Origin of the sequence: Actinomyces massiliensis 4401292 (genome assembly GCF_000269805.1) — a bacterium.
In the GTDB taxonomy this organism is placed as follows: domain Bacteria; phylum Actinomycetota; class Actinomycetes; order Actinomycetales; family Actinomycetaceae; genus Actinomyces; species Actinomyces massiliensis.
Genome location: NZ_JH711483.1, coordinates 165,261 through 280,603 on the forward strand (window position 1 = coordinate 165,261; position 115,343 = coordinate 280,603).

General features: G+C 68.5%; 99 protein-coding genes, 3 tRNA genes and 1 pseudogene (1 of these 103 only partly in view). 71 read left to right on the forward strand and 32 right to left on the reverse strand.

What is annotated here, in order from left to right:
* Positions 1 to 90 precede the first annotated feature (90 nt).
* The 6 genes from W5W_RS0112460 (at position 91) to W5W_RS15320 (ending at position 12,376) form a co-directional block, all read left to right on the forward strand.
* Positions 91 to 1,731 carry an ABC transporter substrate-binding protein gene (locus W5W_RS0112460; RefSeq protein WP_017195630.1) on the forward strand — a complete coding sequence of 547 codons (1,641 nt, stop codon included), beginning with the start codon at positions 91 to 93 and terminating at the stop codon, positions 1,729 to 1,731.
* A gap of 214 nt (positions 1,732 to 1,945) precedes the next feature.
* Positions 1,946 to 2,875 (forward strand): ABC transporter permease, encoded by a 930-nt coding sequence (locus W5W_RS0112465; RefSeq protein WP_008730878.1) that lies wholly within the window; start codon positions 1,946 to 1,948, stop codon positions 2,873 to 2,875.
* On the forward strand, positions 2,868 to 4,022 hold the full coding sequence (locus W5W_RS15025; protein ID WP_017195631.1) for an ABC transporter permease: 1,155 nt from the start codon (positions 2,868 to 2,870) through the stop codon (positions 4,020 to 4,022). Before W5W_RS0112465 ends, W5W_RS15025 begins: the two co-directional genes overlap by 8 nt.
* Positions 4,019 to 5,884, forward strand: a complete 1,866-nt coding sequence (locus W5W_RS0112475) for a dipeptide ABC transporter ATP-binding protein (RefSeq protein WP_017195632.1) — start codon at positions 4,019 to 4,021, stop codon at positions 5,882 to 5,884. The genes W5W_RS15025 and W5W_RS0112475 overlap by 4 nt, the downstream gene beginning before the upstream one ends.
* Before the next feature lie 592 nt (positions 5,885 to 6,476).
* Positions 6,477 to 8,399, forward strand: coding sequence for a translational GTPase TypA (gene typA, locus W5W_RS0112480; protein WP_008730870.1), 1,923 nt, complete (start codon positions 6,477 to 6,479; stop codon positions 8,397 to 8,399).
* Positions 8,400 to 8,413: 14 nt separating this feature from the next.
* Positions 8,414 to 12,376 carry a VanW family protein gene (locus W5W_RS15320; RefSeq protein WP_017195633.1) on the forward strand — a complete coding sequence of 1,321 codons (3,963 nt, stop codon included), beginning with the start codon at positions 8,414 to 8,416 and terminating at the stop codon, positions 12,374 to 12,376.
* 997 nt (positions 12,377 to 13,373) lie between these two features.
* Here W5W_RS15320 and W5W_RS0112490 read toward each other — a convergent pair.
* Entirely contained in the window at positions 13,374 to 13,709 is a 336-nt protein-coding gene (locus W5W_RS0112490; protein ID WP_154650352.1) for a hypothetical protein, read from the reverse strand.
* A gap of 87 nt (positions 13,710 to 13,796) precedes the next feature.
* On the reverse strand, positions 13,797 to 14,123 hold the full coding sequence (locus W5W_RS0112495; protein ID WP_154650353.1) for a hypothetical protein: 327 nt from the start codon (positions 14,121 to 14,123) through the stop codon (positions 13,797 to 13,799).
* Positions 14,124 to 14,238: 115 nt separating this feature from the next.
* Between W5W_RS0112495 and W5W_RS16235 the strand changes: the two genes are divergently transcribed.
* The 5 genes from W5W_RS16235 to W5W_RS0112525 all read left to right on the forward strand — a co-directional run bounded on the left by W5W_RS16235 (position 14,239) and on the right by W5W_RS0112525 (position 19,036).
* Positions 14,239 to 14,397, forward strand: a complete 159-nt coding sequence (locus W5W_RS16235) for a hypothetical protein (RefSeq protein ID WP_017195636.1) — start codon at positions 14,239 to 14,241, stop codon at positions 14,395 to 14,397.
* 229 nt (positions 14,398 to 14,626) lie between these two features.
* Complete coding sequence (fdxA, locus tag W5W_RS0112510) at positions 14,627 to 14,980, forward strand: ferredoxin (protein ID WP_008731774.1); 354 nt, start codon at positions 14,627 to 14,629, stop codon at positions 14,978 to 14,980.
* Between the two features lie 196 nt (positions 14,981 to 15,176).
* On the forward strand, positions 15,177 to 16,418 hold the full coding sequence (dapC, locus tag W5W_RS0112515; protein ID WP_050980403.1) for a succinyldiaminopimelate transaminase: 1,242 nt from the start codon (positions 15,177 to 15,179) through the stop codon (positions 16,416 to 16,418).
* A 349-nt stretch (positions 16,419 to 16,767) separates the two neighbouring features.
* On the forward strand, positions 16,768 to 18,156 hold the full coding sequence (locus W5W_RS15035) for a citrate synthase (protein WP_008731737.1): 1,389 nt from the start codon (positions 16,768 to 16,770) through the stop codon (positions 18,154 to 18,156).
* Between the two features lie 73 nt (positions 18,157 to 18,229).
* Entirely contained in the window at positions 18,230 to 19,036 is an 807-nt protein-coding gene (locus tag W5W_RS0112525; protein WP_017195638.1) for a class I SAM-dependent methyltransferase, read from the forward strand.
* A 110-nt stretch (positions 19,037 to 19,146) separates the two neighbouring features.
* On the opposite strand, the gene dapD is transcribed toward W5W_RS0112525, so the two are convergent.
* Together dapD and W5W_RS0112535 are read right to left on the reverse strand one after the other, a co-directional pair.
* Positions 19,147 to 20,130: a 2,3,4,5-tetrahydropyridine-2,6-dicarboxylate N-succinyltransferase gene (gene dapD, locus W5W_RS0112530; protein WP_017195639.1), complete on the reverse strand. Its 984-nt coding sequence runs from the start codon at positions 20,128 to 20,130 to the stop codon at positions 19,147 to 19,149.
* Between the two features lie 185 nt (positions 20,131 to 20,315).
* Positions 20,316 to 21,677 carry an MFS transporter gene (locus W5W_RS0112535; RefSeq protein WP_008731746.1) on the reverse strand — a complete coding sequence of 454 codons (1,362 nt, stop codon included), beginning with the start codon at positions 21,675 to 21,677 and terminating at the stop codon, positions 20,316 to 20,318.
* 443 nt (positions 21,678 to 22,120) lie between these two features.
* On the opposite strand from W5W_RS0112535, the gene W5W_RS0112540 reads away from it, so the two are divergent.
* The 3 genes from W5W_RS0112540 (at position 22,121) to W5W_RS0112550 (ending at position 24,502) form a co-directional block, all read left to right on the forward strand.
* A complete protein-coding gene (locus W5W_RS0112540; protein WP_008731744.1) occupies positions 22,121 to 22,834 on the forward strand; it encodes an ArsR/SmtB family transcription factor in 714 nt (237 codons plus the stop codon).
* Between the two features lie 127 nt (positions 22,835 to 22,961).
* Positions 22,962 to 23,684, forward strand: a complete 723-nt coding sequence (locus W5W_RS0112545) for a histidine phosphatase family protein (protein ID WP_008731749.1) — start codon at positions 22,962 to 22,964, stop codon at positions 23,682 to 23,684.
* Entirely contained in the window at positions 23,681 to 24,502 is an 822-nt protein-coding gene (locus tag W5W_RS0112550) for a hypothetical protein (protein WP_008731768.1), read from the forward strand. Before W5W_RS0112545 ends, W5W_RS0112550 begins: the two co-directional genes overlap by 4 nt.
* A 138-nt stretch (positions 24,503 to 24,640) precedes the next feature.
* Here W5W_RS0112550 and W5W_RS0112555 read toward each other — a convergent pair whose 3' ends face one another.
* A complete protein-coding gene (locus tag W5W_RS0112555; RefSeq protein ID WP_008731770.1) occupies positions 24,641 to 25,033 on the reverse strand; it encodes a PLD nuclease N-terminal domain-containing protein in 393 nt (130 codons plus the stop codon).
* A gap of 70 nt (positions 25,034 to 25,103) precedes the next feature.
* Here W5W_RS0112555 and W5W_RS0112560 point away from each other — a divergent pair, with 70 nt between their 5' ends.
* From W5W_RS0112560 to W5W_RS0112570, 3 genes are all read left to right on the forward strand, one after another.
* Positions 25,104 to 26,552, forward strand: a complete 1,449-nt coding sequence (locus W5W_RS0112560; protein ID WP_017195642.1) for an AMP-binding protein — start codon at positions 25,104 to 25,106, stop codon at positions 26,550 to 26,552.
* 386 nt (positions 26,553 to 26,938) lie between these two features.
* Positions 26,939 to 27,850 (forward strand): hypothetical protein, encoded by a 912-nt coding sequence (locus W5W_RS16750; RefSeq protein WP_238533348.1) that lies wholly within the window; start codon positions 26,939 to 26,941, stop codon positions 27,848 to 27,850.
* A 171-nt stretch (positions 27,851 to 28,021) separates the two neighbouring features.
* A complete protein-coding gene (locus W5W_RS0112570; RefSeq protein ID WP_017195644.1) occupies positions 28,022 to 29,059 on the forward strand; it encodes a 1,4-dihydroxy-2-naphthoate polyprenyltransferase in 1,038 nt (345 codons plus the stop codon).
* Here the strand turns inward: W5W_RS0112570 and W5W_RS0112575 are convergent.
* A complete protein-coding gene (locus tag W5W_RS0112575; protein WP_161603446.1) occupies positions 29,049 to 30,284 on the reverse strand; it encodes an MFS transporter in 1,236 nt (411 codons plus the stop codon). The two genes, W5W_RS0112570 and W5W_RS0112575, sit on opposite strands and share 11 nt — an antisense overlap.
* Positions 30,285 to 30,945: 661 nt before the next feature.
* Between W5W_RS0112575 and W5W_RS16755 the strand changes: the two genes are divergently transcribed.
* Positions 30,946 to 31,269 carry a hypothetical protein gene (locus W5W_RS16755; RefSeq protein WP_238533349.1) on the forward strand — a complete coding sequence of 108 codons (324 nt, stop codon included), beginning with the start codon at positions 30,946 to 30,948 and terminating at the stop codon, positions 31,267 to 31,269.
* A 25-nt stretch (positions 31,270 to 31,294) separates the two neighbouring features.
* Here the strand turns inward: W5W_RS16755 and W5W_RS0112585 are convergent, their stop codons facing one another.
* Positions 31,295 to 31,882, reverse strand: coding sequence for a YagU family protein (locus W5W_RS0112585; protein ID WP_008731747.1), 588 nt, complete (start codon positions 31,880 to 31,882; stop codon positions 31,295 to 31,297).
* A gap of 589 nt (positions 31,883 to 32,471) precedes the next feature.
* Positions 32,472 to 32,786, reverse strand: coding sequence for a hypothetical protein (locus W5W_RS0112590; protein WP_008731756.1), 315 nt, complete (start codon positions 32,784 to 32,786; stop codon positions 32,472 to 32,474).
* Between the two features lie 190 nt (positions 32,787 to 32,976).
* On the opposite strand from W5W_RS0112590, the gene W5W_RS0112595 reads away from it, so the two are divergent.
* The 3 genes from W5W_RS0112595 to W5W_RS0112605 all read left to right on the forward strand — a co-directional run bounded on the left by W5W_RS0112595 (position 32,977) and on the right by W5W_RS0112605 (position 36,360).
* Positions 32,977 to 34,665 (forward strand): cytochrome c biogenesis protein CcdA, encoded by a 1,689-nt coding sequence (locus W5W_RS0112595; protein WP_008731758.1) that lies wholly within the window; start codon positions 32,977 to 32,979, stop codon positions 34,663 to 34,665.
* Between the two features lie 88 nt (positions 34,666 to 34,753).
* Positions 34,754 to 35,308, forward strand: a complete 555-nt coding sequence (locus W5W_RS0112600) for a sigma-70 family RNA polymerase sigma factor (RefSeq protein WP_008731753.1) — start codon at positions 34,754 to 34,756, stop codon at positions 35,306 to 35,308.
* 56 nt (positions 35,309 to 35,364) lie between these two features.
* Positions 35,365 to 36,360 carry an anti-sigma factor gene (locus W5W_RS0112605; RefSeq protein ID WP_238533350.1) on the forward strand — a complete coding sequence of 332 codons (996 nt, stop codon included), beginning with the start codon at positions 35,365 to 35,367 and terminating at the stop codon, positions 36,358 to 36,360.
* Between the two features lie 772 nt (positions 36,361 to 37,132).
* On the opposite strand, the gene W5W_RS0112610 is transcribed toward W5W_RS0112605, so the two are convergent.
* Complete coding sequence (locus W5W_RS0112610) at positions 37,133 to 38,341, reverse strand: 1,4-dihydroxy-2-naphthoyl-CoA synthase (RefSeq protein WP_017195648.1); 1,209 nt, start codon at positions 38,339 to 38,341, stop codon at positions 37,133 to 37,135.
* A gap of 1,009 nt (positions 38,342 to 39,350) precedes the next feature.
* Between W5W_RS0112610 and W5W_RS0112615 the strand changes: the two genes are divergently transcribed.
* On the forward strand, positions 39,351 to 39,731 hold the full coding sequence (locus W5W_RS0112615) for a hypothetical protein (protein ID WP_050980399.1): 381 nt from the start codon (positions 39,351 to 39,353) through the stop codon (positions 39,729 to 39,731).
* Between the two features lie 101 nt (positions 39,732 to 39,832).
* Here W5W_RS0112615 and W5W_RS15860 read toward each other — a convergent pair whose 3' ends face one another.
* Positions 39,833 to 40,615, reverse strand: a complete 783-nt coding sequence (locus tag W5W_RS15860; protein WP_081486252.1) for a response regulator transcription factor — start codon at positions 40,613 to 40,615, stop codon at positions 39,833 to 39,835.
* Positions 40,616 to 41,592: 977 nt separating this feature from the next.
* Between W5W_RS15860 and W5W_RS0112620 the strand changes: the two genes are divergently transcribed.
* The 7 genes and pseudogenes from W5W_RS0112620 (at position 41,593) to W5W_RS0112650 (ending at position 50,245) form a co-directional block, all read left to right on the forward strand.
* Positions 41,593 to 42,891 (forward strand): quaternary amine ABC transporter ATP-binding protein, encoded by a 1,299-nt coding sequence (locus tag W5W_RS0112620; protein WP_029574319.1) that lies wholly within the window; start codon positions 41,593 to 41,595, stop codon positions 42,889 to 42,891.
* Complete coding sequence (locus W5W_RS0112625) at positions 42,891 to 43,781, forward strand: ABC transporter permease (RefSeq protein WP_017195651.1); 891 nt, start codon at positions 42,891 to 42,893, stop codon at positions 43,779 to 43,781. Before W5W_RS0112620 ends, W5W_RS0112625 begins: the two co-directional genes overlap by 1 nt.
* An 87-nt stretch (positions 43,782 to 43,868) precedes the next feature.
* Positions 43,869 to 44,747 (forward strand): glycine betaine ABC transporter substrate-binding protein, encoded by an 879-nt coding sequence (locus W5W_RS0112630; RefSeq protein ID WP_008731741.1) that lies wholly within the window; start codon positions 43,869 to 43,871, stop codon positions 44,745 to 44,747.
* A gap of 139 nt (positions 44,748 to 44,886) precedes the next feature.
* Positions 44,887 to 45,102 (forward strand): annotated as a pseudogene (locus W5W_RS0112635) (hypothetical protein); the annotation flags it as partial.
* Positions 45,103 to 45,181: 79 nt separating this feature from the next.
* Positions 45,182 to 46,300: an o-succinylbenzoate synthase gene (locus tag W5W_RS0112640; RefSeq protein WP_017195652.1), complete on the forward strand. Its 1,119-nt coding sequence runs from the start codon at positions 45,182 to 45,184 to the stop codon at positions 46,298 to 46,300.
* Positions 46,297 to 48,285: a 2-succinyl-5-enolpyruvyl-6-hydroxy-3-cyclohexene-1-carboxylic-acid synthase gene (menD, locus tag W5W_RS0112645; protein WP_029574320.1), complete on the forward strand. Its 1,989-nt coding sequence runs from the start codon at positions 46,297 to 46,299 to the stop codon at positions 48,283 to 48,285. The genes W5W_RS0112640 and menD overlap by 4 nt, the downstream gene beginning before the upstream one ends.
* A gap of 238 nt (positions 48,286 to 48,523) precedes the next feature.
* The gene (locus W5W_RS0112650) at positions 48,524 to 50,245 is read left to right on the forward strand and encodes a S1C family serine protease (RefSeq protein ID WP_017195654.1); all 1,722 of its coding nucleotides are present in this window, start codon (positions 48,524 to 48,526) and stop codon (positions 50,243 to 50,245) included.
* A gap of 51 nt (positions 50,246 to 50,296) precedes the next feature.
* On the opposite strand, the gene W5W_RS0112655 is transcribed toward W5W_RS0112650, so the two are convergent.
* From W5W_RS0112655 to W5W_RS0112665, 3 genes are all read right to left on the reverse strand, one after another.
* Positions 50,297 to 51,118 carry a demethylmenaquinone methyltransferase gene (locus tag W5W_RS0112655; RefSeq protein ID WP_017195655.1) on the reverse strand — a complete coding sequence of 274 codons (822 nt, stop codon included), beginning with the start codon at positions 51,116 to 51,118 and terminating at the stop codon, positions 50,297 to 50,299.
* Positions 51,119 to 51,623: 505 nt separating this feature from the next.
* On the reverse strand, positions 51,624 to 52,133 hold the full coding sequence (locus W5W_RS0112660) for a DUF6301 family protein (RefSeq protein WP_008731386.1): 510 nt from the start codon (positions 52,131 to 52,133) through the stop codon (positions 51,624 to 51,626).
* Positions 52,134 to 52,176: 43 nt separating this feature from the next.
* Positions 52,177 to 54,666, reverse strand: a complete 2,490-nt coding sequence (locus tag W5W_RS0112665) for a protease PrsW (protein ID WP_238533351.1) — start codon at positions 54,664 to 54,666, stop codon at positions 52,177 to 52,179.
* A 495-nt stretch (positions 54,667 to 55,161) separates the two neighbouring features.
* Here W5W_RS0112665 and W5W_RS0112670 point away from each other — a divergent pair, with 495 nt between their 5' ends.
* The 16 genes from W5W_RS0112670 to W5W_RS0112745 all read left to right on the forward strand — a co-directional run bounded on the left by W5W_RS0112670 (position 55,162) and on the right by W5W_RS0112745 (position 74,507).
* Positions 55,162 to 56,493, forward strand: coding sequence for a geranylgeranyl reductase family protein (locus W5W_RS0112670; RefSeq protein WP_017195657.1), 1,332 nt, complete (start codon positions 55,162 to 55,164; stop codon positions 56,491 to 56,493).
* Positions 56,490 to 56,849: an NADH-quinone oxidoreductase subunit A gene (gene ndhC / locus W5W_RS0112675; protein WP_008731388.1), complete on the forward strand. Its 360-nt coding sequence runs from the start codon at positions 56,490 to 56,492 to the stop codon at positions 56,847 to 56,849. Before W5W_RS0112670 ends, ndhC begins: the two co-directional genes overlap by 4 nt.
* Before the next feature lie 71 nt (positions 56,850 to 56,920).
* Positions 56,921 to 57,541, forward strand: a complete 621-nt coding sequence (locus tag W5W_RS0112680) for an NADH-quinone oxidoreductase subunit B (protein ID WP_008731391.1) — start codon at positions 56,921 to 56,923, stop codon at positions 57,539 to 57,541.
* Entirely contained in the window at positions 57,538 to 58,308 is a 771-nt protein-coding gene (locus W5W_RS0112685; RefSeq protein ID WP_017195658.1) for an NADH-quinone oxidoreductase subunit C, read from the forward strand. The genes W5W_RS0112680 and W5W_RS0112685 overlap by 4 nt, the downstream gene beginning before the upstream one ends.
* Entirely contained in the window at positions 58,308 to 59,744 is a 1,437-nt protein-coding gene (locus W5W_RS0112690) for an NADH-quinone oxidoreductase subunit D (RefSeq protein ID WP_017195659.1), read from the forward strand. Before W5W_RS0112685 ends, W5W_RS0112690 begins: the two co-directional genes overlap by 1 nt.
* Positions 59,744 to 60,454, forward strand: coding sequence for an NADH-quinone oxidoreductase subunit NuoE (gene nuoE, locus W5W_RS0112695; protein ID WP_008731390.1), 711 nt, complete (start codon positions 59,744 to 59,746; stop codon positions 60,452 to 60,454). The genes W5W_RS0112690 and nuoE overlap by 1 nt, the downstream gene beginning before the upstream one ends.
* A gap of 92 nt (positions 60,455 to 60,546) precedes the next feature.
* Positions 60,547 to 61,821: an NADH-quinone oxidoreductase subunit NuoF gene (gene nuoF / locus W5W_RS0112700; RefSeq protein ID WP_238533372.1), complete on the forward strand. Its 1,275-nt coding sequence runs from the start codon at positions 60,547 to 60,549 to the stop codon at positions 61,819 to 61,821.
* Positions 61,822 to 61,824: 3 nt separating this feature from the next.
* Positions 61,825 to 64,641, forward strand: a complete 2,817-nt coding sequence (locus W5W_RS0112705) for an NADH-quinone oxidoreductase subunit G (RefSeq protein WP_017195661.1) — start codon at positions 61,825 to 61,827, stop codon at positions 64,639 to 64,641.
* Positions 64,638 to 66,062 (forward strand): NADH-quinone oxidoreductase subunit NuoH, encoded by a 1,425-nt coding sequence (gene nuoH / locus W5W_RS0112710; protein WP_017195662.1) that lies wholly within the window; start codon positions 64,638 to 64,640, stop codon positions 66,060 to 66,062. The genes W5W_RS0112705 and nuoH overlap by 4 nt, the downstream gene beginning before the upstream one ends.
* Positions 66,055 to 66,759 (forward strand): NADH-quinone oxidoreductase subunit NuoI, encoded by a 705-nt coding sequence (gene nuoI / locus W5W_RS0112715; protein ID WP_017195663.1) that lies wholly within the window; start codon positions 66,055 to 66,057, stop codon positions 66,757 to 66,759. The genes nuoH and nuoI overlap by 8 nt, the downstream gene beginning before the upstream one ends.
* Positions 66,759 to 67,838, forward strand: coding sequence for an NADH-quinone oxidoreductase subunit J (locus tag W5W_RS0112720; protein WP_017195664.1), 1,080 nt, complete (start codon positions 66,759 to 66,761; stop codon positions 67,836 to 67,838). Before nuoI ends, W5W_RS0112720 begins: the two co-directional genes overlap by 1 nt.
* Positions 67,835 to 68,140, forward strand: coding sequence for an NADH-quinone oxidoreductase subunit NuoK (nuoK, locus tag W5W_RS0112725; protein ID WP_008734076.1), 306 nt, complete (start codon positions 67,835 to 67,837; stop codon positions 68,138 to 68,140). Before W5W_RS0112720 ends, nuoK begins: the two co-directional genes overlap by 4 nt.
* Before the next feature lie 13 nt (positions 68,141 to 68,153).
* Complete coding sequence (gene nuoL, locus W5W_RS0112730) at positions 68,154 to 70,178, forward strand: NADH-quinone oxidoreductase subunit L (RefSeq protein ID WP_008734080.1); 2,025 nt, start codon at positions 68,154 to 68,156, stop codon at positions 70,176 to 70,178.
* Between the two features lie 14 nt (positions 70,179 to 70,192).
* Positions 70,193 to 71,809, forward strand: coding sequence for an NADH-quinone oxidoreductase subunit M (locus tag W5W_RS0112735; protein ID WP_017195665.1), 1,617 nt, complete (start codon positions 70,193 to 70,195; stop codon positions 71,807 to 71,809).
* Complete coding sequence (gene nuoN, locus W5W_RS0112740) at positions 71,806 to 73,404, forward strand: NADH-quinone oxidoreductase subunit NuoN (protein ID WP_017195666.1); 1,599 nt, start codon at positions 71,806 to 71,808, stop codon at positions 73,402 to 73,404. The genes W5W_RS0112735 and nuoN overlap by 4 nt, the downstream gene beginning before the upstream one ends.
* Positions 73,401 to 74,507, forward strand: coding sequence for a polyprenyl synthetase family protein (locus W5W_RS0112745; RefSeq protein ID WP_008732044.1), 1,107 nt, complete (start codon positions 73,401 to 73,403; stop codon positions 74,505 to 74,507). Before nuoN ends, W5W_RS0112745 begins: the two co-directional genes overlap by 4 nt.
* A gap of 126 nt (positions 74,508 to 74,633) precedes the next feature.
* Here W5W_RS0112745 and W5W_RS0112750 read toward each other — a convergent pair whose 3' ends face one another.
* The 7 genes from W5W_RS0112750 to W5W_RS0112775 form a co-directional block, all read right to left on the reverse strand.
* Positions 74,634 to 76,289, reverse strand: a complete 1,656-nt coding sequence (locus W5W_RS0112750; RefSeq protein WP_017195667.1) for a hypothetical protein — start codon at positions 76,287 to 76,289, stop codon at positions 74,634 to 74,636.
* Between the two features lie 250 nt (positions 76,290 to 76,539).
* A complete protein-coding gene (locus W5W_RS15040) occupies positions 76,540 to 77,061 on the reverse strand; it encodes a hypothetical protein (RefSeq protein ID WP_017195668.1) in 522 nt (173 codons plus the stop codon).
* Positions 77,058 to 77,954, reverse strand: a complete 897-nt coding sequence (locus W5W_RS15045) for a hypothetical protein (RefSeq protein ID WP_017195669.1) — start codon at positions 77,952 to 77,954, stop codon at positions 77,058 to 77,060. Before W5W_RS15045 ends, W5W_RS15040 begins: the two co-directional genes overlap by 4 nt.
* 70 nt (positions 77,955 to 78,024) lie before the next feature.
* Positions 78,025 to 78,393 (reverse strand): antitoxin HicB, encoded by a 369-nt coding sequence (locus W5W_RS0112760; protein WP_008732041.1) that lies wholly within the window; start codon positions 78,391 to 78,393, stop codon positions 78,025 to 78,027.
* Positions 78,394 to 78,463: 70 nt separating this feature from the next.
* Positions 78,464 to 78,580, reverse strand: coding sequence for a type II toxin-antitoxin system HicA family toxin (locus W5W_RS16760; RefSeq protein WP_238533352.1), 117 nt, complete (start codon positions 78,578 to 78,580; stop codon positions 78,464 to 78,466).
* Positions 78,581 to 78,891: 311 nt separating this feature from the next.
* On the reverse strand, positions 78,892 to 80,262 hold the full coding sequence (locus W5W_RS0112770; protein ID WP_154650354.1) for a hypothetical protein: 1,371 nt from the start codon (positions 80,260 to 80,262) through the stop codon (positions 78,892 to 78,894).
* Positions 80,263 to 80,418: 156 nt separating this feature from the next.
* Entirely contained in the window at positions 80,419 to 81,648 is a 1,230-nt protein-coding gene (locus tag W5W_RS0112775; protein WP_238533353.1) for a hypothetical protein, read from the reverse strand.
* Here W5W_RS0112775 and W5W_RS16765 point away from each other — a divergent pair.
* Positions 81,647 to 81,943 (forward strand): hypothetical protein, encoded by a 297-nt coding sequence (locus W5W_RS16765; RefSeq protein ID WP_238533354.1) that lies wholly within the window; start codon positions 81,647 to 81,649, stop codon positions 81,941 to 81,943. The genes W5W_RS0112775 and W5W_RS16765 overlap by 2 nt on opposite strands.
* Before the next feature lie 94 nt (positions 81,944 to 82,037).
* Here W5W_RS16765 and W5W_RS0112780 read toward each other — a convergent pair whose 3' ends face one another.
* Positions 82,038 to 83,432: a hypothetical protein gene (locus W5W_RS0112780; RefSeq protein WP_017195673.1), complete on the reverse strand. Its 1,395-nt coding sequence runs from the start codon at positions 83,430 to 83,432 to the stop codon at positions 82,038 to 82,040.
* A 269-nt stretch (positions 83,433 to 83,701) separates the two neighbouring features.
* Here W5W_RS0112780 and W5W_RS0112785 point away from each other — a divergent pair, with 269 nt between their 5' ends.
* From W5W_RS0112785 to W5W_RS0112800, 5 genes are all read left to right on the forward strand, one after another.
* Positions 83,702 to 85,189 carry an FAD-dependent oxidoreductase gene (locus tag W5W_RS0112785; protein ID WP_017195674.1) on the forward strand — a complete coding sequence of 496 codons (1,488 nt, stop codon included), beginning with the start codon at positions 83,702 to 83,704 and terminating at the stop codon, positions 85,187 to 85,189.
* Between the two features lie 210 nt (positions 85,190 to 85,399).
* Entirely contained in the window at positions 85,400 to 86,515 is a 1,116-nt protein-coding gene (gene ald, locus W5W_RS0112790; RefSeq protein WP_017195675.1) for an alanine dehydrogenase, read from the forward strand.
* Positions 86,516 to 86,563: 48 nt separating this feature from the next.
* Positions 86,564 to 86,797: a hypothetical protein gene (locus W5W_RS16405; RefSeq protein ID WP_008732470.1), complete on the forward strand. Its 234-nt coding sequence runs from the start codon at positions 86,564 to 86,566 to the stop codon at positions 86,795 to 86,797.
* A 160-nt stretch (positions 86,798 to 86,957) separates the two neighbouring features.
* The gene (htpX, locus tag W5W_RS0112795; protein WP_008732460.1) at positions 86,958 to 87,821 is read left to right on the forward strand and encodes a zinc metalloprotease HtpX; all 864 of its coding nucleotides are present in this window, start codon (positions 86,958 to 86,960) and stop codon (positions 87,819 to 87,821) included.
* Positions 87,822 to 87,840: 19 nt separating this feature from the next.
* On the forward strand, positions 87,841 to 89,829 hold the full coding sequence (locus W5W_RS0112800) for a phosphotransferase (RefSeq protein WP_029574322.1): 1,989 nt from the start codon (positions 87,841 to 87,843) through the stop codon (positions 89,827 to 89,829).
* On the opposite strand, the gene W5W_RS16245 is transcribed toward W5W_RS0112800, so the two are convergent.
* Entirely contained in the window at positions 89,813 to 90,067 is a 255-nt protein-coding gene (locus W5W_RS16245) for a hypothetical protein (protein WP_154650355.1), read from the reverse strand. The two genes, W5W_RS0112800 and W5W_RS16245, sit on opposite strands and share 17 nt — an antisense overlap.
* A 144-nt stretch (positions 90,068 to 90,211) precedes the next feature.
* Between W5W_RS16245 and W5W_RS0112805 the strand changes: the two genes are divergently transcribed.
* Complete coding sequence (locus W5W_RS0112805; RefSeq protein ID WP_008732484.1) at positions 90,212 to 91,477, forward strand: sensor histidine kinase; 1,266 nt, start codon at positions 90,212 to 90,214, stop codon at positions 91,475 to 91,477.
* Positions 91,465 to 92,109, forward strand: a complete 645-nt coding sequence (locus W5W_RS0112810; protein ID WP_008732410.1) for a response regulator transcription factor — start codon at positions 91,465 to 91,467, stop codon at positions 92,107 to 92,109. Before W5W_RS0112805 ends, W5W_RS0112810 begins: the two co-directional genes overlap by 13 nt.
* An 88-nt stretch (positions 92,110 to 92,197) precedes the next feature.
* Here W5W_RS0112810 and W5W_RS0112815 read toward each other — a convergent pair whose 3' ends face one another.
* Positions 92,198 to 92,992, reverse strand: coding sequence for an LppU/SCO3897 family protein (locus W5W_RS0112815; protein ID WP_008732462.1), 795 nt, complete (start codon positions 92,990 to 92,992; stop codon positions 92,198 to 92,200).
* Positions 92,993 to 93,496: 504 nt separating this feature from the next.
* Here W5W_RS0112815 and W5W_RS0112820 point away from each other — a divergent pair.
* The 6 genes from W5W_RS0112820 to W5W_RS0112845 all read left to right on the forward strand — a co-directional run bounded on the left by W5W_RS0112820 (position 93,497) and on the right by W5W_RS0112845 (position 96,110).
* Positions 93,497 to 93,581 (forward strand) — tRNA-Tyr (locus W5W_RS0112820).
* A 129-nt stretch (positions 93,582 to 93,710) separates the two neighbouring features.
* Positions 93,711 to 93,783: transfer RNA gene (locus tag W5W_RS0112825), tRNA-Thr, on the forward strand.
* 42 nt (positions 93,784 to 93,825) lie between these two features.
* Positions 93,826 to 93,899 (forward strand) — tRNA-Met (locus tag W5W_RS0112830).
* A gap of 56 nt (positions 93,900 to 93,955) precedes the next feature.
* Positions 93,956 to 94,126, forward strand: coding sequence for a 50S ribosomal protein L33 (gene rpmG / locus W5W_RS0112835; protein WP_008732398.1), 171 nt, complete (start codon positions 93,956 to 93,958; stop codon positions 94,124 to 94,126).
* A 40-nt stretch (positions 94,127 to 94,166) separates the two neighbouring features.
* A complete protein-coding gene (locus tag W5W_RS0112840; RefSeq protein ID WP_017195678.1) occupies positions 94,167 to 95,126 on the forward strand; it encodes a hypothetical protein in 960 nt (319 codons plus the stop codon).
* Positions 95,127 to 95,348: 222 nt separating this feature from the next.
* A complete protein-coding gene (locus W5W_RS0112845; protein ID WP_017195679.1) occupies positions 95,349 to 96,110 on the forward strand; it encodes a MarR family winged helix-turn-helix transcriptional regulator in 762 nt (253 codons plus the stop codon).
* A gap of 33 nt (positions 96,111 to 96,143) precedes the next feature.
* Here W5W_RS0112845 and W5W_RS15055 read toward each other — a convergent pair whose 3' ends face one another.
* A complete protein-coding gene (locus tag W5W_RS15055) occupies positions 96,144 to 96,665 on the reverse strand; it encodes an NUDIX domain-containing protein (RefSeq protein ID WP_017195680.1) in 522 nt (173 codons plus the stop codon).
* Positions 96,666 to 96,788: 123 nt separating this feature from the next.
* The gene (locus W5W_RS0112855) at positions 96,789 to 97,427 is read right to left on the reverse strand and encodes a Maf family protein (protein ID WP_017195681.1); all 639 of its coding nucleotides are present in this window, start codon (positions 97,425 to 97,427) and stop codon (positions 96,789 to 96,791) included.
* A 68-nt stretch (positions 97,428 to 97,495) separates the two neighbouring features.
* Between W5W_RS0112855 and W5W_RS0112860 the strand changes: the two genes are divergently transcribed.
* The 4 genes from W5W_RS0112860 to W5W_RS0112875 all read left to right on the forward strand — a co-directional run bounded on the left by W5W_RS0112860 (position 97,496) and on the right by W5W_RS0112875 (position 101,757).
* On the forward strand, positions 97,496 to 98,464 hold the full coding sequence (locus tag W5W_RS0112860; RefSeq protein WP_017195682.1) for a biotin--[acetyl-CoA-carboxylase] ligase: 969 nt from the start codon (positions 97,496 to 97,498) through the stop codon (positions 98,462 to 98,464).
* A 72-nt stretch (positions 98,465 to 98,536) separates the two neighbouring features.
* Complete coding sequence (locus tag W5W_RS0112865; RefSeq protein WP_017195683.1) at positions 98,537 to 99,694, forward strand: adenylate/guanylate cyclase domain-containing protein; 1,158 nt, start codon at positions 98,537 to 98,539, stop codon at positions 99,692 to 99,694.
* 72 nt (positions 99,695 to 99,766) lie between these two features.
* The gene (locus W5W_RS0112870; RefSeq protein WP_017195684.1) at positions 99,767 to 100,435 is read left to right on the forward strand and encodes a response regulator transcription factor; all 669 of its coding nucleotides are present in this window, start codon (positions 99,767 to 99,769) and stop codon (positions 100,433 to 100,435) included.
* A 242-nt stretch (positions 100,436 to 100,677) separates the two neighbouring features.
* The gene (locus tag W5W_RS0112875) at positions 100,678 to 101,757 is read left to right on the forward strand and encodes a sensor histidine kinase (protein ID WP_008732431.1); all 1,080 of its coding nucleotides are present in this window, start codon (positions 100,678 to 100,680) and stop codon (positions 101,755 to 101,757) included.
* 15 nt (positions 101,758 to 101,772) lie between these two features.
* Here W5W_RS0112875 and W5W_RS0112880 read toward each other — a convergent pair whose 3' ends face one another.
* From W5W_RS0112880 to W5W_RS0112890, 3 genes are all read right to left on the reverse strand, one after another.
* Entirely contained in the window at positions 101,773 to 102,507 is a 735-nt protein-coding gene (locus W5W_RS0112880; RefSeq protein WP_008732435.1) for a VTT domain-containing protein, read from the reverse strand.
* 75 nt (positions 102,508 to 102,582) lie between these two features.
* Positions 102,583 to 103,224: a GtrA family protein gene (locus tag W5W_RS0112885; RefSeq protein ID WP_008732457.1), complete on the reverse strand. Its 642-nt coding sequence runs from the start codon at positions 103,222 to 103,224 to the stop codon at positions 102,583 to 102,585.
* 58 nt (positions 103,225 to 103,282) lie between these two features.
* The gene (locus tag W5W_RS0112890; RefSeq protein WP_017195686.1) at positions 103,283 to 104,533 is read right to left on the reverse strand and encodes a hypothetical protein; all 1,251 of its coding nucleotides are present in this window, start codon (positions 104,531 to 104,533) and stop codon (positions 103,283 to 103,285) included.
* Between the two features lie 114 nt (positions 104,534 to 104,647).
* Between W5W_RS0112890 and W5W_RS0112895 the strand changes: the two genes are divergently transcribed.
* From W5W_RS0112895 to galE, 3 genes are all read left to right on the forward strand, one after another.
* A complete protein-coding gene (locus W5W_RS0112895) occupies positions 104,648 to 106,021 on the forward strand; it encodes a 5-(carboxyamino)imidazole ribonucleotide synthase (protein WP_017195687.1) in 1,374 nt (457 codons plus the stop codon).
* A 168-nt stretch (positions 106,022 to 106,189) separates the two neighbouring features.
* Positions 106,190 to 106,714: a 5-(carboxyamino)imidazole ribonucleotide mutase gene (gene purE / locus W5W_RS0112900; protein WP_008732405.1), complete on the forward strand. Its 525-nt coding sequence runs from the start codon at positions 106,190 to 106,192 to the stop codon at positions 106,712 to 106,714.
* Positions 106,715 to 106,825: 111 nt separating this feature from the next.
* A complete protein-coding gene (gene galE / locus W5W_RS0112905) occupies positions 106,826 to 107,815 on the forward strand; it encodes a UDP-glucose 4-epimerase GalE (protein ID WP_017195688.1) in 990 nt (329 codons plus the stop codon).
* A 220-nt stretch (positions 107,816 to 108,035) separates the two neighbouring features.
* On the opposite strand, the gene W5W_RS0112910 is transcribed toward galE, so the two are convergent.
* Complete coding sequence (locus W5W_RS0112910; protein ID WP_008732428.1) at positions 108,036 to 108,959, reverse strand: LCP family protein; 924 nt, start codon at positions 108,957 to 108,959, stop codon at positions 108,036 to 108,038.
* A 213-nt stretch (positions 108,960 to 109,172) separates the two neighbouring features.
* Between W5W_RS0112910 and W5W_RS0112915 the strand changes: the two genes are divergently transcribed.
* On the forward strand, positions 109,173 to 109,481 hold the full coding sequence (locus W5W_RS0112915; protein WP_017195689.1) for a hypothetical protein: 309 nt from the start codon (positions 109,173 to 109,175) through the stop codon (positions 109,479 to 109,481).
* Between the two features lie 62 nt (positions 109,482 to 109,543).
* Here the strand turns inward: W5W_RS0112915 and W5W_RS0112920 are convergent, their stop codons facing one another.
* From W5W_RS0112920 to W5W_RS0112930, 3 genes are read right to left on the reverse strand one after another with little or no spacing between them, the layout of a single operon-like run.
* Positions 109,544 to 110,779 carry an LCP family protein gene (locus W5W_RS0112920; RefSeq protein ID WP_017195690.1) on the reverse strand — a complete coding sequence of 412 codons (1,236 nt, stop codon included), beginning with the start codon at positions 110,777 to 110,779 and terminating at the stop codon, positions 109,544 to 109,546.
* Positions 110,780 to 110,801: 22 nt separating this feature from the next.
* Positions 110,802 to 111,209, reverse strand: a complete 408-nt coding sequence (locus W5W_RS0112925; protein WP_008732455.1) for a DUF2304 domain-containing protein — start codon at positions 111,207 to 111,209, stop codon at positions 110,802 to 110,804.
* Positions 111,210 to 111,234: 25 nt separating this feature from the next.
* Positions 111,235 to 111,900 (reverse strand): glycosyltransferase family 2 protein, encoded by a 666-nt coding sequence (locus W5W_RS0112930; RefSeq protein ID WP_193760096.1) that lies wholly within the window; start codon positions 111,898 to 111,900, stop codon positions 111,235 to 111,237.
* Positions 111,901 to 112,075: 175 nt separating this feature from the next.
* Here W5W_RS0112930 and W5W_RS0112935 point away from each other — a divergent pair, with 175 nt between their 5' ends.
* The 4 genes in view from W5W_RS0112935 to W5W_RS0112950 are tightly spaced (at most 5 nt apart) and all read left to right on the forward strand, a layout consistent with a single transcriptional unit that may run on beyond the window.
* On the forward strand, positions 112,076 to 112,744 hold the full coding sequence (locus W5W_RS0112935) for an acyltransferase (protein ID WP_017195692.1): 669 nt from the start codon (positions 112,076 to 112,078) through the stop codon (positions 112,742 to 112,744).
* Complete coding sequence (locus tag W5W_RS0112940) at positions 112,744 to 113,865, forward strand: DegT/DnrJ/EryC1/StrS family aminotransferase (protein WP_017195693.1); 1,122 nt, start codon at positions 112,744 to 112,746, stop codon at positions 113,863 to 113,865. Before W5W_RS0112935 ends, W5W_RS0112940 begins: the two co-directional genes overlap by 1 nt.
* Positions 113,866 to 113,868: 3 nt before the next feature.
* On the forward strand, positions 113,869 to 114,981 hold the full coding sequence (locus W5W_RS0112945; protein WP_017195694.1) for a Gfo/Idh/MocA family protein: 1,113 nt from the start codon (positions 113,869 to 113,871) through the stop codon (positions 114,979 to 114,981).
* A gap of 5 nt (positions 114,982 to 114,986) precedes the next feature.
* Positions 114,987 to 115,343, forward strand: partial view of a glycosyltransferase family 4 protein gene (locus W5W_RS0112950; RefSeq protein ID WP_017195695.1) — the start only. 1,008 nt of this gene lie beyond the right edge of the window; 357 of the gene's 1,365 nt are visible here — the first part of the coding sequence; the start codon lies at positions 114,987 to 114,989; the stop codon falls past the right edge of the window.

A 115,343-nucleotide genomic window follows, 5' to 3' on the forward strand; every position in this document is an offset into this window, starting at 1 on the left:
CGCCACGGTGTCGACATTCTCCATGTCGGGATGAGTGCATAGTTGCTAATCGATTGTCGATGCCGACGATGTCCAACGGAGGTAATTCCGTTGAGCAATCCCACGATCTCTCGCCGTCACTTCGGCCTGGGAGCCGCAACATTCGCGGTGCTGCTGGCCGGTGCCTGCGGCTCCGACAGCCCCGATGGCGGCCCCAGCGCCGCCTCGGACGGCCAGGGCGCCGAGAGCGGCGGCAGGCTGACGTTCGCCTACAACTCCGATGGGCCCCACAAGGACTGGGTCGAGGCCGTGTGCAACTCCGTCAGCAACACGCTGGGCATCTCCATGGAGCCGCTGCCCTATGCCCAGTTCTCCGAGCTGCGCCAGCAGATCACCGACCACACGATCGTCGGGGCCTTCCGCGCCGGGTGGCAGGCGGGCTACCCCTCCATGGAGGACTTCCTCGACGGCCCCTTCCAGACGAACGGGGGCGCGAACGACGCCCAGTACTCCAGCACCGCGTTCGACGACCTGATGGCTCAGGCCGCCGCGGCCAAGGACGATGCGGAGTCGAACGCTCTCTACGTGAAGGCTCAGGAGCAGCTCTTCGCGGACCTGCCGGCCATCCCCCTGTGGTACCAGAACGGCTTTGGGGGTTACTCCAAGAACGTCAGTGACGTGACCTTCAACTGGCAGGCCATGCCCAGCTACGAGTTCATCACCACCACGAACTCCGACGGCTTCGTGCGCGCCAACAACTCCGAGCCCCAGAACCCTCTGCTGCCCGCCAACACGAATGAGACCGGCGGCGGCCGCATCGTCGATCTGATCTTCGCGGGCCTGGTCGCCTACGAGAAGGACGGCACCGTGACGAACGAGGTCGCCGAATCCATCGAGACCTCCGATAATCAGACCTTCACGGTCAAGCTCAAGGACGGCTGGACCTTCTCGGACGGCACCCCGGTCACCGCCGACTCCTTCATCAAGGCCTGGAACTACGGCGCGCTGATGTCCAACGCTCAGCTGTCCAGCTACGCCTACGAGCTCATCGAGGGCTACTCCGCGGAGAAGGACTCCGAGCTGACCGGACTGGCGAAGGTCGATGATCTGACGTTCACGATCAAGCTCACCGCCCCGGCCCACGACTTCGTCAAGCGTCTGGGGACCTCCGCCTTCTACCCACTGCCCGAATCCGCCTACGCCGACATGGCCGCCTTCGGCGAGAAGCCCATCGGCAACGGCCCCTACACCCTGACCGAGTGGGTGCACGACTCCCAGGCCGTGCTGGCCAAGAACCCCTCTTACCAGGGCGTCCGCCTGCCCAAGAACGAGGGCATCACCTTCATCTTCTACACCAGCTACGACGCGGCCTACAATGATCTGCTCTCCGACGCCGTTGACGTGATCGATGCCATTCCTGATTCGGCCCTGGCCTCCTTCCAGGACGAGCTCGGCGAGCGGGCCGTCAATGAGCCCGGCGCCCTCATCCAGAACTTCATCATCAATGTCAATGCCGAGCACTGGAAGATGGACGACGAGGGCCGTGCCCGGCGGGCGGCGCTGTCCCGCGCCATCAACCGCAAGCAGATCTGCGACACCCTGTTCTACGACACCCGCACACCCGCATCGGACTTCACCAGTCCCACCATCCCCGGGTGGAAGGACTCCGTGGCGGGCAACGAGGTCCTCCAGTTCGATGAGGCCGAGGCCAAGCGCCTGTGGGACCAGGCGGAGGCCATCTCCTCGTACTGACCTCGGTCCGGTTGCCCGCCCGGCCGCCCGCCGGCCGGTCATCCGGCGGGGCGGCTCGGCCCAGTCGTCCTCTCGGCCGGCCTCAGGCCGGCTCCGGCGCGACGGTGCTCCAGCTAACCCGGGAAACCGCCGCCGCACCGGGCGCCGTGCCTGAACGAGAGCCCCCGGAACCCTCTACGTTCGTCCGTTCCCATCCTGCTCTAAGGAGATGCCGATGCTCCGCTACGCCGGACGCAGGCTTCTGCAGATGATCCCCGTGTTCTTCGGGGCCACGCTGCTCATCTACGCCATGGTCTTCGCCCTGCCGGGCGATCCTGTCGCCGCCATGGGCGGTGAGCGCGCCCTGAACCCCGATCTTCAGGCTCAGATACGCGCCCAGTACAACCTGGATCAGCCCTTCCTCGTCCAGTACTTCCTGTTCCTCAAGGGGCTGGTGACCTTCGACCTGGGCACCACCATTCGCGGGTCCAGGCCGATCGTCGATGTGCTCGCCGGCGCCTATCCGGTCACGATCAAGCTCGCCCTCATGGCGCTCGTCTTCGAAGCGGTGGCGGGCGTCGGCATCGGGCTCTTCGCCGGCATGCGCAAGGGCGGGATCTTCGACGCCACGGTGCTGATCCTGTCCCTCGTGGTCATCGCCGTCCCGACCTTCGTCATCGGCTTCCTCCTGCAGTTCTTCATCGGCGTCAAGCTCGGATGGCTGCCGACGACGGCCGGAGGCTCTCCGGGGTTCAAGGAACTGCTCATGCCCGCGATCGTGCTCGGGGCGGTCTCCCTGGCCTACGTCCTGCGCCTGACGCGCACGGAGGTGGGGGAGAATCTGTCGGCCGACCATGTCCGCATGGCGCGCGCCAAGGGCCTATCGAGCCGTCGGGTCATGGTCGTCCACGTCCTGCGCAACTCGCTGGTGCCGGTCGTCACCTTCCTCGGCGCGGATCTGGGCGCGCTCATGGGCGGAGCCATCGTGACCGAGGGGATCTTCAATATCGACGGCGTGGGCGGCACCCTCTACAAGGCCATCATCAATGGGGAGGGTCCCACGGTCGTCGCCTTCACGACGGTGCTCATCCTGGTGTTCATCATCTCCAATCTGATCGTTGACCTTCTGTACGCAGCCCTGGACCCGAGGATCCGCTATGCCTGACAACCTCGACATTCCCGACAGCACTGAGAGCGCTGACAACACCGACAGCGCCGACAGCTCCGAGAGCACTGACAACGCCGACAGCACTGAGAGCACTGAGGGACAGGACCAGAAGCCGCTCGAGGCTCAGACCCACGAGCAGCCCGAGCCTGAGGCTCGGTGGCCTCGGCCGTCCGACGGCCCCCGCGCCACCGGTGCCACCGGTGCAACCGCTGTCCGTATCGGGCAGGAGCACTTCGTCGCCGATACCGATGAGCAGGGGCTGGGCGCGGTCGATGCCGTCGCCGACGACTCCGCCCCCTCCTCGATGTGGGGGGAGGCGTGGAAGCAGCTGCGCCGTCGCCCCATCTTCTGGGTCTCCGCCCTGCTCATCGCCGTCGCCGTCCTGCTCGCCGTGGCCCCCGGACTGATCGCCCGCGCCACGCCCACCTACTGCCAGCTCAACAACTCCTACGGACCTCCGACCGTCCAGCACCCCTTCGGCTTCGACCGGCAGGGCTGCGACATCTTCGCCCGGACCATCTACGGCGCCCGCGCGTCGGTGACCGTGGGCGTGCTCACGACGCTCCTGGTCACGCTGCTGGGCGGACTCATCGGCGCTCTCGCCGGGTTCTTCGGGGGCTTCTTCGACGCGCTGCTCTCGCGCATCACCGACGTGTTCTTCGCCGTGCCCTTCGTGCTGGCCGCGATCGTCGTCATGCAGATGTTCAAGGGCAGGTCCTCCATCCTGACCGTCGTCGCCGTCCTGGCGCTGTTCGGATGGCCGCAGATCGCCCGCATCACCCGGGGCGCGGTCATGAGTGTCAAGAACGAGGACTTCGTGACCGCCTCGGTCTCGCTCGGCAGCGGACGGCTCGCCATCCTGCTGCGCCATGTCCTGCCGAATGCCGCCGCTCCGATCATCGTCACCGCCACCGTCGAGCTCGGCATCTTCATCGTCGCCGAGGCGACGCTGTCCTTCCTCGGGATCGGGCTGCCGGCCTCGGTGGTCTCCTGGGGTGCGGACATCTCCACGGCCAACGTGGCGCTGCGCGACCACATCTCCGTCCTGTTGTACCCCGCGGGCGCTCTCGCGCTCACCGTGCTCGGCTTCGTCATGATGGGCGATGTGGTGCGGGACGCCCTCGATCCGAAGGCTCGCAAGTGACTACCGACAACACCGCCGTTGATGCTTCTGAGGCTTCTGCCGCCTCCGCTTCTGCCGCTGAAGACTTTGCGCCCGCTGAAGCGCCGCTGCTGCGCATTGAGAATCTCGAGGTGGCCTTTCGCTCCTCGACCGGGATGGTTCCGGCCGTTCGCCAGGCCAATCTGACGATCTACCCCGGGCAGAGCGTGGCCATCGTCGGGGAGTCGGGCTCTGGGAAGACCACCCTGGCCAATGCCGTCATCGGCCTGCTGCCGGGGACTGGGCGGGTGACCGGGGGTCGCATCCTGTTCGATGGCGAGGACATCGCGCACGCCTCCGACAAGCAGATGCAGCGTCTGCGCGGCAGCGAGATCGGATTGGTCCCCCAGGACCCCATGACCAATCTCAACCCGGTGTGGTCCATCGGCTTCCAGGTTCGTGAGGCGCTGCGCGCCAACGGGCTGGCGGGGGTGGCGGATGACCGTCTCGCCAGGCTCGCCGCCGGGCAGGAGGCCCCGGATGACTCCGACGTCTCGGATGGGGCCTCTTCGGAGGGATCGGGGGGATCGAGAGGGCAGGGCCAGAGCCGGATCGCCACCGCCGAGCAGGTGGCGCTTCTGCTCGAGGACGCGGGACTCCCCGACGCCGCCCGACGCGCCAAGCAGTATCCGCACGAGTTCTCCGGAGGCATGCGGCAGCGCGCCCTGATCGCCATCGGCCTGGCGGCGCGCCCCCGGCTGCTCATCGCCGATGAGCCGACCAGCGCCCTGGACGTCACCGTCCAGCGTCGCATTCTGGACCACCTCGGGCGCCTCATCCACGAGCTGGGAACGGCGATGCTCTTCGTGACCCACGACCTCGGCCTGGCGGCGGAGCGGGCCGAGCACGTCGTCGTCATGCACCGCGGCCGCATCGTGGAGTCCGGGCCGAGTCTGGACGTGCTCCAGAACCCGCGCCACCCCTACACCCGCCGACTCGTCGAGGCGGCGCCGTCGCTGGCCTCTCAGCGCATCGAGGCGGCCCACGCCGAGGGCATCCAGGTCGCGGAGGACGAACTGGGCGTTCACGAGATCGCGAAGGACACTCCCGAGATCCTGCGGGTCGAGCATCTGACCAAGGTTTTCGACGTGCGCGGCGCCAAGGGCGCGGACGCGCATATCCGGGCCGTTGACGACGTCACCTTCGGAGTGCTCCGAGGCACGACGACGGCGCTCGTCGGCGAGTCCGGCTCGGGCAAGTCCACGGTGGCGAACATCGTCCTCAATCTGATCGATCCCACCGAGGGCAAGGTCTTCCACAACGGCGTCGACCTGTCGACTCTGGGACCCAAGCAGCTGTTCGAGCTGCGGCGCATCATGCAGCCGGTGTTCCAGAACCCCTATGGCTCCCTGGATCCGATGTACTCCATCTACCGGATCATTGAGGAGCCGTTGCGGGTGCACGATGTGGGAGGTGGTCAGGAGCGCAGTGAGCGCGTCGCCGAGCTTCTCGACATGGTCGCCCTGCCCCGCTCGGCCATGCGGCGCTACCCCAATGAGCTCTCCGGGGGCCAGCGCCAGCGCGTGGCCATCGCCCGGGCTCTGGCCCTGAGGCCCGAGATCGTGGTGCTGGACGAGGCCGTCTCCGCCCTCGACGTGCTCGTCCAGGCGCAGATCCTGCGACTGCTGGCGGAGCTTCAGCGAGAGCTGGACCTGACCTACCTCTTCATCACCCACGACCTGGCGGTCGTGCGGCAGATCGCGGACGACGTCGTGGTCATGGAGAAGGGGCGGGTGGTCGAGTCCGGCCATGCGGATGACTTGTTCGCCCACCCGCGCGAGACCTACACCCGCGAGCTGATCGACGCCGTTCCCGGCTCCAGAATCGCGCTGTACGGGGCGTGAGCCGTGCGGAGCATGAGCTGTGCGGAGCATGAGCTGTGCGGGGCATGCGGAGTTGTGCGGGGCGTGAGGGTATGAACGAGGGCTGAGGCCGTCGCGGGCGGCTCCCTTCGCCGAGATCGGTCGCATTCCGCATCGAGATCGGTCGTAACTCGGCTCGAGATCGGTCCGGTTCCGCGTCGAGATCGGTCCGGTTCCGCATCGAGATCGGTCCAGGGGAGCCCGAGTACGGGCGGGGCGGATCATGAACGTACCTTTCCGGCGTGAACGTACTTTTCTCTCATCCTTCTGCGGGTTGAGCTCAGAAGGATGAGAGAAAAGTACGTTCACCTGCCGAAGTTCCGTCGGCGTCGTAAACCGTCACCAATGGTCGGGGTGCGGCCTGCTTCGCCTACCGGCTCCAGATCGGAATCGATCACCTGAGGCTGGGCCTCAGCAGGGGATCGCGGAAGCGTGAGCGGGCGCACAGCGTTCGTGTCACCCCCGTCATGGCGACTGCTGAACGGCAGCCTCTACCCTTGCCCCGCTGTGCGCCAGCGGTGGGCCCGCGTCTCGACCGTGCTCCGGCGCCCCTCGGACGGAAGAAGTGCCTCACATGACTGTGCGCCAGGATCTGCGCAACGTCGCCATCGTCGCCCATGTCGACCACGGCAAGACCACCCTCGTCGACGCGATGCTCTGGGAGGCGGGCGCTTTCGGCGCCCGCGCCACCGAGGAGACCACCGGCGAGCGCGTCATGGACTCCGGCGAGCTCGAGCGCGAGAAGGGCATCACCATTCTCGCCAAGAACACGGCCGTCCACTACCGCGGTCCTGCGGCCGTGGCCGCCGGGCTCCCCGAGGGCATCACCATCAACGTCATCGATACTCCCGGGCACGCCGATTTCGGCGGTGAGGTCGAGCGTGGCCTGTCCATGGTGGACGGCGTCGTCCTGCTCGTGGACGCCTCGGAGGGGCCCCTGCCCCAGACGCGCTTCGTGCTGCGCAAGGCCCTGGCCGCCAATCTGCCGGTCATCCTCGTGGTCAACAAGGTGGATCGCCCCGACTCGCGCATCAGCGAGGTCGTCTCCGAGTCCACCGATCTGCTGCTCTCGCTGGCCTCCGACCTGTCCGACGAGCAGCCCGACATCGACTTGGAGGCCGTCCTCGACCTCCCCGTCATCTACGCCTCCGCCAAGGCCCGCCGTGCCGACACCGCCCAGCCCGCCGACGGCGAGCTGCCGGCCAGTGAGGATCTCGAGCCGTTCTTCCGCACCATCATCGAGCGCATCCCCGGCCCCTCCTACGATGAGGGAGCTCCTCTTCAGGCGCATGTCACCAACCTGGACGCCTCGCCCTTCCTCGGCAGGCTGGCCCTTCTGCGCATCCACAATGGCGCTCTGCACAAGGGGCAGACCGTGTCGTGGGCCCGCCATGACGGATCCCTGTCCACAGCGCGAGTCTCCGAGCTGCTCATCACCGAGGGTTTGGACCGCCGGCCCGCCGAGGAGGCCCATGCCGGAGATATCGTCGCCATCGCCGGTATTGAGAACATCACCATCGGAGAGTCCCTGGTGGACCCCGACGACCCGCGTCCGCTGCCGCTGATCACGGTGGATGACCCGGCCATCTCGATGACCATCGGCATCAACACCTCTCCCATGGCCGGGCGTACCAAGGGGGCCAAGGTCACAGCCCGTCAGGTCAAGGACCGCCTGGATCGCGAGCTGGTCGGCAATGTCTCCTTGCGCGTGCTGTCCGCCGGACGCCCTGACGCATGGGAGGTCCAGGGGCGCGGCGAGTTGGCCCTGGCGATCCTGGTCGAGCAGATGCGTCGCGAGGGCTTCGAGCTGACTGTCGGCAAGCCGCAGGTCGTCACCCGCACGATCGATGGCAGGCGGCATGAGCCGGTCGAGCGCACGACCATCGACGTTCCCGAGGAGTACCTGGGCGCCGTCACTCAGCTCATGGCCGCCCGCAAAGGCCGCATGGAGACCATGATCAACCACGGCACCGGATGGATCCGCATGGAGTTCCTCGTCCCGGCGCGCGGTCTCATCGGATTCCGCACGCAGTTCCTCACGGAGACTCGCGGTACCGGTATCGCCTCATCCATCGCCGAGGGCTACGAGCCCTGGGCCGGTCAGATCGTGGCCCGCACCACGGGGTCGTTGGTCTCCGACCGTGCCGGGGCCGTCACCGCCTACGCCCTCATCCGCCTGCAGGACCGCGGCACGTTCTTCGTCGAGCCCGGCCAGGAGACTTACGAGGGCCAGGTCGTCGGCGAGAATCCGCGCAATGAGGACATGGACGTCAACGTCGTGCGCGAGAAGCAGCAGACCAACATGCGCTCCGCCACGGCCGATTCTTTTGAGGGTCTGGTGCCGCCGCGTAAGCTGACCCTGGAGGAGGCTCTCGAGTTCGCCTCCGATGACGAGTGCGTTGAGGTCACTCCGGATGCGGTGCGCATCCGCAAGGTCATCCTCGACTCCCAGGAGCGTTTCAAGGACGCTGCCCGCCGCCGCCGTGCCAATGCTTGAGTAAGAATGCGACTATGACCGACGACGTCCCCACTTCCGACGGCACCCGTCACACCGAGGAAGCCGTGAATATCCCGCAGGTGACCGATCCCCGTACCTCCTCGCTCGAGGATATCGCCCAAGTTCTCAGCGCCAAGACGCCGGATATCGCGGATGACCCGCACCCGGAGAAAGTGGACTCCAACGGTGCGGGGCCTGCTGAGGGCTCTACGGCCGAGGCCTCATCGGCCGATGCGGATACCGATGACGCTGACACCGAGACTGAGACTGGCTCTGAATCGGACGCCGAGTCGGCCGCAGGGGATGGGCCTGAGCCTTCCGATGAGGGGGAGGCCGAGTCGGACCAGGACGATGCTCCGGTTGAGGAGGCGGAGGCTGAGGCGCCCCAGGAGGGCGATGCTGTCGTCAGGTCGGGCGACTCGAAGGATGAGCTCTCCGAGGGGGAGTCCGTCACCGATGAGGACGCGCAACCCGAAGCCGATGGTGCTGAGTCCGACTCCGATACTGATCCCGAGTCCGAGGCTGCTGAGGGCGCTTCCGAGTCTGTGGACGATGCCGGTGAGGGCGAGTCTGCTGCCGAGTCCGAAGAGTCCTCGTCTGCGGATGAGGCCGAGGTGGTCGAGGAAGCTGCTGAGCCGGAGACTGAGGCGGCCGAGCCCGATGAGGACGAGGGGGACGGTGCTTCGGCGGAGGATTCGGAGGTGACCGAGTCGGACGTTGAGACAGGCGAGACTGAGGAAGCTGAGTCGGTCGAGGCTGAGGCGGATGAGTCTCAGGTCGGTGAGGGCGAGTCTGCTGCCGACTCCGGAGAGTCCTCGTCTGCGGATGAGGCCGAGGTGGTCGAGGAAGCTGCTGAGCCGGAGACTGAGGCGACCGAGTCGGATGAGGACGAGGAGGACGGTGCTTCGGCGGAGGATTCGGAGGTGACCGAGTCAGACGTTGAGGCAGGCGAGACTGAGGAAGCTGAGTCGGTCGAGGCTGAGGCGGATGAGTCTCAGGTCGGTGAGGGCGAGTCTGCTGCCGACTCCGGAGAGTCCTCGTCTGCGGATGAGGGCGAGGCGGTCGAGGAAGCTGCTGAGCCGGAGACAGAGGCGGCCGAGCCCGATGAGGCCGAGGAGCACGATTCCGAGTCTGTGGACGATGCCGGTGAGGGCGAACCCACCGAGCCCGACGCGCCAAAATCATCTGAGAAGGAGAGCGAGGCATCCGAGGAGGAGCCCCAGGCCGGCCAGGCCGCCGCTGACGGGACCCCGCAGGACGGCTCCGCGGTGGAGGCTGAAGAGGCGGAGGCCGAAGAGGCGGGGGCGGAGTCGAAGGATGCCGTCGCGGCTCCGGTCGGCGAGGCCCTGGCCGCCATGTCGGCGCCCACACCGGCCGAAGCCCCTCAGTCCGACGAGACCTTCGGGTCCGTGGACGATCAGCCCGGTGCCGCTACCGACGAGGCTGAAGCCGATGAAGCTGATGAGTCTGAAGCTGACGAGGCCGATGCGGCTGGGGCTGCCTCTGGAGACGATGCCGCGCAGAGCGAGCCGGCCAACGGAGAGGATTCTCCGGAGGGGGCCGCCGAGGGCGAGCCCGCCGTCGACGAGGATGAGAATGCGCAGTCCGAGCCCGAGCCCGCTGATGGCGAGAGCACGGATTCCGAACCCGAGGACGAGACCGACGAGACCGCTGAAGAGTCCGCATCCGTTGATGAGGAGGCTTCGCAGGACGGCTCCGCGGTGGAGGCTGAAGAGGTGGAGGCCGAAGAGGCGGGGGCGGAGTCGAAGGATGCCGTCGCGGCTCCGGTCGGCGAGGCCCTGGCCGCCATGTCGGCGCCCACACCGGCCGAAGCGCTTCAGCCCGACGAGATCCCCGCCCCCGCAGGCGATGAGCCCGCTGCAGACGAGGCCGCCCGCACCGCTGGTGCTTCCGACTCGTCCGGCTCTTCCGACGGCGCCGCCCCCGCGGCAGCCGCCGACTCCACTTCCGCCAAGGTGAAAGCGGCTCTCGCCAAAGCCAAGGCGGCATTGACGGAGCTGCTGCACGGTCGCGGGCCGGGCCGCGGCATGATGGCCTGCATCATCGGCCTGGGTCTGCTGGTCCTGATCTGGGGAGGCGCCGCCATCGCCACCACCCAGCACATCTTCGCCGGATCGACCGTTTCCGGCGTCGATGTCGGAGATATGAGTCCCGCTGAGGCGCGTCAAGCGGTGGACGACCAGGTCGGCGCCGCCCTGACGTATCCCGTCATCCTCACCGTCAACGATTCCACCGATACGCTCGTGCCCGCCGACTCCGGTGTGGCCGTGGACGCCGACGCCAGCGTTGACCGTCTGGTCGGCCCCACCCTCAACCCGGTGACGCTCATCAAGCGTCTGAGCGGCAGCGATGTCGACGCCGTCACCACCGTTGACACCGAAGCGCTCACCGCCGCTCTCAATGAGCGGCTCGACACGCTCGCCACCGGTACGGCCGACGCCGTCGTCACCCTCGACGGCACAACCCCCGTTGTGACCCCGGGCGCCACTGGCACTGGCCTGGACGTCGACGCCTCCGTGAAGTCCTTAAGCGCGGACTGGCCCCTGGGGCAGGAGGCCATCGCCCTGGCCAGCGGCACCGCGAAGCCGGCGATCACCGACGAGGACGCCCAGACATTCGTCGATTCCGTCCTCACGCCCCTGCTCGCGGACGACCTCACCATCACCGCCGTCGGCACGAGCGCTGAGAAGACCGCCACCGGCAAGCAGCTCGTCCTCTCGCCCGAGCAGATCGCGAGTCTGACCACCATCTCGACCACCGATGGCGAGCTCTCCGCCGTCCTCGACTCCCAGCGGCTTCACGACGACCTCATCGCCGCCATGGGGCCGATCGAGACGCAGGCCGTCAATGCGGGCTGGACGATCGACGGTTCCGCGACCGGTGCGGCCGGGGCCAAGCCCCAGTATGTGGCCCCGTCCTCAGGCGAGGGCATCGACATGGCGGCTCTGACCCAGCAGCTCATCGACACGGGAACCACCAAGTCCGCATCCGCCGACCGCACCGTCGCCATCCCCATGACCACCACTGAGCCGGACACCACCACCCCTGAGGCGGACTGGGGCATTACCGAGGTCACCGGCGAGTTCGCCACACCCTTCAACTCCGAGCCCGGCCGCGATCAGAACCTCATACGCGGCGCCGAGCAGATGAATGGTCAGGTCGTCATGTCCGGGCAGACCTTCTCCGTCGAGGAGGCGCTCGGCCCGGTGGACTACGAGCACGGCTTCACCGATGCGGGCGTCATCTCCAACGGCCAGCACGTCGATGCGCTGGGAGGCGGGCTCTCCCAGATCGGCACCACCATGTTCAACGTCGGCTTCGAGGCCGGCATGGACGATGTCGAGCACCACCCGCACTCCTACTACTTCGACCGGTACCCGGCCGGGCGCGAGGCGACGCTCTGGACCGGCCAGAAGGACGTCAAGTTCACCAACTCCACTCCCTACGCGGCGCTCATCCAGGCCTGGGTCGCCGACGGCCAGGTCCACACCCGCATCTGGTCCACGCACTACTACGACGTCTCCATCACCAGCTCCGAGCGCTACAACTACCGGCCCGTCCAGACTCTCACCCGCCCGGCGGGCTCAGGATGCCAGTCGTACTACGGCGGGAACCCGGGCTTCGACATCACTGTCACCCGCACCCGCACAGCTTCTGACAAGACCGTTCCCGACGACGTCCTGACCACCACCTACGACGCCGACAACAATATCGAGTGCACGGGGTCCGCCAAGCCCTCCCAGTCCCTCCAACCCGGATCCTCAACGACGGATCAGGGCCGCAGCAGCTGGGAGGCGGCGCCGCAGCCGATCGGCGAGGCCGATACGCCGGCCGCCGGAGGGGTGGCCGCTCAACCGCAGCCCGCTCAACCTCAGGACGCCACGGGCGCGGAAGAAAATCTGCCGAGGGCGCCGGAGGGCTCCTCGGACGGGGGCTCCCCGGCCGGAACGCCGTAGCCTCCGCATCGTCTCCGCTTCTCCACGATCTCCGCCATCCCTGTATCCCTGTGGCGGTTCTCCGGGTTTTGTGCACTTACTGACGCAAACCCACACATGTGGGGCCTATAACCCTTAAAATGGTTGTGGATAGCAATATCGTAACATTTTGATCTCACCGTCGTATCGGCGGGCGTGGCTGCTGGCGTCCCACTACGCTTGTCTGGGCGATGGAGCATCGTTGTCCCCTTCCTATGAGGAGAACGTATATGACTGTGACGACATCGGACCGTTCCGTCGTTCGCAACGCTTCGGGTCTCCCGGCGGAGGCGGGGCCCGCTCGGCACCACGCGGCTGCCGAGGCCGATGCAGCGCGCCACCGCGCTCCCGCCTCTGGGGGTGCCGGGGGAGGGGCGGGACACCGCGTCTCGCCCTCGGTCGTTCCCGCCTCCGAAGCCGGATTCCAGTCCTACTCCATGTTCTCGGGGTCCCGTCCTGCCGATGCCGTCCCGGTCTATCGCACGGCGGGTCACAGCACGGGGACCCAGCCGACTGTTCACAGCGCCCGTGGTGCTCATAGTGCGCCTAGCACGCCCGGTGCCGCAGACACCGGCGGAGCCTCCGCGTCGGGCGGGGAGTCCGCCCGTGCTCCTCGACGCTCCCCCTCCCAGGACAGGCCGGTGCGCCCGGCCTCCGCCAAGGCTCCCGGCTCTCGGACTCCCGGTCCGCGGCCTGCTGCCGCTTCGGGCGGCAGGGCTGCGTCAGCGCCCCGCCCCCGTCCGTCCGGGTTCGGCTCCGGTACTGGCTCCAGGGGTGGCGAGCCTCCATCTCCCGGACGCGCGGCAACCGGTCAGCAGCCCGCAGTCCGGCCCCGCCCCGCTGCAGCGGCGGCTGCGACGCCTGCGCCCACGGGGCCTGCAGGACCCGACCTGTCCACCACAGAGGCGGAGCTCAGTGCTCTGCTTCTCGGCGGAGCCCCGGCTCGTCGTGAGACGAAGTCGGAGGCCCAGACGGGGCCTCAGAAGGCCACCACCGCTACTTCATCGGCTCCCGCGGCTTCTGGGCGTTCCGCGGCCTCGAATGTCGGCGTGACGGATCGCTCCCGGGCTGTGTCTCCTGCCTCCACCTCCAGCCGCCCCACAGCTTCTGGGCGTTCCTCGGCTCCGTCGGCCTCGTCCGCTACCGGCGGGCGGGCGAGGTCCGCCGCGCCCGCGACGCGGACGACTGCCACCCCCACGACTAGTGGACAAGCGGCTCCCTCAGCCGCGTCAGCCCCCGGCGCTGCGCGTCGTCGTCCCGTGTTCGCGCCGGGCGCCTCATCGGCGCCATCCGCCGGCACCGGTTCTGTCGGCATTCTCCCCTCATCGGCCGGGGCGGACGCCTCGGGGACGGCGACATACCGAGTGGTCGTCGCCAACCAGCAGGTCGCCGTGACTGCCGCTCACGATGCTCCCGGTGCGTCCCGCGTCGCCTCTCCGGCTCGCGCTGCCTCTGCGCCGCTGCGGACCACGGGGCAGATTCCACCAATGGCGCCTGCGTCTCCGGCGTCGTCGCCCTCCTCACGATCCGCGGCCTCTGCTCCTTCGGCGTCGGCCGCCCCGCACAGGCCGGTAGTGACGGGAGCCGCGTCGGCCGCGTCGGCCAGGTCGGCATCGGCGCCGTCATCTGAGACGGCCTCCCAGCCCGCGGTACCCGCGCGCGCCGCCTCTGCCCCGACGACACCGGGTCCACAGGGGCGTGAGGTGTGGTCCAGGGGAGAGGACCTCACCTGGGTCACACTCTCGGATGCCTCCAGGAATGTTCAGGGCCGCTCGAGCTCCCGACGTGACGCGATCGCAGACAGCAAGGTGAAGAGGCGGGGAGTTCCGACGGCGGTGAAGGTCATGGCGATCGTCTTCATCGTCTTGCTGGTTGTGCTGGCGGGCCTGATCTGGGGCCTGCCCATGGTGCTCGGTCCGGAATTCTCGCTGACGAACATCGTCGGCTCCCTGCTCGGCTCCTCTGCGACAGGCGCCTCTCCTCCGGCCGGAGTGCTTGCCTAGAGGGCTGAGGCGACAGCGCCATAAACGGATGACTCGGTCCGCGCTCCAGGATCCCGGACCGGATTCGGTTCCCTTCTCATGACGAAATAAAGCGGCGCGAGCCCCCATATTCTCGTGCTCAGGCCCACGTTTTCAGCCTATTGGGCGGTGCGGGGCCGCGGGGCAATACTGTGGCCATGGTTGCGTTGCCGTCCGCCGCGACGCGTTCCAGGAGAAGAGGAATCCACCCATGACCTACGTCATCGCCCAGCCATGTGTCGACGTCAAAGACCGTGCATGTGTGGACGAGTGTCCGGTCGACTGCATCTACGAAGGCGAACGCTCCCTGTACATCAACGCCGATGAATGCGTTGACTGCGGCGCCTGCGAGCCCGTGTGCCCCACCGAGGCGATCTTCTATGAGGACGACGTCCCCGATGAGTGGGAGGACTACACGCGCGCCAACATCGATTTCTTCGAGCTGCAGGGGCTGGGTTCTCCCGGCGGTGCCCAGAGTGCCGGTCCCCAGCCCTACGACGATCCGATGGTCGCCGCTCTTCCCCCGCAGAACGAGGACTATCGCGAGGCCAACGGACTCGACTGACGTGCGCGCGAGGTTGCACACTCGGTTGCGAATCGTCCTGAGCAGAACCGCGGAATCATGAGGAAGTGAGATTCCAGCGGCAGTCCGAGTAAGACTCCCATGTGCAGGAATCGCCGATGCGTGTCAGGGGCCGGAACGGCAGCGCGTGCCCGGTGCGTCATGGGGGAGAATCGGACGCGTGACTGCCGCGCCCGACATGCCTGATACGCCCGATAGGCCTGGTTTGCCTTCCGATCTCCGTCTCACCCTGCCTCGGCCGCTCACTCTGCCCGATTTCCCCTGGGACACCCTGAAACCCGTCCGTGCCCTCGCCGCTGCCCACCCGGACGGTGTCGTCGACCTGGCCATCGGCACTCCCGTGGACGACTCGCCCGATATCGCTCGCACCGCTCTGGTGGCGGCCTCCAACGCGCCCGGCTACCCGGCCACCGTCGGCACATCGGCCGTCCGCGAGGCCATCATCGCCTGGATGGAGCGTCGGCGCGGGGTGCGCGGCCTGACCGATGACGCCGTGATCCCCACCATCGGCTCCAAGGAGTCGGTGGCCCTTCTACCGCTGCAGCTCGGTGCCGGTCCCGGGGATGTCATCGTTCACCCGCGCGCCGCCTACCCCACCTACGACGTCGGGGCGCGTCTGGCCGGCGCCACCCCCGTGCCCGTCGACACCGATGCGGATCCCGACACCTGGGAGCTGCCCGCCGGCCCCGACGGTGCCCCCGCCGCGCCGGTCATCGTGTGGCTCAACAGCCCCGGCAACCCCGACGGCCACGTCCTGGGCGTGGAGCAGCTGGCGCGCATCGTCGCCTGGGCGCGGAGCCGCGGGTCCATCGTTATCGCCGACGAGTGCTATGCAGAGCTCGGCTGGGCCGAGCCGTGGGCCTCCGAGGGCGTGCCGAGTCTGCTGGATCCGCGTGTGACCGCCTCCGTCGATGGTACAGAGGATGATCCGGTCGGGCTCCTCGCCCTGTACTCCCTGTCCAAGCAGTCGAACCTGGCCGGCTACCGGGCCGCCTTCCTGGCCGGCGACCCCTATCTCGTCAAGGCGGTCACCGAGGTGCGCAAGCACTCCGGCCTGCTCGTGCCCGCCCCGGTTCAGGCGGCCATGGTCGCCGCCCTCAACGACGACGCCCACGTGGCGGTCCAGCGGGAGACCTACCGCCGACGTCGGGAGGCGCTCCTGGAGGCCACGGCCGCGGTGGGCCTGACCAACGACCCGGCCTCGGTCGCCGGCCTCTACCTGTGGTTGAAGGGTCCCGACTCCATGAGCACCGACCTGTTGGGCGCCTTCGCCGAACTCGGGATCGTTGTTGCTCCGGGAGACTTCTACGGCGAGGCGGGCGCCGAGCGGATTCGCATGAGCCTGACCGGCACCGACGAGCGGGTGGCCGCCGCCTGCGAGCGCCTGCGTTCTGCGCGGGCCCGGGAGCTGTTCACCTGAACGGTGCGGCGAGCGAAGCGCTCGAGATCGGTCGCATTCCGCGTCGAGATCGGTCGTACTCCGGCTCGAGATCGGTCGTACTCCGCGCCGAGATCGGTCGCAGTCCGCCGTGAGATCGGTGCTGCGCCTGTTGCGTCGGCTCGCCGTCACGATGCCGCCCGCATGGCGGCCGGCACGGATCTGCTGCCGCTTGCTCTCGGCTCATGAGGAGTTCTTTTGCCCGCAGTCCGGCTCCCGGCAACGCCGTAGGCCGGGAGCCCGTAGAGTTACCCCAGATGCGGGACCGAGGCTCACTCGCGATGAGCTAGGGTGCGGCAGCGCCGACGTCGTCAGCCCTTGAGGAGGCACCATGACCGACATGACCATTGACCCCAACGACCTGGATGTTCCGGGCGAGCTCACCGTCGGGGGGGTCGGCCTGGAGCTGCCGCGAGTCCACTCCACCGAGGGGTCCGACGGCCTGGGGGTCAGCAGGCTGCTGGGGTCCACCGGGATGGTCACCCTCGACCCGGGCTTCACCAACACCGCCTCGTGCACCTCGGACATCACCTACATCGACGGCGGCGCCGGCATCCTGCGCTACCGCGGCTATCCGATCGCCGAACTCGCCAAGTCCTCGTCCTTCCTCGAGGTCGCCTATCTCCTCATTAACGGCGAGCTGCCCGACGCCAAGACTCTCGAGCGCTTCGAGCGCCGCATCGGACGCCACCGCCTCCTGCACGAGGACTTCCGCAGCTTCTTCACCTCCTTCCCCTCCTCCGGGCATCCCATGGCGATCCTTCAGGCGGGCATCGCCGGTCTGGCCACCTACTACGAGGACACCCTCAACCCGCACGACCCCTACGAGCGCGAGCTCGCCACGGTGCTGCTTCTGAGCAAGATGCCGACGATGATCTCCTACATCGCCCGTCGCGCCATCGGCCTGCCACTGCTCTACCCGGATTCCAAGCGCGGCTACGTCGAGGACTTCCTCAACATGACCTTCGGCATGCCCGACCAGACCTACGAGATCGATCCTGCGGTCATCAGGGCCCTGGACATGCTGCTCATCCTGCATGCCGACCACGAGCAGAACTGCTCGACCTCCACTGTGCGCCTGGTCGGCTCCTCGGACGCCAACATGTACGCCTCCGTGGCGGCCGGAGTCGGGGCGCTGTCGGGGCCGCTGCACGGAGGCGCCAACGAGGCCGTCCTGCGCATGCTCGACATCATCCAGGCCGAGGGCATGACGACGACCGAGTTCGTCCGCAAGGTCAAGAACAAGGAGGACGGGGTGCGCCTCATGGGCTTCGGCCACCGCGTCTACAAGAACTACGACCCGCGCGCCGCCCTGGTCAAGGAGACCGCTCACGACGTCCTGAACCGCCTGGGCAGCGAGGACGGGGACCGCAAGCTCGAGATCGCCATGGAGCTGGAGGAGGTCGCCCTGTCCGACGAGTACTTCGTCTCCCGCAGTCTCTACCCGAACGTCGACTTCTACACGGGCCTGATCTACCAGGCCATGGGCTTCCCCACGAAGATGTTCACGCCGCTGTTCGCCCTGGGGCGCCTGCCCGGCTGGATCGCCCAGTACCGCGAGATGATCTCCGACCCGGCCAAGCGCATCGGCCGTCCGCGCCAGGTCTACACCGGTGAGATCGAACGGCACTACATCGCCATGCGTCGTCGCAAGCGCGCCGCCGAGTACCCCGGCACCCGCGTGGGAGAGACGAGCCTGGACCACGTCAACAAGGTTTGAGAGGTCAGAATGAGGAGGCCGAAGACGCCTTCGCCGCTGTTTCTCACGGTAAGGCCAGGTTAAACTCGCCTTCATGAGCGAGAAGTCCGCCTCCGAGGTTCCCCTCCCGTACGCCGACCGCCCCATCGCCACCGCACCCGGTCACTGGGTCCTCGCCCGCGCGGGCAAACGCGTCCTGCGCCCCGGGGGCGCCGCCCTGACCGCCGACATGCTCGCCCACGCCCGGCTTGCGGGAGCCGACGTCGTCGAGCTCGCCCCCGGACTGGGGCGCACCGCCGCCGAGATCGTCGCCGCCGCCCCCGCCTCCTACACGGCGATCGATCGCGACCCGCAGGCGGCGGCCCGGGTCTCCGCCGTCGTCGGGGACCGCGGCAGCGTCCGTCAGGGGGAGGCCGCCGATACCGGTCTGCCGGACGACAGCGCGGACGTCGTCGTAGGCGAGGCCATGCTCACCATGCAGGGGGACAAGGCCAAGGCGGCCATCGTCGGTGAGGCCGCTCGCGTCCTGCGATCCGGGGGTCGCTATGCGATTCACGAGCTCGGCGTCGCCCCCGACGACATCGACGAGGAGTACTACACGCAGCTGCGCCGGGACCTGGCCCGGTCCATCCACGTCAATGCCCGCCCCATGACCGCTGCCGCCTGGCGCAAGCTCATGGAGGATGCCGGACTGGAGGTCGATTGGGTGGGCACCGCTCCTATGGCGCTGCTCAAGATGGGCCGTAACCTGCGTGATGAGGGTCTTGGCGGCTCGCTGAGGATCATGCGCAACGTGATGGGGGACAAGGAGCTGCGGGCCCGGATCCTGCAGATGCGTTCAGTGTTCACCCGCTACGAGAAGGACATGGTGGGCATCGCCGTCGTCGCTCACAAGCCCTGATCGCTTCCCTTTCTTTTCGCCGAGATCGGTCGAGTTCCGCGTCGAGATCGGTCCGGGCGACCGATCTCGAACCGGAAACGGACCGATCTCGACGAAGGAGGGGAGGCGCGCTACTGGTTGGTGTGTAGGAGGCTGTTGAGCTCGATGCCCTTGCCTCCGCGCGCCAGCGCCTCCACGGCGCCGGACTGCGAGTTGCGGCGGAAGAGCACATTCGAGGCGCCCGCCAGCTCACGGGCCGACACCACGCGCGGCTCCTTGAACAGGCCATGCGGACCCGGCACCACGCCGCCCGAGGGCAGCACGGAGACCTTGGTTCCGGCCGTCAGATACAGCCCCGCCTCGACGACGCAGTCGTCGCCCAGCGGAATGCCCAGTCCCGAGTTGGCACCCAGCAGGCAGCGCTCGCCCAGCGCCACGCGCTGGAGGCCGCCGCCCGAGAGCATCCCCATTGTCGAGGCGCCGCCGCCGACGTCGGAGCCGTCCCCGATGATGACGCCCTGGGACACCCGGCCCTCCACCATGGAGCGGCCCAGCGTGCCGGCGTTGTAATTGACGAAGCCGGAGTGCATGACCGTCGTCCCCTCCGACAGGTAGGCGCCCAGGCGGACATTGGCCGCATTGCCGATGCGCACGCCCGAGGGCAGCACGTAGTCGGTCATGCGCGGGAACTTGTCGACCGAGTCCACCTGCACCGCGTGGCCGAGCTTGGCGCGCAGGCGGGTGCGCGTGACCTCGAAGTCCTCGGCGGCGCAGGGTCCGACGGAGGTCCACACGACATTGGGCAGGCGGGAGAAGACCCCGTCCAGGTTGACCGTATTGGGCAGGGCCAGACGATGGGACAGGATGTGGAGGCGCAGGTAGGCGCCCGCCACCGTCTTCGGGGCGTCGTCCAGGTCGGCCCAGCTGCGCACGACGGTGGTGTGAACTCCACGTGCGGCGTCCTTGCTCTCCATGGCCGACAGAGTGGTGAGCAGGTCGGCGTCGCCGTCGGCGGGCTCATCGCCCAGGATCGGCCTCGGGTACCAGACGTCGAGGGTGTTGCCGTCGTCGGTCACGGTCGCCAGGCCGAGACCCCATGCTCTGCGAGTCGTCATGGTGCCCAACCATACGGGACGAGGTCTCGGTGCGCCCCGGAGCGACCGGCATCCGGGCGGGTCCGGCGCAAAGCGGCAAGGGCTTGTCCACGGCGGCGGCCTAGAATCGTCGAGGGTGGCGAAGGTCGGGAAAGATCCGCATGATTCCAAGGCTGTCAGGCCTGCACCGGAGGAATCCGGGGGCTCTAAGCCGCCGCCGTGGACAAGCGGGCAGCGGGCACTGCGGCTGCGAGGAATACCGCCGCCGCGGTGCCGACGGCGAGGTGGAATCCGGTGAGGAACGCGCCGCCGGTGATCATCGCTCCCAGAACAGCCACGCCGATGACGCTTCCGGTCTGCCGAGCCGCGTTGATGACGCCACCGGCCAGTCCGGTGTATGCGGGCGGTGCCGAGGCCACCGCTGCGGACGTCGCCGCCGGCATGGCGAAGGCCATGCCGAAGCCGCCGGCAAAGGTTAGGAGCGCAATCAGTGGATACGGCGTGCTATCCGTGACCACAACAAGACTTCCGAATCCCGCTGCGCCTGTGAGAAGGCCGATCAGCATCGTGGCGGGTGCCCCGATGCGCGCCGTGCTGAGTCCTCCGAGGGGAGAGGCGATGATCGCGCTGCAGGCCTGCGGGGCGAGCGCGAGGCCCGCGAGCCAGGGGGCGTAACCCATATAGCTTTGGAAGAACAACGAGAGGACGAAGAGCTGGCCGAAGAAGCTGATGTTCAGCGCCATGCCGACGAGCACAGAGACCGTGAACCGGGCATTCTTGAACAGTGATGGGGGAAGCATCGGATCGTCAGCATGATGCTCGACGAGGGCGAATCCCCCGAGTGCGATCGTCCCGCAGCAGATCGCCGTGATCGACGTGCCGCTCCAACCGCTCTCTCCGCCGCTGATGACTCCGTAGGTGATCGAGGCCAGGCCCACGACGGACAGGACCTGCCCCGGTGGATCGAACCGGCGCTCATGCTGCGCGGCTCGTGCGACCGGCGCGCCCACTGCGGGCGACGAACGAGCGATAAGCCGGAAGGCGACCACGAGGAAAGGAACAGCCGCCCAGAACACGGCCCGCCAACCGATCCAGGAGACCAGCGCTCCTCCGAGCACCGGCCCCACCGCGGCTGCGATCCCTCCCGCTCCTCCCCACAGGCCGATCGCCCGCGCTCGGGCACTCGGGTCCTCGTAGATCGCCGAGAGCAGCGCCAGTGAGCCGGGCACGATGGCGGCCGCGCCCGCCCCCTGAGCCGCTCGTGCGGCGATCAGCGGTCCACTGGCGGGTGCGAGTGCGCACGCGGCTGAGAACCCGCCGAATACGAGGAGGCCGAACCTGTAGACGGTCCGGGCGCCCAGTCGATCGCAGGCCGCTCCCGACGTCAGTAGAAAAACCGCGAACATGAGCGTGTAACTGTCGACAACCCATTGCAGGGAGGCGGTCGGGGCATTCAATTCCGCACCGATATCACCCAGCGCCACATTGACGATGGTGGCGTCCAGCATAACGATGAAGAATCCGAGAAGGACGGCGATGAGCGCTTCGCGCTGACGCAATGCAATCAATTGTTATTCCACCTTCCGCGGAGTGCCGGTCCGGAGCCTGTTGAGAAGATCCTGCCGGAAGGCAAGATAATGCCGGTCTTGTTCGGCACCGGCCGAACAGTCGGGAATCTAAGTTGTTGATTCCAACGGGTGTCGGGCGGGCATGCGGCTTCCTTTCGTCGAGTCGGACGTGAACCGATCTCGAGGAAATCTCGGCGAAGGGGGCGGCGGTGCTGCGTGCTGGCCGGGTGCGCGAGTGGAGCGCGCTGGAGCGTGAACGTACTTTTCCAGCGTTAACGTACCTTTCTCGCATCCTTCTGGGGGCAGAGGTCAGAAGGATGCGAGAAAGGTACGTTAACTCGGCGAACCTCCGTTGACGTTGAGCGCGTCGCCCACACGCCGCACGCCCGCTGCCCCGGAATCAGTCATCAACCAGTCACCAACCAGTCATCTAGGATCGGAACATGCTCTCCCGCACTTTTCCGGAAGCGGTCCCGGATATTTCTGCGATTGCGACTGTGCTGGCGGATCGCTCGCGGGCGGCCATGTGCGCTGCGCTCATGGACGGCCGCGCGTGGACCGTCGGCGAGCTCGGCGCGTACGCCGGGCTGGCACGATCGACTGCCACTGAGCACGTCGGCGTCCTGGTCGGTCGCGGTATCGCCGTCGATACACGGCAAGGGCGTCACCGGTACATCAGCCTCGCCGGTGACGACATCGCCCGAGTGATTGAAGCGCTCGGCGTCGTCACCGAGGACACCCTGCCCACCCCGCCGAGCCTCAACGCCTGGACGGCCAACAAGCAACTGCGACAGGGCCGCACCTGCTACAAGCACCTGGCCGGTCGCCTCGGCGTCGGACTCACCGCCCGGTTCAGGGCCCGCGGCCTCGTCGACCGGAACTGGCGGCTGACGCGGAACGGAGAAGAGCTCCTGACCACCTGGGGCGTCCTGCCGGGAGAGAGCAGTACGGAGAATCTCGTCACGCCGTGCATGGACTCCACCGAGCGCCGCTTCCACCTCGCCGGGCCTCTGGGCACGGCGATCTGCCGGATCTTCTTCTCCCGCGGGTGGCTCGAACGCCTCGGAGCCACCCGCGCGGTGCGTCTGACCCCGGCGGGTGGCGCGATCCTCCGCGATGCCGGCCTCGACCCCGGGGAGTACGGGTCCGCTCTCTGAGCAGCCCGGCGGCGGACGCCCCGCCGCGCCGATCCTCGGTGCGTCTTCCGCGGCCGTACCGCCTTCCTGAACGGCCGCCCCCGCCACGCGGATCTTCGCCGTCGGACGGGCATGCGAGAATCACACTATGGCGCGTACGACGATCCACCTCATGAGGCACGGCGAGGTCCACAACCCCGAGGGCATCCTGTACGGACGCCTGCCCGGCTACCACCTCTCGGAGCTGGGCAGACAGATGGCGCTGCAGGTCGCCGACGTGCTGTCCGCCTCCGGCCACGACATCGCCGCGGTCGTCACCTCCCCGCTGGAGCGGGCCCGTGAGACCGGCGCGCCGACCGCCGCCGCCTTCGACCTCGCCCCGACGACGGACGCCCGCCTCATCGAGGCCGGCAACCACTTCGAGGGCGTGTCCGTCAACCGCAACCGATGGGTCCTGGCCCACCCCGAGCACTGGCGCTACTACCTCAACCCCCTGCGGCCGAGCTGGGGCGAGCCCTACACCGAGCTCGTGGCCCGAATGAGCGCGGCCGTGCGCGACGCCATCGGACTGGTCGAGGGCCGCGAGGCACTGCTCGTCTCCCATCAGCTGCCCGTGTGGGCCACCCGCCTGTGGCTCGAGGGCCGCTCCCTGGCCCACGACCCCCGCCGTCGTCAGTGCTCGCTGGCCTCGCTGACTTCCCTGACCTTCGACTCGCGCACACTCGTGGGCCTGTCCTACTGGGAGCCGGCCAGCGACCTCCTGCGCCGTGCCGAGGACATGGTCCCGGGGACCTCCGCCGCGGCCGCGGCGATGGGGCGCGAGCCCGAGGCGGACGACGCCGCCGGCGCCTCGGCCGAGGCGCCGGCGTGACCCTCCAGCCCGTGTCCCGACCGGGAGGGCCCGACGACGCCCCGCGTGCGCTCGCCTCCGCTGAGTCGACTGAGTCCGCCGAGTCCACTGAGTCCACCGGCCTGACCCTGTCGGGCGAACGCGCCCCGGCCAGGCCCGCCCCGCGGCGCCCGTGGACGGGGCAGGACTTCGTGTGGTGGAACACCGCCGCCGTTCTGACCGCTGTGCGCAACGGGCGCCGTCCCAATCCCGTCTCACCGGTCGTCGACCCCGTGCGCTGCGCCTTCGCCGCGGACGAGGTTATGCTCGCCACCTGCGACGCTGAGCTGCTCATGTGGCGCCGCGGGGACGCCACCTACAACCCGTCGCGCGGCTTCTTCCTCGCGGGCGGGCCCGTCGGGCTGGCCCTGACCGCCGCCTTCTTCGGCGGGCAGGCCTACGTGAACTCGCGGCGAAAGAAGGCCGCCGAGGCCGACGCCGTCGAGCGCTGGCGCCACCTCGCCGACGCCCGCCTGACCGTGTCCACCCACGGGATCTACCTGGGCACGGGGGAGGGGATCATGCCCATCGCTCTGCACGACGTCCAGGAGATCCAGCTCACCGGTACCGGCGAGATCGTCATGGCGGCCGCCAACGCCAGCGGCTCGGCACGCTGGAAGCTGCGCGGTCAGTGGGCCGAGCTCGTGCTCGTGCTGTGGTCGACCCGGTACATGCCCGAGCATCCGCAGATCGTGGGGCGCACGTGGCTGCCCGGCGACTGGTTCATGCACGCGGCCGCCCACGGCTACGACGTCGATACCTCCGCCTGGCCGCGCTTCACCCCGCGCGCCCCGGGCTGAGAGCCGCGTCGCGCGCGGGGCTCATTGACGGCTCAGTGCCGGTTCGGTGCCGGTTCGGTGCCCGCTCGTGTTAGCCCAGAGTCAGCTCAGGGCCGGCTCGATACCCGGGACGCGGCGATGACGCACCCCGGCGCCGAATCAGCCGTTGTCATCGGGGCCGGAGTCCTCGGGGGATTCCCCGCTGCTCTCGTCGTGGTGATGGCGCTTGCGGCGGATGTCCTGCTCGAGCCCTCGCAGGAACTCCGGATCGTCGTCGGGAGCCACGGGGCGCGGTCGCTCCGCACGGTGGAAGGTCGTGCCCTCCTTCGAGGACCACACCGTCGGCTCGACCGCGCCGCCCCGCTCCTCGGCGGCCTTGACGCGGCTGACGATGATCCATGCGATCGGTCCGATGGGCGTGATCACGGCGATCAGGGCGACCCATAACAGTTTGGGCATACGGGCCGGCATCGACTCCTCCGGAGTGCGTGCGCAGTCGAGCAGGGAGTAGATCGTCAGGGCGAGGACGAGGACGAGGAGGGCAGCGAGCATGGCGTCACCCTAGCGGTAGTCGGCCCTGATCTTGCACGGCCACAGGCGGCCCGTGTGCGACCCTGGAGTCGTGAGCGCACCGACTCCCTCCCCGCGCACTCCCCGCCTGGTCGTGGGCGGAAACGATGAGCCGCATGTCGCCCGTCTGCATCGCGCACTCGCCGAGATCCTCGCCGATCCCCTCGCGCGGGCGACCTCGGCGGTCGGCGTCGAGGAGCGGGCAATGGGCAATGGCGGCCATCGCCCCCTGCTCGTGCCGATCAGTCCTCATGAAGATCCCGATGCCGTGCGCGCCGACCTGTCCCGGCGGCTCGACGGTGTTCCGGAGCACGCCGACGTCATCCTGCGCACCTCCGGCTCCACCACGGGCACAGCCAGCCTCGTCGCCATGAGCGCCGCCGCCCTGATCGCCTCGGCGCGCGCCACTCACGAACGGCTTGACGGCCCGGGAACCTGGGTGCTCGCCCTGCCGGCCCACCACGTCGCCGGCCTGCAGGTGCTAGTGCGTTCCATCGTGGCCGGGACCCGGCCCGTCATCGTCGACACCACCGGAGGCTTCGAGCCCGGCGCGCTGGCAGCCGCTCTCGAGCGGACGCTGAAAACCGGGGGACCCGTGTACGTCTCGCTCGTTCCCACTCAGCTCCTGCGCGTGCTGACCAACTCCGATGCGGCCGCCTCTCTGGCGCTCGCTGATGCCGTGCTCGTCGGCGGTGCGGCCACCGACCCCGAGTTGCTCAGGCGCGCCCGGGCGGTGCGAATCCGCGTGGTGACGACCTATGGCATGAGTGAGACCGGGGGAGGGTGCGTCTACGACGGCGTACCGCTGGGAGGCGTGCGCGTGAGTGTCGAGAACCCCGACGAGACGGGCGCGGGCAGGATCGTGCTGGCCGGGCCCGTCCTGGCGGAGGGCTATGTCGAGGCGCGCGTTCCCGACGCCGGGGCGGGAAGGCCCGACGGCGTGGCCCGGGGCGGGGCGGAGCCGCGCGTCCCCGATGCTGCAGCGGCAGATGCTGCAGTGGCGCAGACCGTTCCTGGGGGCGCATCCGCCACCGGCGGCCCGCCCGGCGCTCCGCACGATGGTCTCTTCCGCCAGGCCATCGGGGCCGCCTTCTTCCGCGCCGACCCTCGCGAATTCGTCACCGCCGACCGCGGGCGGCTGGAGACCCTGCCCGACGGCTCCGCCCGGCTGACAGTGCTCGGACGCCTTGACGACCTCATCGTCACCGGCGGCATCAAGGTCGATCCGCGCGAGGTCGAACAGGTGCTGGTCGCGCTGCCCGGCGTCGCCCGGGCCTGTGTCGTCGGCGTCCCGGATGAGGTCTGGGGCAGTGCTGTCGTCGCCGCGGTCGTGCCCGAGGCGGGTGCGAGGCTCGACGGCGAGGAACTGCGCGGACTGGCCAGAGCGCATCTTGACGGCGCCCACGCCCCCAAGCGCGTCCTGGTCGTGCCCGACCTGCCCCTGCGTGGCCCGGGCAAGACCGATCGGCGTGCTGTGGCCGCGTTCTTCGAGTCGGTGTGAGGCGCTCTCGGTCTGCTCCTGGTGCTCTCGTGCTTACGACACTCGTTGAGTCCTGCCTGAATTCCTGCATCCCCGCTTCCTTCTGCAAGGAAGTAGCGGTGCAGGGCTTGTGGGATGCGACCAGACCTTACTTTCGGGGGCTTCCGGAGGCTGAGTCGAGGGCGTTGCACACTCGTGTGAGGCCATGCAAAGGCGGAACCGCGGAATCATGGGAAACGAAGTATCGATGGCAGGCGAAATATCCCTCCCATGTGCAACCCGCTCGCCGCTGTTGGAAGCGGCCGCTGAGCGCGCGCTCCTCGCGCGTGGGGCATGATCCCCATGGGGACGGACCCGTTAGTTCGCTTAATGTAGTCGTGACCTCATCCAATTCCAGGAGATGCCCCATGTCTCAACCATCCTTGCCCGGCCAGTATGGGTATCCGCCCGCCTCCGGCCACCCCGCCGGTTCCGCCGGTTCCAACGGTTCATGGACGGACTCACGGCGGGGCTACGGCGCCTACGGCCGGCCTCAGGAGGGACTTCAGGGAGGGTATGGAGGATACGGGGGACATGGGGCGCAGGGGCAGGCGAGCCCCGCCGGGTACGGGCAGACTCCGGCCAGATACAGCGAATATAGCGATTACGGCGGGTACAGCGCCCACAGCCAATACGCAGCCTCCGGCGCCCTGCCGGCGGGGTCCACGGGGCTTCCGCCGGCCGGCGCCCCGATTCCCGTGACGCAGGAATCCGTGGTCTTCCGGGCCTCGGCCACCAGCTCTGCTCGCATATCGATGATCGCCCTCGCGGCCTTCGGGCTCTTCATTCTTGCCGGCGCCATCTACAACCTCATCGACACGAAGTTCCTCACCGGTATTCTCCTGCTCCTTCTCAGCATGCTCCTGTTCGCCATGGTGGCGTTCCTGATGTCCGTGCGCACCACTCTGGATGCCACCGGGATTCACATCGGCACAGCCACCGGGGCCAGGGACTTCCCCTGGCCGGAATCGCGAACCGGAATGTTCGTGCAGATCAAGATCGCCGGAGGCAAGGCGGCTCTCATCGCCAACAGTGCTAATACCGTCCTCGTCACCCCCGAGGGCAAGCCGGTCATTCTCGCCGGCCTGACGTGGATGGGGCCCTTGCCCAACCGACTCGAGGCCAAGGGCATGGCGGAGCTCGATCGCATCTGGGCCTGGGCGGTTGCGCGCGGGTACACCCGTGAGACCGGCCAGTACACCGAGCTCAACGTCCACGGTCCGCGGAGACTGATCCAGATCCAGCGCCGTCACCAGGAGGAGCGCTACGGGCTCGTCTGAGCCACTGAGCCACTGAGCCCTCGGGCCGCCGCGGCACCGGGCCGCCGACACCCCGGGGCCGGGCGAGGTGGCATAGCGGCCGGCTCCGATCCGGCCGCGCGCGACCTCCCTCATTGGCCCACGCATGCGAGGGCGTAGGCTGATACAACAAGTTTCGCATGGGGGAGAGGGGTGTTCATGGGCGCCAGCAGCGTCGCGCAGCGGCCGGACGGGCAGTCGGACAGGTGCCCGGAGAGCCGGTCGAGCACAGACCCGCGCGCCACCAGCTGGGCCGAGGTCGTGCGCCTGCGCACCCTGCCCGCAGCCGTCGCCCCGGTGATCCTGGGCGGGGGTGCGGCCCTGGCTCTGGAGACCTTCTCGGCGCCGCGCACCGTCCTGGCCGCCGGCGTCGCCCTCGCGCTCCAGATCGGCTGCAACCTCGCCAACGACTACTCCGACGGCGTGCGCGGCACCGACGACGAGCGCACCGGCCCCCCGCGTCTGACCGCTTCCGGGGCGGTGCCGCCCCGAGTCGTCAAGCTGGCCGCCTTCGGCTGCTTCGGGGTTGGCGGTCTTCTCGGACTGGCGCTGCTGGCGCTGTCCGGCCAGTGGTGGATGCTGCTTCTGGGGGCCGCCGCGATCGCGGCCGCCTGGTTCTACACGGGTGGTTCCCGCCCCTACGGCTATGCGGGACTCGGCGAGGCCTTCGTCTTCGTGTTCTTCGGGCTCATGGCCACCACCGGCACCCTTTACGTCCAGGGCGGGAGCGTGCCGGGATGGGCGTGGCTCGCCGCCTGCGGGATCGGGCTCATCGCCTGCTCGCTGCTCATGGTCAACAACCTGCGTGATATCGGCACCGACCCGCTCCACGGCAAGCGCACGCTGGCCGTGCGGCTGGGGGAGCGCGGCGCGCGGGCGGCCTTCTGCGCCATGCTCGCCGTCCCGATCCCCCTCGGGGTGATCGCCCTGTGGTGGGCGCGCAGTGCGCATGAGGCTCAGGGCGGCGTCGGGGCGTCCGGCGGTGCAGCCACCGCCGTCGTCGGTTACCTGATCTACCTGGTCTACCCGGCCTATCTGCTCCTCCTCGTGCCGCTCGCCGTCCGCGCCGTTCGTCCCGTCCTGCGCGGAGTCGCCGGGCGCACGCTCATCCCGTCCCTGCGCGACGCCGGGATGTACGAGCTCGTGTACGGCATCGCCACCGCGGTGGCGCTGGTCGTCGTCACCCTGTGAGCGGCTGCTGTGAGCGACCCGCGGAGGCCGCCGGACGGGTGGCGGTGGCGGAAGAGCCGGAGTGTCCGCTCAGGGAGGCGATGATCAGCAGTGTGGCGGTGGCTAGGAGTACCACGGTGAACGTGAGCGGGAGAGTCGAGTTCTCGGCGGCGAAGCCGATAGCGGGCGGGCCTGCGATATAGGCGGCGTAGCCGATGATGCTCAGTCGTGCGGATACGCCGGCGAGATCATTCGGTACGTTCTGCCCCGCCTGTGCAAGAGCGAGTGGGAACATCGGCCCGACGCAAAGACCCGTGATCGTCAGACTGACGACGACCAATGGGACTGAGGCGATGGCGATGGCGAGCGGGGTGGACGTGGCGATGACGACGGCTGCGATGAGCACGATTTTTCGTGCGCCGGTTCTTCGGAGTACCGCGTCGCTCAAAGAGCGGGACAAGAACATTGCGATACTGAACAACGAGAGGACGGAGGCGGCGATCGTTGGGTCGGCATTGAGATCGCGGCGCAGAAGGAGAGCCGACCAGTCTGTGATGAGTCCTTCGAGGAGGAAGCCTCCAATGGCGATGACTCCGATGCTGATCGGTAGTCGGTGCGAGACGGTGCGCCCTCGCGGAGCGGGATCGGCGTCATCGACGGCGGACATGGCCGGTGCGGAGGCGTGCGGTGCTCTGGGCAGCAGCACGGTCAGGGCCGCAATTGCCGCGATGAGCAGGATGGTGCTGACCGCGGTGAAGTGGGCGCTGACGCTGAGGTTGAGGCGAGTGGCGACAACGGCGCTTGCGGTTCCGCACAGGACGCCAAGACTATAAGCGCCGTGAAGGCGTCCGAGAATGGGAATGCGCCATAGCGCCTGCAGTCGAGTGGCCAGGGCGTTCATTGCGACGTCCAGTCCACCGCTGGCGGCGCCCAGGATGATCAGGGCCGTGGTCAGTGATTCCAGGCCGGTGGTGATGCTGATGGCCGGTAATGCAGCGGGGAAGGCGATCGTGGTGATCGCGCACAGTGCTGTGTCGCGCACCCTTCTAAGAATTCGTGCTGTGACCAGCATTGCGGGCACTGCCCCGAGGGCGATTCCCAACAGGGCTATTCCGAATTCCGAGTCCAGGAGCCCGAGGCGCTCTTTGACTAATGGGATTCGAGGAGCCCAGCTGGAGAGTACGGCACCGTTGATGAAGAAGATGAGCCACAGGCCCGCCAGGACAGAGGAGCGTGAGGAAGACACAGGGAACCCTTGGGTCGCCCTGTTGACTGCTGGCGATCCGCTCCCGGACGAACACAGGAGCAGCAAGGTGAGACACATGTTACGAGAAGCAGGCGTGTGATGTCACTGACGATCAGCGTCGATCGTGACGATTCTGAAGCGGTGGTGGGTGCTTGGGCACTTGGGCGCTGCGGCCAACTATGGCTAATTGCAGCCAATGGGGAGTGTGTCCCATACAGTCCGCACCCGGGAACGGGCAGCATTCGAGCGCTGAGGCTCGTCAGTGCTCCCGAGTGCTCCCGTCAGTGCCGGGGCCGACGGACGTGATCGGTTCGGGGAAGGGTTCTGGAGGGGTTCTATGGACGACGGTGACGGTTAGTGGGCGGCGTCCACGTGTGAGGAGGCGTTGGCCTTCATCGTCTCGGGACTAAAGCTCGGAAGAAGTGCCGCTGCCGCCCGCCCCCGCCGCAGAAGCTCTATCACGGTATTAATGCTGGGCGGTAGTGCTATCGCAATCCTCATGTTTTTCTGCCTCATGATGGGGTCATTATTTGCGGAAGGCGCGACCGGGGTATTTATTTTTCTAATGTGGGATGCTTTCGTCCTCGCGTATCTTTCGTCCTATATTCTTCGGACGCACCTCCGTCCGGTCGCCGGTGAGGGCAGTGAGGGTTCAGTGAGAATGCTGGCGACACGCCGTGGCATTGAGGCGACCACCTTCATGGTCATGCCGTGGCCGCGCTCGCGCTCCAGTCTCTACCCGGTGGTCGGGCGTGGCTCCGGCGGGGCGGTTGTCGATGCCTACCTGGTCCTGGAGGGCGGCCAGGCGCGGCTCCTGCCGTACATCGGCCGGTTCAGGACCGGAGAATCCACCGGACGCATGCTGGAGATCGTCAATGCCAGACTCGATGAGCTCTGGTCCTGGGGTGTGGAGCACGGTTCGTCGTCCGCGCCGAGGTCGGCCTCGCCGCACGAAGTCAAGGGCGGCACCGCCGGCCTCGGGTGAGAATGCCGGCCTCGACGCGGTGCGCTCAGCGGTCCGCGTCAGCCAGGGGGACCTCGGCGTCGGGCTGATGGGTGATGCGGTTGCGCAGGTCGCGGCGCACGATCTCAATGGACCACAGCCACACGATGTGACCGAAGAACTCCGAGAAGTGCTCGGACCACGTCTGGGCTCCGTCCACCCACGGGAAGGGATTCGGCGCCCAGCCCAGCAGCGGCATGACGACGACGTGCGCGCCGATGTACACCGCGATGCCGAACACGGCGCCCTGCCACATCTTGATACGCGGGAAGTACTCGGCGCCGATGCAGTAGATGAGGCCGAATACGATCGCGAAGCCGAAGTGCACGATGAAGGACATGATCGGCAGCTGGTTGTTGCTGAAGGTCACCATCGTGTGCGAGGTGTCATGAGACATTCCGAACCACTCCAGCATGGACTGGGGTGGATTCGTCTCCGAGCGCAGGCCGGGAGTGCGAGGCGGGAAGGGGACCTCCCAGCCGAACTTCACGATTGCGGAGAACACTCCACCGATGAGCCCCACGATCGTGGCGACCTTGAGGTTGCGGCGGGCGGGGTCGGTGCTGCCGAGCAGCGAGGTGATCCACGCGGGCATGAGAACTCCGGAGTTGAAAATAGGACGCCGGCACTGCTGTTCAGGCCGATCAATTCCTGACCAGGACTGACTGGTGCCGGCGGAGGATGCTAGGGGGCGAGGGGCGGCGCTCGCAAGAGTGTGCCCGTCCGTCACCATGTCATGGCGCCGCCGCGGTGTCCAGATGTCACCCCCGGAATCGGTCGCGTGTCCAAATCCGGGACAAACACTCCGTAAGGTCTTCCGCTGTCCTGAATCGGCCGTTGGAATCATGCAGTTCTCTCAGGCGACATGAAGGTGTCTGACCTCGTTTGTCGCGGATCGTGACAACTCTGGCCTCGGCCCCCGCCAACGAGTCCTCGTCCCCGCAAGCACCGCCGCGCCGCTCGCCAAGCACTGCCTCAGATGACCTGACACCCCACGATCTCGGTGCGGACTACGACCGATCTCGGCGAGGGGGAGCGGAGCGGTGGGGGCTGTGAGCGGGCGCAGTGTCCGGGCGTCCAGCCGTTCACGTGGGGAAGTGCCGTTGACGGCGGTCCGCCCCGATCGTCTCGGGGCGGACCGCCGCGAAGGTGGAGGTGACTGACTCAGCCGGCGATCCGGAATCTCACTTGCTGCCCATCTTGTCGCCCTTGTCGTTCATGCCGTCGGTCATCTTGTCGTCGGGCATCATGCTGCCGTTGCCGTCGTCCATCTTTCCGTCACCCATCTTGTCGTTCATGCCGTCGGTCATCTTGTCGCCAGGCGTCATGCTGTCCTTGCCGCCGGAGCCGTCGGTCATCTTGTCGTCGGTCATCTTGTCGCTCGGGGTGGACGTCTCCTGCATGGCGGGCTTGTCCTTGTCCATCGAACCGCAAGCGGCGGTGCCGACTGCGAGGGCGGCGACGAGAAGGGAGGCGGACACAGCGGTGCGAATGCGCATGGGATCTCCTTGAGGAAGAAATGGCGTGAATCGTGAATCTGGAGCGCCGATGGGCGCCCGTCATCACAGATTCGGAGCTGCGGGAACGTCGGATTGGGTAGATCGCGTGAGCTTCGTCACTCGATGATCGGGCATCCGAGCCGCCGTCCGCGACGAATACACGGTGACTCGATCGCAAAGGAGGAACCACATGATCAGTCTCGTTCTCATCGGCCTGCTCGGCGGTCTCATCACCGGCATATCGCCCTGCATCCTTCCGGTCCTGCCGGTGATCTTCCTGTCCGGAGGGGCCCAGAGCGCACGCGACCAGGGCGGGGACGGGCCGCCGGCCGTCTCCAGGTGGCGGCCCTACCTCGTCGTCGCGGGACTGGTCATCAGCTTCACCGCCTTCACGCTGCTGGGATCCACACTCCTCAATCTCCTGCACCTGCCGCAGGACGTCATCCGCTGGACCGGAATCGTCCTTCTGGCCCTCATCGGCATCGGCATGATCATCCCCAGGGTCATGGAGATCATGGAGCGCCCCTTCGCCCGCTTCCAGCGCGCGGGCTCGGCCAACCCCGCGAACGGATTCCTGCTGGGCATCGTCCTGGGCGCCGCATACGTGCCCTGCGCGGGCCCGGTGCTCGCGGCCGTGTCGGTCGCCGGCTCCACCGGTCAGATCGGCGCCGACACCGTCACCCTCGCCGTCTCCTTCGGACTGGGCACCGCCGTGCCGCTGCTCGCCTTCGCCCTGGCCGGCCGGAAGCTCACCGAGAGGCTCCAGGCATTCCGCCGTCGTCAGAAGGCCGTGCGCGTCACGGCCGGAGCGGTGATGCTGGCCCTGTCCGTGGCGCTCGTGCTCGACCTGCCGGCCGCCCTCCAGCGCGCCCTGCCGGACTACACCGCCTCGCTCCAGGCCGGCACCGACGCCGTGCTGCACGGCGGCCGCATGGGGGTCGGCGAGGGAGGCCGGTGCGTCGACGGCGCCGACGAGCTCGCCCACTGCGGAGCGCTGCCCCATATCGACGGCATCAGCGCCTGGCTCAACACCTCCGGTGAGCAGCCCCTGGCCGACGCCGACCGCGCGGGCAAGGTGAACCTGGTCGATTTCTGGGCGTACTCCTGCATCAACTGCCAGCGCTCCATCCCCGGCATCCAGAAGCTCCACGAGACCTACGGCGACCTGGGCCTGCAGGTCATCGGCGTCCACTCCCCGGAGTACGCCTTCGAGAAGGAGGTCGATAACGTCCGCGGGGGCGCCGCCGACCTCGGCGTCACCTACCCGGTGGCGGTCGACTCCGACCTGGTGACCTGGCGCAACTTCGACAACCACTACTGGCCCGCGCACTACCTCGCCGACTCCACTGGCGAACTGCGCCAGGTCAAGTTCGGCGAGGGCGGCGAGGCCACCACCGAGAGGCTCGTGCGCGAGCTCCTGCGCGAGGCGAATCCCGACGTGCAGCTGCCCGCCCCGGTATTCACCGACGACGAGCCCGCCGTCAACGGTCCGCGCACCCCCGAGACCTACCTCGGCTCCGCCCGCGCCAACAACATCGCCGGCGACAGGCTCTCGAACGGGACGTCGTCGTACAGCTTCCCGGACAAGCAGGCGTCCGACACCTTCTCCCTGGACGGCAGGTGGAACGTGTCGGCCCAGTCCATCTCACCCGACGGGGGTGCCGCCCGTCTGCGGCTGCGCTACCAGGGGAAGCAGGTCAACCTGGTCGCCTCCGGCGAGGGGGACATCACGTACACGACCGGCGGTGAGAAGCGCACGATCCACGTCTCGGGCGTCCCCAACTCGATCGAGCTCGTGAGCACGGAGGAGACCCAGGAGGGCACACTCGATCTGGAGGCGAGCGAGGGCCTGTCCCTGTACTCCTTCACCTTCGGATGATCGTCGCTGATCCTCGCCGGACGGGGCCGGCGAGACCGGGAAGCCCGATGAGATCGGAACGAGTACCCGGGACCCGTACCATGCGACTGTGCATGACGAGGAACTGGATCGCGACAACGCCCTCGTGCTCAGGGTGGCCGTCGGGGATCACGACGCCTTCGCCGAGTTCTACGACCGCTGGTCGGGCCGGCTTCTCGCCCTCATCGTCCAGATCCTTGTGGATCGCGCCCAGGGCGAGGAGGTGCTTCAGGAGGTCTTCCTGGAGATATGGCGGAGTGCTTCGACCTTCTCCCCGAGCCGGGGCAGTGCTCGGGCCTGGGCGGTGACCATGGCGCGGCGCAGGGCGATCGACAGGGTCCGTTCCTCCCAGGCGGCCAGGGACCGTGAGGATCAGTGGCACGGCTACATGCCGGACACGGACCTCACGGTCCAGGCCGTCGAGGACCGGCTCGTCGGACAGGATGTGCGCCGGGCCCTGGACGCCGTCGGCGAGCCGCAGCGGTCCACATTGGTCATGGCCTACTTCACCGGTCTGACCCATACCGAGATCGCCCGGCGCACCGGCGTCCCGCTCGGCACGGTCAAGACCAGGATCAGGAACGGAATCGCACGACTTCGCAAGGAGATGGGGGCGGAATCATGACGGGGCTGGACAGGCACCACCGACCGGAGGACCCCCGTGACGGCGAATCTGCGGGCATGACGGGTGCTGCAGACGATGAGTGGGGCGAATGGAGCGACGAGGACCTGCTCGGCATGCCGGATGAGGCCCTCGGCCGGCTCGGGGCGTCCCTGGAGCCGATCGAGCCGCCCGCCTCCATGCGCGCCGATCTGCTCGAGCGCATTGGGCGCGAGCCGCAGGTGACCGGCGGGGCGGTTGGGTCGGGCGGGTCGGCTGAAGCCGCGGGCGCTGGGATACCGGCCTGGCCGGTTGAGCTCGAGAGGGGCGCCTCCGCTGAGCCTGCTGGGCCTGCTGAACCAGTCGGCTCGGGCGGTCCCGAGGCTGCCGGGCCGGTTGAGTCGGTCGGGCCGGTTGAGCCTGCTGCGGTCGCGGCTGGCGGCGAATCGGTCGAGGCCGGCGAATCGGTGGGGGCCGCGCCTCAGGAGGCGGAAGGGCGAGACGCGCAGGATGAGAAGGCTGCCGCTGAGCGGTCGGGCGCCGTCGTCCCCCTGCACCCGCGCCGACGCCGGTGGCGCACGGCCGGACTGCGGATCGCCGCGGCCGTCGTCATCCTCGGCGTCGGCATCGGAGCGGGCCGCTGGACGGCTATGAGCTCGATGGCCCCCACCGAGCACTACGCCCACCTCAACCAGGCCCAGGATGTCCAGCGCGTGACCGACACCATGCCCGACGGCCATATCGCGACTCTCACCTGGTCTGAGGACATGAGCATGACGGCGCTGAGCCTGCCGAGCGAGATGATGGATGCGGCCGCGGGGGGCGGCCTCCAGGTCTGGCTGCGCAAGGGCGACGCCGTGAGCTCGCTGGGGCTGTACGACCCGGCGTCGGGCACGGGCTTCACCTTCCTCGACCTCATGCCCGAACCGGGGGAGCAGGTCTTCATCACCCAGGAGCCGGCCGGCGGGTCGGAGCAGCCGACGGGGGAGGTACTGGTCGCCTTCGACGTCAACGCCGACGGCACGACCACCCGCCATTCCCCGTCGGCGCCGGAGACCGGTGGCGCCGACGCGTGAGGAGCCCGGGGGCATGAGGAGCCCTGCCCCTCCGCTTTTCCCGCGATTTTCCCCCCATTCGCCGAGATCGGTTCGGCGGGCACGGCTGCTGATGGTGAGATCTGTGCGGTGTGCTGGGGCGTGTGTGTCAGGATTCGGGACAAGCGGGATCCGACCCATCCGCGCCACGACACAGAACCGCATGATTCCAACCCTCACCTTGGGAGAGTGAAAGTCGTTTCAGACCGTTTGTCCCGAATCCGGACGACTTCGGCGGATTCCGGGTGGTGATGATCGATGGCGAGCCCACCGGACCGATCTCGACGCGGGGCGTGGTGGGTGTGGTTGTTTTTGGTGGCTGGGTACTTTGTGGGGTGGGGGATGTTTTTTGTTGGAATGATGGGCTTTTCTGGTGATCGTGGTGTGTGGTGGTCGGGCTCCCATGTGCGGTGAGGGGGGCTGCGCACATGGGAGGTGAGGGCGTGGTTGCTGCTGACGTTGCTGTTCCGCATGATTCCGGGGTTTCTGCTGACGCGGAGCGCGCACGAGTGTGCAACATCGACCGACCGCCCCTGGCATACGCGGGCACCGGTAGAGCCGACCCACAGCGGTGAAGCTCGACTCATACGAGAGACCACCACACACTGGACTACGACCGCTCTCGACGCGGAAGTGGACCGATCTCGGTGCGGAGTACGACCGATCTCGGCGTCAGGAGGGGCGGGCCGAAGCGTCATCGGGCGTCACTCGGGTGCGGCCGTCATCGGCACCCCCGGACCCCTTGGCGAAAGTCTCAGAAGTAGTACGGGAAGGGCGACCAGTCGGGCTCGCGGCGCTGCAGGAAGGCGTCGCGCCCCTCCACCGCCTCGTCGGTCATGTAGGCCAGACGCGTGGCCTCGCCGGCGAAGACCTGCTGACCGGCCAGGCCGTCGTCGGCCAGGTTGAAGGCCAACTTGAGCATGCGGATGGCCTGCGGGGACTTGCCCGCCACGATCGCCGCCCATTCCAGGGCCCGCTCCTCCAGCTCGGCGTGGGGGACGGCCTCGTTGACCACGCCCCAGCGCTCGGCGTCGGCGGCGTCATAGGTGCGGGCCAGGAAGAAGATCTCGCGGGCGCGCTTATCGCCCACCTGCCGGGCCAGCAGGGCCGAGCCGTAGCCGGCGTCGAAGGAGCCGACGTCGGCATCGGTCTGCTTGAAGCGGGCGTGCTCGAGACTTGCCAGGGACAGGTCGCACACGACGTTGAGGCTGTGCCCGCCGCCTGCGGCCCAGCCCGGCACCGCGGCGATGACCACCTTGGGCATGGTGCGGATGAGGCGCTGGACCTCCAGGATGTGCAGGCGTCCGGCGCGGGCCGTGTCCACCCGGGCCTGGGCGGCGGCGACGTCGACCGCATGGTCGTGGGCTGCCGGTGCGGGCTCGGGTGCCGTGTCGGCGGCAGCGGAGGAGGGGACGCCCGCATGGTCGGTCGGGCCCTCGGCACGTGCGGGGCCGGCGGGATTCGTGGGATCGACGTCGTCTCCGGCCGCGGTCCCGTTCGCCGGCTCGTCGTTGCGCTCGTAGTGGTAGCCGTCGCGCCCCCGGATGCGCTGGTCGCCGCCGGAGGAGAAGGCCCACCCGCCGTCGCGGGGCGAGGGGCCATTGCCGGTCAGGATGACGGCGCCGACGTCGCCGCTCATGCGGGCGTGATCCAGGGTGCGGTAGAGCTCGTCCACGGTGCGGGGGCGGAAGGCGTTGCGCACCTCGGGGCGGTTGAGAGCGATGCGCACGACCGGCAGGTCGCGGACCCAGGCGCCGTCGGCGTCGCGTACGCAGCCGCGGTGGTAGGTGACGTCGGTGAGGTCGCCGGAGAGGTTCCTGGGGGTGCTCGTTCCGTGGGTGAAACCGTCGATCTCGCGCCAGTGGGCGGGATCGAAGATCTCCGAGACGCGGTGCGGCAGCGGGTGCGGTGAGGCTGGCGCGGCGTGGGTGTGGGCGCGGGCGTGAGGGGCGGGCTCGTTCATGAGGACAGGGTAGGGGCGAATGGCTGTAGCTAGAATGGGGTAGAGGTGGGTTGGCGATGAAGCGCCGGTATTGGGCTTTCCCCGCGTCTGTTGGTTCTGAATATCTTGCGCCGGGTCTGTGCTGGCCGTGTATCGGCTCTGTGCTGGTTCTGTTCTTGTTCTGCTCTGCCTCGATCTGCGGATAGGTGCCGAACTCTTGACGAGGATCGACTGTGGTGACGATGACGTCATTATCTTCAGCAAGGACCAGTTACGGCCAGGTACATAATTAATTCGCGTGTATGTGGATCGTTGGTGTCGATATTGGGGATAATATGAGACCATTCTATTTATGGGAGGCCACTCGAATGGTCAGGTGTGATACGGCGATAAACCTAGGAAGCGACGGGCCTGTACGCAACTGTATGTCCAAGCGGAGGGGTGGTTCTTCGGCGTCTCTTGAGGTAGGGTGCTTTGTATGCTCGCAGCTGCTGATCTGAGTGAATGGTGGGGGTGACCGTACGGGCGGCAGATTGGGGCAGCGTGTGAGGCGACTGGAAGGTGATTTAGTTGTCGCAATCTCAACCGACTGATCTCGGTGAGGAATGGAGTGACGGATATTGAAGCACAAACGTCACATTTACGGAGTCCTTTTGTCTGCGCTCATGGTCGGAGTTGCCTTGCCATTCCATCCTGGAATTCCATGGATTGCATGGGTGACGGCATTCATCTTTTTCATACTAGAGGCCGAGCTGCTTCTTGCGATGGTTGATGGAGGTGCTTTAGTTGCGAGGTCGACTGATCCTGGAAAGCGAATGCACTCCCGGAGAATTCTCATTGCGGCTAGTGTCGCAGCTATTCTTCTGCTTCTGGTGTTGGTTTTTGGTGTTTTGTGGGCGGTGTTGACATGAAGGGATATCGCGGATTTCCTGCTGAGTTGACGCCGAATTAGTAATTTCCATGTTTGCGTTTCGGGTGGTCCCAAGAAAGTCGATGCTGTGCGGTAGTAATCTTTGATGGTGGAGATCTCGTGGATCCAAGAAGAGGAATTGCTCAGATAATTGCGGGTGGTGCCGCCTTGGCGGCAGCATATGAGATTCGGGAGGGGTTCTTCGAGGGCGATCTTGTTCTATTTGCTGTGTTCGTCGTGATGCACGCGACGATGGTGGTTATGTCCGTGATGATGTTCCTGCGTGCGTGGCGAGAGATCGAGGAGCTCGATGGTCCTCTCCGTTTTGCCAGAATGTGGTACGTTCTTTCGGATGTCGGCGTCATCCTTGGCCTTTATGGAATAGCGTTCAGTCGTAGCAAGTATTCGGTAGTCCTTGTTGTAGGTGTTTTCTATATTTGGGTCTGGGTGGGGAAATGGGTTGCGCGGCATGTCCGTAAATGTGGATGGAAAAAACAGTGATAAATACGAGGAAGCAATGGCGATAGGCTCGATTGGTGGTGGTAGCCGAAGAGCGCTGTCCCTTGGCCGATGGTCATCGCGGCTAGAATCGTGCGGCCTTCTTATGATTCTGCTGCTTCAGTAATGTTGCAGATGGGCTTTTCTGTGTGAGGTACTTTAGGCGCTTCTAGCAGTGAAGCAGCCGTGAGCTCCTCTCGAGATGCATATCCTAGACGATGTAGGAGATCGGATACGTAGATCCGCGTAGTATTCTCGGAGATACCGCTCCGCCTGGCTATTTGGCGATTAGTGAGATCTTTCAGTATAAAATCGTGTACGTTTCGAAGCCTGGGAGGCAGGTTCATAATTTTACGCTGCGCCTGAGCGGCGTTGCGTTGGCGGCGCTGCTCCGACTGATAGGCGCTCACAAGAAGCTCAATGGGGTGTGCGGACATGGTAGACATGCCCTTTTTTGCGCGAATGAGTGCAGTCGCGACTCCCTCAACACTTTCGTTTTTTGTAATAAACCCTTTCACTCCCTCGGTAAGAGTTTCGGAGAGTGTTCTTTCATCGCTGAAAGCGGTGAACATGACAATAGGAAGGTCTGGTAGATTCCTGTGTATGGCGCGAGCGGTCTGGATACCATTGAGGCCGGGCATGCTGATGTCGAGAAGAATGACGTCGATATGATGACTTCTCCACGACGGGGTATCCAGTGCATGCTCGCCTCCTGCTGCTGTGGCGCATACGGAGATGGTTAGCTGCGCATCAAGTTCTTTGGCGAAAACGGTGAGGATGCGCGGGTCGTCGTCGACGATCAGGACTCGTAGGGGGGGAAACGACTTCTTCGGACATGGTCGTCCCCGTCCGACGTCGCGACCTCTGCATCGATTCTCGCCTTCCACGTGAAAGCGTCCTCCGGAGTAATAGCGCAATATTGCTCGGAGGTGATTCGGATCGGAATCTGGACGTTCTTCTCAGGGATGTCACGTACATGGTGCCGATATAGGTTGTGAGTTGTGCAGAATAGTGATCGGACAGATCTTCTGCATGATAACACGTTTGTCGAGACGTATGATGAGGTGATCTCGGGGCGCGGGGAGAACTGCTCCTGCAGGGGACGTGACGCGTTTTAGAGGGCGAGAAGGGGATTCGAGGGTCAGCCGGCCCACCGTCGTGGTCGGAGAGGGCAGCTCCATGACCATGCGATTGCGCCGTGCAGGCCCGGGCGAGGCCGGAGCCCTGGGGTGCAGGCCGGTCCGCGGCCTCATGCGCGCCATCCATGTCCGAATGGCCGTCCGGTGCCGGCATATGAGAAGCCATGAAAGTGTGATAATTCCTACACGGACGCCCCTTCTGGGTCCGCGGTTGCGGATGCTGCGCGGGTTCGTTATGGGGCGGCGCGTGCGATCGGGGCGGGGTGATGGCGTCGACTGCTCGTCATTCCGCGTCATAGCAACGATTGCTCGTTATCTCGGGTCGGGTGGGCGGGCCCTCTCCCGTTGTGGCGTGCCCCGGCGGATCGCTGACGTGGCCTCAATCACTTCAAATCCGGTGTCAAGGCCGTGCGGGCGATGATTCGACGGGCCGCACGATGTCCAACGCTTGACCGGTCGCTCATCCCGCAGCATTCTGATGCGGGTCTCGTGGTCGTGCCGGGCTCGTCCGATTCATCTCGAAGTCATCCCGAGTGGTGGCGGGTTCGACGCGTTGACGAGCGCCTCCGCCGTCCTGGCAGTCCCGAATCCATTCCATGTACGTAGCGAAGCCATCCGATCCCGGCCCTGGTCATCCAGAGGACGCCCGGAAGTGACTCCTGAACATCCTTGCCTCCGGTCTTCCTCATGGCCCGAGTTCCGGAGATCGGATCTCGAGGAGCGCTGTGAAAGTAATAGAGGCCGATAACATCTATAAAATTTTTGGTCGGCGTCCGGCCGCCGCCGTGAGGAGACTCCAGGCCGGCGAGTCGCGTGATGATCTCAGGAAAGAAGGTACGACGGCCGCCGTCATCAATACCTCCTTCGATGTCAACGAGGGAGAGATCTTCGTCGTCATGGGCCTGTCGGGGTCCGGCAAGTCCACGCTGATCCGAATGGTGAACGGACTCCTCCCGATCACCTCGGGTGACATGACCCTCTACGACGAGAACCTGGCCAGCATCTCCAAGCAGAAACTGCGCGAGGTCCGCCGCCGGCGGGTATCCATGGTCTTCCAGAACTTCGCCCTCCTTCCTCACCGGACGGTGGGGGAGAACGCCGCCTACGGTCTGCAGATCCAGGGCATCAATCGTTCCGATCGCCGGAGCAGGGCCGAGAGGGCCCTCGCGATGGTCGGGCTCGAGGGCTGGGCGGACTACAAACCGGGTGAGCTCTCCGGCGGAATGCGTCAGCGTGTCGGACTGGCTCGGGCCCTGGCAGCCGAGACCGACGTCCTGCTCATGGACGAGGCCTTCTCCGCACTCGACCCGCTCATCCGCCGTGAGATGCAGGACCAGCTCATCGACCTGCAGGGCGAGCTTGGAAAGACGATCCTGTTCATCACTCACGATCTCAATGAGGCGATGCGCCTGGGGGATCGGATCGCGATGATGAGGGACGGGCGGATCGAGCAGGTCGGCACCGCCGAGGAGATCCTTCGCGTCCCCGCCTCGGACTACGTCGCGCGCTTCGTCGCGGACGTCGACCGCACTCGTGTGCTGACCGCCGGGTCGATCGCCGAGCCGCCTTACGCGATACTCGGCTCGGATCGCAGCCCTCGCGCGGCTCACACGCTCCTGCGGGAGAACCAGCCGGCCTGGCTCCTCGTGCAGAACCGCGACCGCACTCCCTTCGGATTCGTCTGGGAGGACGACGTCGCCCGCGCGGTGACCGAGGGCTCCGACACCCTCCCGCTATCCACCGTCCACGAGATGCCCGTCGTGCGGGAGGACACTCCTGTCAACGAGCTGTTCGACTACGCGGTGCAGCACGCCGCCCCCATCGTCGTCGTCGACGACGGTGGCCGGATCTCCGGCATCATCCCGCGCGTCACCCTGCTCGCCGCGATCAGTGAGCACAGCCAGGACGAGGGGGCCGAGGAGCCCGCCGACGCCGAGGGGGCCGAGGGGGCCGAGGAGCCCGCCGACGCCGACGAGGCCGATGAGACCGAGCGGACCGCCGAGACCGAAGGAGAGAACGACTGATGCTCCTCGCAGAGACCCCCATCCCCAGGATTCCCGTCGGCTCGTGGGCCGAGCTCATCATCAGGTGGATCCAGAACAACCTCAACGGATTCCTCGACGCCATCGCCCACGCCGGGAACCAGATCAACGACAGCCTCACGGACGTCCTCCTGGTGGCCTCGCCGTTGGTCATGGTGGTGATCTTCGCGCTCATCGCCTGGGTGGTGAAGTCGTGGAAGCTGGCCGTGGGCACCGCCATCACCTTCCTCCTCATCATCTCGATGAATCAGTGGGAGAACGCGATGGAGACGCTGGCCCTCGTCATCGTGGCCACCGCGACCGCCCTCATCATCGCCATCCCCCTGGGGATCTGGGCGGCCCGGAACAGATACGTCAGCGCAGTCGTCCGTCCTGTCCTCGACCTCATGCAGACCATGCCGGCCTTCGTCTACCTCATCCCGGCAGTGCTGTTCTTCTCGATCGGCGCCGTTCCCGGCTTGTTCGCCACGCTCATCTTCGCCATGCCCCCCGGGGTGAGGATGACCGAGCTGGGGATCAAGCAGGTCGACAAGGAGACCGTCGAGGCGGGCCGAGCCTTCGGCGCGACCGACTGGGAGATCCTCACAGGCATTCAGCTCCCCCTGGCCATCCCCACGATCATGGCCGGGGTCAACCAGGTCATCATGCTCGCCCTGTCCATGGCCGTCATCGCGGGAATGGTCGGCGCCGATGGGCTGGGCCAAGAGGTCGTCTCGGCACTCGCGAAGATCAATATCGCCAAGGGCACGGAGGCCGGCCTGTCGATCGTCTTCCTGGCGATCTTCCTCGATCGCGTCACGTCGGCGCTCGGCGCACCGAGGGAGAAGGGGTCCCTGCTCTCCCTCATGAGCGGGATCGGGCGGCGATCCTGAATGGTGCCATTTCTCCGCCATCCTCAGGGTCGTCAGCGCGGGGCGGACTCGCGAGCACTAGTCACCGGTACACACGAAAGGAACACCATGCAGACCTCTCGACGGACATTCAACGCGGCCCTCGCCTCCCTCGCAGTGGGGAGCGCCCTCGCCGCTTGCAGTGGCTCGCGCTCGAAGGGCAAGAAGCTCACGCTCGGCTTCATCTCCTCCTGGACCGACGGCGTGTGCATGACTCACCTCACTAAGATCCAGGTCGAGAAGAACGGGTACACGACCGAGCTCAAGGACCTCAGCGAGCCCAGCGTCCTGTACACCGGCCTGAGCAAGGGCGATATCGACCTCTACGCCTCCGCGTGGCCCGAGGTCACTCACAAGCAGTACATGGACCAGTACGGCGAGTCCATCGAGGACCTGGGGTCCTACTACGGGTCGGCGAAGCTGACCTGGGCCGTTCCCTCCTACTCCGCGATGAACTCGATCGCCGATATCCCGGGGCACGCCGATGAGCTCGATCACAAGATCATCGGGATCGAGGACGGTGCCGGTATCACCCAGATCTCCAAGGAGAAGGTCCAGCCCGCCTACGGGCTCGATGATGGCACGTGGGAGGTCAAGACCTCCTCGACCCAGGCCATGGTCACCGAGCTCGAGAAGGCGATCGATGCGCAGAAGGAGATCGTCGTGACTCTCTGGCACCCCTTCTGGGCCTACAACAAGTACGACGTGCGCGACCTGGAGGACCCGGAGGGCGCGCTCGGCAGCGGTGAGGGACTCCACTTCCTGGGGCGCAAGGGATTCACGGACGACTTCCCCGAGGTGGCGAGCTGGCTCGGCTCTCTCAAGCTGGAGGAGAGCCAGTACGGCGAGCTCGAGAGCCTCGTCAGCAACTACGGCGAGGGCAAGGAGGACGACGCCGTCACCGAGTGGTCCGACAGCCACCCCGAGTTCGACTTCAAGAAGTCCTGACCTTCCCCGACGCCGTGCTGCGGCCCCGTCGACTCGAGCCGTTGTCGAGCCGACGGGGCCGCAGCACGCGGTGGTGCACCCGCCATGCCATACGATCCTCCTGCTCCACCCCTCACCCTCCGACTCACCGCACTGACACCGCAACACCGTCATCGGCGAGCAGATCTACGAGGCCACGGGCATGGACGGCCTGGAGGTCACCGATGAGGTCTTCGAGTCGCCGGCCTCCATCGTCTTCGACCAGGCCGAGAACCGCATGCACACCATCAAGGCCATCATGGTCTCGACCTGGAGAGCTGACGCGCCCGCCGCACGGGCACTCGCCCCTCTCCTCCGCCGGCCGACGTCGTCGTGACGATCGTTCCGCAGAGCGAGCGGGACCGGCACCCGGACGGCGGGCACGGCCCGGCGCTCGTCTGGCTATCCTGGAGGCTGTGCCCACCGAGAACGCGTCGTTCGACTCATCGCTCCGCATACGCGGCGAGCTCGACCTGCGCGCTCTTAGGGCTCAGGACTCCTCCGGTCTGCTGACCGGTATCGACCGCGCCGTCGTGTGGACCATCAAGTTGACCACGCGATTCCGCGGCATTACGCGCCGGGACGGCGTTCTGCTCCACGGCGGCGCCGGTTGGGGGGAGGTCGCCCCCTTCTGGAACTACGGCCTCGAGGACTCCGCCGCCTGGCTCGCCGCCGGCCTTGAGTGGGCCCTGGCGGGCGCCACCGGACTGCCCCAGATCCGGCACTCCGTCCCCGTCAACGTCACCATCCCAGAGGTCTCACCGGAGGCGGCCCGCACTCTTGTCAGACGATCCCGGGCCGATACCGCCAAGGTGAAGGTCGCAGGCGCGTCCGACTCCGACAGCCTGGATTCCGATATCCAGCGACTGGGGGCCGTCCGCGATGAACTCGGGCCCGAAGGCCGCATCCGCATCGACGCCAACGGCGCCTGGGATCCGAGGACCGCCGCCACGGTTCTGCCGCTGCTCGACAAGGCCGCAGGGGGGCTGCAGTACGTCGAGCAGCCCTGCCCCGATCTCGCCGATCTGGTCGCCCTGCGCCGCGTCATCGACATCCCCATCGCCGCCGACGAGTCCATCCGCCTGTCCACCGACCCCCTGGCCGTCGCCCGGAGCGGCGCCGTCGATGTCGCCATCCTCAAAGTTGCGCCGCTCGGCGGTGTGCGTCGCGCCTACACTCTGGCCCAGAGCCTCGGCATGCCCGCCGTCGTCTCCTCCGCGCTCGACACCTCGGTGGGGCTGAGCGCCGGGGTCTCGCTGGCCGCCGCGCTGCCCGAGCTCGCCGGCGCCTGCGGGCTCGGCACCATCCGCCTGCTGGATCGCGACGTCGCCGCTCCCTCCTTCACGCCCGTCTCGGGAGCCCTGCCCGTCAGGCCCGTCCATGTCTCGCGCAGGCTTCTGGCGAGCGTCGCCGCCGATGACGATCTGACCTCCCGCTGGCAGGTGAGGCTCGGACACATCGTGAGCGCACTACGCACCCGCCGTGAGCGCGAACGGCGCGACCCCGGCTGCGCCATCGCGGGGATCCCACTGTGAGTGCTGTGAATGCTGTGAGCGCGGCCACTCAAGAACCTCGGGGCGCCGCGCCCGACGGCGAACCGGCGCCGGCAGCACTCCTGACCGCGCAGACGGTCCTCGCGGCCCTGGTCGATGCCGGTGTGCGGCACGTCGTCCTGAGCCTCGGCTCCCGCAGCGCTCCGTTCGTGCCCGTTCTGGCCGATGCCGAGGCCGCCGGTCTCATCGACGTCCGGGTCGTTCTGGACGAGCGCAGCGCCGGATTCGTCGCCCTGGGCATGGCCCGCGCCGGTATGCGGCGCCGATGCACCGCTCCGGCCGCCGTGATCACCACATCCGGTACCGCCGTGGCCAACCTTCACCCCGCCGTCCTCGAGGCCGATGCGGCCGGCATCCCCCTCCTGCTGATCACCGCCGACCGCCCCCACGAGCTCGTCGGCACCGGCGCCAACCAGACCACCGAGCAGACCCGCATGTTCGGAGCCGCTGTGCGCACCGTCGTCGATCTGCCCGCCGATCTTCCGCGCGACCTCGGCGCCGACGCCGCGATACCCGCCATCGGCGGCCAGATCCGCCGCGCTGTCGAGGCCGCCCGCGGCCGGCTCAGCCGGGACCCCGGGCCCGTGCAGATCAATGTCCGCTTCCGTCCGCCGCTGGCGGGCCCGTCCCCGGGGCGGTTGGGGCGGTCCGCGCCTCGGCCCGCTCCTGCGCCGCCAGGGCTGCCAGGGGTGCCAGGGCAGTCGGCGTCCGCAGGCCCGGCTGCAGCCCCCGCTTCCGCTTCTGGCGCCCCTTCCGGCGCCCCGGCCGCCGTCCCCGCCGCCTCACCGGACGGTGCTCCGCCTCAGCCGCGGCGCCCCCGAAGCGGTGCGTGCGGGCTGGTCGTCGTCGGCGACACCGCGGACGACCTCGGCCACCTGGGCCGCGCGCTCGCCGAGCACCTGAACTGGCCGCTCCTGGCCGAGCCCACCTCCGGGGCGCGCGGCGGTCCCCAGGCCCTTGTGCGCTACGCCGAGCTCCTGGGCACACCGGCTGGTGCGAAGTTGAGCGGGCGGGCCGAGCGCATTGTGGTCCTCGGTCATCCCAGCCTCACCCGGTCCGTGACCGCGCTGCTGGCCCGCACTGACCCGTCCATCGACGTCCTGACCAGTACAGCGCGCTGGACCGATGTCGCCGGTACCGCGGCAGCTGTTCATGCCGTCGGCGCTTCTGAAGCTTCTGAAGCTATGGCGTCTGTCGAGGCCACTGAAGACGCTGAAGCCGCTGAGCCAGAGGCCGCCGGGGCCCGGAGCTGGGACGTCCCCGCACTCGCCGCGGCTCTGGGCCTGGAGGCGGCGCCGCCGTCGTGGATGGACGCCTGGCGCGAGGCCGAGCACCGGCTCCCGGACCTGCCCGAGGAGGGCGAGGCGCTGACCCCCGATGGCGCCGTCCTGGCCGTCTACACCTCCTGCCAGTCCTGCTACGGCTCGGGGAACGCACGGGGCGCAGGGGTGCCTGCGCCGGCTCTCGTGCTCGGCTCGTCGATGACGATCCGCCGTCTCGACCGGCTCGCCCCGCCTGCGAACGGGTGCGCTCCCGCGCCGATCGCCAACCGGGGCCTGGCGGGCATCGACGGCACCCTGGCCACGGCCCTGGGAGTCGCGCTGGCGCAGGACCGGGGAGCGGGCGTGCGGGTCGTCGTCGGGGACCTCACCTTCCTCCACGACGCCATGAGCCTGGGGCGAGGGCGCGGCGAGACCGAGCCGGACCTGCAGGTCGTCGTCATCGACGACGCCGGGGGAGCGATTTTCTCGACTCTGGAGTACCCCGCCGTCACGGCGCCGCCAGTGTTCGACAGGTACTTCACCGCCCCTCAGGGCGCGGATATCGCGGCGCTCGCCCGGGCACTGGGGGCGCGGGTCCATCAGCCGCGCACCATGACTGAACTGCGCGATGTGCTGGCCGGGCCGGTGCACGGGCTCAGCGTTGTGCATGTGAGTGCGCAGGCGAGCACGGCCGGCTCCGCCTGAGGCGCGCGATCGGGGCGGTGACCGGATGACCGGACGGCGAGAATCGGGTCGAGGGCGGATGGGGAGTGCAGCCGGTGATGTAGACGTCTGACGTCATGCACGATGGACGCTATAGACTCGCACTTCACAGGAGAGTCCCAGACTGGATTCGGTCGTGGCTCAGACCGGCAGTGTTGGGTGAGCGTCGGGCGAGAGCCGTTTACGTTTGATGACAGGGCTGCGGCCCAGGGAGGACCTAATGAGCACATACGACGAGGACTCTGGCGCTGCGCCCTGGCAGGGAAGCGGCGGCTCGCAGGCACCGCGGACCTCGCGGACCCCGCAGGCCCCGCAAACCTGGCATGACGCGGAGGCCGCGGAGGCCACTGAGGGGCCGACGACCTCGCGCTTCTCCGCGCCGGGGCCCGAGAGGTCGAGCGCGGGAGCCGGGGAGGCCGCGGGGACCTGGGGAGCCAGGGGAGCTGCAGGGGCGCAGTGGGGCGCAGACGACTCGTCCGACTCATCGACCGCTGATCATCGGGCGGGCTCGTCCAACTCGCCCTACCGCGAGGTCTCCTCCAGCTCGCCCTACCGCGAGGCCCCGCCCAACTCGCCCTACACCGCGGCGCCGCAGACTCCGGCGGGCTACAGCTTCGCACGATCCTCCTCCGCCCCGGCAGCGGGCCCGGGCATGCCCGGCGGCGCTCCGGGCGATCAGTCGCCGTCGTACCCGATCGCGGCGCCTCCGATGCCGGCCTCCGTGGCTTCTGCGGCCTCCGCCGGCTCCAACGACAGGCGCCGTGGCCCGGGGTGGGGCGGAGTCATCGTCACCTCCGCGGTGGTGGCACTGCTCGCCTGCGCCGGTACGGCCTCGGGCCTTCACTACTTCGGCGCGGGTTCTCCCATGACCGCCTCGACCGCCGCCCCCACGGCCATCGCCACCGGCTCGACCACCCAGACCGTCTCCTCGACCGGCACCGCCCCCGATTGGGAGGCCGTGACCGCCGCCGTCTCCAACGCCGTCGTCTCCATCACCGTGGAGCAGGGACAGGGAACGGCGGTCGGCTCGGGGGTCGTCTACGACTCCTCCGGGCATATCGTCACCAACAACCATGTCGTCGGCGGGGCCAGCCGAATCCAGGTGACTCTGGCCGACGGCCGCATCTACAACGCGAATCTGACGGGCACCGATTCAGCCACCGACCTGGCGGTCATCGCGCTGGAGAACCCGCCCTCGGATCTGACGGTGGCCCAGATCGGGGACTCCGCCGGCCTCGTGACCGGGCAGGACGTCATGGCCATCGGGAATCCGCTGGGGCTGTCCTCCACCGCCACCACGGGCATCATCTCGGCTCTTGACCGACCCGTCGTCACGACGCAGGAGGAGGGCGAGCCGTCCGATGGCTCCTCCGGCAACAATCAGCGCGACCCGAACAGGCGGCTGGCCCCAGACGACAAGAAGAGCTCTCAGGTGTTCACCAACGCCATCCAGATCGATGCCGCGATCAACCCGGGTAATTCGGGCGGCCCGCTCTTCGACGAGACCGGAACAGTCATCGGCATCACCAGCTCGATCGCCTCGACGGGGTCGTCCTCCTCAGAGCAGGCCGGCTCGATCGGCATCGGGTTCGCAATCCCGTCGAACCTGGCCAAGAAGGTTGCCGATCAACTCATCTCGACGGGCACGGCCACCCACGCCTACATAGGCGTCACCATCGGCAACGGCGGAGGCACCGCGGGCGGGGTGACCCGTGCGGGTGCCGAGGTCGGTTCGGTGGAGTCCGGCTCGCCCGCGGAGGCCGCGGGTCTGAAGGAGGGCGACGTCATCACCGCCATCGACGGCAAGCCGACGCGCGAGGGCTCTGCGCTCACCGGGTTCGTCAGGCAGTACTCCGCCGACGATCAGGTGACCCTGACGGTGATCCGCGATGGCGAGGAGCTCCAAACGCCGGTGACGCTGTCCGAGCGCAAGGACACCTGAGAGATGGCCGACGGCGGGGCGCCGCCAGCTGCTCTGCTCGTCGAGATCGGTTCAGTTCCGGCTCGAGATCGGTTCATCGGACCGACCTCGACACGGAGTACGACCGATCTCGACGTTCTCCGGCTCGGCCTCGGGCTCCACCGTCAGGGCGCCCGACCGGGTCGTGGCCGGCTGGGGCTCGGCCGGTCTGGTGGCGCGGTGGACCGCCACGATTCCGCCCGACAGGTTCTTGTACCCCACGCCGCGCCAGCCGGCCTGCTGCATGAGCGCGGCCAACTCCTTCTGGTCGGGCCAGGCCAGAATCGACTCGGCCAGGTAGTCATAGGCCTCGGCGTTGGAGGACACGAGTCGCGCGGCCGTCGATAGGGCCGTGTCCAGGTAGAAGCGGTAGGCACTGCGGAAGGGGCGCCAGACGGGCGTGGAGAACTCGGCGATGACGAGGCGTCCGCCCGGGCGCGTCACGCGCGCCATCTCCCGCAGGGCCCCGGCGGTGTCCTGCACGTTGCGCAGTCCGTAGGAGATGGTGACCGTATCGAAGCTCGCGTCGGCGAAGGGCAGCGCCGTGGCGTCCCCGGCGACGAAGGCGATGTCCGGGTGACGGCGCTTGCCCTCGGCGACCATGCCGGTGGAGAAGTCGCAGGCGACGACGTCGGCGCCGTCGTCGGCGTACTCCGCGGAGGAGGTTCCGGTGCCGGCCGCCAGGTCGAGCACCCGTGCGCCGGGCCGGGCCGCGACCGCGGCGCGCGTCACGGCGCGCCACACGCGCACCTGCCACAGGCTCATGACGTCATTCGTCAGGTCGTACCGGGAGGCGACGGCATCGAACATTCCCGCGACCTCGCGGGGATTCTTGGCAAGCGTGGCTCGGCTCATGGGCTCATGATCTCAGGTGGGGCCGTCGCGTGGGCAGCCTGCGGTCGGACCCCGGCTCCGCGTGCCGCGTCGCGCCGTGTGCGCGCCCGCGCGGTTCGTTTGCCCTCGAGTCCCCGCCCGCACGTCATATCGGCCGGTACGTGATCCTCTTCAACATGTTCAACGTGAACGTACTTTTCTCCCATCCTACTGAGCTCTATCCCCAGAAAGATGGGAGAAAAGTACGTTCACGTGACGAAGGTACGTTGAAGTTCCGGCGCGTCGCGGACAGGCGCTCCGACGCTGCGCCCGCTGTTGGGCTTTCGTCGACTCTCCGGGCCTCCGAGATCCCCAGGAGCCACCTTTTCTCCACCGTGCAGCGCCGCCTCGACCCGGAATCACTCAATCTAGAGAGGGAGGACTCACTCATGACTCGCCGCTCGCTGAGGACGCAACGGCTCCGGAGCACTGGTGGGGTGAGTCGCCTCCTGGTGCGCGGGGCGGTGTGGTGTGTTGGTCTTGGGGGTCATTCGTAGCCTTTTTCCTTGTAGTAGGTCTCCAGCTCGTAGGCCTGGGTTTCGTGGGGTGAGTGGACGTGGGCATTGATCAGTCCGTCCTGTCCGGTGATGGCCACGGAGACCTGGTTGGGCAGGACCCACCTGTGCTCCTTGACCCCGTCGCGCTCGCCCTTGTCTTGGCCCGGTCCCCACAGGGTGGTCAGGGCTTGGATGTACTGGGGGTAGGCGGCTCGAGTGAGGGGGGCCGCCTGGGGCCATTGCGGGGGCAGCGCCCGCGAGGACAGAGGGAAGTCGACGCCTGGGACGCCGTGGTCGTCGACGCGATCGATGCTGCCGTCTTCCTGGCCGTCGGTTGCGAGTTTGGTGGTGAAGAAGCGGCCGTCGTCGGGGGCTGGTTTCCAGCCGAGGTGGTCGCGGATGGTGAAGGCCTCCTGGAGCGTCATGGGCCAGGAGTGGTCCGTCCAGGCCCGAAGCCAGGCCACGGCCTCCTGAACCGGCAGAACGAGGAAGTCAGTCATGGGACAGTCCTTTCTCTTGGATGCTTGATGAGTGGTTGAGTGTTTAGCGGCCGGCGATCTTCTGCTCCATCTTGGCAATGAAGTCCGGTGAGGGTGAGAAGCCCGTGGTGTGGACCCTGCTGATCTGTCCCGGACCGGGGGTCTCGAAGACGTCTGCGCGCAGGCTGGTACGGCCGTTCTTGACGGATTCCCATAAGTCGGGGTTGTCCCGGAAGTATCGGGGAACGCGTTCGTCCTGCAGCATGCGGTCCATGACGTAGTCGGGCGTGCCCTGAGCCGCGGGCGGGGCGCCGAGCTCATCAAGAGCGTAGGTCTTGCGCGGATTGTAGGTTGAGGTACCGCCCTTGTACTCGGGGATGACGACCTCATCCCCGCGGGGTGAGACGGCCAGGCCGTCCACATGGCCCGGACCCGGGCCGCGTGCGGGGGGACGGACCGAGTGAAAGGCCTCCGGGATGTGGTGACCCTCCCGGTTCAGCACCTGCTCCCCACCCCGCTCGCCGGCGTACTCCGCCAGACGACTCACACTGCTGCGACCGTTAGACACCGCTTTCGCGAGATCTTTCAGTTCGTCGTGTTCCCGTTTGCTCACTCCGGACGCCCGAAGGCGGTCGAGCGTTTTATCAACCCTCTCCCGCGTGAAATCCGACGTCGTGCACCCGTACCTGCTGGCCAGCTGCTCCAGCCTGCCCTCGGCGGCCCGCGTAGCGGCCTGCGCCTGGGCGTGGGCGGCGAAGTGCATCTGCTGCTCGACGAAGTCGGCGGAGGCTCTTATGGCGCGCGCCTCGGCGAGTGCCGAGGCAGGAGCCCCCAAGGCCCAGCGGGTCGCTCGCCCGAGCGCGCTGCCGGGTACGAAGGTCAGCAGGAAGTCCAGCGTGTCAAGACAGAGCTGGCCCGGGGTGACGGTGGTGACGTAACCCATGAAGGCGCCTCTCGGGTCCCGCAGCAGGGCGGCCAGCCCCCGCCCGTGCGACAGTCCCCAGGCCGCCACACCGGTGGCGCCCATGGCCAGGGCGAAGGAACCCCCGGACGCCATGATGAGAAGGACCCCCATAGCGATCATGAAGACCTGGCCCGGCCAGCCCAGGCCGTCCCACCACTGGCTCAGCCCCTCGAGAAGTCCGGCGAAGAACGTGCTGTCGCCTTCCAGGCCCAGCATGCCGCCGATGCTCATGGCCGCCCACAACCCGTACACGATCCACAGCAGCCCCGCCGTCGTCACGGCCAGGGCGCCCAGCCGAAAACGCCATCGTGCCCCCGGCTCGCGGCCCGCGGTGACGGCCCCCATGGCGTCGGCCCGCACCCCGCGCACCTGGACCGCGGTCGCCCGGCCCTGCCACATAGCCGCTATCACGCCCGGGCGGCGGTCGCCGTAGGCCGAGCAGACCACCACCAGGTCGCTCCAGGTGAACTGCGCCAGCGCCATGACCGCGATCAGCGCCGCCTGCAGGGGGCCGGGAACGCCAGGCAGCACCGACAGGCGCACCGCGGGGGCCTCCGGCAGGGTCAGCCCGCGCACTCTCGCGCCCCCGCGCCGATAGGCGTCCACCAGCAGGCAGCACCCGAGCAGCACCACCGAGACCGGGATCGCCAGGTTGCCCTGCCCGCCGACCAGCCACAGTGGACGGACCCACCACGGGATGCCCTCGGCGTCGCCGTCCATCCAGCTGGGGGCGTACTCATGGGCGTTCCACCCCGCGTGGTCGGCGGTCGCCTGCGCCAGCGCCAGCACGGGCAGGACCACGGCCGCCACCCGCCGGACCGGGCGGAGGGAGGCGCCGGCCCGCACCGAGCCGACCCGCCACAAGGCGATCCCCAGGCCCACCGCCATGGTCACGATCATCGTGTGCACCTGGTGGCCCACCGCCATGGCTCCGTCCCAGTCCGCGTAGCTGCCCAGCGTCCACGGGTTCGGGGAGAAGGAGAACCTGGACTCCCCGAGGAGCGCCTCCAGCAGTCCCGGTTCCCGGAGACGACGGACGGAGTCCTCCGCCACCGTGAAGCCGAGTCCGGCCGCGTATCCCAGCAGCGCCCAGTCGGTCGCGGCGAGGCGCCGCACGCGCCCCGGCGCCACCAAGGCCATCACCGCCAACGGGATCAGCTTGCCGGGCTCCTCGACGAAGGCCGCCAAGGCGATGGAGGCGCCGTCGTCCTGCGGAGAGAGTCCTCCCAGTTCGCCCACCCATCCGGTGGCCACGGCCACCGCGAAGGCGCACCAGATCCCCACTCCGTACATCGTGCCCACAGCCCGCCAGCTCACTGTCCGGGTGCGCGCGAGCCCCGTCATGATCACCAGACCCATAGCGGCGAACAGGCCGGGGACCATCGCGATCGCCAGCCGGGGAATCACCAGCAGTGCCAGTAAGAGCAGAGGAATCGCCACCAGGTAACACACCCAGACCAATCGGCCCAATCCATGCGCCAGCCCGGGGTGACGCGCCCACCAAGCCCGGTAGGCCGCCCCCGCGCGCTCCCACAACTCGGGCGGCCGACCCAGGTACACAGGGGGTGGTGCAGCAGCCACAGCACTCATAACCGCGACGCTATGGCGCCCCGAGGGATCACAGCAAGGACGCGGTACCCGGGGACCCCCGGTACTCCCCGGGGAGCGGAGGGCGATGCGGAGGGTGATGCAGGGACGACGTCAATGGGCCGGGTGGGCTCGACGGGCGGAGCGGGGCGCGGTCGCCCGGCACCCGCCATCGCCGATGCGCATGGGACCCGCATAGGACCCGCATGGGACTGGAGTCCCAGGTTGCGCTGCGCAAATTAGTCACACTGATCATCTGTAATTGGATATTGATCTGCGGGGCCGTGACGGCGCGTCCCCAAGTCGCTGCAGCGCCATGACGCCGAAAAACATGTCCGCACCCGCCCCTGCCCGGAGGGCGTCGGGAGGGTGGGGCGGCGTCGGTAGAGTCGGTGACGGCTCTCCCTGGTCGGGAGGTCGTTGAAGGCGGTCGGCGTCCTCATGGTCCTCATGGCTGTGCGCCGCCCGGGTCCCACGCAGTTGAGGAGGCACGCACTGATGGCGCACTCAAGCACCGCAAGCGACGCAGCCCCAGCCAAGGGGCCCGTCTCAGCCGACGACCTGAAAGCCGATGTCGTCGTCGTGGGCGCAGGCCCCGCCGGCTCCTCCGCCGCCTACCATCTGGCCACCTGCGGTCTGGACGTCATCCTGGTTGACAAGCAGGAGCTCGGCCGCGACAAGGTCTGCGGCGACGGGCTCACACCATCGGCGGTGCGCGAGCTCGTCCGCATGGGCGTGGACATATCGACCTGGCAGCGCAACAAGGGCCTGCGCGTCATCGGGGGCGGGCACCGCCTCCACATCCCCTGGCCCGAGCAGGCCTCCCTGCCGTCCTACGGGCTGGCGCGCCGGCGCTCCGAGCTCGACCGGGACCTGGCCGAGCGCGCCGCCGACGCCGGCGCCCGCCTGCTGACCGGCGTGACCGTCACCGGTCCGATCACCACCGCGGCCGGTCGCGTCATCGGCGTCGACGCCAAGCCGACCCCCCGTGTCACCTACCCCGGCATCTCCGCCCCGGCCGCTCTGCGCGCGCCCCTGGTCATCGACGCCGGCGGCGTCTCCGCCCGCCTGGCCACCGCCGTGGGCCGGCGCAAGGACGAGCGCAGACCGTTGGGCGTGGCCGTGCGCGCCTACTTCCGCTCCCCGCGGGCCCAGGACGCCTGGATGGAATCCCGCCTCGAGCTGTGGGACGGCCCCCCGAACCGCTCCGACCTCCTGCCCGGCTACGGGTGGCTGTGGAGCGTCGGCGACGGGCTGGTCAATGTGGGGCTGGGCTCGGTGTCCTCGCGGGCCGCGACCACCAAAGTCGACTATCGGGCCGTCTTCAGCCGCTGGGTGGCGGGCGCCCCCGCATCCTGGGCCTTCACCCCGGACAACCAGGTCGGGCGCCTGGCCTCCGCCGCCCTGCCCATGGCCTTCAACCGCAAGCCCCACTATGCCGACGGCCTCATGCTGCTGGGCGACGCCGGCGGCATGGTCTCGCCCTTCAACGGCGAGGGGATCGCCCAGGGCCTCATGTCCGGGCGCCTGGCCGCCGAGGCCGCGGCGCAGGCCGCCGCCCGCTCCACGACGATCGGCCGTGAGCGGGCCCTGGCGCAGTACCCGGCAGCCCTGGAGGCCGAGATGGGCGGCTATTACACCCTCGGCCGTATCTTCGTGTCCCTCATCGAGCATCCCGAGGTCATGCGCCTGTGCACGCGCTACGGCCTGCCGCGCAAGCACCTCATGAGGCTCGTGGCCAAGCTCCTGTCCGACGGTTGGGAGCGTCGCGGAGGCGACGCGATCGACCGCTTCATCCAGCTCCTGACAAGAATGGTGCCGGCAGCATGAACCCGTACGTCTCCCTGCTCATCATGGCGGCGATCGCCCTGGTCGTGGCCATCGGCGGCCTGGTCCTGTCCGCGATCGTGAGCCCCAACCGCCGCAATCGGGTCAAGGTCGCCAACTACGAGTGCGGCATCGACCCCACGCCGTCGAATGTCGATACCGGGCGGTTCCCGGTCGCCTTCTACCTGGTGGGCATGACCTTCATCATCTTCGACGTCGAGGTCGTCTTCCTCTACCCCTGGGCAACGGCCTTCGCGCGCCTGGGCCTGTTCGGGCTCTGCGCCGCCCTCGTCTTCATCGCCCTGATCACGGTGCCCTACATCCTGGAATGGCGTCGCGGCGGACTGGACTGGGACTGAGAACTGATGAGGCACGACGCCACTGAGGGCGCTGAGGGCGCTACCGGGGAAGCTATGGAGGCAGGCAGATCATGAACATGCGCGATTACAACGAGAAGATGCTGACCATCCCCTCCAAGCGGGATGACCTCCAGCTCGCCGCGGAGCAGTCCGTGGACGGACCCGGCTTCCTGATCACCAGCGTCGAGCAGCTCTCGGGTCTGGCCCAGGCGCGCTCGCTGTGGCCGGTGACCATGGGCCTGGCCTGCTGCGCCATCGAGATGATGGGGGCGGGCACCCCCCGCTTCGACATGTCCCGCTTCGGCTGGGAGATCTTCCGCGCCTCACCGCGCCACGCCGACGTCATGATCGTCTCGGGCCGCGTCTCCCACAAAATGGCCCCGATCGTCCGCAACGTCTACGACTCCATGCCCGAGCCCAAGTGGGTCATCTCCATGGGGGCCTGCGCCTCCTCCGGCGGCGTGTTCAACAACTACGCGATCGTCCAGGGGTGCGACCACATCGTGCCGGTGGACATCTACCTGCCCGGCTGCCCGCCGCGCCCCGAGATGCTCATCAACGCCATGCTCGAGCTGACCCGTCAGATCGAGCGCCGCCCCATCTTCTCGCACCGCGAGGAGATCGCCCGCGCCGTCGAGGCCGCGGCCCTGGCCGCCGCCCCCGTCTCCGAGATGAAGGGGCAGCTCGCATGAGTGAGAACACGTCTTCTTCCGGTGACGCCGCGGGCGAGGAGGTCGAGGCGGTTGCCGCCGTCCCCGAGGTCGTCCCCGGCCGTCCGGTGCGCCCCGAGCTGGTCGCCGAGGTCGTGGGCGCCCACTCGGGCCAGTTCGGCGCCGCCGACGCCGGCGACACCACCGGCTACGGCCGGCACCGCAGCGTGGTGACCCTGGCCCCGGCGGCGGTGCGCCCCTACGGCTCCTGGTTCGATAGCGTCGTCGATGCCCTCATCGAGGACCTGGCCGCCTCCGGCATCGACCCGGCCGAGGCCATTGAGAAGGTCGTCATCGAGCACGACGAGCTCACCCTGTTCATCGCCCGCGAGCACCTGCTCGACGTGGTGCGCCCCCTGCGCGACGACCAGGATCTGCGTTTCGAGCTGTGCCTGGGCGTCAACGGCGTCCACTACCCGGATGACCCCGGCCGCGAGCTGCACGCCTGCTTCGCGCTGATGAGCCTGACGCACGGCGGGCGCCAGCTGCGCCTGGAGGTCGCCTGCCCCGCCACCGACCCGCACGTGCCCTCGATCGTGTCGGTCTACCCGGGCGACGACTGGCACGAGCGCGAGACCTGGGACCTCATGGGCATCGTCTTCGACGGGCACCCCAACCTCACGCGCTCGGCCATGCCCGACGACTGGGTGGGCCACCCCCAGCGCAAGGACTACCCGCTCGGCGGCATCCCCGTCGAGTACAAGGGCGCCACTACTCCGCCCCCCGACACCCGGAGGTCGTACCGCTGATGAGCACTCCCGCTTCGTTCGCCCCCGCCTCCTCGGCTTCGTCGGCCTCGGCGGCATCGGCGTCCTTCCACGCCGCCGGTCCCGCCACCGACGACGTCGTCGACGGCGCCCCCCAGTACACGCTGGCCGGCGGCGACTGGGACGAGGTCGTCGCCGCCATCGCCGCGAGGGACGAGGCCGACCGCCTCCGGCACGACCGCATCGTGCTCAACATGGGGCCCGTCCACCCCTCCACCCACGGCGTGCTGCGCTTGGTCCTGGAGGTCGACGGCGAGACCGTCACCGAGGTCCGCGTGGGCACCGGCTACCTGCACACGGGCATTGAGAAGAACATGGAGTACCGCACCTGGGTCCAGGGCGAGACCTTCGTGACCCGCATGGACTACGTGGCCCCCTTCTTCCAGGAGGTCGGCTACGCCCTGGCGGTGGAGAAACTGCTCGGCATCACCGACGACATCCCCGAGAAGGCCTCCGTCATGCGCGTGCTCCTCATGGAGCTCAACCGCATCGCCTCCCACGCCGTCGCCATCGGGTCCGGCGGCAACGAGATGGGCGGCACCACCCTGATGACCATCGCCTTCCGCTGCCGCGAGAACATCCTGCGCGCCTTCGAGATGGTCTCCGGCCTGCGCATGAACCACGCCTACGTGCGCCCCGGCGGCCTGGCCCAGGACATCCCCCTGGGCCTGACCGACTTCGTCCGCTCGGTCATGCCGAACATCAAGAACGACATCGGCGAGCTCGAGGCCCTCCTGATGGAGAACCCGATCCTGAAGTCCCGCTTCGTCGGCGTGGGCGAGATCAGCCTGAGCGCCGCCATGGCCATGGGTCTGACCGGGCCGTGCGTGCGCGCCGCCGGCTATCCGCTGGACATGCGCAAGATCAAGCCCTACTGCGGCTACGAGACCTACGACTTCGACGTCCCCGTCTACGACCGCTCCGACTGCTACACCCGCCTGGCCGTCCGCTTCGACGAGTGCTACCAGTCCCTCAAGATCGTCTCCCAGTGCGCGGACCGCCTCGACGAGATCACCGAGCGGGGCGAGGACCCCTCCAACACGACCATGGTGGCCGACCCGACCATCGCCTGGCCCGCCCGCATGGCCATCGCCACCGACGGCCAGGGGCAGTCCCTGGAGCACGTGCGCGAGATCATGGGCACCTCCATGGAGTCCCTCATCCACCACTTCAAGCTGGTGACCCAGGGCTTCCACGTCCCGGCCGGGCAGGTCTTCACCACGGTCGAGCACGCCAAGGGGGTCCTGGGCGTCCACGCCGTCTCCGACGGCGGCACCCGCCCCTACCGGGTCCACTTCCGCGACCCCTCCTACTCCAACCTGCAGTCGTTGGCCATGATGGGCGAGGGCGGCATGATCGCCGATCTCGTCCCCTCACTGGCCTCCATCGACCCCGTCCTGGGAGGCGTGGACCGCTGATGAGCACCACCGAGAACACCCGCGCGACCGCCGCCGGTGCCGGCTACGACCCCGAGCTCGGCGCCCGCCTCGACGCCGACATCGAGCAGATCAAGTCCCGCTACCCCGCGGGCCACGAGCGCAGCGCCCTGATCCCCATGCTGCACCTGATCCAGAGCATCGACGGCTACGTCTCGCCGCGCGGCATCGCCCTGTGCGCCGAGAAGCTGGACCTGACGCGCTCGGAGGTCAGCGCTGTCGCCACCTTCTACAGTCAGTTCCGCCGCCATCCCGCCGGGCAGTACCACGTGGGCGTGTGCACCAACGCCCTGTGCGCGGTCATGGGCGGCGACGACGTCTGGCGGGCCGTGAGCGCGCACACCGGCCTGGGCAACGACGAGACCAGTGAGGACGGCCGGGTCAGCCTGGAGCGCGTGGAGTGCAACGCCGCCTGCGACTACGCCCCCGTCGTCATGGTCAACTGGGAGTTCTTCGACAACCAGACCCCGGACTCCGCCGTCGAGCTGGTGAGCCGCCTGGAGCGCGGCGAGGATGTAGCGCCCACTCGCGGCCCCGAGACCCTGCCGACCTTCCGCCAGAACGAGCGCCTGCTGGCCGGCTTCGAGGACGGCCTGGCCGATGAGGGCGTCGGCGCGGGCGAGCCGAGCCTGCTGGGGCTGCGCATCGCCCGCGAGCGCGGCTGGACGGTTCCGAAGGAGGAGAGCAAGTGAGCCCCGTGAGCGGCAGTGCAACCGACGACGCGACCCAGCCGAGCGGTCCGGCCTTCACCGCCCCGGGAACCCTCACGCCGGCCATCACCGACATGTGGGACAAGGACCGCTCCTGGACCCTGAGGGCCTACTGCGACAACGGCGGCTACCGGGGCCTGCGCCGGGCCAAGACCATGAGCCAGGACGAGCTGGTCGGCCTGGTCAAAGCCTCCAACCTGCGCGGCCGCGGCGGCGCCGGCTTCCCCACGGGCCTGAAGTGGTCCTTCCTGCCCGCCCCCGACGGCGGAGCGCGCTACCTCGTCGTCAACGCCGACGAGTCCGAGCCGGGCACCTGCAAGGACATCCCCACCATCCTGGCCAACCCGCAGGCCCTCATCGAGGGCGTGGCGATCTGCTCGCGCGCCATCGGCTGCGATCACGCCTTCATCTACCTGCGCGGCGAGGTCGCCCATGTCTACCGCCGCCTGCTGCGCGCCGTCGCCGAGGCCGGTCGGTCGGGCATGCTGGACACCGGCTTCGGCCTGGACGGCGACCAGCCGCTGACCATCACGGCGCACGCCGGGGCCGGCGCCTACATCTGCGGCGAGGAGACTGCGCTGCTCGACTCCCTGGAGGGCCGCCGCGGCCATCCGCGTCTCAAGCCCCCCTTCCCGGCGGTCCAGGGCCTGTACGCCCGCCCGACGGTCATCAACAACGTCGAGACCATCGCCTCCCTGCCGGGCATCCTCGCCCGCGGAGCCGAGTGGTACTCCGCGATGGGCACCGAGCGCTCCAAGGGGCACGGCATCTTCTCCGTGTCCGGCCATGTGGTCCGCCCCGGCCAATTCGAGGCGCCCTTCGGCATCACCATGCGCGAGCTGATCGATCTGGCCGGCGGCATTCGGCCCGGCCACAAGCTCAAGTTCTGGGTTCCCGGAGGCTCCTCCACCCCGATCTTCGGACCCGACGAGCTCGATGTTCCCCTGGACTACGAATCGGTCGGGGAGGCCGGTTCCATGCTGGGCACGCGCGCGCTCCAGGTCTTCGACGAGACGGTCTCGGTGGTGCGCGTGGTGGCCCGATGGACCGAGTTCTACCAGCACGAGTCCTGCGGGAAGTGCACCCCCTGCCGCGAGGGCACGTACTGGATGCGTCAGATCATGCTGCGCCTGGAGGCCGGTCGGGGTCTGCCCGGGGACGTCGAGAAGCTCGAGGACATCGCCTCGAACATCGCCGGCCGCTCCTTCTGCGCCCTCGGCGATGCCTCCGCCACCCCGGTCCTGTCCGGCATCAAGCGGTTCCGCGGCGAGTTCGAGGCCGGGTACACCTCCGCCGCCCACGAGCTCTTCCCCTACGGGGCCTCTGCAATCGTTGAAAGTGCACGGTGAGACATGACTGACATGGTCCACATGACGATCGACGGAGTCCCTGTCGAGGTCGAGAAGGGCACGCTCCTCATCCGCGCCGCCGAGAAGATCGGGGTGCGCATCCCGCGCTTCTGCGACCATCCGCTGCTGGCGCCGTCGGCCAACTGCCGCCAGTGCCTGGTGGACGTGGCCATGCCGGGCCGCGACGGCGTGGTCCGCCCCATGCCCAAGCCGCAGCCCTCCTGCGCCATGACCGCCATGGACGGCATGGAGATCAACACCCAGGCCACCAGCGAGGTCGCGGCCAAGGCGCAGGCCGGGACCATGGAGTTCCTCCTGATCAACCACCCGCTGGACTGCCCGGTGTGCGACAAGGGCGGCGAGTGCCCCCTGCAGAACCAGGCCCTGGAGCTCATGGCCTCCGGCGCCCAGAGCGCCACCCGCTTCACCGACGTCAAGCGCACCTTCCCCAAGCCCCTGCGCCTGACCAGCAACATCCTGCTCGACCGCGACCGCTGCATCCTGTGCCAGCGCTGCGTGCGCTTCACCGATCAGATCGCCGGCGACCCCTTCATCGCCCTGCAGGGGCGCGGCGCCGGGCATGTCGGCGGCGAGATCACCGGGGGCCTGTACTCCGAGCAGATCGGCCGCTACGACTCCACCGTTCTGGACTTCTTCGACCCGGAGGGCACCGCGGGGATGCTCACCGAGACGATCCGCGGCGAGGCCTACCTCGCGCCCGAGGCCGGCCTGGCCGGGCCGGGTGGCCAGGCCGGCGTCGTCGACGGCGCTGTCTACGGTCCCGGCGACCTGGCGGGCCGCGAGGATCTCGACGTCTCGGGCCGCCCCTTCGCCTCGTACTTCTCGGGCAACATCATCCAGATCTGTCCCGTCGGGGCGCTGACCAGCGCCCGCTACCGCTTCCGCTCCCGCCCCATGGACCTGGTCTCCACCGACTCGGTCACCGAGCACGACGCCTCAGGATCCGCCATCCGGGTGGACATGCGCCGCGGCGTCGTGCTGCGCCGCCTGGCCGGCAACGACCCCGAGGTCAATGAGGAGTGGATCACCGACAAGGATCGCTTCGGCTTCGCCTGGTCCGCCCAGCCCGACCGCCTACGGGTCCCGCTCGTGCGCGATGAGGAGACCGGCGAGCTGGTGTCCACCTCCTGGTCCGATGCGCTCGACGTGGCCGCCCAGGGCCTGGCCAAGGCGAGGGACCGCGGCGGCGTCGCCCTGCTGCCCGGCGCCCGCACCACCCTGGAGGACGGCTGGGCCTGGTCCCGCTTCGCCCGCCAGGTGATGCGCACCAACGACATCGACCAGCGCGTGCGCGACCACAGCGAGGAGGAGGACCTCTTCCTCGCCTCCCGGGTCGCGGGCACGGGCTTGAGTGAGGTGACCTACTCCTCGTTGGAGCGGGCCGGGCAGGTGCTCCTGGTGGCCCTCGAGCCCGAGGACGAGTGCGGCTCCCTCTTCCTGCGCCTGCGCAAGGGGGTGCGCGCCGGCGGCGTGCGTGTGGCGACCATCGCCCCCACGAGCACAAACGGCTCGCGCAAGCTCAGCGCCACCACGATCCTGGCCGTTCCCGGTCAGGAGGCGCGCACCATCGCCCTGCTCTCCCAGACCCACCCCGACGTCGTCGAGGCGCTCAAGTCCGAGGGCGCCGCCATCCTCGTGGGGGAGCGCGCGGCCGCCGTCCCGGGCCTGCTCACCACCGTCGACACCCTGGCCACCGCCACCGGGGCCCGCCTGGCCTGGGTGCCGCGGCGCGCCGGGGAGCGCGGCGGGATCGAGGCGGGTCTGCTGCCCTTCCTCCTGCCCGGCGGACGGCCCGTCTCCGACGACGGCGCCCGTCGTCAGGTCCAGGACGCCTGGGGCATCGACCCGAGCGGGCTTCACGCCCACGCCCCTCTACCCGATGCGCCCGGGCGCGACGCGACCCGGATCCTGGAGGCGCTGGCCGACGGCGCTCTCGGCGGCCTGGTGGTCGGCGGCATCGACGTGCGCGACTTCCCGGACCCGGGCCTGGCCAGGGCGGCGCTGGCCGCCTCCGGCTTCACCGTCCAGCTCGAGGTGCGCCGCTCCGAGGTGAGCGAGCATGCCGACGTCGTGCTGCCGGTCGCCCCCGCCGAGGAGAAGAACGGTACCTTCGTCAACTGGGAGGGGCGCGTGCGCCCCTTCGGACAGGCGCACGTCTCGCACGCCCGCACTGATCGGCAGGTCCTGGGAATGCTCGCCGCCGAGATGGGCGAGGACCTCGGTGTCGAGGATCTCGGGGCCCTGCACGCCCAGCTCGCGGCCCTCGGCCTGTGGGGAGGGGAGCGCGGCGGGGTCGTCTTCGTCGAGCCTCCCGCAGCCGGCACGGCTCGGCCGGCGGGCTCCGAGGACGGCGAGTCTTCCCCCACCGACCACTCGGATCACCCCGGCCACTCGGGCCACTCGACAGTGACCGGCTTGGAAGCCGTCCTGGCCACGCACAAGCCCATGCTCGACGCCGGCCGGCTCCAGGACGGCGAGGCGTTCCTGGCCGCCACCGCGCTGCGCCCGGTCGCGCGCCTGGCCCCCGACCTCGCCGACCGGCTGGGTCTGCGCGGCGGGGAGAGCGTCGATGTGACCACCGCGATCGGCGTCGTCACGCTGCCCGCGGTCGTGGCGGGTCGGGTCGCCCCGGGCACCGTCTGGCTGCCCGAGTGCTCGCCCGGCTCCACGATCCGCCAGACGCTCGGCGCCGGTCACGGCTCCCGCGTCCGGCTGTCCCTGACATCGGCAGAAACCCTGCCCAGCACTCCGACCGGCGACCTGATCGGCGCCTCGGCCAGCACGGAGGTGGCCCGGTGACTCCCACACATCTTCTGCACGTGCTGCCCGTGGCGATCCCCGACGACACCGGGGGCGTGGTCGCGGACTTCTCCGAAGAGACCTGGTGGCTCACCATCGTCAAGGCGGTCTTCGTCGTCGCCTTCCTGATCGTGAGCGTGATCCTCGCGCTGTGGGTGGAGCGCCGCGGGCTGGCGCGCATGCAGACCCGCCCCGGTCCCAATGTCAACGGCCCCTTCGGCTTCTTCCAGGCGATCGCGGATGCGGCCAAGCTCATCATGAAGGAGGACTTCTGGCTGGGCGGGGCCGAGAGGGTCATCTACATCCTCGCCCCGGTCATCGCGGCGTTCTGCGCCTTCATGGTCTACGCCGTCATCCCCTTCGGGCCGCAGGTCTCCATCCTCGGGCACTCCACGCCGCTGCAGCTGACCGACTTCCCGGTGGCGGTCCTCTACATCCTGGCGATCACCGCCTTCGGCGTCTACGGCATCATCCTGGGCGGCTGGTCGACCCACTCGACCTACCCGCTCTTCGGCGCGGTGCGCAGCGCCGCTCAGGTCATCTCCTACGAGCTGAGCATGAGCCTGGCGATCCTCACGGTCTTCCTGGCCTCGGGAACCATGTCGACCTCCGGCATCGTGGGCGCCCAGCAGCGCATGTGGTGGGGCCTGGCGATGGTGCCGAGCTTCCTCATCTACGTCGTGTCCATGGTCGGGGAGGTCAACCGCCTGCCCTTCGACCTGCCCGAAGCCGAGGGCGAGCTCGTCGCCGGCCACATGGTCGAGTACTCCTCGATGAAGTTCGCCTGGTACTTCCTGGCCGAGTACATCAACATGTTCAACGTCTCCGCGGTGTGCGTGACCCTGTTCCTGGGCGGCTGGCGCTCCGTCATCGTGGCGAGCTTCTGGGAGGGCGCCAACTCCGGATGGTGGCCGATGCTGTGGTTCGTCGGCAAGGTGTGGGCGGTCATGTTCTTCATGGTCTGGACCCGCGGCACCCTGGTGCGCATCCGCTACGACCACTTCATGAAGCTGGGGTGGAAGTTCCTCATCCCCGTCTCGCTGGCCTGGTTCGTCCTGGTGGCCGTCCTTCAGGGGTACCGCGCCTTCTTCAGCGGTTCGCCCGCCGGGCTGCTCATCGTCCTGGCGGTCGTCTTCCTGGTGGCCATGCTCGTGCTCTTCTTCCTGCCCGAGGCCGACGACGATGATCCCGCCTCCGGGGCCGATTCCCTGACGGTGCCGGGGGAGGAGCTCGATGCCTTCGCGGGCGGCTACCCGGTCCCGCCGCTGCCCGGCCAGCAGCTGCCCCTGTCCCCGCGCGTGCGCCGGGCCCAGCGGGCCGGGGATCGTGCCCGCCTCGATGCTGCCAGTTCAGTCAGCTCTGTGACGCTGGCTGCCGCCCCCGACTCCGGCGACATCGTCCAGGAGGGAACAGATGACTGACCAGACTTCCGACGGCTCCCGCATTCCGGGGCGGCAGGACACGGATCACGACCAGTGGCTGCGCGACCTGCCGGGGCCGGTTGGGCGCTTCTTCGCCCCGGTCGCCGGCTACGGTGTGACCATCTCCTCAATGTTCCGGCCCACGGTCACCGAGCTCTACCCCTTCGAGCCGCCGGTGCTCATGCCGCGCTACCACGGACGCCACCAGCTCAATCGCTACGACGACGGGCTGGAGAAGTGCATCGGCTGCGAGCTGTGCGCCTGGGCGTGCCCCGCGGACGCCATCTACGTCGAGGCCGCCTCCAACGCCCCGGGAGCCCAGTACTCGCCCGGTGAGCGCTACGGGCGCGTCTACCAGATCAACTACCTGCGCTGCATCTTCTGCGGCATGTGCATCGAGGCCTGTCCCACGCGGGCGCTGACCATGACCCACGAGATCGACGAGCTGGTCGGGCCGACCCGCACCGGCCTGATCTACGAGAAGGAAGACCTGCTCGCCCCCGTGCCCGAAGGGGCGCTGGAGGCCCCCCACCCCATGGTCGAGGGGACCGAGGACGGCGACTACTACCGCGGTGAGGTCACCGGCGTCACCCAGGCGCAGATCGACTGGGTCCGCGAGCACCGTCCCGACGACGAGACCCTGGCCTCCGCCCATCCGGTTCCCGCCCCCAGCCCGGCCAAGGAGGCGGTGCACTGATGACTGTCATGACTGGTCTGCCGGCACTGACTGCACTGCCTGCACTGCCTGCGACTCTCCCCGCGACTCTCAACGAGTCCGGCACCGTCTCGACCGGGGAGACGATCCTGTTCGCGGTGGTCTCTCTGATCACCGTGGTCTGCGGCCTCGGCCTGCTGACCGCCAAGCGTGCGGTGCTGGCCGCCGCCAACATGATCGGCATCATGATCTGCCTGGCGATCCTCTATATAGCCGGTGGGGCGCCCTTCCTGGGCATCACCCAGATCGTCGTCTACACCGGCGCCGTCATGACGCTCGTCCTGTTCGTCATCATGATGGTCGGCGTCGGCGGCGAGGAGCCGGTGACCGCCGCCGGCTCGCCCGCCGGAAAATGGATCGTCGTGGCCCTGGGCGCCGGCCTGGCCGTGGTGCTGGCGGCCGTCGTGTGGCGCACCGTCTTCCCGATCGCCACCGACGACGACGGGCAGGTCCTCGCGAATCCCTCGGATCCCTCCGAGCTCGCCGTCGTGCTGTTCGGCGATCACGTCGTCATCATGGAGCTGACCGGCATCCTGCTCATCATCGCCGCCGTCGGCGCCCTGACGCTGACCCATCGTCAGCGCATCCGGCCCCGCATGACTCAGCGCGCCCAGATGGAGGCCAAGATGCGCGCCTTCGCCGACAGGGGCCTTCACCCCGGGCAGAAGCCCATGCCCGGTGTCTACGCCGCCACCAATGCCGCCGCCGCACCGGCGCTCGGCGCCGAGGGCACTGCCCTGGCGGAGTCGGTCCCGCGCGTGCTGCGCGTGCGGGAGCAGGACCTCGAGCTGTCCGAGGTCTCCCCGGAGATGGGGGCGGCTCAGCGCGCCGGCACCATCACCGCCCGCGAGGGCGCCACGGTGGGGCGCTCCGGCATGGCCTCCATGCCCGGCGCGGCCGCCCCGGTCGTCGTCCAGCCCGTCGCCGTCGATCCGCTGGTCGAGCCCGTTGCGGAGCCGGATTCGGCTGATCCGGATGCGGATTCGGACTCGGCGCAGGCCGACGGCCGCCGCGGGAAGGACTCCGAGGGCAAGGAGAACAGGAAGAAGGAGCAGAAGTGACCGTCCCCGTCACCGCCTACATCGTGCTCGCCGGGGTGCTGTTCAGCCTCGGGGCGCTCACGGTGCTCCTGCGGCGCAACGCCATCATCGAGCTCATGGGCGTCGAACTCATGCTCAACGCCGTCAATCTGGTCCTGGTGACCTTCTCCCGCATTCACGGCAACCTCACCGGCCAGGTCTTCGCCTTCTTCGTCATGGTCGTCGCGGCCGCCGAGGTGGTCGTGGGCCTGAGCATCGTCGTGTCCATCTTCCGCACCCGCAGGTCCACGTCGGTCGACGACGAGAACCTGCTCAAGAACTGAGGGGCCGCAGCTCATGACCGCATCGTCTCTCGTGCTCGCCGGCGCCATAGGGCATGGCGCCGCCGCTCCGACGCCCCTGGTCGGCCCCGCCACGGGTCTGGCATCCATGGCCTGGCTGCTGATCGCCGTGCCCGCGGCCGGCGCCGCCATCCTCCTGCTGGCCGGGCGCGTCAGTGACCGCTGGGGCCACCTGCTGGGCCTGCTCGCCTCGCTGGCCAGCGCCTGCCTGGGCCTGGGGATCCTCGCACAGGTCCTCGGCCTGCCCGCCGAGGAGCGCACCATGGTCGTGAGCCTGTGGCGCTGGTTCGGTGCCGGAGACCTCGATGTGCGCATCGGCCTGCGCATCGACCCGCTGTCACTGACCTTCGTGGCGCTGGTGACCTTCGTCGGCTTCCTCATCCACGTCTACTCGGTGGCCTACATGGCCCACGACCGGAACCGCCGCCGCTTCTTCGCCTATCTGAACCTGTTCATCGCCGCCATGCTGACGCTCGTCCTGGGCGACTCCTACATCGTCCTGTTCGTCGGCTGGGAGGGCGTGGGCCTGGCTTCCTACCTGCTCATCGGCTTCTGGAACACCGCCGACGCCGACGCCCCCCAGGCCGAGCGGTTCACCAGCCGGCAGAACGCGACGGCCGCCAAGAAGGCGTTCATCATGAACCGCATCGGCGACGTCGGCCTCCTGCTGGCCATGATGGCGATGGTCTCCCAGGTCGGCTCGGTCTCGTTCCTGTCCGTGCTGCCGGCCGCCCAGTACGGTGCGCTGTCGACGGGCTGGCTGACGGCCATCGGCTTCTTCCTGCTACTGGCCGCCTGCGGCAAGTCCGCCCAGTTCCCGCTCCAGGCGTGGCTGGGCGACGCCATGGCCGGCCCCACCCCGGTGTCCGCCCTCATCCACGCCGCCACCATGGTCACCGCCGGCGTCTACCTCATGGTCCGCTCGGGCGCGATCTTCGAAAGCGCCCCCGGCGCTCAGCTTGCCGTCGCCGTCATCGGCGCCATCACCCTGGTGCTCGGGGCGGTCATCGGATCGGCCAAGGACGACATGAAGAAGGTCCTGGCGGCCTCGACCATGAGCCAGATCGGCTACATGATGCTCGGCGCGGGCCTGGGACCCATCGGCTACGCCTTCGCCATCTTCCACCTGCTGACCCACGGCTTCTTCAAGGCCCAGCTCTTCCTGGGCGCCGGGTCCGTCATGCACGCCATGAGCGATCAGGTCGACATGCGCCGCTTCGGGGCCCTGGCCAAGGTCATGCGGATCACCTGGATCACCATGGCCATCGGCTGGCTCGCCATCCTCGGAATCCCGCCCTTCTCCGGCTTCTGGTCCAAGGACAGGATCATCGAGGCCGCCTTCGTCGGCGAGGGCGCCCGGCCCTGGATCCTGGGCACCATCGCGTTGCTGGGGGCGGGCCTGACCGCCTTCTACATGTCCCGCCTGTTCTTCATGATCTTCCACGGGCGCGCCCGGTGGACCACCGAGAAGGACATCGAGGGAGCAGTCCACCCCCACGAGTCGAGCTGGCTCATGACCCTGCCGCTGATCATCCTGTCGGTCTTCTCGCTGGGCCTGGGCGGCCTGCTGTCCATGAACGATGTCTTCGTCACCTGGCTGGAGCCCGTTACCGGCCACGCCGAGCACGGCGAACCCGTGCTGCCGGCCACGGTCATCATGGGCGCCACGCTCGCCCTCGTCCTCATCGGCGTCGTCGTCGCCTGGTTCATGTACGCCCGCCGACCCGTGCCCACCGTCGTCCAGACAGGCAGCGCCCTGGTGCGCGCCGCGCGCAACGACATGTACCAGGACGTCATCAACGAGGGCCTGGCCATGCGCCCGGGGCAGGGCCTGGTCATCGCCGCCGCCGCATCGGATCGCTACGTCGTGGACGGCGCCGTCGAGGGGCTCGCCAAGGGGGCCGCCGGCGCCGGGCAGCTCGTGCGGCGCACCGAGTCCGGCTACGTGCGCTCCTACGCCGGCTACATGCTGGCCGGAACGGTGCTCGCCCTCATCGCCGTCCTGGCCAGCAGGTTCTGAGAGGACACGACCACATGCAGCCCATCACCGCATCCATCGCCGGGCCGGTCCCCGTGCTGACCATCATGGTGCTCGTCCCGCTCGCCGGGGCGCTCCTCCTGTGGCTCGTGCCCCCTCTGCGCGGCCTGGCCCGCCAGGTCGGCCTGGTCTTCTCCCTGGGCGCACTCGGCGTCGGCATCTGGGCGCTGGCCCTGTTCGACCCGGGCCGGGGCGCCGACATCCAGCTCGCCGAGGTCCACCCCTGGATTCCGGTCCTGGGCATCTCCTGGGCCCTGGGCGTCAATGCGCTCGGCCTGGCCATGCTGCTGCTGGCGGCCTTCCTGGTGCCCGTGGTCCTGCTGGCCAGCTGGGGCGAGGTCCCCGCGGACCGGCAGGGCCTCTTCACTGCCCTGGTGCTGGCCCTGGAGGCATTCATCGTCGTCATCTTCAGCGCGCGCGATGTGTTCCTGTTCTACGTCTGCTTCGAGGCCATGCTCGTGCCGGTGTACTTCCTCATCGGCCGCTTCGGGGGGCCGGGACGCCGGCGCGCCGCCCTGAAGTTCCTCCTCTACTCGCTGGCGGGCGGGCTCGTCATGCTCATCGGCGTGGTCGCCCTGTTCTTCTACGGCCCGCATACCCCGACCAACTACCTCATCGACTCCCTGGCCGGGGCCATGACCGCCCCGCCGACGGTGGCGCGCTGGATCTTCGTCTCCTTCATGGTCGCCTTCGCCATCAAGGCGCCGCTGGTGCCGCTGCACACCTGGCTGCCCGACACGGCCGAGCAGGCCAGTCCGGGCACCTCGGTCCTCCTGATCGGCGTTCTGGACAAGATCGGCACCTACGGCATGATCGCCCTGGTCCTGCCGCTCTTCCCCGAGGCGGCCACCTGGGCCGCCCCGACCATGCTGGTGCTGGCCGTCATCGGCATCATCTACGGGGGCCTGGCCGCCATCGGCCAGGACAACCTCTACCGTCTCATCTCCTACACCTCGATCAGCCACTTCGGCTTCATGGTGCTGGGGATCTTCATCGGCAGCCCGGTCGCCGCGACCGGGGCGATGGTCTACATGGTCGCCCACGGGCTGTCGATCGCCGGCCTCTACCTGGTCACCGGCTTCCTGGCCCGGCGCACCGGCACGGTCGCCATCAGCGAGCTCGGCGGCATCGCCCGGGTCATGCCCCTGGTGGCCGGCACCTTCCTGGTCTCCGGCCTGGCCTCCATCGCGCTGCCGGGCCTGAGCGGCTTCGTCCCGGAGTGGATGGTGCTCACCGGGACCTTCTCGCGCTCCGTCCCCCTGGGGATCGTCGCCGTCGCCGGCGTGGTCATCGCCGCGGTCTACATGCTCCTGCCCTACCAGCGGGTCTTCACCGGGGCCCCGGCCCCCGAGCGCGTCGGCAGCGCGGACCTGGATGCGCGCGAGAGGCTCGTGCTGGTCCCCGTCATCGCCGCGATGCTCGCACTGGGGCTGGCTCCGGGCGTGCTCACCGATGCTCTCGACGGCGTCGCCGGGCAGGTGGCGGCCACCATGAGCGCCGGTGCCGGTGCCGGTCGCCCGGACGCTGCGGTGGAGCCGGCGGTGGGGCCGGCGGCCCCTGCGGATCGGCCCGCGTCCCTCGCCCTCAGCATCACGGAAGGGATCAGCAAGTGAGCTTCACCGTCCCGACTATCGAGTGGGCCGGACTCGCCCCGGTCCTCATCATTCTGGGGGCCGGCGTGCTCGGCGTCCTCGTCGAGGCCCTCGTGCCGCGCGCGGGGCGCCTGTACACCCAGGCGGTCCTGTCCGCGCTGGCCGTTCTCGGCGCCGGCGCGGCCTTCGTCATGCGCTGGGCGCAGGTCCTCCCGCAGGATGCGAGCACGGGCCAGGTCGTGCCGTCCGGGAGCGTGCTGACCCCCGGGATCAGCGAGGACCCCTTCGGGGTGGCCGCGCAGGGGATCATGCTCGTCATCGGCCTGCTGTCCGTGCTGATCATGGCCGACCGCACCACCGCCGGCGACGGCGCCTTCGCGGCGCAGGCCGCCGACCGGCCCGGCAGCGCGGAGGAGAGCGAGTCCCTCCATCACGGCTGGACCACCACCGAGGTCTTCCCGCTGACGATGTTCTCACTGGCCGGCATGATGCTCTTCCCGATGGTCAACGACTTCATCGCCCTGTTCGTCGTGCTCGAGCTGATCTCGCTGCCGCTGTACATCATGGCCGCCACCGCCCGCCACCGCCGCCTGCTGAGCCAGGAGTCGGCGCTGAAGTACTTCGTGCTGGGGGCCTTCGCCTCCGCCTTCCTCCTGCTGGGCTCGGCTCTGCTGTACGGCTTGTCCGGATCGGTGTCCTACACGAGCATCGCCACCAGGCTCGCCGCCGGCGGCGGGGCCGACGTGATCGACATGGACTGGCTCGGCCTGGCGGGCGTGGCCCTGGTGACCGTGGGCCTGCTGTTCAAGACCGCCGCCGCGCCCTTCCACGCCTGGAGCCCGGACGTCTACCAGGGCGCGCCGACCCCGGTCACCGGCTTCATGGCCGCCGGGGTCAAGGCCACCGCCTTCCTGGCGCTCGTGCGCTTCTACTACATGGTCGGCGGCTCCTTCGGGTGGGACATGGCGCCCTTCCTGTGGACCGTCGCGATCCTGACCATCGCGGTGGGCACCGTCGTCGGCGTCGTCCAGAGCGATGTCAAGCGCATGCTCGCCTACTCGGCGATCGCGCACGCCGGCTACATGCTCATCGGCATCATCGCCTTCAACGGGCTGGCCATCAGCGCCCTGCTGCTCTACGCGCTCGCCTACGGCGCGGCCACCGTGGGCGCCTTCGGCGTGGTCACGCTGGTGCGCGCGAGCCATGCCGGTGCGGCGGGCGCCGAGGCCACCGACCTGGAGTCCTTCGCGGGCCTGGGGCGGCGCAGTCCCTGGCTGGCCGGCGCCATGACGGTGTTCCTGCTGTCCTTCGCGGGCGTGCCGCTGACGGCTGGGTTCATCGCCAAGTTCGAGCTGTTCATCGCCGGAGTCGGCGGCGGGGCCCTGTGGCTGGTGATCGCCGCGGTGGTCTCCTCGGCCATCACCGCCTTCTTCTACATGCGCCTGGTCGTTCTCATGTTCTTCCGCGACCCCCAGGAGGATCGGGTCGTGGTGGTGGGGTCGATGGGACCGTCTGGCGCCGCCATCACCGTCGCTGTCTTCATCACGGTGGTGCTCGGCGTGCTGCCGCAGGCCGTTCTCACGCTGCTGGGCCGCGCCGCTATGCTCTTGCCGTGATCGGATCGCTGCCTTTGAACGCCCCGCAGCTCGAGGGGCGGATCATCCCGGCCCTCGACGCCGTCGAGGCGCGTCTGCTCGAGGTCGTCAGCAATGCTGATGAGACCATCAACCCGCCCACCTCCCACCTGGCCGAGGCCGGGGGGAAGCGGCTGCGGCCGGTGCTGACGCTCCTGACCGCCCAGCTCGGGGACACCGCCCTGGCCACGGGGGAGCAGGTGCGCGATGCCGGTGTCGCGGTAGAGCTGACGCACATCGCCACGCTCTACCACGACGACGTCATGGACGAGGCGCCTCTGCGCCGCGGCGCCCCCAGCGCCCAGACGGTGTGGGGCAACTCCGCGGCGATCCTGACCGGGGATGTGCTGGTGGCGCGCGCCTCCCAGCTCGTCGCGGCGCTCGGCCCGCAGGCGGTGCTCGCTCACGCCAAGACCTTCGAGCGCCTGTGCATGGGCCAGCTCCACGAGACCCTGCCCCGACCGGCCGGGACCGACCCGGTCGATCACTACATCCAGGTGCTGGCGGACAAGACCGGCTCTCTGATCGCCGTGTCCGCCCGCTACGGCGCCATGCTGACCGGTGCCGGCGCCTCGACCGAGCGCATCGTGGAGGAATTCGGCGAGAAGATCGGCGTCGCCTTCCAGCTGGCCGACGACGTCATCGACCTGGCCAGCGACTCCGAGACCACTGGCAAGACCCCGGGTACGGATCTGCGCGAGGGCGTGGACACCATGCCGGTGCTCCTGCTGCGTAAGGCCCTGGCCGCCGGCGAGCTCGACGCCGCCGGGCAGTCGATCCTCTCGCGGCTATCGACCGGGAATCTGAATGATGACGCGGTGCTGGCCGACGTCGTCGCCCGGCTGCGCCTGCACCCGGTGCTCGCCCGTACGCGGGAGATGGCCATGACCTGGGCCCGGGAGGCCGTGGGCGTGCTCGAGGGGCTTGAGGACGCCGTCCTGGCCGGGACGCGCCTGCGCCTGGATGCTGCGGGGGCGGACGGGGCCGAGCGGGAGGAGGCCCTGGCCGATGCGGCGCGGCGCGTGGGGCTCGTGCGTGCGGGCATGGAGGAATTCGCGCGACTGCTCGTGGACCGGGCCGCCTGAGCCCTTCGCCGAGATCGGTCGTACTCCGCGCCGAGATCGGTCCGCTTCCGCACCGAGATCGGTCGTACTCCGGCTCGAGATCGGTCCATTTCCGCACCGAGATCGGTCCAGCTGCGGATAGACCTCTCAGGAGGCGGCAGGAGACGGAATCTGCGCGGTCGTCTCCGGAGCCGACGTCGGGGTGGACGGTGAGGAAGGCGCTGCCGGTGCGGATGGCTCCGGAGAAGTCGAAGCGGAGGCGGAGTCGAGCCACTCGGTGGCGGGGAAGAATTCGCTATCGGTGGCCAGGCCCCAGGGGGTGACCACATCTATTTCTGACGGTCCGCTCCTGACGGCCGCCTTATAGGTTCTTGTGATCGTTTCGCCCGTGCTCACCGCTATGAGCTCGAGGCGATCATTGCCGGGGGTGGCAGAGTGCCCGGGGTAGGAGACGTAGAGGACGCCGCCGAAGACGCCCATTCCCTCCGGGTCCACCCGGCCGTCCGAAGCCCACGCGAACGCGATGGCGGGGGACGGGGCTCCGGGAAGCCGGACGGCGGCGGTGTCCTCATCGCCGTCGTTCTGACCAAGAGTGATGATCTCCTGCTGGTCCGAGGTAATGTCGGGCCAGTGCTTCAAGGCGACGTCCTTCTCCCAGCCGGCGTCCAGCTCGACGGTCTGGCCGGAGGCCCGGTTCTCCAGGTTCCGCGCGTAACAGGGGGCCGCGGCCTCGGCGGAGTCCATGTAGTAGTACCAGCCGTCCCTGACCATGATCGGTATGTTGTCGCCGATGGGCTCATGGACGCCGTCGGCCAGGAACACGATCTCCCTGGTCGGGACTGTCTCATCCCCAATGCTGATCGCCTGGCCGTAGGACGTGATCGCGGTGCCGTACTGATTGCCGAGGACGGAATGGGCGTCAAACTGGGTGGACAGGTCATCGGCGCTCAGTCGCAGCCCGATGTAGTCGGCATCAGCATGACCTTGGAGCGTCATATTGTCGCCCGCAAGGATGAGTGAGGTGCGGTCTGCGGAAAAGGACAGATGCATGGAGGGGACGAGTTGGGCGTAGAACTGCTCGCTGAGGGTGGTGGAGGCGACGACGGCGCCGTCGGACAGGCGCACCTTGAGCATGAGAACCGAGCAGGTCCGCTCGTCGGGCAAGGTGTTACTGTAGGTCTCGTCGTCGGTCGTCCCGGCGCTCTGGGGCGGTGAGGTTGGTGAGGGCGCCGACGGCGTGCTGGTGCCGAGGGTGAGGTAGGCGTGTTCGGCGTCGAGGAGGGCGGGGCCGTCCGTGATTGTGATCCGGGCGGTTTTCGGGACATTGTCGTCCTGGTCATCGGGGTCCTTCAGCTCCACCTCCTTGGTGGTCCAAGCGCCGTCGGGGTCGTCGGGGCTGGCGGGGTCCGGGAGTACGGCGCGGGTGGTGGGTCCGGAGATGTCGACGATGATGGGGCACCACCCGCCTGTGCAGGTCTCGCTCGCCTCGCTCAGCGCGGCGGCGCCGCACAGGTAGCGGTCGCGGGCGGCGTTGAGGGAGGTGATGAGGTAGGTTCCCGGCCAGGTGGGTTTGTCGGCGAAGGCCGAGGGAATGGCGTCGGGGCTGGGCGGCGGGATCGGCGTGGGTGGTTCGGCCTCGTGGCGCTTCCTCGGTACGCAGGCGGTCAGCGCAGGCAGGGCGGCGACGGCCGCGCCGGCGACTGCGGCGGTCAGGAAGGTGCGGCGGCGCATGTCGGTCTCCTGAAGCAGGACGGGACGGCGGGGGCTGAACTCACTCTTGCCCTCCGTCGCGGGGCTGACCATGGGCAGCCCTGCCCGCCCCCTTTCGTCGAGATCGGTCGTACTCCGCGTCGAGATCGGTCGTACTCCGCGTCGAAATCGGTCGTACTCCGCGTCGAAATCGGTCGTAGTCCGCATCGAGATCGGTTCAACCGACCGATCTCGGCGCGGAAGTGGACCGATTTCGAGCCGGAACCGGACCGATTTCGAGCCGGAACCGGACCGATCTCGGCGAAGGGCGAAGGGCGGAAGGCAGAGGGCGAGGCCCGGCCGCTCAGGAATCGAGCCAGGCGGTGGCGGCGTAGAAGCCGTCGCGGCAGGCCAGACCCCAGGGGGTGACCACGCTCATGCCCGGGATGCTCGTCTTCTGATCGGTTTCGAGAATCGTCTCGCCGGTGCTCACCGAGGTCAGTTCGAGGCGCTGGGTGGTTCTATCGTCGGATTCGTCGGGGTAGTACGTGGTGTACACGATGTCGCCGAGGATCCCCGCCCCCTGAGGCAGCGGCCGTTCCGCCGGCGTCCACCTCAGGGCGGGGCTGGCAGCACCGGGAGGACGAACAGTGAAGTCGGTGTCGTTGTCGCGCTCTTGAACGGAGATGATCTCCGGCTGGTCCGAGGCGATGGCGGGCCAGTTGGCCAGCCGCACCTCATCGGCTCCGTTCTCGTCCAGCTCGACGGTCTGGTCGGTGGCCCGGTTCCACGCATAGCCGCGATCGGGGGAGGCAGGGGAGGCAGGGGAGGCAGGGGAGCCGGTGGAGTACGAGTGCTCCTCGTAGTAGAACCAGTCGTCCTTCACATGATCGGCAGGCCAGGGGTGTCCTTCTGCGCGCCGTCGGCCAGGAATATGGTCGTTCTGCCCGAGGCGCTGATTGCCTGGCCGTAGGTCAGGACGCTGCGAGTGCGCTTGCCCTCGAGAATCGAGTGCGCGTCGAACTGGACGGACAGGTCCTCGGCGCTCAGCCGCAGGGCGACGAAGTCCGCGTCGACGTTGTCGTCGTTCGTGCTGTTGCTGCCCGCCAGGAGAAGAGCGGTGCGATCGGTGGAGAACGACAGGCTCATGCGAGTGACATTCTTCGCGAAGAACCGCTCGTTGAGGGGCGCGGAGGCCGCGATGGCGCCGTCGGACAGGCGGACCTTGAGCGCGCTCACAGAGCAGGTTTCTCCCGACTGGAAATCGTGGGGGTCCACGTTGCTCTCCGGGTCCGGTTCGGACAGGGCGATGGTGCCGACAACCAGGTAGGCGTGCTCCTCATCAAGGAGGGCGGGGCCGATCACGATCGTGGTCAAGGCGCTCTTCGGGTCCTTGCCGATGGCGTAGCGGCTCACCAGCTCAGCCTCCGCCGTGGTCCAGGTGCCGTTCTTGTCCAGGAGCACCGCGCGGGTGGTGAGGGTGGAGACGTCGACGATGACGGGGCACCACCCGCCTGTGAAGGTCTTGCTCGCCTCGCTCGCCGTGGTTCCAGCGCACAGGTAGTGGTCGCGGGCGGCGGTGAGAGTCATGTTGGCCGCGACGTCCGGCCATGTCGGTCGCTCTGCGAAGGCCGAGGGGGCGGCGTCGGGAGTGGGTGGCGGCGTCGGGGCGGGTCGTCTGGAGCGCGTGGACCGGCCCGGCCAGCAGGCGGCCAGTCCGGGCAGGGCGGTCATGGCTGCCCCGGCGGCTGCGGCGGTCAGGAGGGTCCGACGGCGCATGATGGCCTCCGATGGTCGGAAGGGGACTGCGAATGGGAGGAACTCGGCTGAGGTTCTGTCGATGGTGAAGTCAGCTGTGGAGGAGCTGGGAGATGCGACCGGGGGAGACGCCCATAATGGCGGCGGCGTCGGCAACAGACAGTCCTTCGGCGCGCAGCGCGGCGGCCGCCTGGCGCGATGTGGTGACTGCCCGGGCTTGAGCCGTCTTGGCGTCGGCAGCGGCCTGGTGGGCGGTCCTGACGGCGGCGAGGCTGGTGATGTCGGGTACGACGTCGATCTGCCAGCTGGAGTGGTCCGTATCCTCATCGACGGTGTCGAGGTAGTCGATGACCTGCTGCTGGGCGTGGGACAGGGTTCGGACCTGGGTGTGGTGGTCGTCGTCGATCTCGAGCTCCCAGCCACCCGACCAACGATTCGCGGTGACCGTCAGTGTCGTCATACCCGACTCCTCTCAATTGCTCGCAGTGCATCCCGAACGGCCTTGGGGGAGACCTCTCGGGTCCGGGTGATCACCACGCAACGCCGCCGTTGCGCCACACCTCATGATCACCCTTGCCCTGGCGCGACGTGAAGCCGGATTCGCGCAGTAGACGTGCGAGGTCGCGATACTTCATCGGTTTCGTCACCACGAAATTTTATTGTGGCTAAAACGGTGCTGTCCAGGCGGAGATGCGACAGTGCCTGGACACGACCGGGGAAGGTCGCTCCATGGGCGGCGTTCCGAGTGACGACAGCGGCGGTGATGAGGGGGCGCCGGGCTGACGATGGGGAGCCTTGCCCCTTCGTCGAGATCGGTCGTAGTCCGCATTGAGATCGGTTCAGCCGACCGATTTCGGTGCGGAAGTGGACCGATTTCGAGCCGGAACCGGACTGATTTCGAGCCGGAACCGGACCGATTTCGGTGCGGAAGTGGACCGATCTCGACGAAGAGGAGCGCTCAGGAATCGAGCCAAGCGGTCGCGGAGTGGAAGCGGCCATAGGTCACGGCGCCCCAGGGCGTGACGGCGTCGATGCTGGACATCTTGGTGCTCTGAGATTCCTGCACGAGGTTCTCTCCAGTGGTGGCGGAGATGATGTCGAGGCGATAGGTGAATTTGGCCTTGGGGTCGTTGGTGTCATTGATGGTGTATATGACATCGTCGAGACTGCTGGCGCTTTTCGGCGCCGGCCGTTCGAATTCCGTCCATCTCAGCGCAGGGGCCGGGGCGCCGGGTTGGCGCACGCTCAACGCAGTGCTGTCCCAGCCGACGGTGAGGATCGTCTGCTGACCGGCGGTGACGTCGGGCCAGGTGTGCTTGGAATCCGCCAGGTCCCAGCCGTCCTCCAACTCGATGACGTCGCCCGTGCTCAGATTGCGCGCGCGGCTCAGAGCCTCCGAATCGTCTCCCTCCCCGTACTTGTAGTAGTACCAGCCGTCCCTGACCAGATACGGGTAATTCTCGCCGAGAGGTTCGTGGGCGCCGTCGGTCAGGAACACGATCTCCTCCCTGGAGGGGGCCGGATCGTGCCTGGTGACCACGGCCTGGCCTCCGGGGAAGACCTTGGTGAATTCTTTCCCGTCGAGGATGGAATGCGCGTCGAATTGAGTGGACAGATCATCGGCGCTCAGCCTCAGGCCGATGTAATCCCCCTGATCGCCCGTTTTCTGACCCGCCAGGAGGAGAGCGGAGCGATCCGAGGAGAAGGACAGGTTCATCGGCCAGGTGTCCTCGAGCGGAACATTCCTGCAGACCACGGCCGAGGCCGGCACGGCGCCATCAGCAAGATCGACCTTGAGCATGACGACGGAATCGATCTGTGTCGACCGCTCCATCTCCGAACTGCTCGAACTGCCCGGCTGGTCCGGTGAGGACAGGTCGATGGTCCCGACGACCAGGTAGGCGTGGTTCTCGTCGAGGAGGGCGGGGCCGAGCACGCTCGTGGTCAGCGCGGTATTCAGTTCCTTCCTCGTGTCCCTGATCAGCTCGGTCTCCTCAGTGCGCCAGTCGCCGTTGTCGTCCTGGAGCACCGCGCGGGTGGTCAGGGTGGAGACGTCGACGATCACCGGGCACCAGCCGTCCGTGAAGATCTTCTGCGCCTTGTCGGCCGTGGCGCCGCCGCATAGATAGCGACCTCTAGTGGCCTTGAGCTCAGTGCGGGCGGCATCGAGATCGGGCCAGACGGGACGTTCTGAGAAAGCAGAGGGAAGGGCGTCATCGGAGGGAGGCCTCTTCACCGACCGCCAGCTTTCCGAGCAGGCCCCCAGCGCGGGCAAGAGGGTGGTGGTGAGGCAGGCGCCGGTGACGGTGAGGAAGGTGCGGCGGCGCACGGTGGCCTCCAAATGGATCAGTGCTGCGAACGGGAACAGCCCTGATTCTGGACTACCGCGTTCCGATCCGTCGATGGGGACGGATGCCCGGTGCCGGTGCGGGCCGGTCCGCACCGGGTGGATCGATCGGGTGGATCGGGTGGATCGGTTGGATCGTTACCCCATCTGCTCTTTCCATTCATCGATATCCTCGGCCCATGTGGTGGCGGGGTAGAACTGGAACTCGTTGTAGCACCCGTAGGCGTTGACGCCCAGCAGGGCGTCTTGCGGGTCGAAGGGGACCGCTCCCGCCTCGGTTCCCGAATCGGCCTCCCAGCAGATCAGTTCTTTCACTATCGCGTTGTCGGGGCTGTCTGTCGAGTCCTTTGTCACCTGCCCCCAGATCAACCCGCCGTGGACAGTGATCGCCATGACTCCACGATCGGCCAGCGTCTTCTCGGAAAGGACGGTTCCGGGATCTCCGAGCCTTCGGACATCGCGTCCGGAATTGTCCAAAGTTTTTGTCAGGATGAGGCCATCGATCAGCTTGGCGTCCTTCAGATCGAACTTGAGCTCATTCTGTGGAAGATCCTCGGTGAGTGCGGCGCTCTCGCCCGTATTCAGATTGAGAACGCTTATGATGTCTTCATCGGGCGATGTGTCATCATACTTATTGAGCGTATAAGCCCAGTCCTCGAATATCGTGATCAGAATCTGGTCGTCGGGAATGGTGATGGGGCTCCCATCCGACATGTGCGCAATATTCCTATCGACGTCTGGGTCGAGCGGAAATGAGGCGATACTTTCGGCGCCAAAGGGATGCAGGGCGTTCGGTTTTTCCTCGCCGAATACGGTGTGTGCGTCAAAACTGATCGTCATTGTCTTCGGATCGATGGCGGCCGCGACGTAGTTCTTCATGTCGATATTGGCATTGAAGGCGAAGAGGCAGCCGTTGCGCATCCACAACAACTGATTCTCGGTGCCGAGGTCAGTCGCGGGCGCCTGCTCCGACAACGCGAGATCTCCGACGATACTGCCGTCGGAGAGGCGTATCTTGAGCAGATCGAGCTTGCCGTCCGACCTCAACGGCTCCGGGTCGTCCTGGGAGTCCGCGTCGGTGGCCTGGGAGATCTCGTAGCGCAGGGCGAGGGCGTAGACGTGCTCCTCGTCGAGCTCGTAGGCGACGACCGCCATATTCGTCCCCGGAGCCCCGACCGAATCGAGTTCGGCGGGTCCGGTCCTGGGGAAGGGCAGCGTGGTGGTGAAGGTGGAAAACTCGCCGGTGGCGGGGTCGACGGTGAGGACCCAGGCGGTGCCATCGGCCACCCCGACGTAACCGGTGGGCCCGAGGTCATGTATCTCCGGGGTGGGCCGGGTGAACTCGATCGCCAGGTACTGGCCGCGCATGGCCCTGATGGACACTCCGGAGAAGCTGCTGCCGGACCACAGGGGCTCCGCGCTGAAGGCCGTGGGCAGGGCCTTCTCCGAGGGCGGCAGGTTGCTGCCGGTGCTGCTGTCCGAAGCGCTCGGCGAGGCGTCGGTGCGGGGCTTGAGCCATGAGCAGCCGCCCAGAAGCGCGGATGCTGCTGCGGATGCAGCGACGGGTGCGGCTAGGAGGAGGGAACGACGTCGCATTCGGAACTCCGGAAGGTCTGCTCAGGGCTGCAAGAAATACAATTCCATCCTCAAGCCGTGGAAGTAGCACCTGCCATGGGGACGACTCCCCATTTGTCCGGGCTCGCTCAGGTCCCCTCAGGTCTCCTCAAGTTCCCTCAGATTCGCTCAAGGCCTTTCGATCAAGAGCGCCAGGCGGTCGCGGAATAGAACACCGAGCTGCCCGGATTGATGAACCGGCCGATGCCCTCATGGGTGACCTCCAGGGTGCCCTCGCCGGCCTGGAAGGTCTCCGGCAGCGTTGCCTTTCCCAGCTCCTGTCCGGTCTGCAGGTCTGTCAAGGACACCTCCCCGGGCGTGGAGTCGATGATCGTGTACAGGACGTCGTCGTAGACCGCGGCCGCGGTCGGCAGGGGCCTGTCCGCGGACGTCCATGCCAGCGCGGCCTTGGAGTCCCCCAGCGGGCGGATGTCCACGGCGTCGTCGGAGCGGACCACCGTGTACCCGCCAGTGGCCCAGACCTTCGGCCGCGAGGCGACCGTGCCCGTGGGGATCGGATCGGCGGGCTCGATCTCCGCGCCCGTGCTGAGATCGACGATCTGCCATCGCTGCCACTGCGGAATGAGGCTGTAGACGGTCGTCCCGAAAAGGTGGCAGTCCCCGGTCTGGTACTGGCCCGCGACGGAGCCGTCTTTCAGGGAGATCGCGTCGTACGGCGGATCCGCGGGCGGGGCGCCCACCCGCTTGGAGGACATGCCGGCCAGGAGGTAGTCGCCGCTGAGGGCGGCCGGGCCGTAGACGGCGGGCTGCGGATCCTCGAGCAGCGTGCTCAGGTCCTCGGCGGACAGAACCAGGACGCGGCACGGTCCCGACACCATGCCGGCGGCCAGTGATACGCGACTGGAGTCTGCGGAGACCGCGAGCTGCACATTGCCGATCGTGCTCTCGACCTCTGCGGGCATTGTCATGGACCTGGACGTGACGACTCGGCCCGCCTGAAGATCGATCTTCAGCACCGTCAGTTCCCAGGAGACCGCCTGGGCGGAGCCGGATCGCACGGTTGTCGTCGCGCTGTACGCGAAGACTCCGTCGGGGGCTGCTGTCGCGGCGTCATAGGCCAGCTGGCGCGTGGGGCCGACGGGCTCGCCGCCGGAGGGGAGGTCGGCGGCGGAGGCGATCTCGGAGAAGGACGGGGAGGAGCCCTCCGCCTGGAGCACACGGTATGTCCCGGTGGACAGGTCGCCGTACCACCAGGTCGGCGAGGAGCCGCGGAAGATGTAGCGGTCGGACAGCGACCACCAGGCGCCCTCGTCCGCGAGCATATCGACGTCGAGGGATGGTAGGCCCGGGCTGACCGAGAACTCCGTCGGCGCGGTGCGGGCCTCGGTGCTCGACGTCGGCTGCGGGGTCTCGGGACCCTGGGGAGCATCGGTCGAGTCGGTCGATGCTGTCGATGTCGAGTCGGTCCCCTCCGGATCCGGGGACGGCTGCTCGCCGCCGAAGGGCTTGCAGGCCGATAGCAATGGGACCCCTGCCCCGAGAAGGGCTGAAGCCTGGAGGAGGGCGCGACGTCGCATGAGGTGCTCTATTCTGTACTGCCGGGCTGCTGGGGTGCTGCGGCTTGGCTCTGGGATGCTCTGGGGTTCGGGGCGGTGTCGGCCGGCACAGCCGGCACAGCCTGCGTGGTCGGCACAGCCTGCATATGGTAGCGCTTCCATCCTGAGGGCATGTGTCCGACGCCATGAAGAGGCGGCGCCCGTGCCACCTAGACTTGCGCGGGCGGGCGGGCGCCGGCGTCGTTCGGCCTGCCTCATCTCATCCCACCGCCGACAGAAATGAAAGAGCAGTGAACGCACGTCCTCTCAATGTCGCCGTCATTGGAGCCGGTCCCGCGGGCATCTACGCCTCGGACATCCTCTCGAAGTCGGGCATGGAGGTCTGTATCGACCTGTTCGAGCAGCTGCCCGCCCCCTACGGGCTGGTGCGCTACGGCGTGGCCCCCGACCATCCGCGCATCAAGCAGATCATCGTGGCCCTCTACAAGATCCTTCAGCGCGGCGATATCCGCCTCATCGGCAACGTGGAGGTGGGCCGCGACATCTCGGTGGCCGAGCTCCACGAGCACTACGACGCCATCATCTTCTCCACCGGCGCGGACACCGACGCCCCCCTGGACATCCCCGGCGTGGACGCCCCCGAGTGCCACGGCGGCGCCGACTTCGTCTCCTGGTACGACGGCCACCCCGACCACCCGCGCACCTGGGACCTGAGCGCCAAGGAGGTCGCCGTCATCGGCGTGGGCAACGTGGCCCTGGACATCGCCCGCGTCCTGGCCAAGCACCCCGCGGACCTCATGACCACCGAGATCCCCGCCAACGTCGCCGCCGTCCTGGCCGAGTCCCCCGTCACAGACGTGCACGTCTTCGGCCGCCGCGGCCCCGCCCAGGTGAAGTTCACCCCCCTGGAGCTGCGCGAGCTCGGCAAGCAGCCCGACGTCGACGTCCTCGTGGACGAGGAGGACTTCGAGTACGACGAGGGCTCCCAGGCTGCCCTGGCCGCCTCCAACCAGCAGCGCCAGGTGGTCAAGGCCCTCGAGGGCTACGCCATGCAGGAGCCGGAGGACCTCACCGCCTCCCACCGCATCCACATCCACCTCTTCCAGGCTCCCGCGGCCGTCCTGACCGACGACGACGGCCACGTGCGCGCCCTGCGCACCGAGCGCACCCGCCTGACCGGGGACGGCAACGTCACCGGCACCGGCGAGTACCGCGACTGGCCGGTCCAGGCCGTCTACCGCGCCGTCGGCTACGCCTCCAGCCCGATCGAGGGCCTGCCCTTCGATGCCGAGCGCCATGTCGTGCCCAACGAGGGCGGGCGCGTGCTCGGCGAGGATGGCGAGCCCCTGACCGGCATCTACGCCACCGGCTGGATCCGTCGCGGCCCGGTCGGACTGATCGGCTCCACCAAGTCCGACGCGCAGGAGACCATCGCCAATCTCGTCTCCGACGCCAGTGCCGGTCTCCTGCACGCCAAGACTCAGGACGAGGCGCAGGTCGGACATGACGCCCTCATCGCCCTGCTGGAGTCGCGCGGCATCCCCTTCACCACCTGGGAGGGCTGGGAGCTGCTGGACGCCTACGAGCGCGAGCTCGGCGAGCATTTTGGCGAGGTCGAGGTCACCGGCGGGGCGTCCAAGTCGCGCGAGCGCGTCAAGGTCGTCTCCCGCGGGGCCATGACCGCCATCTCCCGCTCCACCGAGGTGCCCGTCGACCTCATCGGTCAGCCCGAGGTCGACCGCGTGCCCGAGCGCGTCGCCGACCGCCTGAAGGGCTGACCGCCTGAGGGGGGGGCTGACGGACTGATGCTCAACGAGGGCCTGCCCCGGCTCCCGGCCGCTGCGCGCCGGCGATCCGGTTCGGCTCGTGCCCGATGCATTCCTGCGGTCCTGCTGTAGAACCGCTTACGACCCGCCCACAATCTGCCCACGACTTGCTCGTGCCCGCCACTACCCGTCACATACCAAGCCCGCCACGGAGGTAGAACCATGCGAGTCGGTGTTCCCACCGAGATCAAGGACAACGAGTTCCGCGTCGCCATCACGCCCGCCGGCGTCCACGCGCTCACCCGGCGCGGGCACACCGTGACCGTTCAGTCGGGTGCCGGCGTGGGTGCCGCCATCCCCGATGACGACTACATCGCCGCCGGCGCCGCCATCACCGACGACGTGCCCGCCCTGTGGGCCGACTCCGAGATGGTGCTCAAGGTCAAGGAGCCGATCGCCGAGGAGTACTCCTTCCTGCGCCCCGATCTGCTCCTGTTCACCTACCTCCACCTGGCCGCGGACCGGCCCCTGACCGAGGAGCTCATCGCCAAGCGGGTCACCTCCATCGCCTACGAGACCGTGGCGACCGCCTCCGGCGCCCTGCCGCTGTTGGCGCCCATGTCCGAGATCGCCGGCCGGCTGGCCGCCCAGGTGGGTGCGGACGCCCTGCTGCGCCCCCACGGCGGGGCCGGGGTCCTGCTGGGCGGGGCCGCCGGAGTGCGGCGCGGGGACGTCGTCGTCCTGGGCGGTGGGACCGCCGGCCTGGCGGCGGCGCGGGTGGCCGCGGGCATGGGGGCGAACGTCACCGTCTTCGACATCGACCCCGAGCGCATGCGCCGCATCGAGGAGGTCCACGGCGGGGCCATCCGCACCCGCTTCTCCACCGAACTCGATGTGGCGCGCGCCTGCGCCGAGGCGGATCTGGTCATCGGCGCGGTCCTCGTGGCCGGGGCGCGCGCCCCGCGCCTGGTCACGCGCCAGACGGTCGAGGCCATGCGGCCGGGCAGTGCGCTGGTGGACATCGCCATCGACCAGGGCGGATGCTTCGAGGACTCCCGCCCCACCACCCACTCCGAGCCCACCTTCGAGGTGGACGGCAAGGTCTTCTACTGCGTGGCCAATATGCCCGGCGCCGTGCCGCACACCTCCACCTATGCGCTGACCAACGCGACGCTTCCCTACGCCCTGGCCCTGGCCGACGACGGCTGGCGCGGCGCCTGCCGGGCGAGCGAGGAGCTGGCCCGGGGCCTGAGCACCCATGACGGTGCACTGTACACCGCCGGCGTGGGCGAGGCCCTGAGGATTCCGGCGGCCGACGTCGCCGACCTGCTTGCCTGAGGATCTCCTTCGTATGGACCGACGGCGGCCCCGGGGAGGTTGAGATCGTTGACTACCACGACTACCGCCGAGGGCGTTGACAGGATCGAGCCGATTCACCCGGGTGAGGTCCTCGTGGAGGACGTCATCAAGGGTTCGGCATCACGCCGCACAGGGGCGCCGTCGCCATTCGGGGCCCCGCCGCGCCGCATCGATGAGACGTCCATGGGGCAGGCGCATCTCGGCGGATACCGCTCTGCGGCCCGGCAGGTATGTCGGCACAACGGCGCAGTTCTGGCTTAATTCTGGCTTAATCTGCAGAGTCAGCGCGATCGTGACGCCCGGGTGCCCCTGCCCGGAAACAGTCGTCTGGTGGACGTCGGCCACGCCCGCCATGTAGTTGTAGTGAGGAGGGCGGCCTCGACCCAGCGCACGCACAGCCAGTGTCCATACACTGCCTCCCATGACAGGCGCCAACCATCACAACGGGCTCAAGACCGCCATCCTCATGGGCGGTCTGTGGAGCCTGCTCCTCCTGTTCGGCTGGATGCTCGCCAAGGGCACCGGCTCCGCGATCTGGCTGTTCATCATGCCGCTCATCGGCATTGCCCAGACCGCCTACTCCTACTGGAACTCGGACAAGCTCGCCGTGCGCTCCATGGGCGCCATCGAGGTCACCGAGGCCCAGCAGCCCACCATGTACGCGGTCGTGCGCGAGTTGTCGGCGGCCTCCGGCCAGCCCATGCCGCGCCTGTACGTGGCCCCGACCATGAGTCCCAACGCCTTCGCCACCGGACGCGATCCGGCCCATGCCGCTGTGTGCTGCACTCAGGGCATCCTTCAGCTCCTCAATGAGCGCGAGCTGCGCGGGGTGCTGGGGCATGAGCTCTCGCACGTCTACAACCGCGACATTCTCACCGGCTCCGTCGCCGCGGGCATCGCCGGAGTCATCTCCTCGATCTCCATGATGGTCATGTGGTTCGGCGGCGGGCGGGATCGACGCGAGGGCAACGGCCTGCTCGTGCTGCTCATGGCGCTCCTGGCCCCGCTGGCCGCCAGCGTCACCCAGTTCGCCATCTCGCGCACCCGCGAGTACGACGCCGACCACGACGGCGCCGTCCTGACCCACGACCCGCTCGCCCTGGCCAGTGCTTTGAGCAAGTTGGAGTCGGGCGTCTCGCGCGTGCCCATGGGGCAGGACCCGAGGGTAGAGCCGGTCTCCGCCATGATGATCGCCAACCCCTTCGGGCGGGTCCGCAACCTCTTCTCCACTCACCCTCCCATGGACCAGCGGATCGCCCGCCTGGAGCAGATGGCGGGTTACTGACGCCGGCGGGCCGCTGCGCATGACGGAGTACGCGAACCCTGATGGCCGGTCCTGCGGGAGCGGACGGCGACCGCTGCTGGTGGTGGTCGGCGGCCTGCCCGCAGTGGGCAAGACCGCCGTCTGCCGCGCTCTGCTGGGGGAACGGCCCATGACGCCGCCCATGACCTGGTTGCGCGTGGACTCCATTGAGCAGGCCCTGCGCCGCAGCGGGGAGATGGCTCCGGACATGCCCGGGGGAGCGGGCTACTACGCGGCTGCAGCCGTGGCCGGCGACGTCCTGTCCACCGGCGGCGACGTCCTGGTCGAGTGCGTCAATCCTCTGCCGATCACCCGGAGACTCTGGGAGCGGACGGCGGTCGATGCTGGTTCCCGCCTCCTGCAGGTCGAACTCGTCTGCTCCGACCGGGATGAGCACCGTCGCCGCGTCGAGCAGCGGGTCAGCGATATCGAGGGTCTGGTCCTGCCGGACTGGCGGGACGTGCTCCAGTGCGACTACGCGCCCTGGCCCGAGGCCGACCTCAGACTGGATACGGGTCGTCTTGAGGTGACCGGCGCCGCCGAGCTCATCGCCCGCGCCTGCAGTTCCTCGGTGAGCGCTGCTCGGCTCGTCCGGGAATGCTCGGCAGACGTCCGGGGTCCCCTGGGAGAGGGGGCCCGAGGATCCGCTTGTCCCGCCCGGGATTCCGCGCCGGACGGCGCTGAACTGGTCGACCTTGACGACGTCGCCGGCCGCCTGCGCGCCGCCGCCGAAGCCGGCCGCATCCGCGGCGTGCCGCCGGGGCCGGTTCGGTTGCGACGGCTCGGAGCCGGGGAGAGCTACGCGGCCTGGCTGCTGTGCAGTGGGAACAAGGAGCGCGTGGTGCGCATACCGCGTCGTCCGCTCGACCAGCTGCCCCGGTCCATGGCCGCCGAGTTCGCCGCCCTCGAGCAGGTTCCGCCGGATCTGGGCGCCAGCGCCGTTGCCATTGCCCTGGAGACCGGCTCCGGCGGCATCGGCGGTCCAGACGGCTCTGGCGGTCCAGACGGCGCTGACGATTCCAGCGGCATCGGTGATGATGACTGCCCAGGCGGCCCTGGCGGTCCAGGCAGCCCTGATGGCCCTGGCGTTTCAGACAGCCCTGGCGGCCCTGGCAGCACTGGTGGCTCCGGCGGCCCTGGCGGCCCTGGCGGCCCTGGCGTTTCAGACATCCCTAGCGGTCCAGACTGCCCAGGTAACCCCCTGGGAATCCCTTACATGGTGACCACCTACGTTCCTGGGCGAGTCCTGGCCCCCGGCGACTGGAGGCCGGAGTTCGCCGCGCCGCTCGCGGCGCAGATCGCCCGCCTTCACCTGGCCCTGAGCACAGTGTCCGGTGAGTCGGCCTTGCCCGGTGCTCCGACGCAGCTGCCCACCGCCTCCCAGGAGGGGGAGACGCTGCTGTCCTGGTGGCGCGAGCACCACCCGCGCACCCTGCTCGATCCGCGGGTCGTCGCGCTCCTGGATCCGTGGCGACGGGCGCTGGGGCGTTTCGATCACGCCTTCGAGGGCGCCCTGACTCATCCGCTCATTCACGGGGACGCGGTCCTGACCAACATCGTCTTCGACGCCGCCGGGGTGCCCCGGCTCATCGACTTCGAGTGGGCGGGACCCGGCGATCCGGCCAAGGATCTGGCCCTCATCGGCGGTGCGATCACTGGTGGCCCGTGGTACGCGCCCATGGAGCGCACTGAGGTCACCGCCTTCGTGTCTGAATATGCTCGATGCGTGCAGCGTTTGAGCGAGGAGTCGGCTCAGACGGGCGCGGTTCCACAGGCGCGCTCGTACTCCGGCGACCCGATGGTTTGGCGGCCCGACGCGCACGCCACCGATCCGCAGGCGCTTCTGGCCAGACGCGACGCCTGGGAACTGCTCGACCGCCTGCCCAATCTCCTGTACTGCCTCAGCCGCGCCGAGGAGAGCCCGTGGCATGCGCGCTGGGCCGATGACCTGTCTACGGGCCTGAGCGCAGCTCTCACCGCTGACGGTTAGCGCCGGCGTCCGGCAAAGGGGACGCGTCGAGATCGACTTCCTCGAACGAGATCGACGGCGTCACCGTCGATCTCGTTCGAGGAAGTCGATCTCGTTCCAAAATGTCGATCTCGATGATGTTCAAGTGGTTCCAGCGGTTCCAGCCCAGCGCTTCCAGCCCAGCGGCGCCAATGGTTCCAGCGCTTCCAGCCCAGCGGCGCCAATGGTTCCAGCGCTTCCAGCCCAGCGGCGCCAGCACTTCCAGCAGTTCTCGATGATGCTGCGGCAGCGTTGCGGCGCCGGGGCAGTGCTACGGTGCCGATGCGGTTGTCGGGCCAGCCCGACCACGGGTCCGCCAGGTGGCGGGCTGGGGCCGCCGCACCGCTACGAGCAGGATTGAGACATGAACCTTCCGACCTCCTGGCGCGACTGGCGCGACCGCTACCGGCAGATGCGCCGTGACGCGGCCTATCTCCTGCTCGCCTGGCCGCTCAATGTCGTCGCCTTCATCATTGTTGTGACACTGATAGCACTGGGGGCGGGCACCGTCATCATCTGGATCGGCATTCCCATCCTGGTGCTGGGCCTTGAGATCTGCACCTATTTCGCCGACATGGAGCGCCGCGCCGTGGCCGCCGTCGATTCCAGCGAGTACGTGCCCGGCCACTACCTGCGGACGGATCCCGGCGACGGAACCGTGCGGCGTCTGCTCACCACGCTGCGGGATCCGCAGCGCTGGCTGGATCTGGGGTGGGTTTTCGTCGGCCTCTTCGTGACGACCGCGACCTGGGCCCTGTCTCTCACATGGCTCGTGACCATGTTTGTCGGATGGCTCGGGATGGCCGCGGACATCATTGTGGACGCCACCGTGCCCAGGAGTCAGACCCTGGCCGGGCTGCTCGGACTGAAGCCGGCTCTGCTGTGGCAAGTCCTGTTGGACCTGGCGCTGTGGGTGCTGTTCACTCTCACCGCCCCTCTCGTGCTGCGGGCTCTGACGCGCGCTCGGCAGGCCTTCAGCCGGGCTCTCCTGTGCCAGCGCAGTGAGGTCGCGCGTCTGGAGACCTCGCGCGCCGCCGTGCAGCGCGCCGAGGCCGACACCCGCCGCCAGCTCGAGCGCGATATCCACGACGGCCCTCAGCAGCGGCTCGTGCGCCTAGGCATGGATCTGGCCCGTGCCAAGCGTCAGGCTGTCAAGGATCCTCAGGCCGCCGAGGGCATCATCAGCGGGGCGATGGATCAGACCCAGCAGACTCTCGACGAGCTGCGCCGCCTCTCGCGCGGCATCGCGCCCCCGGTGCTCACCGATCGCGGGCTGTCGGCGGCCCTGGCCGAGGTTGCTGCTCGCTCCACGGTGCCGGTGACCGTGCACGCCGACCTCCCGCCCCTGCCCGATCACATCTCCCAGGCCGCCTACTTCGTGGCCAGCGAGGCCCTGACCAACCTCAACAAGCACTCCGGGGCCCACTCGGCCGAGCTCGGCGCCGTCATCGAGACCGAGCAGCTGCGCCTGTGGATCGCTGACGACGGTGTCGGGGGAGCGTCCCTGGCCAAGGGACATGGCCTGGCCGGGCTGGTCGAGCGGCTCGAGGGCGTCGATGGTCGGCTGACGGTCACCTCGCCGGCGGGCGGCCCCACCCGGGTGGAGGCGGTGATCCCGTGCGCGTCCTGATCGCCGACGACTCCGTGCTCCTGCGCCAAGGGCTCGCACTCATCCTCGCCGAGGGCGGCCACGAGGTAGTCGCCGAGGTCGCCGACGGCCGGGCGCTGGTGGACCAGGCCCTGGCGCTGCGCCCCGACCTCGTCATCGCCGACATCCGTATGCCGCCGTCGCACACCGACGAGGGGCTGCGCGCCGCCAGCAGCATCCGGCAGCAGTGGAACGACGCCCCCATCCTCCTGCTGAGCCAGTACGTGGTGGCGGGTTACGTGCCCGAGCTCCTGGCCGACGGCGGGGCCGGCATCGGCTACCTCCTGAAGGATCGCGTCACCGACATCGACTCCTTCCTCGCCGCGGTCGAGCGGGTGGCGCGCGGAGAGCTGGTCCTGGACCCCGACGTCGTCGCCCAGGTGATGCAGCGCGGCCGGCGGGACGATCCGATCGAGTCGCTCACGCCGCGCGAGCGCGAGGTGCTCGCCCTCATGGCCGAGGGCTGCACCAACGCCGCCATCGCTGCACGGCTGGTCGTGACCGAGGGCGCCGTGGAGAAGCACACTCAGCGCATCTTCGCCAAGCTGGGGCTTCTGCCCGATGCCGCCGTGCATCGCCGGGTCAAGGCCGTGCTCGCCCTGCTGTCGTCGTGAGCGAGACCGGGGGCTCTGCTAAACCGTTGAACTGCTGGACCGCGTGTCTTTCCGGCCCGGTTCCGACCCTGCTCTGAAGCGCCGGCGCTCAGCTGTTCTGCTTCCCCATGCAGAAGGCGAGGTCATAGGGAGTGGATCTCATGAGCTCGGCGGGAGATGGCTTATGGTCCGGGGTGTGGAAACGGGCCAATGAGAGTCCGTACACGGAATCTGCTTCTACGCCGACGTCAGTGCACGCCTTACCGTCCATGCTTGATTGCCGAATTCCGTTGATCACCGCCAGCACCGGGTATGAGCCGCTGACGCAATCCGAGCGGACGGCCTCCTTCTGCTCCTCCCAGGGCTTCTTTATCCAGGGCGTGGCCATGGTTTCCTTCTTCTCTTCGGGAATGTCCTCGAAGATCAGGCAATCGCCCGCAACGATTGTGTTAACCTCGCGGGATTGATCGAATTCCGTGGGCGCTAGGCACAGATAGGTGTCCTCGTTGATATTGGCTGCCTCGGTGCCCGCGATCGTCGCGCATTCCTCGGTGCCGGCGGCGCGCCCCGTGACTTGGTAGGCGGCGTCGTTGCGGCTGCAGCTCACCTGCCTGGGGGATGTGCCAGACGGGTTGGTCACGCATTCTCCAATGTCTGCTTGCTCGATCGGTATGGTCGGCGTGCGATTGATGTACATAATGCTGCCGACGGCCGCGATACTGATTAGCGCGAGTGAAATGGTGGCAATAATTCCTTTTCTTCTTCTATGTTTTCTGACGCGGCTCCGCTCCTGATCGGGTGTCAGGAGCGGAGCCGGTGATGCATCGTCGCCTTGCTGCCCTGTGCGTGCATTGTCGAATGCGGGATTGTCGGGGCCGGGAGATGGAGTTGGAATGTCGGACATGGTCTTTCGCATGGGGGAGCGGGAATGAAGAATGGCGACAATACTATCAGCATTGTCGCCATTATCTCAGTTAGTTATCTCGATTATCTCGCGTTGCGGCACCCGTGCTCCATGGTGCTGGTCGTCCTGTGGGCACGTCGGCTGCCCTCGAGCATGTTCGCGTCCTTCGCAGGTCTTCCGGCTCTCCGAGGCGAGCGCCGCCGCTGATCCGCTCGGAGGACTCGCGGGGCAGGGGCGGCGTGGGTGTCGGGGCCTCGGGAGCATCAAGAGCGCTGTGAGCCGCTGTGAGCCGCTGTGAGCGCTGTGCGGATGCTCGGGGATGTTCGGGGACGTTTCGGAGTGCGGCTCCGCCTCGACGTCGGCGACTGTGCGACCGTGTGACTGTGCGATCGTGTGACCAGGCCCCTACGGCCGGGATTGGCGCGGATCGTCGTGAGCTTGCTATTCTTCCACGGCACCGCGCGGCGCCTGATCCCAGGACGGACCGGGACGGACGCGGAGCACGGCGGGTTGCCCGAGCGGCCAATGGGAGCTGACTGTAAATCAGCCGCGGAATGCTACGGGGGTTCGAATCCCTCACCCGCCACCATGATCGCTTTGTTGTGGCTTGTGACGGCAGGACGATCAGGGCCGCCTTTCGGGGCGGTGGCACAGTGAGCGAGGACACTCGGGGCTGGATTGCCACGGTAATTCCGGTCCGCATAGGATCGCGCTCGTTGCCCCGATAGCTCAGTCGGCAGAGCGTCTCCATGGTAAGGAGAAGGTCAAGGGTTCGATTCCCTTTCGGGGCTCTGATGCCAGCGGGGCCGGAGGGCCCCGCTTGTGTCGAATATGGCGAGGTAGCTCAGCTGGTTAGAGCGCACGACTCATAATCGTGAGGTCGAGGGTTCGAGTCCCTCCCCCGCTACGCAAGGTTTCGAGCAAGGCCCCCACCGGCTCGAGGATCAATCAGAGGAGAGACGCGTGGCCAGTAAGTCCAGCGACGTTCGCCCCAAGATCACTCTGGCTTGCTCGGAGTGCAAGGAGCGCAACTACATCACGAAGAAGAACCGTCGGAACACCCCCGATCGGCTCGCCATCAAGAAGTTCTGTGCTCGCTGCGGCAAGCACACCGAGCACCGAGAGACCCGCTAGGGCTCTAAAGCTTCGTCTCCGCAGTCGATACGATCGGCTCATGAGCGACATCGGCCCCGTCGACGAACAGTCGGCGGGGCTTTGCCGTGTCCTGGAGCCTATTGTCGCAACCTTCCGCATCGACGACCCGGCAGCGGCTGCTCGCCTGGGAGTCCAGACGATTCTTCCCGCCGTCATCACTCTGCGGGCTCTGCAGGAGGCGCCGGTGCTCGGGCCGTGGCACGGACTGATCCATCGACGCTGCCGGATCTGCCCGGCGGGCGGCGGCGCCGAGTCCCCAGTCAGCGAAACAGCCAGCGAAACAGTCATCGATACAAGGACGCGCGCCGGCTGGTGGCTCGTGCGTGCTCGCACCGCAGTGGGGGCCGGCCGGGCGGGGGAGCGGTGGCCCGATGGTGCCGTCGTCGTGCACGATCTCGCGCGGCGGCTCGATGACGGCGACTCCGCCTCTCCCCGCGCTCCCGGTCCGCTTCCGGCTGTGCAGAATGCTCCCGGTTCCGCCGATCGTTCCGGTCCTCGCCTACGACCGGCCCCGGCGGATGCCCGTGCGAGAGGGGCGGGGGAACCGACGGGATCGAGAGAGTCGGAGGGATTCAGCAGCCTCAGCGGATTCAGTGGATTCAGTGGACTTAGCAAACTCAGTAATGGGCGCGCTCTCAGCAATGGGCGCGCGGTGCGCGTGAGCGCTCTGGATGTCGCCGCATGGTCCCGGGCCGGCGGCGATTGCAACCGACTGCACCTCGTTCCGGGAGCCGCCCGGGCTGCGGGGCTCCGCGCCGGCCGGGAGGGCGTCATCGCCCACGGCCTGCTTCTGGCCGCCGTGAGCCTCGCCCTGGTCCCCGCCGGGGAATCCGCCGTCGATCTGCGCATGCGCGCCCCTCTGCCGGTGCCTGTGACCGCTGGGTCCCACAGGGGTCGTCCGCCGGATGCGCGCGTCCTCGTGGAGGAGGCGACTGGCGCGCTCATCGCCGGTGGAAGGCGCATCCTGCACCGTGATTGAGGGAATCGAGAGGCGGTCGAGGCGCTCGCCCCTCATTGGTCGGATCGGTGCGAGTCGGTGCACGATCCGACCAGTGATGTCCGGTAGATGACCGGTGATGAGGAGCACGAGGCCTCCCCGCTGCCAGGTGATATACAGAAAGGGATACAATTCGGATGTTCAGTTCTGAATGACCGAGCAGAAGCGGGCATCCCGTGAGTGAGTAGCAGCAGCAGGAGGATCATGATGGACGAGGCGAGCGGTGCGATAGCAGGCGACTGCGGCCAATCCGCCGTCACGACCGCTCCGATCCCCGAGGAGCCGCGGTCCGCGCTGACCGGTCATGATCGGACCGGCGCCGATGAGGAGCAGGCCGGCACTGATTCCTCAGCTTCCTCAGTTTCCCCAGCGGCTGCAGCAGGTTCAGGCGGGTGCGGGCAGGAGGTCTCCGACTCTCAGGCCGCGGTGGCCGACGGCTGCGGGCAGGAGCCGCCGTCGGCGTGCGGGCAGGCTGCTGCGGCTGCTGCAGCCGTTGAGGACATTGAACCCGCTGAACTCACCCGCCCACTCGATGCCGTGGAGATGCGGGCATGGCGGGCCTTTCTCGCCGCATCGACGTCGGTGGCGGCGGTGCTCAATCACGAGCTCGAGGCCGACGCGGGCATCTCCATGCACGAGTACGAGATCCTCGTGCGACTGTCGGAGGCGTCCGACCATCAGCTGCGCATGTCCACCCTGGCCGAGCATGTCTCGCACTCGCGCTCGCGCTTGACGCACACGGTGGGCCGCCTGGAGAAGGCGGGCTATGTCGAGCGGGCCTCATGCGCTGCTGATAAGCGCGGCGTGAACTGCCGGCTGACCGAGGCCGGGTTGGATTTCCTGCGCGCTGTGGCTCCCATTCACCTCGATGGCGTGCGCCGCCACGTCATCGACCGCTTCACCCATGAGCAGCTGGCCGCGCTGACCGAGCTCATGACCGCGCTCGTCGACAACGAGGCCGGCTGAGCCGCGGGTGGGCGGGTGGGCGGACCGCGCGGATCAATCTCTGCCGTCTCTGCCGCCTATATCGTGCGAACCGGACCGATCTCGGGCCGTACTACGACCGATCTCGGCGGAAGGCGAGGGGAGGAGGGTGGCCAGCTCCTCCCAGACCGCCTCGAAGGCGGGCAGCAGCGGTGCCTCGCCGTAGACGTCATCGGTGCCCGGGGCGGGCCGTTCCCAGGTGGTCGTGCCGTTGCGCCTCGCCGAGAGTCCCGAGAGCCCTGAGGGCGTTGAGGGCGCTGAGAGCCTGACCCAGCGTATTTCGAGGGATTCGCGATCCAACGGCACGAGTTCGTCCCACGCCTCGTCGGAGGGCGCCTGCGCCGTGAAAGTCGTGTACGACCAGTCCGGGTGGGCCTGGATGTGCTCGGCCCCCAAGCGGAGGACCCGGGCGGGCAGACCGGTCTCCTCCTCGCACTCGCGCAGTGCAGCCTCGGCGGGGCTCTCGCCGGCGCGCACCGCACCCCCGGGCACGCCCCAGGTTCCGCCCCTGTGGGTCCATCCGGCTCGCAGCTGCATCAGGATCTCGATACCGGCTCCGGTTTCTCGGGCGCGGCGCCACACGAGCAGGCCGGCTGCGCCGAAGGCCCCCCCAATGCCGATCCCCGCATCCGCAGTCGACCCATCTGCCCTCTGAGGGCCTCACGTCCTGGTCCACAGATCCGTCCATGTCACATCCAGTTCTGCCAGCAGGCGCCGCAGCAGTGGCAGCGAGATGCCGACGACGCCGTGCGGGTCGCCGTCGATTCCGTCGATGAAGGGGCCGCCGAGCCCGTCGATGGTGAACGCCCCCGCGCAGCCCAGGGGCTCGCCGGTGGCCACATAGGCGTCTATCTCGGCGTCCGCAGGAGAGCCGAAGCGGACCGTCGTCGATGACACGCCCCGGGCTTCGGCGCCGTCATGCACGCGCACCAGGGCGTGGCCGGAGTGGAGCACTCCCGTGCGCCCGCGCATGGAGCGCCAGCGCTCGCGGGCGATGGCGGCCGTCTCGGGTTTGCCGACGACCCGCCCGTCGATCTCCAGCATGGAATCGCAGCCGACGACGATCAGGTCGGGATCCGCCTCGCGCTCGGACCGCGTCACGGTGTCGGCCACGTCCGCGGCCTTGGCACGTGCGAGCGCCTGCACCTGCTGGGGCGGAGTCGGCTCGGTGCGCGAGTCGGCGGCCAGTGCGCGCAGGATCGCGTGCTCATCGACGTCGGAGACCCGCACGAGCGGCTCGACGCCGGCGGCGCGCAGGGTGGCCAGACGGCCGGAGGACTGCGAGGCCAGAAGGATCACGCCCTCAGCCTAGATGATCGGCGGGGCGGTCCGGCTGCGCTGCGGGCCGGGCGCGTTAGGCTGCTGCAGTGAGCAGCTCCTTCTTCTCCCGACTTCTGACGGTCCGGGTCACTGGCTCCACCAATGATGACCTCCGCGCCGCGCTGAGCGGCCCCGACGGGCGCGTGAATCCGGCCGCGGTCGACACCTGGCCCCATCTGTCCGCCCTGTGCGCCCAGACGCAGACCGCGGGTCGCGGGCGCGCCGAGCACACGTGGGTGACGCCGCCCCACGGCGCCCTGACCGTGTCCGTGGTCCTGCGGCCGGTCGTGCCCGCTGCGCGTCTGGACTGGCTGCCGCTGCTGGCGGGTCTCGCGGTGCAGCGCACCCTCGAGCCCCGCCTGGAGGGCACCGGTTGGCGGGCGCGAACGAAATGGCCCAACGACGTTGTCGTCCTGCCGACTGATGCGCCGGCCGATGCATCGGCGGTGGATGCGCCCGGATGGGGCCTGAGCCGCAAGGTCGCCGGCATCCTGTGCGAACTGATCCCCGCCTCGGAGCGCATCGAGAACAGCGGCGCTGCCGGTCCGGCCAGCCGGCGCGGCGGTCTGGAGCGCGCCCGGGCCGAGGCATCGGCGGTCATCGTCGGCATCGGGGTCAACCTCGCCCAGGGCGCCGCCGAGCTGCCCGTGCCCTGGGCGGCGTCCCTCGCCGGGCTGGGCGTCGATTCCGAGCTCACGGTCGCGCGGGGCGTCCTGGAGGATCTCGGACGGCATCTCGCGGAGCTGGTCGCCTCCTGGGAGGACCGGGACGGCGACCCCGACGGCGGCGACGGCGAGCTCGGGCGCTGCCTGCGCGGGGCCTGTTCGACCCTGGGCCAGGACGTGGTGGTCACCACCCCCACGGGCTTGGTTCGGGGCAGGGCGATCGATGTGCGGCCGGGCCTCGTTCTGCGCGATGTCGTTGGAGGTCCCGCGGGGGAGGGCGGGGTCGGGGAGCTCGTCATCTCCGCCGGCGACGTGGCATCCGCACGTTTGGGGACGCCGACCGGGACGTGAGTTGAATCGCGTCAAGACGAGTGGGCACGTCTCGATGAGCGTTAGTGTGTGACGTGCGCTACTGTTGCGGATGTGACCGACCAGACCAGTTCCACGGCCCAGCCTCAGGAGAAGGAGCCTCGGGCGATCGCCACAGCATCCAGCGGAGCATTCAACGGCGCTGCGCACGACGGCACCGCCGTGCCGAACGACATCCAGTGGGCCACTCTCGCCGGTCACGAGCGCCTGCTTCTCGGTGGAGTCCCGACTCTGAGCATGCGGGAGATGGCCGAGCGCGCCGGTACCAGCCTCGCGCTCGCCAGACGATTCTGGCGGGCGATGGGCTTCGCGGACGTCGAGCCCGATGAGGTGCGCTTCACCGACAACGACGTCGATGCGCTGCGCACGATGGCCGATCTCATCGACGAGACCGATGACGGTCGTCCATCCCCGGCGGCGCCCGGCGGCGGGCTGGCCGCCAGCAGTGTCCTGGAGCTGCTGCGGGCGCAGTCCTTCACCATGGACCGCCTCGTGCTGTGGCAGTTGGAGACTCTCGTGGCCGATATCGGCCAGCGCCTCCACCTGGACGACACCTCCGCCCGGCTCGTGGTGATGGACCACATCGATGAGCTGGTCGATTCCCTGTCCGCGCAGCTCGGTTATGTCTGGCGGCGGCATCTCACCGCGCTCCTCGGCCGCACCGATACCGAGGTCGCCCACCGCGGGCGCGAGGACGCCGGCCCCGATCTGTTCCCGCTGTCGCGCTCGCTCGGCTTCGTCGATATCGTCTCCTTCACCCAGCGCGCCCAGACGATGGGGCGCAAGGAGCTGTCCGCCATGCTGGAGGACTTCGAGTCCACGACTCGGGACGTCGTCACCTCCCGCGGTGCGCGCGTGGTCAAGACCATCGGGGATGCGGTCATGTACATCGCCGACGACCTGCTCGTCGCCGCCGAGGTCGTTACCGCCCTGGTCGAGGAGCTCCAGTCCGGTCCGGAGATGCTGCTCGTGCGCGCCAGCCTGGTGCGGGGCAGAGTGATCTCACGCTCGGGCGATGTCTTCGGCCCGCCGGTCAATCTCGCCTCCCGCCTGGTCAATACGGCCGATCCCGGAGGAATCCGGATGGACAAGGCCACCGCCATGGCGATCGCCTCGGGGCCCGGTGCCGATCATTACCGGGTCCGCCCCTGCCATGAGGTGGTCGCCAAGGGGCTGGGCAATATCACGCCCTGGGAGCTCTCGCTCATCTGAGAAGGTCTGACCTTCCCTTCTCCGCCTTGCGGACGATGGCGGCAGGGCCTTCAGTCGCCTACGATCCGACTTATGACGACAGTGCTTCTCGTTGAGGACGACCCCGCCATCTCCGAGCCCCTCGCCCGCGCTTTCGGACGCGAGGGCTACGAGGTGCGCGCCCACGGCACCGGCAAGGGTGCTCTCGAGGAGGTTGCCGGCGCCGACATCATTGTGCTGGACCTCGGCCTGCCCGACATGGATGGACTCGACGTCGCCCGCCAGGTGCGGGTCCAGGGCCTGACCATTCCCATTCTGATGCTCACTGCTCGCAGTGAGGACACTGATCTCGTCGTCGGCCTGGATGCGGGCGCCGACGACTACGTCACCAAGCCCTTCCGCCTGGCCGAGCTGCTGGCCCGGGTGCGCGCCCAGGTCCGTCGCGCCTCGGGCGAGGCCATCGAGGACGAGCTCACCGCCGGTGAGATCCGCGTGGACGTCGCCGCCCATCGCGCCTTCGTGGCCTCCCGCGAGCTGCAGCTGACGACGCGTGAGTTCGAGCTGCTGCGGGTGCTGGTTCGCGGCGGCGGGCAGGTCGTGTCGATCGAGGATGTTCTCAAGGAGGTCTGGGGGGAGGACCCGACGGGTACGGAGCAGACTCTCGAGATGCATGTCACATGGCTGCGTCGCAAGCTCGGTGACGACGCCGATTCCCCCGCACTGCTCCTGCGGGACGGCAACGGGTATCGCCTGGTGGTCTAATTGTGCAGTTGAATGCATAGATAACTGTGTAGCTGCATAATTCATAATCTCGGAATCCTCCGGCGTCCGTAAGCGCGGGTGCTGTGTCATGGTGTCTGTGAGCGTCTGCGACGTCGCGTGATGCTGCGACCGCTATGAGGCCGCTGTAAGGCGCCGTGAGACGCCACGACGAGTGCGCCCCGGTCCTGCCTTGTGCGGGCCGGGGCGTCTAACGTGGTACCGGGTTCACGAAGGGAGTGGGCATGCGCCGCCGAACGATGACGATGACGATGTTTGCGGTCTCTGTCGCTGTCGTCCTGCTGGGGATTCCTCTGGGGGGAGCCTGGATCGCCCTGGCATTCAGAACCACGCCGAATGCCAACGACCGGGCCCGAGTGGTGATCACGGTGGCGCTGACCGCCGTGGGGCTGGCGGCGGTGGCGCTGATCGCCGCCTACGTGGTGGCCGCCAAGGCATCACGACGGATCAGCGCCCCGCTGATCTTCCTGGCGGCCGAGGCCGAGCAGCTCGGCTCGGGCCAGGTGCGTCCGCGCCTGCGCCACTCCGGCATTGAGGAGATCGACCTCGTCCAGGCCGAACTGGTGCGCACCGCGGAGCGCGTGGCGGGCAGACTCGCGGCTGAACGGCAATTCGCCTCCGATGCCTCCCACCAGTTGCGCACGCCCCTGACGGGGTTGAGTCTGCGCTTGGAGGAGATCGAGCTCATGTCGAGTGAGGAGGAGGTGCGTGCGGAGGCGCGCGCATGCATCGAGCAGGTCGACCGGCTCACCGGGGTGGTGGAGGATCTGCTCAAGGTCTCCCGGCGCACGGGCGGCGGGACCACCGAGGCCCTCCACCTCGAGGAGGTCTTCGCCCAGCAGCGCGAGGAATGGGAGCCGGCCTTCGCGGAGGCGGGGCGGACGATCACCTTCACCGACGACGTCGAGCTGCCCGTGCTGGCGAGCCCCGGATCCCTGGCGCAGGTCTTGGCCACCATTGTCGAGAACTCGCTGCGCTACGGGGCGGGTGCGACGAGCGTCAAAGTGCGCAGCGCCAAGGGCGGGCACGGCGTCTTCATCGATGTCGCCGACGAGGGCGACGGCGTCGAGGAGGAGATCGCGCCCCACGTGTTCGAGCGCCATGTCTCCGGTCACGGCTCGACGGGCGTGGGCCTGGCACTGGCCAAGGACCTGGTCGAGGCCGACGGCGGGAAGATCGAGCTGTCGCAGCGCAGCCCGGCGATCTTCTCCGTGCTGCTCAACGCGGTGCCGCGTTCCCTGGACCCGAACAACGTCCTGCCGCAGGGCGCACTGGTCAGCGTCGGGCGCCGCCGTCGCTTCTGAGGCGCGCCCTGCGGATCAGGCCTCCGGCTGGGCGGCTGAGGACTTCCGGGAGGACAGCCATCCGCGCAGCGCCGAGATGAGCATGGGGAGGATGGACACGAAGACGATCGCCAGGATCATGGTGTCGATGTTCTTCTGAATCCAGGCGATGCTGCCCAGGAAGTAGCCGAGCCAGGTGATGGCGAAGGCCCAGAAGGTCGCGCCGATCGCATTGAAGAGGAGGAAGTGGCGGTAGTGCATCTTGCCGACGCCCGCCATGACGGGGGTGAAGGTGCGCACGATCGGGACGAACTGGGCCAGGGTCACGGCCTTGCCGCCGTGGCGCTCGAAGAACGCCGCCGTGCGATCGACGTACTCCTTCTTGAACAGACGGGAGTCGGGCCGGTTGAAGATCGCCGGTCCCGCCTTGCGGCCGATCGCATAGCCCGTCTGGTTGCCGATGATCGCGGCCAGCCATACGAGCGGGGCGGCCACCCAGATGTGGACGCCGACGGCGCCCGTGCCCACGAACATGCCGAGTGTGAACAGCAGAGAGTCCCCCGGCAGGAAGAAGCCGACGAGCAGGCCGGTCTCGGCGAAGATCACGAGCATGACGCCCACAATCGCCCAGGGGCCGAACCACTCCACGATCGTGGTGATAATGCTGGCGGCGTCGAGCCATTTGGGGCCCAGGGTCGGGGCGAGGGCCCCGGGGAGGTCCGAGGGCAGGGCTGCGGGGAGTCCGGCCGTCACGGCCGTGGCAAGAGGCATCACTGGGTCAGGCTAGGGAAGCCACTGGGGAGCGCACCATGAGAACGCCCTCACTGGATATGTGGCGTCAGGCACTCAGGCGCGCCGGGTGCTGCCGGGGCCCGTCTCGATCTCCTCGCGCTCCTCGATCTCCTCAGCACTCGCGGGGTTCTCGGGGCTCTTAGGGCTTTCAGGGTTCTTAGGGCTCTTGTCCGCACCGCCGTTGAAGACGATGTAGTGGTAGAAGGTGAAGCGGAAGGCCGTCCCCAGGCCGAAGCCGACGACATAAGCGGCGATCATGTCCGCGATCGCCGAGGTCAGTCCCAGAACGTGGTGGGTGAAGAGTAAGCAGAACTGGGTGATGAACAATCCGCCCACGTTGGCCAGGGCGAACAGGAGCGCCTCGCGCGCCACGTTCTCCTGTGTGCGGCCCCGGTAGGTCCACAACCGGTTGGCCACCCAGGAGAAGATCGTCGCGATCGTGGCACTGGCCGCGTTGGCCGTATTCGGGTGCCCCGCCAAGACGCCCAGCGGGCCGTGCTGGAAGAGGACGAACAGGCCGGAATCCACGACATAGGCCAGTGCCCCTACCAGCCCGAACTGCAGGAACTCCGTCACCCAGGCGACAATGCGCTCCTTGAGGGTGGGGCGGGGGCTGGTGGTGCCCGATGCGGTGGCGGCCGTCGAGGCGCTGCTCGGCTCGGGCGCGCCTGAGGCTCGCGAACTGGATCGGGTCACGCCCTCGATCGTAGGGCACCGGGATGCTCGGGCAGGCGCTCCCCGACGGTGGGCGCGCTCACGGCACCCATTGAGTCACCTTCACGGACAGGTCCCACACCCAGCTGATCCAGAACAGCTGCCCCACCATGCAGGCCGCCAGCAGCCCGATTCGACGTCGAGTGGACATGCTCGAGGCCAGCGCCCAGGCGATCGGTGCCATCGGCAGCAGAATGCGGAAGACAGATGTAGTCGGATCGAAGAACACCAGCAGATACAGCATGTAGCCCGCGCACCAGAACCAGGGGCCCGGGCCGAGCCGTCGCAGCGACGGGGCGCTGAGCACCGTCGCCACCACCACCAGCGCCCCCACCAGCAGCAGCATGCCCAGACCCGGCCCGACCCACCACCCGCTGCGCGCCAGCCAGGGCGTGAAGGGCGCGAGCGAGCCGTAGCGCCACGCCGTCTCGGTCGCCGTGTACGCGTCGGCCCGCCCCGTGGCCAGCCAGGCCAACGCCGGCCAGGCCAGGGCGCACGCCGCCGAGAAGATCGTCAGCGCCAGCAGTCGCAGGCGCTGCCCGCCGCTCAGCGGTCGGGCCTCGGGCAGCACTCTGAGCCGCCACGCTCCGGGGAACCGCTCGCCGAGGACCTCCCACAGCCACCAGGCGCCCAGCGCCAGGGTCAGCGGCACTCCGATCGGACGGGAGAAGGCCGCAAGCGCGACCGATGCCGTGGCCAGGATGAGGCCGCCCGGCCCGCCTCGCACCGCCAGGGCCAGTGCCGCCGCGGTGAACAGCAGACCCAGGGACTCGGCGTAGGGCACTTGCAGCACGACGGCGCACGGCGAGCTCCACGCCAGGGCGACCGCCCACAGCGAGGCCCGTTCGCCCACCGCCGGGGCCAGCCACCAGTCCATGACGACGGCGGCGCCCGCAGAGGCCGCCGTCGCCACCAGTGCCGCACAGGCGTAGAAGGACCATCCCGTCCAACTCAGTGCCCCGGCGAGCGCGGGCAGCAGCGGCATGAACGCCCAGGCGTTCTGGACCACGTGCCCATTGGCGTCCACGGGGAGCTCGGAGGGGTATCCCTCCTGGCTGATGCGGTTGTACCAGCCCGAGTCCCAGAAGGAGAGGTGCTCCGCCCATGTGGGGGCGGCCTGCGCCCACGGAGTCACCGGGGTGTCCTGCGCGCTCAGTCTCAGGATGATGAGCGAGGCCGCCGTCGCAACGGCCCAGACGGCCAGCACCCGCACTCGGTGGGGCGCAGCGGCGGGCCGATCACCGGGCTGCTCGGAGAAGGAATGCTTGATGGGGATGACAGGACTGAGCACGGCGTCCAGCGTACGGCGCCGCCGGCCGTCGCAGACGGATTGTCGAGGGGCGCGGGTTTGTCGAGGGGCGTGGGCGGTGAGCGACGTGCCGGTGGCCCCGGTAGCCTTGGGCGGGTGAGCGTTCCCATCGTCGCCGTGATCGGAGGCGGGCAACTGGCCCGCATGATGCAGGAGGAGGCCTCCGCCCTGGGCGTCCATCTGCGGGCCCTGGTCGAGGCGCCGGACGGTTCGACGGCGCAGGTCACCGTGGACGGCCCTGTCGGCAGGGCCGATGACGCCGAAGCCGTGCGCGCCCTCGTGAACGGCAGTGCTGGTAGTGCTGGCAGTGCCGGCAGCGCCGGTAGCGCTGGGGCTCCTCGGCCCGGGGCCGGTGCCGTCGCCCTTCAGAGCGTCGGCCGTGCCGATGCCCTCACCTTCGAGCATGAGCATCAGGACTCCGCGCTCCTGGAGCGCCTCCAGGCCGAGGGCGTCTCCGTCCAGCCCACGGCGAGGGCCCTGCTGCTTGCGCGCGACAAGCTCGCCATGCGGCGCGCCATCGACGAGGCCGGCCTCCCGCAGCCCGTCTGGGCCGAAGTCGGCGGTGACGCGCCTGCGATGGCCGAGCAGATCGGCGCCTTCGGCGACCGCCACGGCTGGCCGGTGGTGCTCAAGACCCCGCGGGGCGGTTACGACGGGCACGGCGTGCTCCTGGTGGACGGGCCGCAGGATCTGGACGACGGTGCTGACAGCCCGGCCGCGTCCTGGATCGCCGAGGTCGCCGCGGCCCGTGCCGGTCGAGCCTCCGCGGGCGCCGGGGGTGGGGGAAGTCTGGGCGGCGGCGCGGTCACCAGTCTGCTGGTCGAGCAGGCGGTGCCCTTCACCCGTGAGCTCGCCGTCCTGCTCGCCCGCAGCCCCGGTGGGGAGCTGCGGAGCTGGCCCGTGGCGCAGACCGTTCAGGACGGCGGCATCTGCTCCGAGGTCGTCGCCCCGGCTCCGGGGCTCGAGGAGGCGGCGGTGGCGCAGGCGCAGGAGATCGGGCGCACGGTGGCCGAGCGCTTCGGCGTCACCGGCGTGCTCGCCGTCGAGCTGTTCGCCGTGGAGACTGCGGGGCGCCCCACCGCCCTGTACGTCAACGAGCTGGCGATGCGGCCCCACAATTCGGGCCACTGGACTCAGGACGGCGCGGTGACGAGCCAGTTCGCCCAGCACGTGCGCGCGGTCCTCGACCTGCCGCTCGGCTCGCCCGAGCCCACGGCTCCGGTCACGGTCATGGTCAATGTCCTGGGAAGCCGGGCCGAGCCCGACGACGACGCCCTGGCCCGCGCCCTGGCCCTGGAGCCGCAGGCGCGCGTCCACATGTACGGCAAGGGCTGGCGCCCGGGCCGTAAGCTCGGTCACGTCAACCTCGTGGTCGCCGGCGATCCCGGCTCGTGCGCCCCGTCCGAGGTGATCGCCGATGCGCTGGCGCGCGCTCGCGCCGTCGCCGCCATCCTGAGCGGAGACGCCTGAACTCACCGAATTCGCCGAATTCGCCGAGATCGGTCGTACTCCGCGTCGAGATCGGTCGCAACCCGCGTCGAGATCGGTCGAGTTCCGCGTCGAGATCGGTCCGGACCGGATGTCAGGACCTCTTGCCTCGCAATATTTTCAGAGCTTTCAGAAAGAAAGGGTCTACTGATGAATCAAGCTGCGCAGCCGAAGATCGGCATTGTGATGGGCTCGGACTCCGACTGGCCCACCATGGAGGCCACCGCCGACGTCCTTCAGGAGTTCGGCGTGCCCTACGAGGCCGACGTCGTCTCCGCCCACCGCATGCCCGCCGAGATGATCGGCTACGGACGCGCCGCCGCCGGGAGGGGCCTGCGGATCATCATCGCCGGCGCCGGGGGAGCGGCCCATCTGCCTGGCATGCTCGCCGCTGTCACGGAACTGCCGGTCATCGGCGTGCCCGTGCCGTTGAAGCATCTCGACGGCATGGACTCGCTGCTGTCCATCGTCCAGATGCCGGCGGGTGTTCCGGTGGCGACCGTGTCGATCGGCGGCGCTCGCAATGCCGGTCTGCTCGCCGTGCGCATGCTCGCCGCCGGTGACGGTGAGGAGGCGGCCCGATTGAGGCAAGCCATGAGGGACTTCCAAGCCGATCTGGCCGAGATCGCTCATGCCAAGGGTGCGGCGCTGCGCGAACGGCGCGACCGGGGCTGAGGGGCCCTGAAGGGCGCAGGATCTTCGACGACGTCGGAAACACGGGAATTCCCCTCCCGCCGCCGTCGATCGGTGCGCGGGCAGAGGCCCTGCCCTCTGTAGCATGGTCCCATGAGTATTCTGGTTGCCGGCGGTGCCGGCTACATTGGGGCCCACGTCGTCCGTCTTCTGCTTGAGCGCGGGGACGAGGTGATTGTGGTCGACGACCTGTCCTACGGCTCGCCGGAGCGCGTGGAGGGCGCCGAGGTGATCAAGCTGGACGTGGCGTCCGGCCAGGCGGTGGAGGTGCTCGCCGATGCCATGGAGCGCCGCGGCGTCACGGCGGTCATCCACTTCGCTGCGCGCAAGCAGGTGGGCGAGTCGGTGGCCCGGCCCGGCTGGTACTACCAGCAGAACGTCGGTGGCCTGGCGAACATGCTGCTCGCCATGGAGCAGGCGCGGGTCGAGCAGATGATCTTCTCCTCCTCGGCCGCCGTCTACGGAATGCCGCCGGTGGAGGTGGTGCCCGAGGACATCGACTGCCACCCGATCAATCCTTACGGTGAGACCAAGCTGATCGGCGAGTGGATGATGGCGGACTGCGAGCGGGCCTGGGGGCTGCGCTGGGCGGGTCTGCGGTACTTCAATGTCGCCGGTTCCGGCTGGGACGACTTGGGCGACATGGCCACCCTCAACCTGATCCCCATGGTGCTGGACCGCCTCTCGCGCGGAGAGACCCCCAAGATCTTCGGCACCGACTACCCGACTCCGGACGGCACGTGCATTCGCGACTACATTCACGTGCGCGACCTGGCGGTGGCGCACATCGCGGCCCTGGACTACCTGGCCGGGGGCGGAGAGATGGATGATCACGTCTTCAACGTGGGCACCGGCAAGGGCTCCTCGGTGCGGGAGGTCGTCTCGAAGGTCATCGCTTCCACCGGCTTGGAGATCGAGCCCGAGGAGCTCGACCGTCGCCCCGGAGACCCGCCTCAGCTCATCGGCGACGCCGAGCGCATCGGCCGCGTGCTGAACTGGAAGGCGGAGCACGACCTCGACGACATCGTCACCTCGTCCTTCACCTCCTGGCAGGCTGATCCCAACCGCAAGAGCTTCGCCTGATCCTGCGATTCGCTCCTACGAACAGATTCCGCCCGTTGGCCTGGACATGAGGCCGGCGGGCGGAACTGATTCTCTAGTGATCTCGGTGCGGAAGCGGACCGATCTCGGTGCGGAGTGGGACCGATCTCGAGCCGGAAGTGGACCGATCTCGGTGCGGAGTACGACCGATTTCGAGGCGGAAGCGGACCGATCTCGGCGAAGGGGGGAGTCGGCTCAGGGCTCAGGGCTGGTCGAAGTCCTTGGACGTCAGCTTGCCCGAGCGCATCTTGGAGAAGAAATCCGGGGCGGTGGTGTCCTGCAGGAGCACCGCGGCGCCGATCCCGCCCGGTTCGTAGTCGAGGCTTTCGATGGGCGGTGCACCGGTGAGCCCCTTGTTCGAGGCTGAGCGGAAGGCCAGTGCCATCTGCCCCAGGTCGAGTGCGGAGGCGTCCTCGTCCACGGTCAGGGCCTTCGTCCCGGAGTCGACGAGCTTGTCCTGCCGGAAGGGGTTGATGAGGGTCTGGGCCGACATGGCCTTCGAGACCACCGCCGAGACGACCGCTCGCTGGCGCTGGGCGCGGCCGATGTCGCCGGTCGGGTCGGACTTGCGCATGCGGGAGTAGGCCAGGGCCTTCTCGCCATCGACCTTCTGACAGGTGCCCTTGGATGTGTCCCATACCAGGGAGGAATCGGGGTCGTCCACGTCGTAGTCGAGGCACACCTCGACGCCGTCGACGGCGTCGACCATATTCGTGACTCCGCCCATGCCGACCTCGACGTAGTGGTCCATGGTCAGGCCCGTGAGCTTCTCGGCGGTCTCCACCAGCAGCGGGGCCTGCCCGTATGAGTAGGCCGCGTTGATCTTGTCGTCGTCATAGCCGGGGATCTCCACGTAGGTGTCGCGCGGCAGGGAGATCAGCGAGGCCTGCCCGTTGGACGCCTTGTGGAGCACCATGATCGAGTCGGCGCGCGAGCCCTCGGTGCCGTCCTGGGGCACCCCTCCGTCATCGCGGGAGTCCGAGCCGACGATGAGCCAGGTCTCCCCGGGGGTGTCCTTGGCCCCGGACAGCGCCTCAATGCGATCGAGCTTGGAGTCGATGTCGTGCCACAGCCATGCCACGCGCCCCATGATGAGCACCAGGAGCAGGACGAGAATCGCCGCCACCCACCGCAGTGGACGGCGCCTCCGGGTGCCTTCCGGGGTGCCTTCGGGCTGCGTCGACGGGGGGAACGGGCTGTCCGGCCGTACGAACCCGGCGTCCGGCTGACCATTCCAGGCGGCTCCGGATGAGGCGGCGCCTCTGGTGGGCAGCGCCCGGGTGGGTTCGGGACCTGAGGGCCGCTGCCCGATCGGGACGGCGGAGGACCCCGGACGTACATGGCTGCCCGGCCGGCGCTGGCCGGCCGAGCCCGCATCGGCGTCCTGCCTGGACCCTTGGCGCAGAGAGCGGCGCTGCGGGGACGCCTGGGCGGCGCTCCGACCCGCGGGGGCCGGGGGGGGCGCCTGATCGTGGGAGAGGAACCGGCATCCGCCTGCCTGGCCGAGGCGGCCGATCCCGCCGATGACGCCTTCTTCTCACCGTTCTCACCACTGCGGCGATTCGATGAGCCGGAGGCGCCGGGGCCGAAGGACGGGGGCAGATCCGGAGGAGGAGTCACTGAGGTCGTCCCCTTCTTCGTGTCATAGCGGCTGTGCCAGTGCCTGTGTCAGGTGCGGTTGAGGTGCGGCCGAATGTGTGGGGCCAACGGTCAACTGCACTGCGTGGCGGGATCGACGGTCCCCGAATCGTCTGATCCGGCGCCTGGGTTCGCGGGAGCCGCCGGGGTGGGCTGGTTGCCCTGGGTCGGATCGCCGGTCCCGCTGGAGTCGTCGGTGGGGGAGGCCTCCTGGCTGGGGGAGGTGCCGTCGGCGGACAGGGAGACTGCCTCTTCGGGAATCGGCTTGTCGTCGTGCAGGGCTTTCCAGACGTCATCGGCCTTCGCACTGGGCTGCACGCGGTTGGGGTCGATGTCGTCCTCCTCGACCGGCATGGTGATGAAGTTGATGTTGTCCATGCCGATGCTGGCGGCGCTATTGGCCAGCCCTGCGAGCTTGTCGATTCCCCCCAGCCCTTCACTGACGGTGAGCGTTGACAGGGCCGACTCGGCGAAGCTGTAGAGAGTCGGCATGTCCGTCAGGAGGTTCTTCGACTTGGCGGTGCGCATGATCGCGCCGACCAGCTGCTGCTGGCGGCCGATGCGGGAGATATCGGAGCCGTCGCCCAGCGAGTAGCGCGCACGGGCGTAGCCGAGGGCCTGGGCGCCGTTGAGCGTGTTGCAGCCCTTGCTGAGGTGGAGGTCGGCCTTCTCGTCGTCCACGTCCTCCTCGACGTACATGGGCACGCCTCCCAGGGAGTCGACCATGTTCTCGAAACCGGTGAAGTCCACCACCATGTACTCGTCCATGCGGACATTGGTGAGCTTCTCAACGGTCTTGATCGTGCACGCCGCGGCGTAGGCGACGTCATCGGGGTTGAAGGAGTTGTTGGCCCCGGTGGAGAAGGCGGAGTTGAAGATGGCGTAGGAGGAGGGATCGCTCTCCGAGCCGTCGGGAAGCTTGCACGACGGCATGGCCACCATCGTGTCGCGGGGGATCGAGATGACGTCCATGCGGCTGCGGTCCTCGGACAGGTGGACGATCATGGCCGTGTCCGAGCGCATGCCCTCCGTGTCGTCATTGACTACCTGGCCGTTGCGCGAGTCCGACCCCATGACGAGGATGTTGACCGCACGCCCCTCGAAGGAGTGGTCCGTGGGGCCGTCGGGGCGGTCCCCGCCGATAATGGTGTCGATGGGCTTGACGCCGATCTTTCCTTGGAGATTGTGATAAGCCGCCCACGCCCCCGTGGTCACGAAGAGCACGCACGCCAGCAGGCACAGCATGACGTTGCGCAGGACTCGATGGCGCAGCTCGCGCGCCGCATGGCGTACAGGTGGTGTGGACACGTGGTCACCATACGTGCTCAGCTCATGCGGTTCTATGACCCGAGTCTCGTGTTGGGCGCGAATCGGGGTGACGCTCAGCCGCTTCCTGATGCGGATCGGGTGCCGTGTCCAGGGCGATCCGTCGTGCCAGGCGGGTGATCTGCCTTTCGCGTGCGGCGTTGCGGCGGAAGGACGAGAGGATTTGGATCAGGAAGCCCACCACCAGGGCGTAGAGAAGCAGGTCGGTCCCCCGCCCCACGCCGACGAGGTGGGCCAGGCGCGCCGTGAGCGAGGGCACGGCGATGGCCGCGATGGCGAAGAACACGAAGGCCAGAGTGGCGAGCCTGCGCCCGGCCTGATGGCGCGCCCCGCCGGGGGAGCGCAGCATCATCCATCCGATCCCCGCGACGCAGACGAGGAGGACGGCCTTGATGATCAGCTGGGAGCTCATGGGCGGATTCCTTGCGCGAGTCGGGTCACGAGAAGATCAGGTCGACGAGGATGTTGACGGAGTTGAGCAGCGACTGTCCCTTGGCCTTCGAGTACTCGGTGTACTCGATGTGAACCGGGTACTCCCTCCAGGGAAGGCCGGTGGCGCCCAGCTGGCGGGTGATCTCGCTGGCGTGCGCCATGCGGTTCTGCCTCAGGTCGAGGCGCTCGGCGGCATCGCGCCGCAGCATCCGCAGCCCGTTGTGGGCGTCGGTCATGCGCATGCCGGTGGTGCGGGAGGCGACCGCGGCGGCCGTGGCGAGCACGAGGCGCTTGAGCCAGCCGACCGGTGAGGGGCCCTCGAGGAAGCGGGAGCCCAGCACGAACGCCAGGTCCTCGTCGCGCGCGGCCCGCACCATGGCGGCGGCGTCGGCGGCCGAGTGCTGGCCATCGGCATCGAACGTGACGAGGTAGCGCGCATCGGTGCGCTCCAGCACGTAGCTGATGCCGGTCTGCAGGGCGGCGCCCTGTCCCAGGTTGATGGGGTGGCGCACGACGACGGCTCCCGCCGCCTCGGCCTGCGCCGCGGAGCCGTCCTGCGAGCCGTCATCGACGACGACGACATGGGGGAAGGTCCGGCGGGCCTCCTCGATGACGCCGCGGATGACCTGAGCCTCGTTGTACAGCGGAACCACGAGCCAGGCATCCGTCAGCTCGTCGGGATGCGGCTGTTCTGGGGAGATGGAGGAGTCTGGGGACGACGTCACCCCGGCATTCTTACACGGCTCGTCGAAAGTCCGTATCGGGCTTAAAATAACTGTGCCGTCTCACTTCGACGTCGCCCGCTTCGCTCGCCTCCCTCGTGATCATGATCCATAAGGAGCTGCCGTGGCCACCCGTATCGCACCGTCCGCAGATGTGTCCGAGGCCGCCGTCATCGGTGAGGGAACGGCGGTGTGGCATCTGGCGCAGGTGCGGGAGCGCGCCGTGCTCGGTCAGGGCTGCATCGTGGGGCGCGGCGCCTACATAGGCGAGGGTGTGCGGATGGGGCGTCATTGCAAGGTGCAGAACTACGCCCTGGTGTATGAGCCGGCGGTGCTGGCCGACGGCGTCTTCATCGGCCCGGCGGTGACGCTCACCAATGACCGCTTCCCGCGGGCCGTCAATCCGGACGGCTCGCTCAAGTCGGCCTCGGACTGGGAGCCCGTGGGCGTGACCATCGAGGAGGGCGCCTCCATCGGGGCGCGCGCCGTCTGCGTCGCCCCTGTGCGCATCGGGGCCTGGGCCACGGTCGCCGCCGGCGCCGTCGTCACCAGGGATGTTCCCGCGCACGCGCTGGTCGCCGGGACGCCCGCTGTGCGCGTGGGCTGGGTGGGTCGTGCGGGGCGGCCGCTGGTCGCCGTCGGGGACGACGGCGGGAAGCAGCAGGAAGAGCGGCCGGCTCAGCAAGCTCGGGGCTCTCGGGGCTCTCGGCGATGGCGCTGTCCGGTCACCGGCGCCCTGTACGAAGAGGTCGAGGCAGATCTCGAGACTGCGATCCGGGAGGTGCGCGCCTGATGCCACGTGAGTTCATCCCCGCGGCCAAGCCGATCATCGGGGCGCTGGAGCGCTCCGCCGTCGATGCCGTCATCGCCTCGGGCATGGTGGTTCAGGGGCCGCAGGTGGCCGCCTTCGAGGAGGAGTTCGCCGAGCAGGTCGTCGGCGGCGTTTACGCCGTGGCAGTCAATTCGGGCACGTCGGCCCAGCACCTGGCGACGCTGGCCAGCGGCCTGCCCGAGGACGCCGAGGTGATCGTGCCGTCCTTCACCTTCGCGGCCACGGGCAACTCGGTGGCGATCGCGGGCGCCCGACCCGTGTTCGCCGACATCGATCCGGTCACCTTCACCCTGGATCCGGCCAGCGTTCGGGCCTCGATCACCGATCGCACGGCGGCGATCGAGGTGGTGCACCTCTACGGGCTGCCGGCGAACATGCCCGAGATCATGCGGATAGCCGAGGAGTATGGCCTGGCCGTCTTCGAGGACTGCGCTCAGGCCCACGGCGCCGCGATCGGCTCGGTGCCGGTGGGGTCCTTCGGGGCGTGGGGGTCCTTCTCCTTCTACCCCACTAAGAACATGACCTCCCTGGAGGGCGGCATGGTCACCACCGGTGATGCCGCCTTGGCGCGCCGCGTGCGACTGCTGCGCAATCAGGGCATGGACCGGCAGTACGCCAACGAGCTGGTGGGTCTGAACAACCGCATGACCGACGTCTCCGCGGCTGTGGGACGGGTTCAGCTGGGCAGGCTGGCCGGATGGACCGCGCAGCGGCAGGCCAATGCGGCGGCCCTCAACGAGGGGCTGGCCGGTGCGGCCGGCGTGATCACGCCCCTCGTGCCCGAGGGCCGCACTCACGTCTACCACCAGTACACGATCCGTTTCGAGGGCGCCACGGGTGCTGAGCGGGACCGCATCCAGGCCGTCCTGAAGGACGAGTGGCAGATCGGCACCGGCGTGTACTACCCGATCCCCAATCATCGGCTGGCATCCCTGGCGCCCTATGCGCGGGGCGTGGAGCTGCCCGGCACCGAGAAGGCCGCCCGCGAGTGCCTGTCCCTGCCGGTCCATCCGTCTTTGAGCCCGGCCGATGTGGGGCGCATTGTTGAGGCGGTCGTCGCAACCGTGAGCGCGGGTGCCTGACGCATGGGCAGTACTGGAAGTGCTCAGGGCACTCAGGGTGCTCAGGGCGTTCAGAATGCTCAGAGCCTGCGCGTGGGTCTGATCGGCCTGGGCTCCATGGGACGCCATCACGCTCGTGTCATCCGCGCCACCGAGGGGATGGAGCTCGTGGCCGTGGCCGATCCGGGCGGTGACCAGTTCGGCGCGGCCGGTGAGCTGGAGCTGCTGCCCGATGTGGCCGCACTGATCGATGCCGGGCTGGATGCCGCCGTCGTCGCCGTGCCGACCGCGTACCACGAGTCGATCGCCCTGGCCCTGGCCGAGGCGGGCGTGCCCACCATGGTCGAGAAGCCCATCGCCCACAGCGTCGAGGCCGGACGCCGCGTCGCCGACGCCTTCGCCTCCCGCGGCCTGGTGGGGGCCGTCGGCTATGTCGAGCGCTGCAATCCCGCCCTGCGAGCCCTGCGCGAACGACTCGACGCCGGTGAGCTCGGGCAGGTCTATCAGGTCCTCACCCGCCGCCAGGGGCCCTTTCCCGCGCGCATCAGCGATGTCGGCGTCGTCAAGGACCTGGCCACCCACGACATCGACCTGACCGCGTGGGTCGCCGGCTCCCCCTACCGGTCGGTCAGCGCTCAGGTCGCCCACCGCTCCGGGCGCGTCAACGAGGACATGGTCGTGGCCAGCGGGGTCCTGGCCAATGGCATCATCGTCTCCCACGTGGTGAACTGGCTGACTCCCTTCAAGGAGCGGGTCACCATTGTCAACGGCGAGAAGGGCGCCTTCGTGGCCGATACCCTCACCGGCGATCTCACCTTCCACGCCAACGGGACCGTTGCCTCGACCTGGGATCAGGTCGCCAATTTCCGGGGCGTCAGCGAGGGCGACGTCGTCCGCTACGCCATTGCCAAGCGCGAGCCCCTGGCTCTGGAGCAGGAGCGCTTCCGCGACGCGGTGCTGGAGATGCGCAGCATGCGCAATGCGCACAGCCTGCACAGCATGAGCGGCGACTCCGGCGACTCCAGCAGTCCCGGCGCCGGTGGCGATATCGTGAGTATGGAGGACGGCGTGGCCACCCTCATGGTCGTCGAGGCGGTTCTCGCCTCGGCCGCCCAACAACGGATGGTCGACCTGTGAGGCGCATGCGCACGGGCGCCGCGGCTCTGCTCCTCGCTGCGGCCGGAGCCGCGGGACTGGCGATCGCGGCTCGACATCGGCGTGAGCGCGTCGTCTCCAGCCCGGGGCGCCGCCCGAGAGTCGTGCTCGCCACCCGTCTGTACGCTCCCGAGCCGGCTGCTGCCGCTCTCAGGCAGCGCGGCCTGGCGCGCGCCCTGGTCCGGCGCGGTGCTGAGGTGACTGTGCTGACCTCCAGCCCGCCGGGAGTCACCGCGCCCGACGATCACAGCGTGAGGGTCAGCTCAATGCCCGTGCTGCGCGACGAGGCCGGTTATGTTCGCGGCTACGCCCAGTACATGAGCTTCGACCTGCCGCTGGCCCTG

Excerpts from the sequence above, each read along its gene's own strand:
- W5W_RS16755 (WP_238533349.1), top strand. The coding sequence starts at position 30,946 with ATGCTGGCGACACGCCGTGGCATTGAGGCGACCACCTTCATGGTCATG.
- W5W_RS0112555 (WP_008731770.1), bottom strand. The coding sequence starts at position 25,033 with ATGCTCGCTGCCCTCCTCGTCCTCGTCCTCGCCCTGACGATCTACTCC.
- nuoL (WP_008734080.1), top strand. The coding sequence starts at position 68,154 with ATGACCGCATCGTCTCTCGTGCTCGCCGGCGCCATAGGGCATGGCGCC.
- W5W_RS0112760 (WP_008732041.1), bottom strand. The coding sequence starts at position 78,393 with ATGACGACACTGACGGTCACCGCGAATCGTTGGTCGGGTGGCTGGGAG.
- W5W_RS0112915 (WP_017195689.1), top strand. The coding sequence starts at position 109,173 with ATGGCTGCCCGGCCGGCGCTGGCCGGCCGAGCCCGCATCGGCGTCCTG.
- W5W_RS0112940 (WP_017195693.1), top strand. The coding sequence starts at position 112,744 with ATGCCACGTGAGTTCATCCCCGCGGCCAAGCCGATCATCGGGGCGCTG.
- W5W_RS0112735 (WP_017195665.1), top strand. The coding sequence starts at position 70,193 with ATGCAGCCCATCACCGCATCCATCGCCGGGCCGGTCCCCGTGCTGACC.
- W5W_RS0112680 (WP_008731391.1), top strand. The coding sequence starts at position 56,921 with ATGAACATGCGCGATTACAACGAGAAGATGCTGACCATCCCCTCCAAG.
- W5W_RS0112610 (WP_017195648.1), bottom strand. The coding sequence starts at position 38,341 with ATGAACGAGCCCGCCCCTCACGCCCGCGCCCACACCCACGCCGCGCCA.
- W5W_RS0112590 (WP_008731756.1), bottom strand. The coding sequence starts at position 32,786 with ATGCGCATTCGCACCGCTGTGTCCGCCTCCCTTCTCGTCGCCGCCCTC.
- W5W_RS0112595 (WP_008731758.1), top strand. The coding sequence starts at position 32,977 with ATGATCAGTCTCGTTCTCATCGGCCTGCTCGGCGGTCTCATCACCGGC.
- W5W_RS15025 (WP_017195631.1), top strand. The coding sequence starts at position 2,868 with ATGCCTGACAACCTCGACATTCCCGACAGCACTGAGAGCGCTGACAAC.
- W5W_RS0112660 (WP_008731386.1), bottom strand. The coding sequence starts at position 52,133 with ATGACTGACTTCCTCGTTCTGCCGGTTCAGGAGGCCGTGGCCTGGCTT.
- W5W_RS0112685 (WP_017195658.1), top strand. The coding sequence starts at position 57,538 with ATGAGTGAGAACACGTCTTCTTCCGGTGACGCCGCGGGCGAGGAGGTC.
- W5W_RS16750 (WP_238533348.1), top strand. The coding sequence starts at position 26,939 with ATGTCTCAACCATCCTTGCCCGGCCAGTATGGGTATCCGCCCGCCTCC.
- W5W_RS0112780 (WP_017195673.1), bottom strand. The coding sequence starts at position 83,432 with ATGCGACGTCGCGCCCTCCTCCAGGCTTCAGCCCTTCTCGGGGCAGGG.
- W5W_RS0112525 (WP_017195638.1), top strand. The coding sequence starts at position 18,230 with ATGAGCGAGAAGTCCGCCTCCGAGGTTCCCCTCCCGTACGCCGACCGC.
- W5W_RS0112775 (WP_238533353.1), bottom strand. The coding sequence starts at position 81,648 with ATGCGCGGCCAGTACCTGGCGATCGAGTTCACCCGGCCCACCCCGGAG.
- W5W_RS0112845 (WP_017195679.1), top strand. The coding sequence starts at position 95,349 with ATGATGGACGAGGCGAGCGGTGCGATAGCAGGCGACTGCGGCCAATCC.
- purE (WP_008732405.1), top strand. The coding sequence starts at position 106,190 with ATGAATCAAGCTGCGCAGCCGAAGATCGGCATTGTGATGGGCTCGGAC.
- W5W_RS0112465 (WP_008730878.1), top strand. The coding sequence starts at position 1,946 with ATGCTCCGCTACGCCGGACGCAGGCTTCTGCAGATGATCCCCGTGTTC.
- W5W_RS0112720 (WP_017195664.1), top strand. The coding sequence starts at position 66,759 with ATGACTGTCATGACTGGTCTGCCGGCACTGACTGCACTGCCTGCACTG.
- W5W_RS0112650 (WP_017195654.1), top strand. The coding sequence starts at position 48,524 with ATGAGCACATACGACGAGGACTCTGGCGCTGCGCCCTGGCAGGGAAGC.
- W5W_RS0112880 (WP_008732435.1), bottom strand. The coding sequence starts at position 102,507 with ATGCCTCTTGCCACGGCCGTGACGGCCGGACTCCCCGCAGCCCTGCCC.
- htpX (WP_008732460.1), top strand. The coding sequence starts at position 86,958 with ATGACAGGCGCCAACCATCACAACGGGCTCAAGACCGCCATCCTCATG.
- W5W_RS0112800 (WP_029574322.1), top strand. The coding sequence starts at position 87,841 with ATGACGGAGTACGCGAACCCTGATGGCCGGTCCTGCGGGAGCGGACGG.
- W5W_RS15045 (WP_017195669.1), bottom strand. The coding sequence starts at position 77,954 with ATGCGCCGTCGGACCCTCCTGACCGCCGCAGCCGCCGGGGCAGCCATG.
- W5W_RS0112540 (WP_008731744.1), top strand. The coding sequence starts at position 22,121 with ATGCTCTCCCGCACTTTTCCGGAAGCGGTCCCGGATATTTCTGCGATT.
- W5W_RS15320 (WP_017195633.1), top strand. The coding sequence starts at position 8,414 with ATGACCGACGACGTCCCCACTTCCGACGGCACCCGTCACACCGAGGAA.
- W5W_RS15035 (WP_008731737.1), top strand. The coding sequence starts at position 16,768 with ATGACCGACATGACCATTGACCCCAACGACCTGGATGTTCCGGGCGAG.
- typA (WP_008730870.1), top strand. The coding sequence starts at position 6,477 with ATGACTGTGCGCCAGGATCTGCGCAACGTCGCCATCGTCGCCCATGTC.
- W5W_RS0112630 (WP_008731741.1), top strand. The coding sequence starts at position 43,869 with ATGCAGACCTCTCGACGGACATTCAACGCGGCCCTCGCCTCCCTCGCA.
- W5W_RS15055 (WP_017195680.1), bottom strand. The coding sequence starts at position 96,665 with ATGCAGCTGCGAGCCGGATGGACCCACAGGGGCGGAACCTGGGGCGTG.
- galE (WP_017195688.1), top strand. The coding sequence starts at position 106,826 with ATGAGTATTCTGGTTGCCGGCGGTGCCGGCTACATTGGGGCCCACGTC.
- ald (WP_017195675.1), top strand. The coding sequence starts at position 85,400 with ATGCGAGTCGGTGTTCCCACCGAGATCAAGGACAACGAGTTCCGCGTC.
- W5W_RS0112670 (WP_017195657.1), top strand. The coding sequence starts at position 55,162 with ATGGCGCACTCAAGCACCGCAAGCGACGCAGCCCCAGCCAAGGGGCCC.
- W5W_RS0112840 (WP_017195678.1), top strand. The coding sequence starts at position 94,167 with ATGAGCGACATCGGCCCCGTCGACGAACAGTCGGCGGGGCTTTGCCGT.
- W5W_RS0112605 (WP_238533350.1), top strand. The coding sequence starts at position 35,365 with ATGACGGGTGCTGCAGACGATGAGTGGGGCGAATGGAGCGACGAGGAC.
- W5W_RS0112490 (WP_154650352.1), bottom strand. The coding sequence starts at position 13,709 with ATGCCGACAGAACCGGTGCCGGCGGATGGCGCCGATGAGGCGCCCGGC.
- dapD (WP_017195639.1), bottom strand. The coding sequence starts at position 20,130 with ATGACGACTCGCAGAGCATGGGGTCTCGGCCTGGCGACCGTGACCGAC.
- W5W_RS0112815 (WP_008732462.1), bottom strand. The coding sequence starts at position 92,992 with ATGTCCGACATTCCAACTCCATCTCCCGGCCCCGACAATCCCGCATTC.
- W5W_RS0112585 (WP_008731747.1), bottom strand. The coding sequence starts at position 31,882 with ATGCCCGCGTGGATCACCTCGCTGCTCGGCAGCACCGACCCCGCCCGC.
- W5W_RS0112750 (WP_017195667.1), bottom strand. The coding sequence starts at position 76,289 with ATGGTCAGCCCCGCGACGGAGGGCAAGAGTGAGTTCAGCCCCCGCCGT.
- W5W_RS0112690 (WP_017195659.1), top strand. The coding sequence starts at position 58,308 with ATGAGCACTCCCGCTTCGTTCGCCCCCGCCTCCTCGGCTTCGTCGGCC.
- W5W_RS0112545 (WP_008731749.1), top strand. The coding sequence starts at position 22,962 with ATGGCGCGTACGACGATCCACCTCATGAGGCACGGCGAGGTCCACAAC.
- nuoF (WP_238533372.1), top strand. The coding sequence starts at position 60,547 with ATGTGGGACAAGGACCGCTCCTGGACCCTGAGGGCCTACTGCGACAAC.
- W5W_RS0112655 (WP_017195655.1), bottom strand. The coding sequence starts at position 51,118 with ATGAGCCGAGCCACGCTTGCCAAGAATCCCCGCGAGGTCGCGGGAATG.
- W5W_RS0112665 (WP_238533351.1), bottom strand. The coding sequence starts at position 54,666 with ATGAGTGCTGTGGCTGCTGCACCACCCCCTGTGTACCTGGGTCGGCCG.
- ndhC (WP_008731388.1), top strand. The coding sequence starts at position 56,490 with ATGAACCCGTACGTCTCCCTGCTCATCATGGCGGCGATCGCCCTGGTC.
- W5W_RS0112805 (WP_008732484.1), top strand. The coding sequence starts at position 90,212 with ATGAACCTTCCGACCTCCTGGCGCGACTGGCGCGACCGCTACCGGCAG.
- W5W_RS0112870 (WP_017195684.1), top strand. The coding sequence starts at position 99,767 with ATGACGACAGTGCTTCTCGTTGAGGACGACCCCGCCATCTCCGAGCCC.
- nuoI (WP_017195663.1), top strand. The coding sequence starts at position 66,055 with ATGACTGACCAGACTTCCGACGGCTCCCGCATTCCGGGGCGGCAGGAC.
- W5W_RS16765 (WP_238533354.1), top strand. The coding sequence starts at position 81,647 with ATGGCCCTGATGGACACTCCGGAGAAGCTGCTGCCGGACCACAGGGGC.
- W5W_RS0112925 (WP_008732455.1), bottom strand. The coding sequence starts at position 111,209 with ATGAGCTCCCAGCTGATCATCAAGGCCGTCCTCCTCGTCTGCGTCGCG.
- W5W_RS0112875 (WP_008732431.1), top strand. The coding sequence starts at position 100,678 with ATGCGCCGCCGAACGATGACGATGACGATGTTTGCGGTCTCTGTCGCT.
- fdxA (WP_008731774.1), top strand. The coding sequence starts at position 14,627 with ATGACCTACGTCATCGCCCAGCCATGTGTCGACGTCAAAGACCGTGCA.
- nuoE (WP_008731390.1), top strand. The coding sequence starts at position 59,744 with ATGAGCACCACCGAGAACACCCGCGCGACCGCCGCCGGTGCCGGCTAC.
- dapC (WP_050980403.1), top strand. The coding sequence starts at position 15,177 with ATGCCTGATACGCCCGATAGGCCTGGTTTGCCTTCCGATCTCCGTCTC.
- W5W_RS16235 (WP_017195636.1), top strand. The coding sequence starts at position 14,239 with ATGGCGATCGTCTTCATCGTCTTGCTGGTTGTGCTGGCGGGCCTGATC.
- W5W_RS0112625 (WP_017195651.1), top strand. The coding sequence starts at position 42,891 with ATGCTCCTCGCAGAGACCCCCATCCCCAGGATTCCCGTCGGCTCGTGG.
- W5W_RS0112945 (WP_017195694.1), top strand. The coding sequence starts at position 113,869 with ATGGGCAGTACTGGAAGTGCTCAGGGCACTCAGGGTGCTCAGGGCGTT.
- W5W_RS0112705 (WP_017195661.1), top strand. The coding sequence starts at position 61,825 with ATGACTGACATGGTCCACATGACGATCGACGGAGTCCCTGTCGAGGTC.